111 protein-coding genes, 20 tRNA genes, 3 rRNA genes, 6 pseudogenes and 4 riboswitches (2 of these 144 running past the window's edge) are annotated in these 115,343 nt (G+C 36.7%); of the genes and pseudogenes, 36 read left to right on the forward strand and 104 right to left on the reverse strand.

Annotated features, from left to right (window positions below; genetic code table 11):
- The 3 genes from SJY24_RS26125 to SJY24_RS26135 all read left to right on the forward strand — a co-directional run.
- Positions 1–1,341, forward strand: partial view of an amino acid permease gene (locus SJY24_RS26125; protein ID WP_377866729.1) — the 3' portion only. The gene continues 84 nt to the left of window position 1, outside the view; only the last 1,341 of its 1,425 coding nucleotides appear in the window; its start codon lies beyond the left edge, outside the window; its stop codon occupies positions 1,339–1,341.
- A gap of 60 nt (positions 1,342–1,401) precedes the next feature.
- Positions 1,402–2,601 (forward strand): ABC transporter permease, encoded by a 1,200-nt coding sequence (locus tag SJY24_RS26130; protein WP_377866730.1) that lies wholly within the window; start codon positions 1,402–1,404, stop codon positions 2,599–2,601.
- A 159-nt stretch (positions 2,602–2,760) separates the two neighbouring features.
- Positions 2,761–2,964, forward strand: a complete 204-nt coding sequence (locus SJY24_RS26135; RefSeq protein ID WP_377866731.1) for a hypothetical protein — start codon at positions 2,761–2,763, stop codon at positions 2,962–2,964.
- Between the two features lie 51 nt (positions 2,965–3,015).
- On the opposite strand, the gene SJY24_RS26140 is transcribed toward SJY24_RS26135, so the two are convergent.
- Positions 3,016–4,278, reverse strand: coding sequence for an MDR family MFS transporter (locus tag SJY24_RS26140; protein ID WP_377866732.1), 1,263 nt, complete (start codon positions 4,276–4,278; stop codon positions 3,016–3,018).
- A gap of 253 nt (positions 4,279–4,531) precedes the next feature.
- On the opposite strand from SJY24_RS26140, the gene SJY24_RS26145 reads away from it, so the two are divergent.
- The gene (locus tag SJY24_RS26145) at positions 4,532–6,271 is read left to right on the forward strand and encodes an SgrR family transcriptional regulator (RefSeq protein WP_377866733.1); all 1,740 of its coding nucleotides are present in this window, start codon (positions 4,532–4,534) and stop codon (positions 6,269–6,271) included.
- A 181-nt stretch (positions 6,272–6,452) separates the two neighbouring features.
- Positions 6,453–6,971, forward strand: a complete 519-nt coding sequence (locus SJY24_RS26150) for a general stress protein (protein ID WP_377866734.1) — start codon at positions 6,453–6,455, stop codon at positions 6,969–6,971.
- A gap of 54 nt (positions 6,972–7,025) precedes the next feature.
- Here SJY24_RS26150 and SJY24_RS26155 read toward each other — a convergent pair whose 3' ends face one another.
- The 3 genes and pseudogenes from SJY24_RS26155 to SJY24_RS26165 form a co-directional block, all read right to left on the reverse strand.
- Complete coding sequence (locus SJY24_RS26155) at positions 7,026–7,574, reverse strand: NAD(P)H-dependent oxidoreductase (protein ID WP_377866735.1); 549 nt, start codon at positions 7,572–7,574, stop codon at positions 7,026–7,028.
- Between the two features lie 23 nt (positions 7,575–7,597).
- Positions 7,598–7,780 (reverse strand): annotated as a pseudogene (locus SJY24_RS26160) (ester cyclase); the annotation flags it as partial.
- Positions 7,781–7,931: 151 nt separating this feature from the next.
- Positions 7,932–8,288 (reverse strand): annotated as a pseudogene (locus SJY24_RS26165) (ester cyclase); the annotation flags it as partial.
- Between the two features lie 170 nt (positions 8,289–8,458).
- Between SJY24_RS26165 and SJY24_RS26170 the strand changes: the two are divergent.
- Positions 8,459–8,797, forward strand: a complete 339-nt coding sequence (locus SJY24_RS26170) for a winged helix-turn-helix transcriptional regulator (protein ID WP_002166316.1) — start codon at positions 8,459–8,461, stop codon at positions 8,795–8,797.
- A 33-nt stretch (positions 8,798–8,830) separates the two neighbouring features.
- Here SJY24_RS26170 and SJY24_RS26175 read toward each other — a convergent pair whose 3' ends face one another.
- The 5 genes from SJY24_RS26175 to SJY24_RS26195 all read right to left on the reverse strand — a co-directional run bounded on the left by SJY24_RS26175 (position 8,831) and on the right by SJY24_RS26195 (position 12,516).
- Entirely contained in the window at positions 8,831–10,033 is a 1,203-nt protein-coding gene (locus SJY24_RS26175) for an MFS transporter (RefSeq protein ID WP_377866736.1), read from the reverse strand.
- A gap of 211 nt (positions 10,034–10,244) precedes the next feature.
- Positions 10,245–10,823 (reverse strand): TetR/AcrR family transcriptional regulator, encoded by a 579-nt coding sequence (locus SJY24_RS26180; RefSeq protein ID WP_002063960.1) that lies wholly within the window; start codon positions 10,821–10,823, stop codon positions 10,245–10,247.
- A 138-nt stretch (positions 10,824–10,961) separates the two neighbouring features.
- Complete coding sequence (locus SJY24_RS26185; RefSeq protein WP_002063959.1) at positions 10,962–11,276, reverse strand: DMT family transporter; 315 nt, start codon at positions 11,274–11,276, stop codon at positions 10,962–10,964.
- A 2-nt stretch (positions 11,277–11,278) separates the two neighbouring features.
- Positions 11,279–11,635 carry a DMT family transporter gene (locus SJY24_RS26190; RefSeq protein WP_000790622.1) on the reverse strand — a complete coding sequence of 119 codons (357 nt, stop codon included), beginning with the start codon at positions 11,633–11,635 and terminating at the stop codon, positions 11,279–11,281.
- 512 nt (positions 11,636–12,147) lie between these two features.
- Positions 12,148–12,516, reverse strand: coding sequence for a MerR family transcriptional regulator (locus SJY24_RS26195; RefSeq protein WP_377866737.1), 369 nt, complete (start codon positions 12,514–12,516; stop codon positions 12,148–12,150).
- 131 nt (positions 12,517–12,647) lie between these two features.
- Here SJY24_RS26195 and SJY24_RS26200 point away from each other — a divergent pair, with 131 nt between their 5' ends.
- Positions 12,648–13,418: an SDR family NAD(P)-dependent oxidoreductase gene (locus SJY24_RS26200; protein WP_377866738.1), complete on the forward strand. Its 771-nt coding sequence runs from the start codon at positions 12,648–12,650 to the stop codon at positions 13,416–13,418.
- 78 nt (positions 13,419–13,496) lie between these two features.
- On the opposite strand, the gene SJY24_RS26205 is transcribed toward SJY24_RS26200, so the two are convergent.
- Positions 13,497–13,952: an N-acetyltransferase gene (locus SJY24_RS26205; protein ID WP_377866739.1), complete on the reverse strand. Its 456-nt coding sequence runs from the start codon at positions 13,950–13,952 to the stop codon at positions 13,497–13,499.
- Positions 13,953–14,079: 127 nt separating this feature from the next.
- Positions 14,080–14,574 (reverse strand): Lrp/AsnC family transcriptional regulator, encoded by a 495-nt coding sequence (locus SJY24_RS26210; protein ID WP_000446106.1) that lies wholly within the window; start codon positions 14,572–14,574, stop codon positions 14,080–14,082.
- A gap of 204 nt (positions 14,575–14,778) precedes the next feature.
- Between SJY24_RS26210 and SJY24_RS26215 the strand changes: the two genes are divergently transcribed.
- Complete coding sequence (locus SJY24_RS26215; protein WP_377866740.1) at positions 14,779–15,690, forward strand: DMT family transporter; 912 nt, start codon at positions 14,779–14,781, stop codon at positions 15,688–15,690.
- 34 nt (positions 15,691–15,724) lie between these two features.
- Here the strand turns inward: SJY24_RS26215 and SJY24_RS26220 are convergent.
- The 9 genes and pseudogenes from SJY24_RS26220 to SJY24_RS26260 form a co-directional block, all read right to left on the reverse strand.
- Positions 15,725–16,207: pseudogene (locus SJY24_RS26220) on the reverse strand (PRK06770 family protein).
- Positions 16,208–16,294: 87 nt separating this feature from the next.
- Entirely contained in the window at positions 16,295–16,696 is a 402-nt protein-coding gene (locus SJY24_RS26225; RefSeq protein ID WP_377866741.1) for a nuclear transport factor 2 family protein, read from the reverse strand.
- A 157-nt stretch (positions 16,697–16,853) separates the two neighbouring features.
- The gene (locus SJY24_RS26230) at positions 16,854–17,258 is read right to left on the reverse strand and encodes a DoxX family protein (RefSeq protein WP_001077751.1); all 405 of its coding nucleotides are present in this window, start codon (positions 17,256–17,258) and stop codon (positions 16,854–16,856) included.
- Positions 17,259–17,411: 153 nt separating this feature from the next.
- Positions 17,412–18,485 carry a DUF871 domain-containing protein gene (locus SJY24_RS26235; protein ID WP_377866742.1) on the reverse strand — a complete coding sequence of 358 codons (1,074 nt, stop codon included), beginning with the start codon at positions 18,483–18,485 and terminating at the stop codon, positions 17,412–17,414.
- 48 nt (positions 18,486–18,533) lie between these two features.
- Complete coding sequence (locus SJY24_RS26240) at positions 18,534–19,898, reverse strand: PTS transporter subunit EIIC (protein ID WP_377866743.1); 1,365 nt, start codon at positions 19,896–19,898, stop codon at positions 18,534–18,536.
- A 24-nt stretch (positions 19,899–19,922) separates the two neighbouring features.
- Positions 19,923–20,807 carry an N-acetylmuramic acid 6-phosphate etherase gene (murQ, locus tag SJY24_RS26245; protein ID WP_377866744.1) on the reverse strand — a complete coding sequence of 295 codons (885 nt, stop codon included), beginning with the start codon at positions 20,805–20,807 and terminating at the stop codon, positions 19,923–19,925.
- 150 nt (positions 20,808–20,957) lie between these two features.
- Positions 20,958–21,821, reverse strand: coding sequence for a MurR/RpiR family transcriptional regulator (locus SJY24_RS26250; RefSeq protein ID WP_377866745.1), 864 nt, complete (start codon positions 21,819–21,821; stop codon positions 20,958–20,960).
- A 17-nt stretch (positions 21,822–21,838) separates the two neighbouring features.
- Positions 21,839–22,168 carry an outer surface protein gene (locus SJY24_RS26255; protein ID WP_377866746.1) on the reverse strand — a complete coding sequence of 110 codons (330 nt, stop codon included), beginning with the start codon at positions 22,166–22,168 and terminating at the stop codon, positions 21,839–21,841.
- Between the two features lie 124 nt (positions 22,169–22,292).
- The gene (locus SJY24_RS26260; protein WP_377867313.1) at positions 22,293–23,516 is read right to left on the reverse strand and encodes a cation:proton antiporter; all 1,224 of its coding nucleotides are present in this window, start codon (positions 23,514–23,516) and stop codon (positions 22,293–22,295) included.
- Positions 23,517–23,693: 177 nt separating this feature from the next.
- Between SJY24_RS26260 and bcaP the strand changes: the two genes are divergently transcribed.
- Positions 23,694–25,097 (forward strand): branched-chain amino acid transporter BcaP, encoded by a 1,404-nt coding sequence (gene bcaP / locus SJY24_RS26265; RefSeq protein WP_377866747.1) that lies wholly within the window; start codon positions 23,694–23,696, stop codon positions 25,095–25,097.
- A 133-nt stretch (positions 25,098–25,230) separates the two neighbouring features.
- On the opposite strand, the gene SJY24_RS26270 is transcribed toward bcaP, so the two are convergent.
- Together SJY24_RS26270 and SJY24_RS26275 are read right to left on the reverse strand one after the other, a co-directional pair.
- Positions 25,231–25,434 (reverse strand): hypothetical protein, encoded by a 204-nt coding sequence (locus tag SJY24_RS26270; protein ID WP_000391507.1) that lies wholly within the window; start codon positions 25,432–25,434, stop codon positions 25,231–25,233.
- A gap of 79 nt (positions 25,435–25,513) precedes the next feature.
- A complete protein-coding gene (locus SJY24_RS26275) occupies positions 25,514–27,976 on the reverse strand; it encodes a LamG-like jellyroll fold domain-containing protein (protein ID WP_377866748.1) in 2,463 nt (820 codons plus the stop codon).
- A 310-nt stretch (positions 27,977–28,286) separates the two neighbouring features.
- Between SJY24_RS26275 and SJY24_RS26280 the strand changes: the two genes are divergently transcribed.
- Positions 28,287–28,757, forward strand: coding sequence for an S-Ena type endospore appendage (locus tag SJY24_RS26280; RefSeq protein ID WP_000802318.1), 471 nt, complete (start codon positions 28,287–28,289; stop codon positions 28,755–28,757).
- Positions 28,758–28,873: 116 nt separating this feature from the next.
- Here the strand turns inward: SJY24_RS26280 and SJY24_RS26285 are convergent, their stop codons facing one another.
- The 5 genes from SJY24_RS26285 to SJY24_RS26305 form a co-directional block, all read right to left on the reverse strand.
- On the reverse strand, positions 28,874–29,227 hold the full coding sequence (locus tag SJY24_RS26285) for a DUF3992 domain-containing protein (RefSeq protein ID WP_377866749.1): 354 nt from the start codon (positions 29,225–29,227) through the stop codon (positions 28,874–28,876).
- A gap of 15 nt (positions 29,228–29,242) precedes the next feature.
- Entirely contained in the window at positions 29,243–29,623 is a 381-nt protein-coding gene (locus SJY24_RS26290) for a DUF3992 domain-containing protein (RefSeq protein ID WP_098270871.1), read from the reverse strand.
- 109 nt (positions 29,624–29,732) lie between these two features.
- A complete protein-coding gene (locus SJY24_RS26295) occupies positions 29,733–30,338 on the reverse strand; it encodes a DedA family protein (protein ID WP_002134575.1) in 606 nt (201 codons plus the stop codon).
- 11 nt (positions 30,339–30,349) lie between these two features.
- A complete protein-coding gene (locus SJY24_RS26300; RefSeq protein ID WP_000733844.1) occupies positions 30,350–30,631 on the reverse strand; it encodes a YkvA family protein in 282 nt (93 codons plus the stop codon).
- A 241-nt stretch (positions 30,632–30,872) separates the two neighbouring features.
- A complete protein-coding gene (locus tag SJY24_RS26305) occupies positions 30,873–31,283 on the reverse strand; it encodes a VOC family protein (protein WP_377866750.1) in 411 nt (136 codons plus the stop codon).
- 108 nt (positions 31,284–31,391) lie between these two features.
- Between SJY24_RS26305 and SJY24_RS26310 the strand changes: the two genes are divergently transcribed.
- From SJY24_RS26310 to brnQ2, 4 genes are all read left to right on the forward strand, one after another.
- Entirely contained in the window at positions 31,392–31,607 is a 216-nt protein-coding gene (locus SJY24_RS26310; RefSeq protein ID WP_377866751.1) for a spore coat associated protein CotJA, read from the forward strand.
- An 8-nt stretch (positions 31,608–31,615) separates the two neighbouring features.
- On the forward strand, positions 31,616–31,879 hold the full coding sequence (locus SJY24_RS26315; RefSeq protein WP_000194953.1) for a spore coat protein CotJB: 264 nt from the start codon (positions 31,616–31,618) through the stop codon (positions 31,877–31,879).
- A 61-nt stretch (positions 31,880–31,940) separates the two neighbouring features.
- The gene (cotJC, locus tag SJY24_RS26320; protein ID WP_377866752.1) at positions 31,941–32,510 is read left to right on the forward strand and encodes a spore coat protein CotJC; all 570 of its coding nucleotides are present in this window, start codon (positions 31,941–31,943) and stop codon (positions 32,508–32,510) included.
- A gap of 217 nt (positions 32,511–32,727) precedes the next feature.
- Complete coding sequence (brnQ2, locus tag SJY24_RS26325; RefSeq protein WP_001260916.1) at positions 32,728–34,044, forward strand: branched-chain amino acid transport system II carrier protein BrnQ2; 1,317 nt, start codon at positions 32,728–32,730, stop codon at positions 34,042–34,044.
- A 38-nt stretch (positions 34,045–34,082) separates the two neighbouring features.
- Here the strand turns inward: brnQ2 and SJY24_RS26330 are convergent, their stop codons facing one another.
- The 4 genes from SJY24_RS26330 to SJY24_RS26345 form a co-directional block, all read right to left on the reverse strand.
- The gene (locus SJY24_RS26330; protein ID WP_377866753.1) at positions 34,083–36,005 is read right to left on the reverse strand and encodes an FtsX-like permease family protein; all 1,923 of its coding nucleotides are present in this window, start codon (positions 36,003–36,005) and stop codon (positions 34,083–34,085) included.
- A 139-nt stretch (positions 36,006–36,144) separates the two neighbouring features.
- Positions 36,145–37,149: an ABC transporter permease gene (locus tag SJY24_RS26335; RefSeq protein ID WP_377866754.1), complete on the reverse strand. Its 1,005-nt coding sequence runs from the start codon at positions 37,147–37,149 to the stop codon at positions 36,145–36,147.
- A 1-nt stretch (position 37,150) separates the two neighbouring features.
- Complete coding sequence (locus SJY24_RS26340; protein ID WP_377866755.1) at positions 37,151–38,017, reverse strand: ABC transporter permease subunit; 867 nt, start codon at positions 38,015–38,017, stop codon at positions 37,151–37,153.
- A 90-nt stretch (positions 38,018–38,107) separates the two neighbouring features.
- Positions 38,108–38,842: a YwaF family protein gene (locus SJY24_RS26345; protein ID WP_377866756.1), complete on the reverse strand. Its 735-nt coding sequence runs from the start codon at positions 38,840–38,842 to the stop codon at positions 38,108–38,110.
- A gap of 211 nt (positions 38,843–39,053) precedes the next feature.
- Here SJY24_RS26345 and SJY24_RS26350 point away from each other — a divergent pair, with 211 nt between their 5' ends.
- From SJY24_RS26350 to entC, 4 genes and pseudogenes are all read left to right on the forward strand, one after another.
- On the forward strand, positions 39,054–40,157 hold the full coding sequence (locus SJY24_RS26350; protein ID WP_377866757.1) for an efflux RND transporter periplasmic adaptor subunit: 1,104 nt from the start codon (positions 39,054–39,056) through the stop codon (positions 40,155–40,157).
- Positions 40,154–40,828 (forward strand): ABC transporter ATP-binding protein, encoded by a 675-nt coding sequence (locus SJY24_RS26355; RefSeq protein WP_377866758.1) that lies wholly within the window; start codon positions 40,154–40,156, stop codon positions 40,826–40,828. Before SJY24_RS26350 ends, SJY24_RS26355 begins: the two co-directional genes overlap by 4 nt.
- A gap of 26 nt (positions 40,829–40,854) precedes the next feature.
- Entirely contained in the window at positions 40,855–42,006 is a 1,152-nt protein-coding gene (locus SJY24_RS26360; RefSeq protein ID WP_483861734.1) for an ABC transporter permease, read from the forward strand.
- Positions 42,007–42,569: 563 nt separating this feature from the next.
- Positions 42,570–43,977 (forward strand): annotated as a pseudogene (entC, locus tag SJY24_RS26365) (cell wall-binding protein EntC).
- 55 nt (positions 43,978–44,032) lie between these two features.
- On the opposite strand, the gene SJY24_RS26370 reads toward entC, so the two are convergent.
- The 8 genes and pseudogenes from SJY24_RS26370 to SJY24_RS26405 form a co-directional block, all read right to left on the reverse strand.
- Positions 44,033–44,956 carry a HEAT repeat domain-containing protein gene (locus SJY24_RS26370; protein ID WP_377866760.1) on the reverse strand — a complete coding sequence of 308 codons (924 nt, stop codon included), beginning with the start codon at positions 44,954–44,956 and terminating at the stop codon, positions 44,033–44,035.
- 108 nt (positions 44,957–45,064) lie between these two features.
- Complete coding sequence (locus SJY24_RS26375; RefSeq protein WP_377866761.1) at positions 45,065–46,150, reverse strand: DUF871 domain-containing protein; 1,086 nt, start codon at positions 46,148–46,150, stop codon at positions 45,065–45,067.
- A pseudogene (locus tag SJY24_RS26380) lies at positions 46,140–46,418 on the reverse strand (hypothetical protein). Before SJY24_RS26380 ends, SJY24_RS26375 begins: the two are co-directional and overlap by 11 nt.
- Positions 46,394–47,704, reverse strand: coding sequence for a PTS sugar transporter subunit IIC (locus tag SJY24_RS26385; protein WP_001013048.1), 1,311 nt, complete (start codon positions 47,702–47,704; stop codon positions 46,394–46,396). The pseudogene SJY24_RS26380 and the gene SJY24_RS26385 overlap by 25 nt, the downstream one beginning before the upstream one ends.
- Before the next feature lie 77 nt (positions 47,705–47,781).
- On the reverse strand, positions 47,782–48,087 hold the full coding sequence (locus SJY24_RS26390; protein ID WP_000275637.1) for a PTS sugar transporter subunit IIB: 306 nt from the start codon (positions 48,085–48,087) through the stop codon (positions 47,782–47,784).
- A 1-nt stretch (position 48,088) separates the two neighbouring features.
- A complete protein-coding gene (locus tag SJY24_RS26395) occupies positions 48,089–48,409 on the reverse strand; it encodes a PTS lactose/cellobiose transporter subunit IIA (protein WP_377866762.1) in 321 nt (106 codons plus the stop codon).
- 111 nt (positions 48,410–48,520) lie between these two features.
- Positions 48,521–50,461 (reverse strand): BglG family transcription antiterminator, encoded by a 1,941-nt coding sequence (locus SJY24_RS26400; protein WP_377866763.1) that lies wholly within the window; start codon positions 50,459–50,461, stop codon positions 48,521–48,523.
- A 147-nt stretch (positions 50,462–50,608) separates the two neighbouring features.
- On the reverse strand, positions 50,609–51,697 hold the full coding sequence (locus tag SJY24_RS26405) for a DUF871 domain-containing protein (RefSeq protein ID WP_377866764.1): 1,089 nt from the start codon (positions 51,695–51,697) through the stop codon (positions 50,609–50,611).
- A gap of 472 nt (positions 51,698–52,169) precedes the next feature.
- Here SJY24_RS26405 and SJY24_RS26410 point away from each other — a divergent pair, with 472 nt between their 5' ends.
- Together SJY24_RS26410 and SJY24_RS26415 are read left to right on the forward strand one after the other, a co-directional pair.
- A complete protein-coding gene (locus SJY24_RS26410) occupies positions 52,170–53,372 on the forward strand; it encodes an MFS transporter (protein ID WP_377866765.1) in 1,203 nt (400 codons plus the stop codon).
- Positions 53,373–53,744: 372 nt separating this feature from the next.
- A complete protein-coding gene (locus tag SJY24_RS26415) occupies positions 53,745–55,400 on the forward strand; it encodes a Na/Pi cotransporter family protein (protein WP_377866766.1) in 1,656 nt (551 codons plus the stop codon).
- 34 nt (positions 55,401–55,434) lie between these two features.
- Here SJY24_RS26415 and SJY24_RS26420 read toward each other — a convergent pair whose 3' ends face one another.
- On the reverse strand, positions 55,435–56,430 hold the full coding sequence (locus SJY24_RS26420) for a YhdH/YhfP family quinone oxidoreductase (protein WP_377866767.1): 996 nt from the start codon (positions 56,428–56,430) through the stop codon (positions 55,435–55,437).
- Positions 56,431–56,744: 314 nt separating this feature from the next.
- Here SJY24_RS26420 and SJY24_RS26425 point away from each other — a divergent pair, with 314 nt between their 5' ends.
- Together SJY24_RS26425 and SJY24_RS26430 are read left to right on the forward strand one after the other, a co-directional pair.
- Positions 56,745–57,947 (forward strand): LCP family protein, encoded by a 1,203-nt coding sequence (locus SJY24_RS26425; RefSeq protein ID WP_377866769.1) that lies wholly within the window; start codon positions 56,745–56,747, stop codon positions 57,945–57,947.
- A 148-nt stretch (positions 57,948–58,095) separates the two neighbouring features.
- Positions 58,096–58,530, forward strand: a complete 435-nt coding sequence (locus SJY24_RS26430) for a YbjN domain-containing protein (protein ID WP_000642367.1) — start codon at positions 58,096–58,098, stop codon at positions 58,528–58,530.
- Between the two features lie 39 nt (positions 58,531–58,569).
- Here SJY24_RS26430 and SJY24_RS26435 read toward each other — a convergent pair whose 3' ends face one another.
- From SJY24_RS26435 to SJY24_RS26480, 10 genes are all read right to left on the reverse strand, one after another.
- Positions 58,570–59,328 carry a sulfite exporter TauE/SafE family protein gene (locus SJY24_RS26435; protein WP_000060374.1) on the reverse strand — a complete coding sequence of 253 codons (759 nt, stop codon included), beginning with the start codon at positions 59,326–59,328 and terminating at the stop codon, positions 58,570–58,572.
- A 33-nt stretch (positions 59,329–59,361) separates the two neighbouring features.
- Positions 59,362–59,841 (reverse strand): DsrE/DsrF/DrsH-like family protein, encoded by a 480-nt coding sequence (locus SJY24_RS26440; RefSeq protein ID WP_377866771.1) that lies wholly within the window; start codon positions 59,839–59,841, stop codon positions 59,362–59,364.
- 71 nt (positions 59,842–59,912) lie between these two features.
- Positions 59,913–60,209 carry a rhodanese-like domain-containing protein gene (locus SJY24_RS26445; RefSeq protein ID WP_016128744.1) on the reverse strand — a complete coding sequence of 99 codons (297 nt, stop codon included), beginning with the start codon at positions 60,207–60,209 and terminating at the stop codon, positions 59,913–59,915.
- 15 nt (positions 60,210–60,224) lie between these two features.
- Entirely contained in the window at positions 60,225–60,587 is a 363-nt protein-coding gene (locus SJY24_RS26450; protein WP_377866772.1) for a rhodanese-like domain-containing protein, read from the reverse strand.
- A 30-nt stretch (positions 60,588–60,617) separates the two neighbouring features.
- The gene (locus SJY24_RS26455; protein WP_377866773.1) at positions 60,618–60,848 is read right to left on the reverse strand and encodes a sulfurtransferase TusA family protein; all 231 of its coding nucleotides are present in this window, start codon (positions 60,846–60,848) and stop codon (positions 60,618–60,620) included.
- 21 nt (positions 60,849–60,869) lie between these two features.
- On the reverse strand, positions 60,870–62,006 hold the full coding sequence (locus tag SJY24_RS26460) for an MBL fold metallo-hydrolase (RefSeq protein WP_377866775.1): 1,137 nt from the start codon (positions 62,004–62,006) through the stop codon (positions 60,870–60,872).
- A 38-nt stretch (positions 62,007–62,044) separates the two neighbouring features.
- Positions 62,045–62,605 (reverse strand): sulfurtransferase TusA family protein, encoded by a 561-nt coding sequence (locus SJY24_RS26465; protein WP_377866776.1) that lies wholly within the window; start codon positions 62,603–62,605, stop codon positions 62,045–62,047.
- Between the two features lie 88 nt (positions 62,606–62,693).
- On the reverse strand, positions 62,694–62,957 hold the full coding sequence (locus SJY24_RS26470) for a metal-sensitive transcriptional regulator (RefSeq protein ID WP_000456201.1): 264 nt from the start codon (positions 62,955–62,957) through the stop codon (positions 62,694–62,696).
- 185 nt (positions 62,958–63,142) lie between these two features.
- The gene (gene cdr / locus SJY24_RS26475) at positions 63,143–64,807 is read right to left on the reverse strand and encodes a CoA-disulfide reductase (protein WP_377866777.1); all 1,665 of its coding nucleotides are present in this window, start codon (positions 64,805–64,807) and stop codon (positions 63,143–63,145) included.
- A gap of 145 nt (positions 64,808–64,952) precedes the next feature.
- A complete protein-coding gene (locus SJY24_RS26480) occupies positions 64,953–66,230 on the reverse strand; it encodes a neutral/alkaline non-lysosomal ceramidase N-terminal domain-containing protein (protein ID WP_377866778.1) in 1,278 nt (425 codons plus the stop codon).
- A gap of 358 nt (positions 66,231–66,588) precedes the next feature.
- Here SJY24_RS26480 and SJY24_RS26485 point away from each other — a divergent pair, with 358 nt between their 5' ends.
- Positions 66,589–67,314, forward strand: coding sequence for a DUF4652 domain-containing protein (locus tag SJY24_RS26485; RefSeq protein ID WP_377866779.1), 726 nt, complete (start codon positions 66,589–66,591; stop codon positions 67,312–67,314).
- 134 nt (positions 67,315–67,448) lie between these two features.
- On the opposite strand, the gene spoVR is transcribed toward SJY24_RS26485, so the two are convergent.
- Together spoVR and SJY24_RS26495 are read right to left on the reverse strand one after the other, a co-directional pair.
- Positions 67,449–68,864, reverse strand: coding sequence for a stage V sporulation protein SpoVR (spoVR, locus tag SJY24_RS26490; RefSeq protein WP_002125381.1), 1,416 nt, complete (start codon positions 68,862–68,864; stop codon positions 67,449–67,451).
- A 114-nt stretch (positions 68,865–68,978) separates the two neighbouring features.
- Positions 68,979–69,539: a nitroreductase family protein gene (locus tag SJY24_RS26495; protein ID WP_377866780.1), complete on the reverse strand. Its 561-nt coding sequence runs from the start codon at positions 69,537–69,539 to the stop codon at positions 68,979–68,981.
- A gap of 232 nt (positions 69,540–69,771) precedes the next feature.
- On the opposite strand from SJY24_RS26495, the gene SJY24_RS26500 reads away from it, so the two are divergent.
- The 9 genes from SJY24_RS26500 to SJY24_RS26540 all read left to right on the forward strand — a co-directional run bounded on the left by SJY24_RS26500 (position 69,772) and on the right by SJY24_RS26540 (position 76,464).
- Entirely contained in the window at positions 69,772–70,368 is a 597-nt protein-coding gene (locus SJY24_RS26500; RefSeq protein ID WP_377866782.1) for a hypothetical protein, read from the forward strand.
- A gap of 125 nt (positions 70,369–70,493) precedes the next feature.
- Positions 70,494–71,999 (forward strand): spore germination protein, encoded by a 1,506-nt coding sequence (locus tag SJY24_RS26505; protein ID WP_377866783.1) that lies wholly within the window; start codon positions 70,494–70,496, stop codon positions 71,997–71,999.
- A complete protein-coding gene (gene gerYC / locus SJY24_RS26510; RefSeq protein WP_377866784.1) occupies positions 71,996–73,078 on the forward strand; it encodes a spore germination protein GerYC in 1,083 nt (360 codons plus the stop codon). Before SJY24_RS26505 ends, gerYC begins: the two co-directional genes overlap by 4 nt.
- Positions 73,079–73,090: 12 nt before the next feature.
- A complete protein-coding gene (locus SJY24_RS26515) occupies positions 73,091–74,200 on the forward strand; it encodes a GerAB/ArcD/ProY family transporter (protein WP_377866786.1) in 1,110 nt (369 codons plus the stop codon).
- Positions 74,201–74,245: 45 nt separating this feature from the next.
- Entirely contained in the window at positions 74,246–74,755 is a 510-nt protein-coding gene (locus SJY24_RS26520; protein WP_002134510.1) for a PCYCGC domain-containing protein, read from the forward strand.
- Between the two features lie 122 nt (positions 74,756–74,877).
- On the forward strand, positions 74,878–75,126 hold the full coding sequence (locus SJY24_RS26525; RefSeq protein ID WP_001195459.1) for a YhdB family protein: 249 nt from the start codon (positions 74,878–74,880) through the stop codon (positions 75,124–75,126).
- A gap of 165 nt (positions 75,127–75,291) precedes the next feature.
- Positions 75,292–75,711 (forward strand): disulfide formation protein C, encoded by a 420-nt coding sequence (locus SJY24_RS26530; protein ID WP_000532252.1) that lies wholly within the window; start codon positions 75,292–75,294, stop codon positions 75,709–75,711.
- 12 nt (positions 75,712–75,723) lie between these two features.
- Entirely contained in the window at positions 75,724–76,176 is a 453-nt protein-coding gene (locus SJY24_RS26535; protein ID WP_377866787.1) for a thioredoxin family protein, read from the forward strand.
- Positions 76,177–76,248: 72 nt separating this feature from the next.
- The gene (locus SJY24_RS26540) at positions 76,249–76,464 is read left to right on the forward strand and encodes a DUF1540 domain-containing protein (protein ID WP_071735124.1); all 216 of its coding nucleotides are present in this window, start codon (positions 76,249–76,251) and stop codon (positions 76,462–76,464) included.
- Between the two features lie 32 nt (positions 76,465–76,496).
- Here SJY24_RS26540 and SJY24_RS26545 read toward each other — a convergent pair whose 3' ends face one another.
- The 3 genes from SJY24_RS26545 to SJY24_RS26555 all read right to left on the reverse strand — a co-directional run bounded on the left by SJY24_RS26545 (position 76,497) and on the right by SJY24_RS26555 (position 78,632).
- Entirely contained in the window at positions 76,497–76,748 is a 252-nt protein-coding gene (locus tag SJY24_RS26545) for a hypothetical protein (RefSeq protein ID WP_000834189.1), read from the reverse strand.
- A 187-nt stretch (positions 76,749–76,935) separates the two neighbouring features.
- On the reverse strand, positions 76,936–77,697 hold the full coding sequence (locus tag SJY24_RS26550) for a L,D-transpeptidase (RefSeq protein WP_377866789.1): 762 nt from the start codon (positions 77,695–77,697) through the stop codon (positions 76,936–76,938).
- A 68-nt stretch (positions 77,698–77,765) separates the two neighbouring features.
- The gene (locus SJY24_RS26555) at positions 77,766–78,632 is read right to left on the reverse strand and encodes an SDR family oxidoreductase (protein ID WP_377866790.1); all 867 of its coding nucleotides are present in this window, start codon (positions 78,630–78,632) and stop codon (positions 77,766–77,768) included.
- 224 nt (positions 78,633–78,856) lie between these two features.
- On the opposite strand from SJY24_RS26555, the gene SJY24_RS26560 reads away from it, so the two are divergent.
- The gene (locus tag SJY24_RS26560) at positions 78,857–80,158 is read left to right on the forward strand and encodes an NCS2 family permease (RefSeq protein ID WP_000482735.1); all 1,302 of its coding nucleotides are present in this window, start codon (positions 78,857–78,859) and stop codon (positions 80,156–80,158) included.
- Between the two features lie 24 nt (positions 80,159–80,182).
- Here the strand turns inward: SJY24_RS26560 and SJY24_RS26565 are convergent.
- From SJY24_RS26565 to tenA, 20 genes and pseudogenes are all read right to left on the reverse strand, one after another.
- A pseudogene (locus SJY24_RS26565) lies at positions 80,183–80,542 on the reverse strand (hypothetical protein).
- 183 nt (positions 80,543–80,725) lie between these two features.
- A complete protein-coding gene (locus tag SJY24_RS26570) occupies positions 80,726–81,580 on the reverse strand; it encodes a patatin-like phospholipase family protein (RefSeq protein WP_377866792.1) in 855 nt (284 codons plus the stop codon).
- A 146-nt stretch (positions 81,581–81,726) separates the two neighbouring features.
- The gene (kdpDN, locus tag SJY24_RS26575) at positions 81,727–82,881 is read right to left on the reverse strand and encodes a KdpD-like non-kinase potassium sensor (RefSeq protein WP_377866793.1); all 1,155 of its coding nucleotides are present in this window, start codon (positions 82,879–82,881) and stop codon (positions 81,727–81,729) included.
- Positions 82,882–82,937: 56 nt separating this feature from the next.
- On the reverse strand, positions 82,938–83,519 hold the full coding sequence (gene kdpC / locus SJY24_RS26580; protein WP_377866794.1) for a K(+)-transporting ATPase subunit C: 582 nt from the start codon (positions 83,517–83,519) through the stop codon (positions 82,938–82,940).
- 17 nt (positions 83,520–83,536) lie between these two features.
- Entirely contained in the window at positions 83,537–85,627 is a 2,091-nt protein-coding gene (gene kdpB / locus SJY24_RS26585; protein WP_377866795.1) for a potassium-transporting ATPase subunit KdpB, read from the reverse strand.
- Between the two features lie 13 nt (positions 85,628–85,640).
- A complete protein-coding gene (gene kdpA / locus SJY24_RS26590) occupies positions 85,641–87,308 on the reverse strand; it encodes a potassium-transporting ATPase subunit KdpA (RefSeq protein WP_377866796.1) in 1,668 nt (555 codons plus the stop codon).
- A 19-nt stretch (positions 87,309–87,327) separates the two neighbouring features.
- Complete coding sequence (gene kdpF / locus SJY24_RS26595; RefSeq protein WP_000972378.1) at positions 87,328–87,408, reverse strand: K(+)-transporting ATPase subunit F; 81 nt, start codon at positions 87,406–87,408, stop codon at positions 87,328–87,330.
- Positions 87,405–87,509: a SipW-dependent-type signal peptide-containing protein gene (locus tag SJY24_RS26600; RefSeq protein WP_000887888.1), complete on the reverse strand. Its 105-nt coding sequence runs from the start codon at positions 87,507–87,509 to the stop codon at positions 87,405–87,407. The genes kdpF and SJY24_RS26600 overlap by 4 nt, the downstream gene beginning before the upstream one ends.
- A 95-nt stretch (positions 87,510–87,604) precedes the next feature.
- Positions 87,605–87,750: riboswitch (cyclic di-AMP (ydaO/yuaA leader) on the reverse strand.
- A 263-nt stretch (positions 87,751–88,013) separates the two neighbouring features.
- Positions 88,014–88,244 carry a hypothetical protein gene (locus SJY24_RS26605; protein WP_377866798.1) on the reverse strand — a complete coding sequence of 77 codons (231 nt, stop codon included), beginning with the start codon at positions 88,242–88,244 and terminating at the stop codon, positions 88,014–88,016.
- Between the two features lie 16 nt (positions 88,245–88,260).
- Complete coding sequence (locus SJY24_RS26610; protein WP_377866799.1) at positions 88,261–88,647, reverse strand: hypothetical protein; 387 nt, start codon at positions 88,645–88,647, stop codon at positions 88,261–88,263.
- A gap of 93 nt (positions 88,648–88,740) precedes the next feature.
- Positions 88,741–88,888: riboswitch (cyclic di-AMP (ydaO/yuaA leader) on the reverse strand.
- 557 nt (positions 88,889–89,445) lie between these two features.
- Complete coding sequence (gene thiD, locus SJY24_RS26615) at positions 89,446–90,267, reverse strand: bifunctional hydroxymethylpyrimidine kinase/phosphomethylpyrimidine kinase (RefSeq protein ID WP_377866800.1); 822 nt, start codon at positions 90,265–90,267, stop codon at positions 89,446–89,448.
- A gap of 6 nt (positions 90,268–90,273) precedes the next feature.
- A complete protein-coding gene (locus tag SJY24_RS26620) occupies positions 90,274–91,293 on the reverse strand; it encodes a thiazole biosynthesis adenylyltransferase ThiF (protein ID WP_377866801.1) in 1,020 nt (339 codons plus the stop codon).
- Positions 91,286–92,056 carry a thiazole synthase gene (thiG, locus tag SJY24_RS26625; protein WP_377866802.1) on the reverse strand — a complete coding sequence of 257 codons (771 nt, stop codon included), beginning with the start codon at positions 92,054–92,056 and terminating at the stop codon, positions 91,286–91,288. Before thiG ends, SJY24_RS26620 begins: the two co-directional genes overlap by 8 nt.
- A gap of 2 nt (positions 92,057–92,058) precedes the next feature.
- Positions 92,059–92,262, reverse strand: coding sequence for a sulfur carrier protein ThiS (gene thiS, locus SJY24_RS26630; protein WP_088095211.1), 204 nt, complete (start codon positions 92,260–92,262; stop codon positions 92,059–92,061).
- Between the two features lie 15 nt (positions 92,263–92,277).
- The gene (gene thiO, locus SJY24_RS26635) at positions 92,278–93,387 is read right to left on the reverse strand and encodes a glycine oxidase ThiO (protein WP_377866803.1); all 1,110 of its coding nucleotides are present in this window, start codon (positions 93,385–93,387) and stop codon (positions 92,278–92,280) included.
- On the reverse strand, positions 93,380–94,000 hold the full coding sequence (gene tenI / locus SJY24_RS26640) for a thiazole tautomerase TenI (RefSeq protein ID WP_377866804.1): 621 nt from the start codon (positions 93,998–94,000) through the stop codon (positions 93,380–93,382). The genes thiO and tenI overlap by 8 nt, the downstream gene beginning before the upstream one ends.
- Positions 94,001–94,010: 10 nt before the next feature.
- On the reverse strand, positions 94,011–95,012 hold the full coding sequence (locus SJY24_RS26645; protein WP_377866805.1) for an ABC transporter substrate-binding protein: 1,002 nt from the start codon (positions 95,010–95,012) through the stop codon (positions 94,011–94,013).
- On the reverse strand, positions 95,009–95,761 hold the full coding sequence (locus tag SJY24_RS26650) for an ABC transporter permease (protein ID WP_377867314.1): 753 nt from the start codon (positions 95,759–95,761) through the stop codon (positions 95,009–95,011). Before SJY24_RS26650 ends, SJY24_RS26645 begins: the two co-directional genes overlap by 4 nt.
- On the reverse strand, positions 95,761–96,510 hold the full coding sequence (locus SJY24_RS26655; protein ID WP_377866806.1) for an ABC transporter ATP-binding protein: 750 nt from the start codon (positions 96,508–96,510) through the stop codon (positions 95,761–95,763). Before SJY24_RS26655 ends, SJY24_RS26650 begins: the two co-directional genes overlap by 1 nt.
- Entirely contained in the window at positions 96,479–97,174 is a 696-nt protein-coding gene (gene tenA / locus SJY24_RS26660; protein WP_377866807.1) for a thiaminase II, read from the reverse strand. Before tenA ends, SJY24_RS26655 begins: the two co-directional genes overlap by 32 nt.
- A gap of 84 nt (positions 97,175–97,258) precedes the next feature.
- Positions 97,259–97,361, reverse strand: a riboswitch (TPP riboswitch).
- A 60-nt stretch (positions 97,362–97,421) separates the two neighbouring features.
- Positions 97,422–97,533: riboswitch (TPP riboswitch) on the reverse strand.
- A 259-nt stretch (positions 97,534–97,792) separates the two neighbouring features.
- Between tenA and SJY24_RS26665 the strand changes: the two genes are divergently transcribed.
- Entirely contained in the window at positions 97,793–98,953 is a 1,161-nt protein-coding gene (locus SJY24_RS26665; protein ID WP_377866808.1) for an SH3 domain-containing protein, read from the forward strand.
- Positions 98,954–98,958: 5 nt separating this feature from the next.
- A complete protein-coding gene (locus SJY24_RS26670) occupies positions 98,959–99,291 on the forward strand; it encodes a hypothetical protein (RefSeq protein WP_377866809.1) in 333 nt (110 codons plus the stop codon).
- A 240-nt stretch (positions 99,292–99,531) separates the two neighbouring features.
- On the opposite strand, the gene SJY24_RS26675 is transcribed toward SJY24_RS26670, so the two are convergent.
- From SJY24_RS26675 to SJY24_RS26795, 25 genes are all read right to left on the reverse strand, one after another.
- Positions 99,532–100,683, reverse strand: a complete 1,152-nt coding sequence (locus tag SJY24_RS26675; RefSeq protein ID WP_377866810.1) for a DUF3965 domain-containing protein — start codon at positions 100,681–100,683, stop codon at positions 99,532–99,534.
- 425 nt (positions 100,684–101,108) lie between these two features.
- On the reverse strand, positions 101,109–101,528 hold the full coding sequence (locus tag SJY24_RS26680; protein WP_071747759.1) for a CBS domain-containing protein: 420 nt from the start codon (positions 101,526–101,528) through the stop codon (positions 101,109–101,111).
- A 131-nt stretch (positions 101,529–101,659) separates the two neighbouring features.
- Positions 101,660–101,731, reverse strand: a tRNA-Glu gene (locus SJY24_RS26685).
- 1 nt (position 101,732) lies between these two features.
- Positions 101,733–101,807 (reverse strand) — tRNA-Asn (locus SJY24_RS26690).
- 7 nt (positions 101,808–101,814) lie between these two features.
- Positions 101,815–101,891 (reverse strand) — tRNA-Ile (locus SJY24_RS26695).
- A gap of 10 nt (positions 101,892–101,901) precedes the next feature.
- Positions 101,902–101,972, reverse strand: a tRNA-Trp gene (locus tag SJY24_RS26700).
- A 6-nt stretch (positions 101,973–101,978) separates the two neighbouring features.
- Positions 101,979–102,051: transfer RNA gene (locus SJY24_RS26705), tRNA-Thr, on the reverse strand.
- Between the two features lie 22 nt (positions 102,052–102,073).
- A tRNA-Phe gene (locus tag SJY24_RS26710) sits at positions 102,074–102,149 on the reverse strand.
- 8 nt (positions 102,150–102,157) lie between these two features.
- Positions 102,158–102,233, reverse strand: a tRNA-Asp gene (locus SJY24_RS26715).
- A gap of 2 nt (positions 102,234–102,235) precedes the next feature.
- A tRNA-Met gene (locus tag SJY24_RS26720) sits at positions 102,236–102,312 on the reverse strand.
- 24 nt (positions 102,313–102,336) lie between these two features.
- A tRNA-Ser gene (locus tag SJY24_RS26725) sits at positions 102,337–102,429 on the reverse strand.
- Positions 102,430–102,483: 54 nt separating this feature from the next.
- Positions 102,484–102,576 (reverse strand) — tRNA-Ser (locus SJY24_RS26730).
- A gap of 18 nt (positions 102,577–102,594) precedes the next feature.
- Positions 102,595–102,667: transfer RNA gene (locus tag SJY24_RS26735), tRNA-Ala, on the reverse strand.
- Positions 102,668–102,682: 15 nt separating this feature from the next.
- Positions 102,683–102,756: transfer RNA gene (locus tag SJY24_RS26740), tRNA-Pro, on the reverse strand.
- Positions 102,757–102,766: 10 nt separating this feature from the next.
- Positions 102,767–102,840 (reverse strand) — tRNA-Arg (locus SJY24_RS26745).
- A 3-nt stretch (positions 102,841–102,843) separates the two neighbouring features.
- Positions 102,844–102,932: transfer RNA gene (locus SJY24_RS26750), tRNA-Leu, on the reverse strand.
- Between the two features lie 16 nt (positions 102,933–102,948).
- Positions 102,949–103,023, reverse strand: a tRNA-Gly gene (locus SJY24_RS26755).
- Positions 103,024–103,052: 29 nt separating this feature from the next.
- Positions 103,053–103,133: transfer RNA gene (locus tag SJY24_RS26760), tRNA-Leu, on the reverse strand.
- A gap of 14 nt (positions 103,134–103,147) precedes the next feature.
- Positions 103,148–103,223, reverse strand: a tRNA-Lys gene (locus SJY24_RS26765).
- Between the two features lie 4 nt (positions 103,224–103,227).
- Positions 103,228–103,302 (reverse strand) — tRNA-Gln (locus SJY24_RS26770).
- Positions 103,303–103,313: 11 nt separating this feature from the next.
- Positions 103,314–103,397: transfer RNA gene (locus tag SJY24_RS26775), tRNA-Tyr, on the reverse strand.
- An 8-nt stretch (positions 103,398–103,405) separates the two neighbouring features.
- Positions 103,406–103,481: transfer RNA gene (locus SJY24_RS26780), tRNA-Val, on the reverse strand.
- Positions 103,482–103,486: 5 nt separating this feature from the next.
- Positions 103,487–103,602 (reverse strand): 5S ribosomal RNA (rrf, locus tag SJY24_RS26785).
- Between the two features lie 101 nt (positions 103,603–103,703).
- Positions 103,704–106,625 (reverse strand): 23S ribosomal RNA (locus SJY24_RS26790).
- A gap of 146 nt (positions 106,626–106,771) precedes the next feature.
- A 16S ribosomal RNA gene (locus SJY24_RS26795) occupies positions 106,772–108,323 on the reverse strand.
- Together the 16S, 23S and 5S rRNA genes with 20 tRNA genes alongside form the textbook arrangement of a ribosomal RNA operon.
- A gap of 671 nt (positions 108,324–108,994) precedes the next feature.
- Here SJY24_RS26795 and SJY24_RS26800 point away from each other — a divergent pair.
- A complete protein-coding gene (locus tag SJY24_RS26800; RefSeq protein WP_377866811.1) occupies positions 108,995–112,039 on the forward strand; it encodes an efflux RND transporter permease subunit in 3,045 nt (1,014 codons plus the stop codon).
- Positions 112,040–112,088: 49 nt separating this feature from the next.
- On the opposite strand, the gene SJY24_RS26805 is transcribed toward SJY24_RS26800, so the two are convergent.
- From SJY24_RS26805 to SJY24_RS26820, 4 genes are all read right to left on the reverse strand, one after another.
- The gene (locus tag SJY24_RS26805; protein WP_377866812.1) at positions 112,089–112,616 is read right to left on the reverse strand and encodes a P-loop nucleotide/nucleoside kinase family protein; all 528 of its coding nucleotides are present in this window, start codon (positions 112,614–112,616) and stop codon (positions 112,089–112,091) included.
- A gap of 139 nt (positions 112,617–112,755) precedes the next feature.
- A complete protein-coding gene (gene pstA, locus SJY24_RS26810) occupies positions 112,756–113,676 on the reverse strand; it encodes a phosphate ABC transporter permease PstA (RefSeq protein ID WP_377866813.1) in 921 nt (306 codons plus the stop codon).
- A gap of 2 nt (positions 113,677–113,678) precedes the next feature.
- Positions 113,679–114,569: a phosphate ABC transporter permease subunit PstC gene (pstC, locus tag SJY24_RS26815; protein ID WP_377866814.1), complete on the reverse strand. Its 891-nt coding sequence runs from the start codon at positions 114,567–114,569 to the stop codon at positions 113,679–113,681.
- Between the two features lie 70 nt (positions 114,570–114,639).
- A protein-coding gene (locus tag SJY24_RS26820) for a phosphate ABC transporter substrate-binding protein PstS family protein (protein ID WP_000245113.1) crosses the window boundary here: on the reverse strand, positions 114,640–115,343 show its 3' portion. Its footprint extends 196 nt past the window's final position; the window shows 704 of its 900 coding nt (coding positions 197–900); its start codon lies off the right edge, out of view; the stop codon is at positions 114,640–114,642.

Consider the following 115,343-nt stretch of genomic DNA (forward strand, 5'->3'; position numbering starts at 1 on the left):
AGTACGCTAGCACAAACAGCAAGCCCACTCGGTGTCACTTTAGCTTGGTTAACAACAGGGTTTGGTGTTTTAATGCTAGCTCTTGTTTTCGGTAATTTAGCAATTCGTCGTCCTGATTTAACAACGGGACCACAAAGTCATGCATATGCTTTATTCTCAACTCCAAAAAGAAAGAAAATGGCTGGTTTCAGTATGGTATGGGGATATTGGGTTGCAAACTGGGCAAGTAACGTTGCCATCATTACATCTTTCGCGGGATATTTATCACTCTTCTTCCCGATTATGAAAGATACGCGACTATTATTTTCAATCGGCTCGTTCGATATAGAAGTTGGAAAGCTCATTACATTTACTATTTGTTCCGTCTTACTTTGGGGAACTCATTTAATATTAACAAACGGTGTAAGCGGAGCTGGGAAACTAAACTTCTTAGCAACAACAACGAAAGTAACTGGATTCCTTCTATTCATTGTCGTTACGTTATTTGCGTTCGAAGCTTCAAAGTTTGGACAATGGTACACACCGATGATCGATAAAGAAGGCGTATCACACGGTCTCCTTTCACAAGTAAATTTAGCGGCTCTTACAACGCTTTGGGCATTTATTGGGATTGAATCAGCGGTTCTTTTATCAAACCGAGCTACTTCTCCCAAAACGGTAAAACGCGCGACTGTTGCTGGTTTATTAATAACGGTTGCAATTTATTTAGGAATTACAATTTTAACAATGGGTGTACTTCACGTTGATAAATTACAAGCTTCTGAACGTCCATTAGCAGATGCATTAAACGCTGCAATGGGTCACGGCGGCGGGAAACTTATGGCATTACTTGCTCTTACTTCCCTATTCGGTTCAATATTAGGCTGGATTTTATTAAGCTCAGAAGTACCTTATCAAGCAGCAAAAGAAGGTTTCTTCCCTTCCTTCTTCGCAAAAACAAATAAAAAAGGAAGTCCAATTCATTCACTACGATTAACAAACATTATGTCGCAAGTGTTCTTATTCTCAACATTATCAGGAACAATTGCGGAAGCTTATACATTCGTTATTACCGTATCAACACTGGCCTACCTCATTCCATATCTCGTTTCACCAATCTTCCAGTTAAAACTAGTCGCAACTGGTGAAACATATAAAAATGAACTGCGGGCAAGAATTACAGATGGCATAGTCGCAGTTATCGCACTTTGCTATGCACTATGGGTTATTAAAACAGGCGCATCCGATATAAAAACGTTCCTTCTCGGAATCGGTTTATTCGCAATTGGCTTTGCCTTCTATCCATTAATGAATCGTGATCAGAAAAAAAATAACGAAAAGAAAAACGAGCAAGTTGCGTAACGCAATTTGCTCGTTTTTTGCTTAATAAAACATATATAATAGAAAAAAGAGGTGAAAAACATGTCAATCGAATCACTATGGAGCTCTCGCTTTCAACAACATATTCAAAATGCCATCACATACTTTGCACGTATGATTAACGGTTTGCTATATAGCTTTATCTTCGTCTCATGTGTAGGTGCATATTATTACGCAAAGTTTCTTAAAACGGATCCTTCTAAAGGAATATCTCTATTGCTTATTACAATCGTCTTAACAGCGATTATAACGAGATGCCCAATACGTACATTTATTCAAAAGCCCGATGCTGTCTATTTACTAGCACTAGAAGAGAAATTAACTTCTTATTTTAAAAAATCTCTTCTATATAATTACATCATTCAGCTTTTCCCTTTAGTATTTACGTTCCTTATTCTCGTACCACTTGCCATGCAATCATTACAATTAACCGTACCTTTTTTATGTACAATCTTTATAATTTTAATGATTCTAAAGGGCTGGAACATATACATACATTGGATATGGCGTGATAGTTATGAAAAAAACATATGGTTTATAGTGCGCGCCTTTTGTAACGCACTTATCATTTACATGCTGTTTTATACTGCAAATGTGATCGTATTAGGCGGACTACTCTTACTTCTTGCTTTCCTGCTTCTATACACGAAGAAACAGCCAACAAAACGAATACCGTGGGAATACGTAATCGACCAAGAAGAAAAAATGGACATACGCTTCTATCAATTCGCTAGCATCTTCACCGATGTTCCGCAAATTAAAAAACAAGTAAACAAAAGAAAATGGCTTACAAATTGGATTGAACCTTTATTACATAAAAAACGAGCAACTTTCTTCTATTTACATACACTAGCATTTTTACGCGGAAATGATTATTTCGGTATATATATTCGCTTAGGATTAATCGGTGCCTTCGCCTTATATTTTATACCAAACATATACGTAAAAGGTGCTATCGCTTATATCGTCCTATATATGATTTCTATGCAACTTCGTTCTCTGTGGAAATATTTTTCGGGAAATATTATTGTAGCATTGTATCCAATTGATACTGAAAAACAAATGAACCAATTTCTTCGCTTAATCTTTATATTGCTAAGCATTCAACTCATTGTATTTTCAAGTATTATACTCATTGCCACAGGACAATTACTACATGCTTTGATTATTATGGTAATCGGAGTACTTTGGATAAAATTTATTATTGTTCCAAAAACAAAGAAACGAATTTCTTCATTTTAACGAAAAAAGAGGCTGCACATCACAGCCTCTTTTTTCGTCCCAAAATTTCTAATCACTTTTCATAGGCAATTCTCATATAGTGAAAATGACTATACAATTCCTATCCATAAGTTAAATAATGATTTTACACATATAAATAAAACAGATGGGAGCCTAACTATGAACAACAATCCACCTTCTCCGCCCCAAGATAACTCCGAAAACAATAGCCGTGATATTACACTGCAAACATTACGTGTCGTCGGACTCATCGTCCTTATTAGTGGTTATATCCTCGTCGCTCTCTCAGAAGTAGGTGAGCTGAAAACCTTATTAACAAGCCCTAACGCCAATCCTGATTTAGCTGAAGTTAATCCGTTTTAAAAATTATATAAAAAGCGAGTCCCAGTATAACTGGTTCGCTTTTATATAGTTTCATCCAATCTGAGAAACCTCCCTCTCATCCTCATACTTCTCTTTCCCAATTGCCTTCATAAATAATAAAATGCTGCTCATACCAACAATAAAGTACAGAGCACTCATGCCCCAAGATGCAATAAACGAGCCTAGCATAACACCTAATGCCCCATTCATTTTTGCCACTTGAAAGACCATTCCGTTAATTGCCATATAAGAACCTCTTGCCTCATTTGGCACCATATCTGCCATTATAGATTGACGAACCGGTACATACATCATCTCTCCTACCGTTTGGAAAAGCCCTGCAATTAATAAGATCCATAAACTATTGCTCATTCCGAGTATTGCAAATCCAATTGTATAAATGAACAAACCTACATATAAGATTTTCAAATCGTTGAAGCTTTTTAGCATTTTAATAAGAAGTGCTGAACATAACACAACTAAAATTGTATTCTCTGCCGATATCCAGCTGAGCATTCGAATACCTGTTAAATCGAATGTAAAACCATTTCCAAATAAAAAGTGCACCGTTTCAAATTCCTTCTGTAAACGTATCCCTAAATAATTATTAATTTGAAACTCTAACGATAGTGTACATATACTTGCTGCACAAAAAATTAAAAACGCTCTATCTTTCATCACGACTTTATAACTATCTGCCATATCTTTTAATACATTTTTCTTCTCTACTGTTTTTCTCGCTACATACACTTCTTCCATATATACAGCCATCACATATAAAGTAATAACTGCAATAACTGTTAATCCGATAAACAATTGCAATCTATAGTTCTCAAATAGTAATCCGCCAAATATTGCTCCAATCGCAATGGATAAGTTAATAGCCCAGTAGTTAATGCTGTACATCACTTTTCGATTTTCAGGTGTACTCACATCTATTAACATCGCTTCCGTCGCTGGATTCATAAGTCCAGATCCTAAGCTATTCACTAACATAAACACAAATGTTAGCCACGGTGAATCTACATAATCTGAGTTTGCAATTCCCATACAAGCAATGGAAACGACTTGTATACTTTGACCAATAATCATCACCTTTTTACGACCGAGCCGATCTCCAACATACCCACCATATAAACCGATAATTAATGAAGCTAGCACATTGATGAGTAATAAAGCACCAGCAATCGCACTACCTAATTTTATTGAAAAATAAATCGCCATAAATGGAAAAATCATTGTGGATACAGTGCGTGTTAAAAACGAAGTTATAATTCTAATTTTTATATTTCGGTGCATACTCCAAAATCCCATTGTTTCCCCCTCCTTATGCTTATTCATTTTACTTTGAAAAAGAGGAAGAAAAAGGTTAGAATATTCTAAAGAGTTTCCCCTTTTATCCCGCATTAACGGGCAGTAAGACCCCCACCTCAAAATTCAGCGAAAGCAAAGAAGTTAGGTGGGAGATCAACTGCCCGTAAAAGCCCGATTGGTTCAACTAATAATCAGTGGGGGATGCCCCCCACTGATTAAAGTTTCACTTTATTATAGAAGGAGGTGTATACATATGAAGATTATGGACTATTACATTAGACTAAGGCTACATGCACAAGATCAACAACATATACGAAATAGCTTACAAGAATTAGCGGATATATTATATTGCAGTACGAAAAACGTAAAAATTTTATTAAAGAAAATGAGTGAGGAGCAATTAATTCGCTGGACTCCAGGGCGTGGGCGCGGGAATAAAACGGAAATTCTATTTATACATAGTCTCGTAGAAGCAATTGAATCCTATACAGATGAACTGTTAGCGCAAGAAAAATTAAAGGATATCTTTCTTCTTTTAAAAGAACCCCTGCCTCTTGCAATTCAAAAAAAGATAGAAAATAAACTACATCATCATTTTGGATACGAACCTTCAAATGATATGTACGACATATTAAAGATTCCTATATCGAGAAAGATATTCCCATTAGATCCGGCCTTTGTCGCTGTAACTACAGAGAGCCATCTTACGAGTCAAATTTTTGATACGTTAGTCGTTTATAATGATGTTACTGAAAAAATGGAGCCACACATTGCACATACGTGGGAATTAAGTGCAGACGGGCTTACGTGGACCTTTTATTTACGAAAGGATATACATTTTCATAACGAAACTATTTTAACTTCTAAAGATGTACAATTTTCATTTGAACGATTAAAGCAAGTTCACTCTCCTTTCGAGTGGTTAACAGAAGAAATTGTTCAAATTGAAACACCATCACCACTGCAAATACGATTTCATTTAGCAAAACCTAACGTTTTTTTCTTACGTTATGTGAGTTCCATGCAACTAGCAATTATGCCACATGATACAGCCGTTCAAAATCATCATTATATAGGTACTGGACCTTTCAGGCTTGCTCATTACTCTGAGGATAATATCGTACTCGAAGCGTTCACCCATTATTTTAAAGAGCGTGCGTTATTAGACCGTATTGAATTTTGGGGTATTCCTGATCATTTGCAAATAGATGCTGATTATGAACTACCAAATGAAGAGGAAAATGAAAGGCATGATATACAAATAGAAGAAATAGGTTGTATTTATGCTAGCTTCAACTTTACAAAACCTGGTCCTCATCACGACATTCACTTTCGAAAAGCTTGGAGAGAACTATATGACGTTGAAACGATACTTCATAGCATAGAGGGTAGACGAACAATTGCTGCATCAAGCTTTTTCCCTGAACGAAGTCGCCAAGCTTCTAAAAGACCTTACTCTTTAGAAAAGGCGAAAGAATATTTAAAAAAGAGCACCTATAATGGAGAAACGATACATATTTACTTCTTCGCATTTAAAGATAGTGCAAATGATGCACATTTCCTAAAAGAACGCTGCGAACAATTAGGAATACACGTAGAACTTCACCCATTTCTCGTTTCAGATTATATGGATCGTTCTATTGATAAACATGCGGATATTATTTTCATGGGGGAAGTATTTGCTACCGATCATGAAATTGCATTTTTAAATGTATTTAAAAATAAAAGTTGCTTCGTAAATCGATTCATGGACCCACACTATGCAAAACAAATTAATTGTTTACTTGATACCTTTTTATTAGAAGACAATAAAGAAAAACGGTATAAACTCATGTATGAGATCGAAGAATTTTTACAAGCAGAACACATCATTTTATTTAACTATCACGTTCTAAAAAGGAAAACATATCCCTCTTCTTTAAAAAATGTAACAATTGATTCATTCGGCTGGGCAAATTTTGCGAAGTTATGGATACAGCCATCCACGTATTAAAATGTGAGTTTTTATAAAGTGAAACTTTAATCAGTGGGGGTTTTGTTCATCCCCACTGATTATTAGTTGAACCAATCGGGCTTTTACGGGCAGTTGATCCCCAACCTAACTTCTTTGCTTCCGCTGAATTTTGAGGTGGGGGTCTTACTGCCCGTTAATGCGGGATAAAAGGAGAAGAACCATGAAAAGCACCCTAGAAAAAAGACTTTCTTATCTATACACAGGTGAGTTATTTTCAGTCATTACTTTTATTTTCACAAGTTACTTACTTAATTATGCTTATCCTACGTTACATTTATATTCCCTATATTCTTTTTGGGTCTCATTTCTTCTTTTAGAGTTTATCTTATTACAAGGAATAATTTACTGGTACGTAAAGTGGAAACGACTAAAAAAAGAGAAAACATCTGTTACGCCTATTAGGATGATTCAATATTTAAAAATACTTAAAAAGATAAATATAGCATTAATTATCACGGGATTTATTACGTTTACTATTGATTTTGTAATTTGGTATCCCCACTTACCTTTAGGTGGGCTATCATTCACTCTATTTATTTATATTTTTGCATTACTTGAGTACATTAACTATTTTCATACTCAGCTTTCATACGATAACATCTCTGATATTAAACATTTAATCAAATCAAAAAAACTAAAACAGTCCTGTATAAGTAAAGATTTTCAACGTATTTCATGAAAGAGAAGGTACTACATCCTTAGTAGTACCTTCTTCACATACAGATACAAGCTATTATTTGATTACTCCATCTAAGTGATCTTTCAAGTTCTCTAAATACTTCTCAACAGTAGGATTCTTCACCACATCATAACAAGCAAAAATCTTTAACGGACTCATACCAAGAAACTTCTGCACACGATGTAAATGACTAAGTGCTGATTCTAAACTTTCTCCTTCAAAGAACTTCGTCTTATCTCCGAATGCTTTTTCAGGTGCGTTCCAAGTTGTAGAAAACATATACTGCTTCTCTTTTAATAAACCGCCTGTTCCATATTCATCTGCACCTTTAAAGAACAGGCCATATTCATATACTTCATCCATATACGTTTTAAATAATCCAGGAACACTAAACCAATAAATTGGTGTTTGATAAATTACAACATCGGCCCATAAAAATTTATCTTGTTCTTCTTTAATATTGTAGCCATCTTGAATCGTTGTTGTTTTCACATGATGATTCTCACTTAATACAGTTACCATATAATCTACTAAAGTTCTATTTAATCGTCCTTCCTTCGTACCGTATTTTTCATGTCCATTTATAATAAAAATATTTTTCATCGCTTTTCTCTCCCTTATATGATCTACTCTTCAGCTATTAAGCCGAGTTGCTGCTTCAGCGTAAGATTATCTTCTAAATGCCAATCTTCCGTTATCTTGCCGTCCTTCACATGCAAAATATCAATTGCAAAAAAATTGATTTTCTTATCATTATGAGTTCCTGTAAAGGAAAGACGAGCCGTTACTTTATCACCAACAACTAATAAAGTGAAACTTTAATCAGTGGGGGGTTCTTTATCCCCCACTGATTATTAGTTGAACCAATCGGGCTTTTACGGGCAGTTGATCCCCCACCTAACACCTTTGCTTTCACTGAATTTTGAGGTGGGGATCTTACTGCCCGTTAATGCGGGATAAATCTTCAATCTCGCAATGTATATCAGGAACGACTTTGCGAAAATTTTGTGCTGCAAACTTTAATCCTTCAGTGCCTTGTGGTCGCCCTTTCGGCAGTGTATTATCGAAAAAATTTTCCGTAACAGTCTGCGGAATAAGCCCCTCTTTACCTGTATCCCAAAATGCATAAAAACGCTGAGCTGCATGCACGATTTCTGTCGCTTCCTTTTTACTTAATGAAGAATCAATTGTCATTGCTTTTGGCTTCGGCATTTCCTTTAATAACTGAATTTCCGTTTTTTGCTCACCACTACATGCTACAAGCACAATACAAATGACAAAAAAACTAAGGAACATAAACAACTTTTTCATACCCATGGAAATCACCTCCTCCTCATACAAACCCTTTGTATTTCGTATTGCTATTGTATATGCACTAACTTCCTTTATGGAAGTAGTGATATTTTTTTCATATAGTTACCAAAAGTATAGTTTTGTGATACGATAAGGAAAATTCATCCGAAAAAAATTTTATGGAGGCTATTTCCATGAGCAATATAGATCCAGTTGTATTAACGAAAGGTTTACCTGGTATACCTTGTCCTATCGCTAAAACGCTTGACGTAATTAGTACAAAATGGACGTTTTTAATCATTCGCGATCTTCTTATCGAAGGGACATTAAGATTTAGCGATTTACAAAAATCAATGGATGGGATTAGTCCGAAAACTTTATCACTTCGCCTAAAAGAATTGGAAGCACAAGGGATTATAACGAGAAAAGTATATCCAGAAGTTCCGCCTCGTGTAGAGTACACTTTAACGGATAAAGGAAAGCAATTAGAGGGAATTTTTATTGAATTAAAGCGGTTTGGATTAAGTTTATAAAACAAAAACCCCTTACCGTCGTAAGGGGTTTTATTACTTCGCAAAACTTTGAGCTAGCTGTTTCTCTCTCCACATAAATGTAATGCCGAGACCAACGATTAAAACAACACCTGAAAATGCATATGGATAATTAATGTTTATATCAAATAATATTCCGCCCATCGCTGGTCCTGCGATATTTCCTAAACTCGTATAAGTCGAGTTCATACCAGCAACGAATCCTTGCTCTTTTCCAGCTGCTTTTGATAAAAACGTCGTTAAAGCTGGACGAAGTAAATCAAATGCTAGGAAAATAAAGCAAGTAACGAGAAGTACAATCCAATAATTAAAGACTACAGTTGAAACGAATGCTAATACTGCACCTACAATTAAACATATTTGAATTAACACTTTTTCACCGAACATGTCGACCAATTTGCCAAACATAAATACTTGCACAACTACCCCAAAGATGGAGCTAATCGTAATAATTGCAGCAATATCTTTCGGTGTGAAACCAAACTTATGATCAGAAAACAGACTAAACACAGTTTCATATGCCGATAATCCGAATGCGAGTACAAATACAATAATAAATGCGATTGCATACATTGGATTTAATGATTTCTTTAAATCCCCGATAAAGCTTGATTCCTTCGTATTAGCAGAAATCTCTGCAAGCTCTTCTTTCGTTAACGGCTCTTTCAAAATAAAGATGGAAATTATACATGCTATAAAGGCAATTGCTGCTGCAACGAAAAACGGCACACGTATACCATACTCTGCAATAAATCCGCCAATTCCAGGCCCTATAATAAAACCAGTACTAATCGCCGCTGATAAATATCCCATCGCCTTTGGACGTTCCTGCATAGATGTAATATCCGCAACATATGCCGTAACACCAGGCATAATAAACGCAGCACTAATTCCGCCTAGCACCCTTGCTGCATAAAGCATCCACACATCTTTTCCTAATCCAAAAAGAAGTTCTGAAACACCAAAAATAAATAATCCAATGATGATCATTTTCTTCCTACCGTAAAGGTCGACCCACCGGCCTGTAATAGGTGACGTAATGAGCTGAGCCATTGCAAACACTGCAACGAGATAGCCCATCGTCTTCCCTGTTAAACTCATGTCATTCATAAAGGACGGCATAACCGGAATAATTAATCCAATCCCTAAAAAAGCGATAAATATATTACTCAAAAGAATGACTAATACCATCTTTTGTTCTTTTATCGGTTTCTTCACTTTTTAACACCTCTTCCCGTAAGTTCCTCAAAAAAATAATGCCCAAGAAGCTTTTTCTTTATCCTGCTATTTGTGGGCTAATCATGAGTAGAGATGCCTCCACTCATTAGAATTTCACACTATCCTTCCACACATACATAAGTATTAGGTGAATGACTATCATTCAGTTTTCCTCAAAAATGAACCTACCTTTTCAGACAGGTTCATCTTACTATTTCTTTATATGTAGTGCATGTGTTAAAAAATCTAGTACTTCTGCCTTTTGTAGCTCGACTTGCTCATCATCTTTATGATCATATAAATAAACTTGTTCCGCTGCTGATTCAACAAGAGCGATAAATAACTTCGCTGTTCGCTCTGCGTGAACCGAATCACGAATTTCACCTGATTCTTTTGCCTCACTTAAAAAGTCACTTAGCCATATATAAAGAGGCTCATATACAGCTTCCCATTCTTTTATATGTTCAGTTGATGCAAGGCCCGCATACATTAACGCTTGTATTTCACGATATTCAGCTATAAAGGTAAATACCGCATCTATTACTTGCTCAACTTTACTTGAAAAAGGTGAATCGTTCTGTACTTTTTCTTTCACTGCAAGTATCATCTTCTCAACCATCACTTCTGCTATTGCAGGCATAACAGATAACTTAGAAGGAAAATATAAATAGAAAGTTCCTTGTGCAATGCCAGCCAATTTCACGATATCAGAAATCTTCGTTTTTTCAACGCCCTTTTCCTGAAACACTTCAATAGCTGCATAGACAATTTTTTCTTTTTTATTCATCATCTAAACCCTTTCACACGCGTATTGAATGACTGTCACTCATTTTATAAAATAACTAGCTGTACTGTCAATCATCGTGCACTTTTCATAATAAAAATCTCCCAACAAATCGTTAGGAGATTTAACTTTAATATCCTTTTCTTATGAAAGAGCCTTTAATCCCGTAACTCCACATACGATAAGAGCCACACTAATCAAACGTGCCTTACTTTTCGATTCACCAAACAGAAACATATTTAATAAAACAGCACCTGCTGTTCCAATGCCAATCCAAACCGCATAAGCTACACTTACTTGTAAGAACAAGAAAGATGTGTATAAGAATGCAAAGGAAGTTGCAAATCCACCTATATAAATTGCTCCATTTGTTAACGTCTTATCTTTACTATACATTTTAAGGCCTATCACACCGACTATTTCACTAATTGCAGCAAAAAACACGAAAATCCAACCCATTTTTAAGCAGCTCCTTTCACAATTTCTTCCGCGGTTTCTTCTTTATTATCAGCCAATTTTAAACCGATCACGCCCGCTACGACCATCACGATAAAGAATAGTTTTCCTACACTGAAACTGCCGCCGAAAAGGAATACATCCATTAGGAAAGTACCTACCGTACCAGCTCCGGCAAACACAGCATATACAGTCCCTGTTGCAAGATGTTCGCACGCTTTAGAAAGAAAATGAAAATCAACAGCAATAACTCCTACAATAATGACCCAATGCCACCAAGTATGAGCTGTATTAAAACCAAACACCCAAAAAATTTCAAAGATACATGTTAATATGACATATAACCAAGCTTTATTTTTCATACTTACCACCTCTTATGACTGACTATCAGTCATTTTCCGTTTTAAAAAAATATACTCTTCAATCACTACTATATAAAAGCAACTATCATCCTCATTTATCATTTATTTCGTTACATAGCTAACTAAATTCAAAAATTATTTAATGTACTTTTAACATCCTTAATCAATGAATTCTCGTCTTCCCTAACCTTCTTGTATGCATCCAAAAATATATTATCAGCACCCTTTCAAAAGTTAAAATGACTGAATGTCATTCATTAATATTGTATGTGAACAATTCACAATATGTCAACTGTAAATTTCCATACTGAATATGGACAGCAGCATAATAAAAAACGAAACACAATACATTTAGGAAAAAATTTCATTTCGGCCTGTATATTTCTCAATAATCTGTTAATAATAAGAGTAACATAATATTTTCTCCATTCCCCCTTGGAGATCCCTTAAAAAGAGTAGTTAGCTTTTGCTAGCTACTCTTTTTTATTTGTCGGCACACTATGGTGAAATACCTATAGATCAAATTTATTTTTCAACGAGTCTTTGTATGCAATAATTTTATTTTCGAGCATCTTCTCTGTAATTACTAAGTTTTCTCTTTGAGTTTGAATAGATTTTTTATGATCTTCTAACAGTTGTAAACGAGCTTCGGTTGTATGTTCCCCTTCTAAATATAATCTAGCGTATTCTCTTATTTTTGCTATAGGCATTTGCGTTTGTTTTAATTTCATTACAAACTGCAACCACTTTATATGCGATTCTTCATACAGTCGATTTCCATTTGTATCGCGGTTTGCAATTAATATGTTCTCTTTTTCATAATAACGTAATGTATGTGTGCTCACTCCTAATAATTTAGCTACCTCGCTAATTGTGTACATACTCATACTCCCTCCACATGCCATTTACCATCATATATTTGACTGCTTTATAAAAAACATTTGACTTAGAGTATACTCTAACAAATAAAATCTAACCATACTAAATTAATTTGAACTTAGGGGGATTTTATATGAAATATACTGTTATTACTGGTGCTAGTTCCGGAATTGGCTATGAATCAGCTTTAGCCTTTGCATCTCGCGGAAAGAACTTAATACTTGTAGCTCGAAGACAAGAAGAATTAGACGGATTAAAATTAAAAATTAACGAAATGCATCCAGAGTTGGATGTTGTCATTCGAAGAACGGATTTATCTATCACGGAAAATGTTTATAAGCTTTATGAAGGCCTACAAACTTTTCAAATTGAAACGTGGATTAACAACGCAGGTTTTGGGAATTTCGCCTCAATTGCTGAACAAAATTTAAATAAAATAGAAACGATGTTGCATGTAAATATAGAAGCACTAACAATACTCTCTTCTCTTTTCGTTCGAGATTATTCCATGGTTGATGGCACACAACTTATTAACGTTTCATCAGGCGGTGGATACACAATTGTTGCTGATGCGGTTACGTATTGCGCTACGAAATTCTATGTAAGTGCATTTACAGAAGGTTTATCTCACGAATTGAAACAACAAGGTGCAAAACTGCAAGCAAAAGTTTTAGCACCTGGTGCAACTGAAACAGAATTTGCAAAACGTTCATTTGATATTGATGAATTCCAATACGATAATGTTGTACCGAAATTCCACACCGCAAAACAAATGGCACAATTTATGCTCGACCTTTATGAGAGCGATAAAGTTGTAGGGCTGGTCGATGGTTCTACTTATAACTATGAGCTTAAAAATCCTATTTTTAATTTTGCAGTGAGACAAACGAATTCAAATTCTTAACAACATCTCATTTCTGACTAAAACATAGATACCCACTATTTCTTAAATAATAGTGGGTCTTTTTTCTCTCTAAAAATTTCACCCAACATACCGTATCATCGCCACCTCATCACAATAATCAACTTTTGGACAATGTCTACAATCAATCCACACTTTTTCTGGTAATGCTTCTCTATTCACAAAATCAAACCCGCACTTTTGAAAAAATTCCGTTTCATATGTTAAAGAAATTACCCTGTTCACTTTTATTTTTGCAGCCTCATTCATTACATGATTCACTAACTTACGCCCGATTCCTTTTCCTGCATATGTATGCGAAACTACTAACGATCGTACTTCTGCAAGATCCTCTCCTAACACATGTAAACCAGCAACTCCAACGATTTCCTCTCCTTCTTTCATAACATATAAACATTGTAAATATTGATAGAGAGATAAAAGAGAACGCGGTAAAACGACTCCCTCTTTTGCATAAGCTTCAATGAGACTATAAATTCCTTCCACATCACTCGTAACCGCATTAAAGATTTTCATATTATATCCCCTTGCCCCGATATTAATATTTATAATTTATAATGAATTTTAATACACAATTTTATATAATAATACATTTCTCCTTTCTCCCCGTCAATCACTTTATACAAACAAAAAACCAAGCAATCTAATCGATGCTCGGTTCCTCATTTCGGATCGGTAATACTGTCGAATATTTAATTTCACGAAGTGCTAAACTCGTCTGTATCCTTGTAATACCAAGCTTATTCAGCTTTCTAATAAACTGCTCCAGTTCTTTACGATCACGATTTGCAACCTTTAATAAATAATCATACTCTCCTGTTAAACAGTGACATTCTAACACTTCTGGCATCGCTTCTAATTCTTTTTCCAACACTTCCAGCTTATCTGATTGATGAATATTCGTACTCATAAAAATGAAGCATAGTAAATCAAAACCAAGCTTTTCTTGATTTAAAATTGCTACTTGCTTATCAATGAACCCTTCTCCATCTAATCTTTTTATTCTTGCATGCATCGCAGCTGGTGATAAATTAACTCGTCGCGCAAGCTCAGCGTTACTTACTTGGGACTCCTTCTGCAATATATCTAAAATTTGTACATCTAAATCATCTAACACTTTAATAACAGACGACTCCATCAAAATTCCCCCTTTTTATTACCGATGATTATTCGAAAAAACACCTCACACCTTACATAAAAATGAATATCTTTCTATAAATCATATTTACAACAAAACATTTTATTGATTTTTAACCATTATACAAAAGAATATATTACACAATAAAGAAAAATGCTAAAATTATTTACAATTCATATTAATTACGGCAAAGGGGATTTTTGTATGCCTTATTTTTACGTCTTTTTACTATTATTAACGAGCTTACTATGGGGAGGAAATTTCGTCGTTGGGAAATCGCTCGTTGATCATGCATCACCAATGACACTGACAAGTTTAAGATGGATAATTGCGATTGTTTGTTTATTACCGATGGTATGGTTTAAAGAAAAAAAAATCGTTCCGCCTCGTGCTGCAATACTTCCGTTAATACTTATGGGCATTTCAGGCGTTGCTCTGTTTAACATTTTTCAATTTTTAGCACTTGAAAAAACATCCGCAACGAATGTAGGTCTCATCTCTACATTGAATGCAATTTCAATTGCACTATTTTCGGTATTATTTCTAAAAGAAAAAGTAAATACTCTTCAAATTTTATCCATGACCCTTTCATTCTTCGGGGTTATCCTCGTCCTATTAAAAGGTGATTTCTCACTTTTATTCTCACTACACTTTAATAGCGGTGATTTATGGATGATTGCGGCTGTTTGTATTTGGGGAATCTATTCTGTTTGTAGTAAATGGGCTACAAAAACCACTACACCACTCATGGCAACATTATATTCTGGTATTTTCGGCGTTATTTTATTACTGCCATTTAACATCGGTAGCTTCACTGTTTCCAATATCAATTCTTCTTTCATTACATCACTTTTATATACAGGATTAATTTCAACAGTACTTTGTATGGTGTTTTGGAATATTGGCGTACAAAAATTAGGCGCTACGACATCAGGGATTTTTCTAAACTTCAATCCGATTTTCACAGCTATTTTAGCATTCCTTTTCCTCGGAGAAGAACTAACATGGATTCAAATTTTCGGTACAATTATCGTCGTGACAGGGTGTTATTTATTTTCTCATTTCAAAACAGTTACTGTTCAGCCAACTAAAGCTTTAATGCGAAAACATTCTTAATCAAACAAACATCGCCATCAAAGTGGCGATGTTTTTATTTACCTTTCATTTCTTTCACATACTTCTTTTCTTCTTCTGGCGATAAACGTTCTGTTGCTTTTCCAGTATCACCACCTTGAATTTCCCACAAAAAGTTATGATCCTCAACCGTTTGTGAAAAGTCTCCTTTCTCCCAACGTTCCAACGTAGAAAGTAGCTCTGCTTTATATTTAAAATTTGTACTGCTTTCTACTGCGTTCTTCGCACTACGAATTTCCTTATTTGTCATTTCGATAAATCACCATTTATCAGAGGATTTCACTTTTTGATGTACCATCCTATGCATTGTAGAAATAATTTCATCTTCACTAACTTGTGGCTTCTCTTCCTTAGCTTTCTTCTCCTGTTGCCCCATTGCTTTTTGTGCTTTAAGACTCTTCTCCTCTTCCTCTATATAATTAAGAAGTTTAGTAGCACCGAATACAGCTCCTATCGCAATTACAATCATTGTAATTGTCCCTATTATCCATTTTTTCATATTATGTACTCCCCATTCCCCTAATAATTACATAAACAAATGGAATCGCCTGCGCACAGCCGATTCCATTTGTTTCCTTATTTCATTTTAAACCTTCATCGCTTCTCGTACAATAAAACTATCCACATATTGCTTGAATTTTACAATTTTTTCATTTTCAAGCTGCCATACATGAACGAATTCTGCTTCAAACGATTTTCCCGTTTCTTTATAAACTCCTGAATAAACACCTTCAGTAATAATTACATCTTTTTCGTTTACTTCATGGTACGTATTTACACTCGCTTTATAGTTATCCCACTCTGATCCTAAACGGCTAAATACATTTTCCATTATAGCTTCTACACCTATATACGTTCCGCCATAAGGAAAACCTTCTGCCTCTGTCCATTCTACTTTTTCGGAGAGGGCTTCCGCTAAATGTTTTGCATTCGAAGAAGCTGGTCCTTCATATGTGCTTCGAATAATTTCTAAATTTGATCTAGGCATAGTACTTCCTCCCTCGTTTATTTATTCTTCACACAAGATGTAACCGCATAAGTTACATCTTACATAAAAAAATATTCAAATCATTTTATTCTTAATCCAGTTATTGTAACTATTATAGTTACAATAACTCTTTAAGTCAACAATTTATAAATAAAATTTACTTCGTTTTCATTACTTTCTCTTTTAAGAAACGATCTACATATCCTTCTGCTTTTACAACGAATAAATACGCACCCATTGATAATAATGCAAGATCTAATTCATATCCTGGATTCTTTCCATCTCCTAATAATCCTGCTGCTCCATTTACCTTTACGATAGCTCCAGCTAAAATAAGAGCGAATAACAATCCTACGTATCTGACACCTAAACCGATAATTAATAATATACCACCTACTAATTCAACTGTCGCTACGCCATATGCAAGACCACCTGGTAAACCGATGCTTGTAAACCATCCTGCTACGTTATCTATACCTGATTGAAACTTTGCTAAACCGTGTGCAAAGAACGTTACTCCTAACACGATACGAATAATTAAATTTCCAATATATTGGTTCATTTTAAACTCTCCTTTTTTGTTTTGTTATGGTGAACATTTATTCACAAGACAAAACAATACGGTATTTCTTTTCATTCGTCAAATGCTTTTTTTAAAGAAAACAAAAAACATTATCCGTTTTACGAATAATGTCTTTTATAAAATAGCGCTACTTCAAGCTTTTACTCTATCACACAGAAAAAGTTGAAACTTTTTTCCAGCGCCAACATAAGACAATAAAGGCAGGTCCTCTTCTACAACCATTCCAACAACATTCACTCTCTCATCTACAGGCAAATCATTTACAACAATTTGCATCTCTCCTGCATATCTACCGTACAATTCATTATCAATTGTAATGCTGCCTTTCTTTCTTGAAATTGTATGCATCGGTTGTAATACAACTTTATTTTCTTCGCGCGATTCTACAGAACGAATGACATCACGAGCTGGATCTAGTCTATTTGTATGCACTTGTTCTACCATTTTTAATACTTCTCTTTCCTTTATCGATGGTTCATATCGCACTGGAATAATTCCTCTACTCGCACTCGCTATTTCTTGTACACTTTCTAGACTTCCGCTTATATCCCCGATTAACACCTTATCGACACCACAATCTTGCACAAGTTCTAAATACGCTTCAAGCGGCCGCATATAGCGGTGTTTTTCTAATGTCGGTAAACCTTCATATAATGGACCGCGTTTTTCACCATCTCCCGGAATAAATGCCATCGTTTTTATTCCGCACTCATGTAAATACTTATTTTGTTTTTGTAAAAACGACTTTGCTAGTCCTGTTTCTGGACGCGGGTAAAAATTATGCCACGCTTCTACACGATTTACTCGGATATTTTCCGTAAGTAACTCTCTCCAAAATGATTCTGTAATCGTACTCGCATTTAAAGCTACTTTCATCTTATGGGATACGCGTGCAATTTCTTTCGGCGTAATGCCATAATCCATTCTTAAACCAGTAATGCCCCACTCCACTAACTCTTCTACATTTTCGTACGTCATCCCTAAATGGTGTAACGATTTTGGAGAAACATCGACCATTAATTCCATTTCATTTTCAAGAGCCTGCTTCCCAAGTATTTGAATTAACTCTTTATACGTACCAGGATCATCCTCTGGTATATGAAGTGATGTGAAAATAGATGAAAAAACGTTTTCCTTCGCTACTTTTAGCCACTCTTCTTGTTTCTTTACTCGCTCTTTTGCAAGATAAATTGAAACTCCTATCATATGAATCTCCCTTTCTATGAATAAAAAAAGAGAAAGGAATCCCTTTCTCTATATGTTTTCTGCCATTTCTTCTTTAAAGCCAAAGAAGTACGTAAAGATGAAACCGAAAGTATATGCCACTACTAATCCAAGGAAATATAATAAATATTTATTATCAGCAATTAACGGAATTAAAGATAATCCTGATACACCGATTCCGAGTGCGGCTGTTTTCATAACTGCTTGGAATGCACCACCGACAGCTGCACCTAAACAAGCAGTAAGAAACGGTTTCCCAAGTGGTAAAGTAACCCCGTATAATAACGGTTCGCCAATTCCTAAAAAACCAACTGGTAATGCACCTTTAATCACATTACGAAGTCGTTTGTTTTTTGTTTTCACAAAAATCGCAATCGCTGCTCCTACTTGCCCAGCGCCTGCCATTGCGAGTACTGGTAATAAAGGCGTTACGTGAGTTTGATTAATAAATTCCATATGAATCGGTGTTAAACCGTGATGCAATCCGACCATAACGAGAGGTAAAAATGTTCCGGCAAGCACAGCTCCCGCAAACGCTCCGCCAATATTTAAAATCCCATTAATTCCGCTTGTAATTCCTTCAGATAAGAAACCTGCTACCGGCTGAATTGCTAACATCGTTACGATACTTACGACTAACACAGTAATAAGCGGTGTCACGATAATATCAACTGCATTTGGCACAGCTTTTCGAACTTGTCTTTCCACTACAACCATAAGCCATGCTGCAAAAATAACTGCAAATAATCCACCCCGTCCGGGTACGAGCGCTTCACCGAATAATTTTACAGTCGCCATCGCCGGGTTAAAAATTAAAATACCAGCAATTGCCCCAAGAACTGGTGTCCCGCCAAATTCTTTCGCTGTATTCCAACCGACTAAAATGCCTAAGAATGTAAAGATACCGCCGCCAATGAGTAGTAACATTTGTAGCCACGTTGCATTCGGATCGGCACCTGCATTTTTCGCAAAGTTAGCAACCCCGTTTATAATTCCTGACGCAACAAGACCAGGAATTAACGGAATGAAAATACTTCCTATTTTTCTTAAAAAGTTTTTCACTGGCGTATTATTTTTATTCTTAATCTCTGACTTCATCTCTTGCCCAAGGTCTTCAAGGTGATGATCTGCCACCTCACCAATTCGCAGTCCCGTTAAACCTTCCATTTCAGCTGCTACTTTATTTACTGTCCCTGGTCCAACAACAACTTGAAGCGTCTCATCTTCAATAACGCCCATAACCCCTTCAACCTTTTTCAAAAGGTCCATATTCACTTTACTTTCATCATGAAGCGTTAATCGCAGTCTCGTCATACAATGAGCAATGCCACGAATATTTTTTACTCCCCCAAGTTGCTCTGAAATCTCTTTGGCCATTCTCTCTTCTTTCTTCATAATAGAATCCCCCTCCCTATTATTTTATAGTGCCTTCTTCACAAACCCTTTCGCTTCTTTTAATTTCTCCAGTGCTCCCCCATACTCACACTGTAGCAATACCATAACAATCGCAGCTTTCACATTACGTTCTGCATTTTCATAATACTCCGCTGCTACTTCATAGCTAACCCCTGTTGCTTCCACAATAATTCGTTTTGATCGTTCTACTAACTTTTCATTTGTAGATTGAACATCTACCATTAAGTTTTTATATACTTTCCCAACACCAATCATAGAAGCTGTTGAAATCATATTAAGCACTAATTTTTGCGCTGTACCAGCCTTCAAACGCGTTGAGCCTGTTAAAATTTCTGCGCCTGTTTCTACTTCCACATTTAGTTTTGCATATTTACTTATTTCAGCATTTTTATTACAAGAGATACTAGCTGTACTCGCTCCCACGCTGCCTGCGTACTTCAAGCCGCCAATTACATAAGGAGTTCGGCCACTTGCCGCAATTCCAATCACTGTATCTTTCTCGTTTAATCCAATACTTTTTAAATCTTCTTCTGCTAACTCTTCACGATCTTCGGCACCTTCCACCGCCTTAGTAAACGCTTTCAATCCACCTGCTATAAATCCTTGTACCATTTTATCATCTGTGCCAAATGTCGGCGGGCATTCCACTGCATCTAAAATACCTAAACGACCACTCGTACCAGCACCAATGTAAATTAATCGGCCCTCTTCTTCAAAAGATTGAATAACAGCCCCTACAACCTTTTCGATTTCTTCTATTTCATTTTCAACTGCTAATGAAACAGTTCGATCTTCTTGATTCATACTTTGTAGCACTTCTTTTATGCTCATCTCATCCAAATTCATCGTCTTCTCATTACGATGTTCTGTAGATAAATTTTCTAACATATTACCACCTACTTTGAAATTTAATTTCATACTTTTATTATAACTTCAAGAAATTTAAAATCAATATTACTTTATTATTTTATGAAATTTTATTTCTCTTCATGACGAATTTATGTCAGTATACAAAAAAAGATGGGTTTCCCCATCTTCTCATTTTAACTTCCGTAACCGCAGAGCTTCTTCTCTTGTCTCCATAAATTGATCCAACACTTTATTACCAATACGATTAAAAGTAATCACATATAAAGCATCAATCATATTCAGTTGTGTCATTCTCGAAGCAATACTCGCAATACGATGATCTTGTTCTACATCTGGCATACAAAGACGAATGTCTGCCTCTTTATATAACGGTGATGATTGATCAAGCTTCGTAATTCCGATAACAGTTGCACCTTGTCTCTTCGCATATTGCGCCATTTCAAGTACATCTTTCGTACGACCAGATGTTGAAATCGCAACAAATATATCGCCTTCTTTTAAATTCGTCACAAGCGGCAACATCATATGAAAATCAGATAGCATCATCGCTGTAAATCCGAGCCTTGTAAATTTATAAGCTCCATCCATCGCCGGAGTAGCTGATCCGCCTACTCCGTAAAATATAATTTTATCTGCATTTACAATAAGGTCTGCTGCTTTCTCAAGTTCCTTCTTATCTATCGCAGTAACGCTCGCCTCAATTGCAGCTTTATTCACATATGTAACTTTATTAAACAAATCATACGGTCCATCTTCCGTATTCATCACTGAAAAATCATTAATATTATAATCAGCAATCGTTAATTCACGAACGAGCGCTATCTTAAATGCTTTAAAGCTTCCGATTCCAATCGATTTACAAAAGCGAACAACACTCGCCTCACTTGCACCTGCATTCGTTGACACTTCTTTCGTCGTTAAATTCGGAACAATCTCTGCATTCCCCATTATGTATATGGCAATCTTCTTTTCAGCTGGTGAAAATTGATCCATATTACTTTCAATTTTAAATAGTAATGTTGAAGCTTTCACCATTTAACCTCCACTTCTTACGGTTGCGTATATTCTCTAATATCATTTGTATCATATAGATAAAAACCATCATTACCAGGTGGATGGTGAACAATTACAGTTCGATTTCCTTTTTTATATGACGTTATTTCACCTTCAGACTTCTGTTTTTCCCAACCACCTATCCAAATTGCAAAGTCAGGTACAAAAGCAGTGTACTTATAGTCTTTCGGGTTTTCGTCTTCTACATAGGAAGAAAAAATAGAAACTGGAAAATCTTTCACTTTTGATTCTTTCCATGCGGTAAATGGTATGCATAATGCAATAAGTATGATTACACCTATAACTTTCCCCTTTGTAATCTTCACACTTCCCTCTCCTTGTCATATCACATACATAGATTTTACCATAATTCAAAACCTTTCATGCCACATGACCATTGCTTTTTGCAATAAAAAAAGAGCTTACCTACATCAGATAAGCTCTTTTCTTCTATACAAAATACTTCTTCAAAAGCGGCGGCGTAATAATCGTCGTCAATATAACAACAATAACAATCGCTGTGAAATTTTCTTTCGCTAATAAATTTGCCGCAAGCCCATTCGCTGCGATGATAAGCGCCACTTCTCCGCGCGAAACCATCCCCGCACCGATACTAATAGAAGATTGAAGGTTGAACCCTGTCAGTCTTGCCCCTAAACCTGATCCGATTAACTTTGTAAAAATCGCAATAAGCGTCATGATGATAATGAACCAAAGCTGGCTTCCGATACCTTGAAATGTAATTTCCATTCCAATACTTACGAAGAACACCGGTACAAATATCGCATAAGCAATCGGTTCAATTTTATGCTCTACCTCATGTTTATACTCTGTTTGAGAAATCGCAATCCCTGCTGCAAAAGCCCCAATAATACCTGCAATTCCCATCATTTCACTGTAATACGAAAAAGAGAAACAAATAATAAGAGCTGCACTAATTAATGCTTCTGTTACACGAAGTGGTACGAGCATTTTCATAATCCATGGAACAACTTTCCAAGAAATGAAAACGATACTTACAAAAAAGATAATTTTCTTTGCAATGACAAGCGTTACATTTACATCTTGTGTACCTAAAAAACTCATCACAAATGCTAATAAAATAACAACAATTACATCATCAAATACAGCTGCCCCTAAAATCGTTGTACTTTCTCTCGTATTCATTTTCCCTAAATCTCTTAGTGTTTGAACAGAAATACTAACCGAAGTGGCACAAAGTAATAACCCTAAAAAGATTGCATGCGACTGTAACATTCCAAACGCAAGTCCTGCTAAATACCCACCAAGGAACGGGAAAATAATTCCTCCCATCGCTACTGCGAATGCAGATTTCAAATTCCGATTTAACTCTTCTAAATCTGTTTCAAGCCCCGCCATAAACATAAGTAGCAAAACACCAATCTCGCTAAGTTCATCAATAAGTTCTGAACTATTAATAATACCAAGCACAGCAGGACCGATAATAATACCAACAATTAATTTACCAAGTACAGAAGGCTGGCCGAGTCTCACGCTAATATCACCAGCTAATTTCGTACAAAGTAAAATGACGACAAGTTCAAAATAAAATAACATAGCATCTTCTCCTACTATATAAAGTGAAACTTTAATGAGTGGTTTTGTCACTCTGTTAACCCTCGTCCATTCCTGCAAGTAGTTTCCCCTATTCATTCGCATTTTATTTGTCACATTTTTATTTGACAAAATATTCTGAATTATAATAAAATTAATCCAGAAATTTCAAAAAACTACATACCATAACTGTACCTTTATTCACTTACGTACTCTTTTCCAATGGATTCACACTATTCGCAGTTATGGAGATGAAAAACGGGAGGAGAGTCCAAAGTGAAGTCATTATTACGAAAAAAACCGCTTAGTACTGAATCACCACGGCAGTTAGAGAGAACATTAACTGCACTTGATTTAACTTTTTTAGGAATTGGCGCCGTAATTGGGACAGGGATCTTTGTATTAACAGGTATTGTCGCAGCAAAACATTCTGGCCCTGGTATTATGCTATCATTCCTTATTGCTGCATTTACTTGTGCTTGTGTAGCCTTTTGTTATGCCGAATTCGCTTCTTCTATACCAGTCTCAGGCAGTGTTTACACTTATGCATACATGACTGTCGGAGAAGTTGTCGCCTTTATCGTTGGTTGGTGTTTAATGCTCGAATATTTACTTGCCGTCGCAGCAGTAGCTGTCGGTTGGTCTGGTTATTTACAATCTTTACTACAAGGATTTAACATCCATCTGCCCGCCATAATAGCCTCGGCCCCTGGTACAGGAAAAGGTGGTCTCATTGATTTACCAGCTGTTTGTATTTTACTTCTCATTACTGGGCTTTTAAGTTTTGGTATACGCGAAAGCGCACGCATTAATAATATTATGGTCCTTATAAAATTAGCAGTTATTATCGCCTTTATCGTAGCAGGTGCAAAATATGTAAAGCCTGAAAATTGGACACCGTTCATTCCATTCGGGTACGACGGTATTATTACCGGAGCTGCCACTGTCTTCTTCGCCTTTTTAGGTTTTGATGCAATCGCAACCGCGGCAGAAGAAACGAAAAAACCGCAGCGTGATTTACCAATTGGCATTATCGGTTCCCTTCTTATTTGTACAGTTTTATACATGATCGTATCTTTCGTTTTAACAGGCATGGTTCCTTACACGCAATTAGACGTGTCTGATCCAGTTGCATTTGCACTACATTTCGTTGGTGAAGATACTATTGCGGGGCTACTTGCAGTTGGTGCGATGACAGGAATGACAACCGTTCTTTTAGTCGTTATGTATGGACAAGTTCGTGTTTCTTATGCAATGAGCCGAGACGGCTTACTCCCAAAAGCTTTATCACGCGTAAATAAAAAAGTAAAAATCCCTTTATTAAACACATGGATTACTGGAGTATTTGCAGCTTTATTAGCAGGACTTTTAGACTTACATTTACTAGCGAATTTAGTAAACATCGGTACGTTAACAGCCTTCACATTCGTTTGCTTTGCTGTACTTATTTTACGTAAAACTCATCCTGATTTAAAACGAGGCTTTCGTACACCTCTCGTACCTGCATTACCAATTGTCGCTATTCTTTGTTGTTTATATTTAATGATGAATTTGTCCAAAACAACATGGATCAGTTTTGCAATTTGGCTTATAGTCGGTTTATGCGTCTACTTCTTCTACTCTAGAAAACATAGTCATTTAGCTACTAAAAAAACAAGCGATGAGAAGAAAAAAGCATAACAAAATAGCTCGCCTATAATAAAGGCGGGCTATTTTCATGTTCTATTATGTTGTTTAGTTAACGATTGTAAACTGACAAGTATGCGATGCAAGTTAATGCAATAAGCGTTAACTTTTGCATGCTTATTTCTCCTTACTTCTTCTCTTTCTTTTTCTTTCTCCACGCGTTTACACTATCAAAGAAAAAGTTAATAAATAGCGTCCCTAATCCCGCTAATAAAAATGTCATTAGAAATAGAACCCATATACTTTTATCTTTTAATAAATAATATCCTACAAGGAGCACAACCGCGATCCATACATATTCAAGAATTCTTTTTAGCTTTTTCTCTTCCAAATTATTCGCTCCCTTTTCTATACTACTTTTAGTATAACAAAAAAGAAGCCCATCATGATAAGCTTCTTTTTCTTATACCTTATTTGTTGATGCTTTTTTCAACAAGTGAAATAGCATGCTCTAACGTACGATTCATTGATTCCACATACTCATCTTTTACATTTTTATCTTTTAACACAGATTCTGCAACTGTGATTTTTTGACTTAATGATTTAACAGAACCGTCTGTTACATTTCCATCTTGCGCTTTCTTTACTAAAGCTTTTGCAGATTCAATATTCACTTGTAATTTTTCTTTCGGTGTTTTTGGCTGTTCTTCTGCTACCTTTGATTGGACAAATGTTTGGTTTGCTGTTTTTAATTCATTATACGTTTGAATAATTTGTTCTCCTGTACTTGCTATATTCTCAAACACTTTCTTTGCATTGTCATAGCTTCTTTGTAATTCGTTAAAAGCTGCTTGTGAATACTGACCTGGCTTTTCACCAAATTCATAAGTACCAGCTAACACTTCTTTCACTTTTCCACTCTCTTCATATAACGCATTTACTTGCTCTAATTTTGTACGAGTAGAAAACTCATTATATGCCGCTACTACTTCTGAAGAACTTAATGCTTTACTATATAATTTTGCGAGTGCAATTTGTCCATTTAACGGAATACCACCATTTCCGTTGCTATCAGGATCCGCACCAAGTGCGAATGGTACGTTCGGGTGATATACTTTCCCTTGAGCTGGCTGACTATTTACTTTTTTACCATCTACATAAATTGCTACTTCACTGCCGTTATACGTTCCTGTTAAATGATACGTTTTGTTTGCTTCTAATTGAACGCCCACACGTTTATAGCTTCCGCCAATATGAGCCCATAATTCTACATAGCCACTTCCTGTAGACTCAAAACCAATTCCACCACTCTCTGTATTTTGCAAAATACCTTGTCCGCGAATTTCATTCATTGAAAATACAGTTTCTAACGTAAATGAATTTGCTACTTTTTCTTTTTGTGCTGCTGAAAATGGAAGATACCCAAATGTATTTGCTTTTCCATTTAATTTCATTACATTTGTTTTCAACGCTTTATCATATTCAATAGATACATTCCCTTTCACATCACCTTTTGTTCCAAACGGTGAGTTATCTTTAAATGTACCATCTAAGAAATTCACATCAAAAACGTCTGCCTTTGGCACTTTTACATTCGGATCGATATTATCTTTTTTCGTTGTAATTTCTGCAGTTAATGGCTGCGCGCTCTCATTTCCAAACGAATCAATCGCAACTACTTCAAGTGTATATGCTTTCCCGCCATCTAATCCTGCAAGTGTAAATGTAAGTTCTTTTGGAACTGGATCACGATAAAACTCTGAGAATGCTAACAATTTATTCTTTATTTCTCCAGTTTGCTTATCTCTAGCTTGTACACGATAAGAATGAACAAGAAGGTTGTCCAATGCTTGCTGGAATGTTACTGTTGCTGCATTTTCTGTTACATTTGATACAGCAAGCTTTGCATCTTTTGCAAAGTATGGTTTTTCTTTATCACGATCTTCTACATGAGTAAATGTTTCTTTCTTTGATGGTAATTTAATTTTCCAAGGTTCACCTGTCCAAGAATTCGTATGGAAGTCGCGGCGATTAATCGTTACTTCTTTATCATCCACTTCTACTAATAAACCTTGACTTAATGTACTAGCTCCTGGCGGGATATTCCCTTGTACTTTACCACCTTCAACTTCCATATAACTTACAGAAGATGTACCAACTGATGTAAAGTCTTTTTGATGAATCGATCTTGGATCATCTAACGGATAATGAGAATGACCAGAAAACGTAATAACTTGTGGATATTCTTTTAATACCGCATTAATTTTCGCACTATCTTGCGTTCCCCATTCTTGGCTACCGTATACTGTATCTTTAATATGTTGGTGTAAAAATACGAAAATCGGTTTTTCCGGATCATCTTTTTGTGCCTTTGCCATTTCTTCTTTTAACCAATTAATTTGCTTGTCCGAATAATAGCCATGTGTTGTTCCATTCTCTGGAGACATAACAAGGAAATGATACCCCTTTACCACCTTATGATAATAAATCGATTCCATTCCTGTCTTTTCTAAAAAACGCTTCTGCGCTCCCTCTTCAGATAAACCGTTCCAATAATCATGATTACCAAGAGAATTCATTCGTACCGCATCTTTATTTGCATTTTCGTTATACACTTGCATGAAACGATCATATTGTTGCAGCGATCCTGAATCTGTGAAATCACCTACAATAACAAATGCATCTTGCTTTGGGGCAAGTGTATTAAACTGCTCAATCGCTCGTTTCCAGCGAAATGTATCATCTGTTCCACTATTCTTAATATGCACATCACTTACCACTGGGAAAACGATTTTCTTCTCACTTGGTGCCTTTTCTTGCTTTTTCTCTTCCGCTTTAACCGACGTACTCCACGGTAATGATACAAATGCCAATACAAACACCATTAATAATCCAATAAGACCTTTTACTTTTCGTAAAGCAGTTCTTTCCACGTAAATCCTCCTCATATAATGAATTAATTACAATAGTTATTGTACCGAGCACATATTAACTTCGTTTAAACTAAAAATGAAATTTGCTTAAATTTTGTAAATATACAGTCATTTTTATGTAAAATGCCACATTTACAAGAAACAAGCAATTGTTGTCTAATAGACAACTAATTTTTTTCTATAAAAAACTATTACGAGGCATGAGCCTACGAAACTATCACGATTTTATTTTTTTTGTCCATTCTTAACACATCGGCCATGCTGTTACATTTAATAATAGTAAACACCATTTCAAAAGGAGGGGAGCCTATTGAAACCCCATAAAAATATTGGTTGCTTTGCTCCTTTATCTATCATCTGTCAACCGACATGCCCTTGCCCTTGCCCTCCAATTCCACCACCTCCTGCATGCGATGCTGAACTTGTTACAAATGAATTCGCCGGCAATATCTTTATCTCGAATGATTTTATTCCAGTTTCTCAAAGGCAACTAAAACAAACCTATCAAACATTAAAACTTTGGGAATCCGATGGAGTTATTTCAGTTTCAGGCACTACATCTGTATATAACAATAGAAACAGTACAAATGCTTTATTCGTGCAAATAGTAGGCAATAATATAAGTACTTTCACCGTTCTACCAGGGAATACATTTTCATACACAGGATCTAATTTACAATCTGTTTCAATAATAGATATTCCAACAGATCCTTCTATTTATATAGAAGGACGCTACTGTATCCAACTCACTTATTGCAAATCAAAGCGAGATTGCATATGATTACATTATTTTTGTCTACAAACAACCATTACTTTTGTAAAATATCCAAAAGTTCACCAAAAAACGTGCAAACTACGAAATAGTTTGCACGTTTTTTATTTATATATTAGATTATATTATGATAAAGCATAACGAATCGTCATACAAAATTCCCCAGTTTCAGCTGCTGCTGTTCCAAGAATTGTAACAGTATCAAAACGACGAACTGTAAAAGATGCGCTACTTCCAACAGCTACAACAATCGTTTCCAATGCAGTCCCTGCTATACCACCAGTATAAAACACAAGTGTAACAGGTCCAGTACCAGTATCTACTTTCAAATACCCAGATGCATAAATATCTTGAGCGATATTATCTGCATAAATTACTTCAGCTGCTGCTGATGCAGTCCAATCAATACAAACTTTATCTTGAACAATCGTTTTTTGTGAATTTGCACAGCATGAAAGATTAGTACTACAATTCCCCATCTTATTTTCCCCTCTCTATGAAATTAAATAACGTGTAGTAATACAAAACTCTCCTTGATAAGTTCCTAGTGGAGTAGCTGGTGTTGTAATTTGAATAATATTAAAACGACGGAACGTAAACGCAATACTTGTTCCTTCAGAAACGGTAAATGTTTGAATCGTTCCTCCGCCCGAATCGAGCACTGCCACTGTAATTTGGTTTGCAGGGCTCACACCCGGCCCGACATCGTAAGTTAAATAACCTGTTCCAACGATATTTTGATTCACATTATTCGCATACACAGTAAATGTACTAGCAGCGGCACTAGACCATGAATTACATACTTTATCTTGGACGAAGTTACTGCTATTATCCGAACAACACGTTAAAACTGTTCCTGAGCACTCACAAGCCATAGTCTTTCCCCTCTCTCTTTGTTATTCCTTATATGTGTATGTCCCTCAGAGTCTTTTGCCTGTACTATTCATCTATTTTCAAAAAATATGCAAATTCCATTACCAATGACTAGATAGATTCCGATCTGTTTCGTTTTTTCATAAATTTATAGATTAAAATACCACCTACAATAATAAGAACGACCGCTAATATCGGTAGCATATATTGTCCAACAACACCCGCTGCTTTTTCCCAATGCGGACCTAATTTCATTCCAAAATAAATATACAAAGTCGTTAATGGAAACATTGCTACAAATGTATATATGCTAAATTTCCATATGTTCATTTTCGCCATACCACATGGAACGGAAATAAGCGTTCGAACTCCCGGGATGAAGCGTCCTAAAAATGCTACAACCGGCCCATATTTCTCAAAGAAATCATCTGCTTTTTGAATTTGTTCTTCTTTAATGAAGAAGTATTTCCCGTATTTTATTAATAGAGGACGACCACCGTAATAACCTAGTGCGTATAACGTTAATGGTCCTGTCGTTCCCCCTAGTGTTCCAGCTAATACAGCTAACCAAAAATTCATATCCCCCTCGTATACCCAATATCCAACCATGGGCAAAACTACTTCTGCTGGAATAAATTCAAACGTTAATGCTAACACAACTCCAAAATAAGAAAACTGCTTTAAAAACTCGATTATATCTAAAATAATTTGCTCCATATTTTCAACTCCTATCCTACGTTTACGTTATGCTTTTCCTGCAATTGCACTGGCGCCATTTTTACAATTCGATTTAAAATAAATAACACAATTCCAATATCATCTAAAATACCGATAAACGGTAAGAAGTCTGGAATTAAATCGAGCGGCATCGCTACATAACCAACTAAAAAAGCAATAGATAAGATTTTCTTCTTTATTGAAACCTCTTTTGAAGTAAAAAAGTCAAATAGAAATGGAACAAAACGACGGACATGAAATACAACTCTTAATCTACTAATAAGTTTTTTCATTTTTATTTCTCCTCTCTTTGTATACAAAAAGGACCCTACCAAATATGGTAAGGGTCCTAAAAAAGACAAGAAGGGGCCTTTACCATTGCTGGTAAAGGTCTCACTAACAACGGAACGTTGCCAATAAAGCCGAGGGTTTCTCCCTGTAATGACGACTTTACTGTAATAAGTTACTCCCCTTTATATACACAATTTTATACAATCACATTAAAATATTTGGAGGGGCTTGTCAATATTTTTTTCATTCGCCATTCAGATTATTACATTGTAAAAGACTCTCTTCCCTGTTCTCTATTGAAAGGAATTGGAGTGTATAACCATCTGGATCATGAAATATTATTCTAACTTCTTCACCGCGACGCTCTTCTACAAATGATATTTGATAAAACACTAACTTTTTCTTTAACCGCTCGATATTTGTAGTTTTTAACAATAGGTCCTTCACTGATGATATAACAGTCTCTCTATGTTCTCCCAGCCCCCTGTTTACAACAAAACAAATTCTCGTTGAACCGATATCATACCACACACCTGTTACACGTATTTGTGGCCTCTCCTTGCTCGGTTTAAACCCTAGAATTCCTTCATAAAAATATAATGTTTCCTTTAAGTTTTTAGATTCTAAGACAATACATGTTGTAACACTTTCCATCCGCACTCCCCCTGCCCCTTTTAGTTTTCTATATGAGTCATAATTTGCAATTATGTACGAATACAATACGTAGTGACGAATATTTCATTTATAAAGGAGGCGTGTAACATGGATGAATTTATGAAATCCTACATACCTTTTCATGGCCCAAACGATCCTTGCCCTCCAATTGGAAAGAAATATTACTCAACTCCCCCACACCTATTTATAGGCTTTCAACCACCTAACTTACCCCAATTCCCACCAAAAGAAGCTTTAAGAAAAGGGACTTTATGGCCTGCTTTTTATGATTTTTATGAAAATCCTCACAAAAAAGGACGGTGAATAAAAACGTGACACAAACATTGCCTGATGAATATTACAAATGGATTGAAGAACTACAAGAACTAGACTTTGTATTAGTTGAACTTACCCTCTATTTAGATACGCACCCCGACGATACTGCAGCTATAAATCAATTCAACGATTTCTCCTATAAACGAAGAGTATTACAACAAAAAATTGAAGAAAAATACGGACCACTTCAGCAGTTCGGAAATAGTTATTCTAACGCTCCATGGCAATGGAGCCAAGGACCGTGGCCATGGCAAATATAAAATGAAACTTTAATCAAGTGGAGTTTACGGGCAGCAAATAGCAGGATAAAGGAGAGAAACTATGTGGATTTATGAAAAAAAATTACAATATCCAGTTAAAGTGAGTACTTGTAATCCAGCACTCGCCAAATTATTAGTTGAACAATATGGCGGTGCGGACGGCGAACTGGCTGCTGCTCTTCGCTACTTAAATCAACGTTATACAATTCCTGACAAAGTCGTTGGCTTACTAACCGATATCGGTACAGAAGAGTTCGCCCATTTAGAAATGATTGCTACAATGATTTATAAATTAACGAAAGGTGCGACACCAGCACAAATGAAAGCTGCTGGATTAGACGCACAATATGCTAATCACGATAGCGCTTTGTTTTATCATAATGCTGGTGGCGTTCCTTTTACTGCTACTTATATTCAAGCAAAAGGAGACCCTATCGCAGATTTATATGAAGATATTGCCGCTGAAGAGAAAGCACGAGCAACTTATCAATGGCTAATTGATTTATCTGACGACCCCGACATAAACGACAGCTTGCGCTTTTTACGCGAACGAGAAATTGTCCATTCACAACGTTTCCGAGAAGCGGTTGAAATTTTAAAAGACGAACGTGATAAAAAGATTTTCTTTTAACACACATATCGTAACGATATGTGTTTTTTTATATTTAAAGTTAAATCCTTCCTAATTAACATATAAATAGTATATTTATTCAATTTAATGCATTATTTTTTAATATTTATAAAATTCCCTCTTGCTTTATAGTCATCAGACCTTTAAAATAATAACAGTTACTCGACAAATTATTTGAATTTTCGACAAAAACACTCATTAGGAGGATTTTCTTTATATGCGTACAACTTTAAAACCAGCGCAAATACTTTCGATTAGTTTACTACTATTCGCGGTTTTCTTCGGTGCTGGTAATATGATTTTTCCGCCCCTTCTCGGTCTTTCTTCCGGAGAGAATATGTGGGTTTCCATTACAGGATTTATTATTACAGACGTCGGTTTATCTTTACTAGCTATCGTCGCTGTTGCCCTTGCTGGTGGTAGCTTTAACACTTTAGCGAGCCGTGTTCATCCAAAATTCGCAGCAATATTCGCCATCATTATTTATCTTTCAATCGGCCCACTATTTGTTATTCCACGAACTGGATCTGTATCTTATGAAATTGGAATCGCACCACTTTTCCCAGATCAATGGTACTCTATGTTAATCTTTAGTGCGATTTTCTTTACAGTCGTCTACTTCTTATCATTAAATCCATCCAAATTAGTAGATCATATCGGTAAAATATTAACGCCAATTTTACTTGGAATTATTGCAATTATGGCAACAAAAGCGATTCTTTCACCAGGATCATTTGCAGAACCTATCGGTGACTATAAAGAAATTCCATTTTTCAAAGGATTTCTTGAAGGATTTTTAACGTTAGATGCAATCGGAGCACTCGTATTATCAACGATTGTTGTAAATGCAATTCGTCAAAACGGTATACAAGATAAGAAATCCATTGCGAAATATACAATTATTTGCGGAAGCATTGCGGCCCTGTTCTTAACAATTGTTTACTTCTTACTCGGTTATATCGGCGCTTCAAACGGGAACTTAGGACAATTCGAAAACGGTGGTCAACTATTAGCTACTGTTATGTACCAATTCTTTGGGACAAGCGGTAATGTTTTATTAAGTATCGCAATTATAGCCGCTTGTTTAACGACAGCAATTGGTGTTGTAAGTGCATTCGCTAACTATTTCACAACAGTATTAACAAATGTTTCATACAAGAAGCTTGTACTATACGTTTGTATTTTTAGTTTCGTTATTTCAAACTTAGGTTTAAGTTTATTAATCAAAATTACATTACCCGTATTAATTATTTTATATCCAATTACAATCATTTTAATTTTCGTATCCTTTATTGATAAATATACGAAACGTAAACCTTCTGTCTATATCGGAGCAATGATTGCGGCCTTCCTTATTAGCTGTATTCATGCACTTGATAATGTGGGAATGATACCAAGTTTTATCGCTAATATCGTACACGCAATTCCTTTTTATGAATTAGGTATTGGCTGGATTGTTCCAGCAATAATTGGTGGTATAGTCGGATACTTTATTCCGCAAACAGAAACTGAAGGTGAAGTTTCTACGAAATAACGAAAAGAAGCGAGCATGAAAAATTGCTCGCTTCTTTTTTATTTTCTATCGCTGAATACGGTATTTGTGTACGATCGAACCGTTAACATATAGTAACTAAAGTAAATCATGATATACACTCCTATACTACCTAGTAACGGAAGACTATATTCGAACATTCCTGTAAAGCCCATCAAACTTAAAAATGCAAAGAATGTATGACAAATCGCAAGCAGTAATGGTATTACAAAAATCGCTCCTACTTGTTTTCTTACAGACTCTGTTGCTTCCCTTTTCGTTAATCCAATTTTCTTTAACATGCCGTATGCCGGTCGCTCTGCCATCGCTTCTGTTATTTGTTTAAAGTATAAAATACATCCAGTAGCAAGAATAAAGACAATCCCTAAAAATATACTTGCAAATAATAATACTGCACCATCTTGCAATTCAGATTCGCTCGCCTCTTCAAAGGATTGGAATTTTGCTTCCTTAGATAGGATAGTCCCTAACTCTTTCGTTAGCTCTCTACTACCGTTTCCTTCAACGATAAATCCGCTAACTGTTGAAACAGCATTTCCTTGCTGCAGCTTATTAAATAACGAATCTTGAACAACAAGTCCAACCGGTGCAAGTTTCGCACTCACAATTGTTTCCTCACGATGATCAACGATTGTTATACTATTCTTCATCCCTTCGAAGGATACGTCGTTTCCTTCAAGCGAATTCTTTTCTATGTTATATGATTTATACGGATCTAATAAAACAACTTCCTTTTCAGAACCTAGAATGACTTGTTTATTACCTAACATAGAAGCTGATTTATTATAATCCGACACTTTTATAACTTGTACATTACCATTCCCTATTAAATATCCTGTTAATATTTGTTCTCCCTCTATCTTTCCTTGCATAGAGAGCATAGCTACAGACGTTTCATTTTTGATTCCTAACTCATGTTTTTGAATTTCTTTTCTAACTTTCTTATCTAACTCCTTTCCAGTTGTTACATACTCATAACTAACTGGATTCATTAATGTCGCCGTTTTCTGCGCTCCATAATACATACTAGAACTAATTCCAATTGTACATAGTGTCACTGCACTTAATAAAGATAATAGCGCAAGCATCTTTACATTTCCTTTTATTCTGAAGAACAATGAAGAAATTGATAAAATGTTCGTTCCATTCCAATATTTCGTTTTATCTCCCTTTATTTTATGGAGTGATTTCACTGTATACTGCTCAAATAGTAAAAACGTACCTTTTACAATACACCCAAAAATAAGTAGACCTGTAATAAAGATTGCTCCCAATCCAAAAACTTGTGTGAGTAACGCAATTATATAACCTGTAATTAATAAAACAATCGCTCGTTTTGCCTTCTTACTTGAATACGTAGGTGCCTCTTCTTTCTGATTTTCACCATATAGTAATTCAACTAAACGCTGCTCATAAATTAACTTTTTACTTTTCCATGATGCAATAAAGAAAATCGTACCTATCGTTATAAGGACTTCTACTATAGATAAAAATGAAATCGTAAATGTAAAAGTAAACGCACTTCCCATTAATTTCACAAGAAGCCCTGCACACATATTCGCTATAAATAAACCAGAAATAATACCTAATACACTTGCCGCAGCACCAACTAATAATGTTTCATAAAAGAGTAACTTAGCAATTTCCTCTTTACGAATTCCTAATAAACTGTATAGCGCAATTTCTTTTTTCTTCTTTCGCAAAAAGAAGCTATTACAATAAAAAATAAATATCGCCAAAAAGATAATCAACAATATTTGTGCAAACGTAAATGTCGTTTCCACCTTATCTGACTCTTTTAAAAGAGCTACTACACTTTCATTTCGTTTAATCGATACGAATGTAAAATAAATAATAATGCTGCCTACTAATGAAATAAAGTATAGAAAATAATCTTTAATATTTCGCTTTATACTACGTTTTGATACTTCTAAAAAATCCATCGTATACCTTCACCTGCTCTCACATTTCTCTATACATGAAGTGTATACGAATTTGTATTTTTCCCCTATCGATTTTCATTACATCTCTCTTACGATATTGTAATATAACAAAATAAAAGAACCTAGTTTCCTAGGCTCTTCACATCGTATGTTTAAAAGTAAATAACTCTTCTTTTGACTGCACAGCAGGTTGTTCTTCTTCTACAACTTCCTTCTTCCTCTCTCCCCCGAACCTTACTTTCATCATCGCCTCTTCTATACTTTTTACAATCATATTTCCCGAAAAAATAGTAAGTCCAAAAAATGTAATTGGAACGAGAGGAATCCATGGATGCACTGTTAATGATCTAAAGTAAACTCCTATTAAACCTGACCATTCATGTGTGTAAGAGTCTACTTCTTCTACCGGTCCTAAAAACTTAACAGTTCCTCCAAAGAACACTTCCAGTAACCCTAAGTGCAGTAAAATAGTAAGAGTCTGCGTAAACTGTTGAAGAAATACGAGTATAAACGTCATATAGAGATGCGGGAAAAGATGCTTTATAACAATATGTCTTCTTGATCCGCCTAATATGCGCGCGGCATCAATAAATTCTTCCGTTTGTAATTTACGAACTTCCTTCGCAACATACAGTGCAATAACTGGCATCGCAAGCATTACAAGTAATACAACTTGAAACGAAGCCCGTTCAAAAAAAGTTGTTGTTTCCTCTCCACTTCCAAATGTATTTACAGATTGAAGAAAGAAATACGCAATCATAACTGTCGGAATAACTGTGAAACTATCAAAAAAAGCCTCAATCTTCGAAAAGCCTCTTTTTATATATGTTCCGAGTACAACACCGAAAAACACACCTATTACCATTCTAAGTGCCGCAATTAAAATAGATATACCAATCGTCCACTTCGCGCCCTCAATGACTAAATGTAAAAGGTCATATCCTTTCCGGTCTGTCCCGAGTAAAAATTGTAATGAAGGTGAAAACGGTGGTACTTCTGGATTTCCGGCCGCATCATATTGCAGTGTAACTTGTCTAATGTGCCCACCATTCCATATCGTATTTCCGATGCTCAAAAGAACTAATATGAGAAGAAATCCAATGCTTATCCAAAACCTTTTATCACGTTTTATATACGTCCACATATTATAATCTCTCCTTCATCGCAGCTGGAATGAGATAATGAAACAATTTAAATAAAATAAAAATCGGAATATAAATAAGCAGCACACTAACGATGAAAACCTCAACTCTAATACCCTCATACGATTTCAAAAACATAAAAATACCACCCGTATTAAAAATCCATTCTATAATATATAAATTGGATAACATAAAAAAAACATTCGTTTTCGCAAAGAAGAGTGTACTAAGCAACACATTTCGTAAAATATGACGATTTAAAATATGAAAGCGATTCAGCCCTTTCGCCTTAGCAAATAATACATAATCTTTTTCTAGCTCATTTTCAAAACGAAGCACTAACATTTTTACGAACAGAATCGTAGTCGGTATACTCAAACAAAATATCGGCAATCCTCTAATCGACTCGCCTCCAATTGCCGCAATTTGAAAGGGTAAAAAACCTGTTTGTTTAAAAAACCATATAACTAAAATTTGTGATCCTAAAATAAGAAGAATGTCTGGAATGGATTCTAGGAAGATGAGAAATGATTTAATGCGATGTTGTATACGCGGTGAACTACTCATAATCACATAAACAATACAAAATGCTACAAATAATGAAATGAAAAAAGCAGCTAAAAATATAACAATCGTTTCTTTATAATGGACAAACAACTGCGGAAATAAAAATTTATCTCCCACATATTTAAAATTGGAGATGTCCATTAAATTCACAAATATTTCTTTTAAACTCTTTATGTACGTTGATGCACGCAGCTCAAATCCATAAAATAACTTCGGCAGTGCCCCTAAACAAATAATACCCAAAATCGAAATAATAAATTGAATCGTCACTTCCATCCCATTCAGAAAAACTTTTTTGACCACGTTTTCCCTTCTCTCTATATGTAATTTACCCTCTAATTTTATTCTTAATTTTCTGAATTGTAAATATTTATAAAATAAAAAATCACTAGGTTATGATCCTAGTGATTCTTTATGCGCATGCTCTTCTCTTTTCACAAACGGCATATACAAAATAAAACATCCCGTAAGCGCAGCTATTTCTAATGAAATGATATAGTAAGGATGCGGCCCTAACATATCGAGTAATGAAGCAGTTTCTGGCTTATGAGCTAAAAACATATAATTACCGCCTGTTTTGTAATTCACAAACGAAACAATTGGAATTACTATGTTTAAAAATATCATCGTACGTTTAATAGATTGCAAGGTTGGTCTATATCCTTCTACCCACGTCATAAAGAGTGGTGCCCAAATGAGTAATACATGTGCAATGAAGAATTCTATAAAGCGAAAATGCGGAAAAGCATATTGCACGTTCGGCGTTAAAATGGCTTGCGCTGCACCGATAATTCCTGTAAAAAACACAATCTCATATATTCGATAGCTTTTCGTTACAATCATAATCGATGCTAACAATAAACTAATCGTACATAACTCAAATGGTAATGAAGTGCCTAGCTCAAAAATCCCAGCTTTCCATTCCCACATATGAAGTCCAATCTCACTTCCTATAAATAGAAATGCAATCGCATATCGAACCGTTATATTCCACTCACTTTGACGCAATAAATCTTGGTATTGATACAGAAAAAATATCCCCACCAACATAATAAATAATATAATGACATGTTGCCTCGAGTACGGAATAAATGGTTTTAATGGATGCGCACTAAAATAAGCTTCCATCTTCCTTCCTCCTCTCCTTCATACAATATTATTGTTAGAAAGAAACAACGAGTCAATTCATTTGCTTAAACTAGGACAACCTCTACCTTACATTTAGATATTCATACCTTACAAAACTGTAAGGTTATTGTAAGCTAAAACGATTTGTCAGATTCTTCACCTCTTTTATACTTAATGTAGATACTAAAACGAACGAAAAGGTGATAAATAGATGAAGAAGAAAAATAAAGTGTTAATTACTAGTGTAGTAGCAATCGGAATTGCAGCTGGATCATATTTTGCATTTGCTGGTGGTGGTTCAGAAGTAGCAATGGCATATAGCGGTTATAAAGTTACGGAAAAACAAATTGAAAATGCACAAAAATTTGGCGGTGAAGTCATTCCAAGCGGCATCGAAACAATTTCATTCGATCCAACAAAAGGTACGTATGAATTAGCTGTTAAAAAAGGTGATGAAGTGAAAAAAGGTCAGCTTCTGTTTAAATATAATGACCCTACCGCTAAACAAGGTGTAACGGAAGCAGAAATGCAAAAGAAAATCGCACAAAAAGAAGTAACATTGTTCCAAAAACAAATTGATGCAGCGAAACAAAAATTACAAAAAGATAAAAATGCAGGCCTTCCCGCTGAAGCATTAAAAGCATCAGAAATTGAAGTGCAACAATTAGAATCACAACTTGAAATGAAGAAGTTTGAAGTAGAAAAAGCTGATGAAATGATTAAAGCAGCAAAAGAAAAGGTAAACACCCTTTCTGTAACGAGCCCTACTGATGGTGTAATTGATGATATCGTAAAAACTACTGATGAAAAAACAGGTATGAGCGGCATTACACTTCGTCACGCTGGTCCATTTAAAGTAAAAGGTCAACTCTCTGAATATGAGCTTGCTAGTATGAAAGTTGGGCAAGAAGTAACTGTTTCGTCAAAAACGGTCGCTGGTAAGACTTGGACAGGAAAAGTAACAGAAATCGGTTCTACACCATTAAAGAGCATGGACGAAAATAAAACTGTTTCTAATTATCAATTCACTGTCACGTTAGATAATAGTGAAGAATTACAAAACGGATTCCATGTTTACGTAACGAGTAAATCTGGCGAAGCAACTGGTACAATTATTCCGAAAAGCAGCATCGTGAAAAAAGGTGACAAAAATGTTGTCTTCATTGTAAAAGATGGTAAAGCGAAAGAACAAGCGGTTACTGTTGAATTTGAAACAGATAGCGAAGCAAAAGTTTCTGGAGTGAAAAAAGGAGAGCAAATTATCTCTAAACCTGAAAAAGACTTAAAAGATGGTATGGAGGTCGTCGTTGAATGATTAACTTAAAAGGCATCACGAAATCCTTCCAAAACGGTGCAGAATCCGTTCAAATATTACACGGAATTGACGTAACACTGAACCAAGGTGAATTCACTTCTATTATGGGACCATCTGGTTCTGGTAAATCAACATTAATGAACATTATCGGTTGCTTAGATAAACCAACGACAGGTGCGTATGAACTAGCTGGTCAAAATATTTCAAACATGTCTGAGACAGAACTTGCACGCGTTCGTAATAAAGAGATCGGATTCATATTCCAAAACTTTATGTTACTACCAAGACTTACAGCAATGCAAAATGTTGAATTACCTCTTATTTATGCAGGTGTTGATAAAAAAGAGCGACGTGAACGTTCACTAGCAGCTTTAACAAAAGTAGGTTTATCTGATCGTGCTACTCACTTACCGAATGAATTGTCAGGCGGACAAAAGCAGCGTGTCGCAGTCGCACGTGCAATCGTAAATAACCCGAAATTTCTCTTAGCAGATGAACCGACGGGTGCACTTGATACGAAAACGAGTACACAAATTATGGACCTCTTTTACGAACTAAACAAACAAGGCTCAACAATCATTATGATTACCCACGATCGTGAAATCGGGGAAGCGGCAGCAAGGCAAATTGTAATTCGTGACGGAAATATCGTCCAAGATTGGAGAGGTTAATTTTGAACACGAGTGAAAATATACGCATGGCCCTTTCCTCTATCTTTGCTCATAAAATGCGTTCTATCTTAACGATGTTAGGTATTATTATCGGTATTAGCGCCATTATTACTATCATTTCAATGGGTGATGGTACAAACGCAAAGTTTAAAAAAGAATTAGGCCAAGGAAAAGATAATGAAGTAACGATTTACTACAACAACCCTGATTATGGAACAGATAGTGCCAAAATCACACCTGATATGCTAAACCGTCTTCAAACTGTGCCAGGCGTTAAAGATGTTTATCCAGATGTAAGTATGAAAGTAAAAGCATCTGCTGGTTCAAAAGATGTCTCTCTTGATTTAAAAGGTGGAACAGGCGCCTTTATGACAGATTCGAAAATAAAATTAGTTCACGGTCGTGAATTAAACGACAGCGAATTAAACCAGGCAATCCCTGCTGTTATATTAAATGAAGAAGCTTTCAACAAATTATTTAGTGGTTGGGAATCAAATCAATACACAGATATAAAAGGAAAGCCGTATAAAATAGTCGGTGTATACGAAACGAAAAACGAATTTGGAATGGCTATGCCTGAAGGTTACACATCACTTGAAAACGCGCCTGTCATTTCAGGAGTAAATGAGTATGACTCTGTAAGATTAACAATGACCTCTCCAACAGAACGTAAAAGTGTAGAAAAACAAGCCGTTTCTGTTTTAAACGAAATGAAAGCTCCTAAATTTGAGCACAAATTCGAAGCACAAGACTTAGGTGAATTTACGAAGCAATTAGACGAATCCATCGGTATGATGAAAATGGTATTCGGTGGTATTGCCGCTATCTCCTTACTTGTTGGTGGTATCGGTGTAATGAACATCATGCTTGTATCTGTAACAGAACGTACACGTGAGATTGGTATTCGTAAAGCTCTTGGTGCAACGCGCGGTAAAGTATTAACACAATTCTTAATTGAATCTTGTATTTTAACAGGACTCGGTGGTTTCATCGGATTCATGCTCGGTATCTTCTTCGCTTGGATCGTCTCAATCTTTGCCGGATGGCCACTCGTTGTCTCAAAAGAACTTGGACTCCTTGCAGTAGGTATCTCAATGTTAATCGGTATTATATTCGGTCTACTACCAGCTAACAAAGCTGCAAAACTTGATCCAATTGAATGTTTACGATATGAGTAAATAAAAAACGTAGGAGTTTACACTCCTACGTTTTTTATTTTATTGAAAGCAAATTCGATTTTATCGCTGTTTTATTAAAAATCTGTGTCTCTAACTTCTACTATATAACTCTGAAGCAATTCGCTAACTAATTCATAACAATATCGTCCCTTTAAATCATGTTTCTTCTATTATATATGTTTCATGTTGCGATTACCTTTTTATCCTTGCAGCTTCCATTTCACATTACAACCATCCTGCAATCCTATTATTGCAAAAATAATATGTAATAACACAAATTCAAGGCGTAATTTTTTCCATACTACAACTGATTTTGTAACAATTATATCTCTATTTCATTAAAATCACCCCTATATATACGACTTCACACACAAGAAGATTATATTTTCATAACTACATTACGATTCAAATAGTTAAATAACCCTTTTTTGTAACATTACAGAAACATTCGAGTAATATCAATGATACATTATTAATCTATTAGTAATTAAAAAAGTGTTGATTTTATGAATCATATGTTCTAACCCCCCAAAAAACGCAAAGAAAACGCTATCAGGATATTAATGGAATTATTACAGAATATTAATGCCTCGTTACGAATGCTTTGTAGTTTTGTGTTTTCCGCAAATAAGAAAATAATGGTTGCTATAATGAGGTCAACGAAAAACAAATGCAATGGAGGCTATTATGAAAAAATTTATGGGTATAGCAACAGCAGCGGTTTTTGGTCTTGGGATTTTCACAACATCTGCTAAAGCAGAAACGATTGTAACAACTGATGTACTAAATGTACGAGAAAACCCAACTACTGAATCAAAAGTTGTCGGAAAGTTATTAGATGGATATAAAGTTAACGTTTTACATACAGAAAACGGATGGTCAAAAGTTAAATTAAATAGTGGTAAAGAAGCTTTCATAAGCGCTGACTACACTAAAGATTCTTACTACGTAACAGCAAACGTATTAAACGTACGTGCTGGAGCGAATACAGATTCAGCGATTCTTGGTAAATTGAAAAAAGATGATGTAATCGAAACAACACACCAAGTACAAAATGATTGGATTCAATTTGAATATAACGGCCAAACAGCTTATGTACACGTTCCTTACTTAACAGGGAAAGCGCCAGTTAAAGTTCAGCCAGTAGTTAAAGCTGAAAAAGTAACTAACGTTCAAGATACTGCTAAAGTTCGTGAAGCAGTTAAAGCTCAAGAGACAGCTGAAGCTCAAGCAAAAACTAAAGCTCAAGAAGCAACTAAAGCTCGTGAAGCAGCTGAAGCTCAGGCAGAAGTTAAAGCTCAAGAAGCAACTAAAGCTCGTGAAGCGGCTAAAGCTCAAGAAGCAGCTAAAGCTCAGGCAGAAGCTGAAGCTCAAGCAGCGGCTAAAGCTCAAGAAGCAGCTAAGGCTCGTGAAGAGGCTAAAGCTCAGGCAGAAGCTGAAGCTCAAGCAGCGGCTAAAGCTCAAGAAGCAGCTAAAGCTCGTGAAGCAGCTGAAGCTCAAGAGGCTAAGGCTCAAGAGGCGGCTGAAGCTCGTGAAGCAGCTAAAGCTCAAGAGGCAGCTAAGGCTCAAGAGGCAGCTAAAGCTCGTGAAGCGGCTAAAGCTCAAAAACCAGCTACACAACAACCTGTTGCAAAAGAAACTGAGAAAAACACACAATCTTCTTCTCGTGAGTTACGCGTTGTAGCAACAGCTTACACAGCAGATCCACTTGAAAATGGTTACAAAGCAGGAGACCAAGTGAAATCAGCTATGGGTCATAACTTAACAGCTAATCCAAACATGAAACTAATTGCAGTTGATCCAAGTGTCATTCCATTAGGTTCAAAAGTATGGGTTGAAGGTTACGGAGTAGCAATCGCTGGTGATACTGGTGGAGCTATTAAAGGAAATAAAATCGATGTTTTAATGCCAGATAAAGGTACATCAAGTAACTGGGGACGCCAAACAGTTACAGTGAAAATTTTAAACTAATTAGTGAAAAAAAGAGTTAGTCTCATTATTGAGGCTAACTCTTTTTTTATGATTCTTACATTCTTTCTTTCTCTTGAAAGTAACTAATATGATCCCGAAGCCATTTTCTCTCTGACATAAACAAGTTTCCTCGTTTTTTATATACTTTATCAAACGTCTGTAAAACTTCCTCTTGATCGGCAAACTTATGTAAGAAACGGAGAGCGATGACAATCTCTGATTCATCAGTAGGCTCTACTTCATTTTTACGTCTTCTAGAAACAACTTTAGCTACACGTTCGCAAATTGGCTTAATCGCCATTTCGTCCCCATACGCATAAATAGCTCGAACAGCTTCGTATTTCACCATAACATTTCTATCCTTTAAAGCTTCAATATAAACTATTTGTAAGTCCGATCCTCTTATTTTTGCTAACACCTCAATAACGGTTGAACGAACATAAGCACTATCCCTATATAAAAGCTTTGTTAATGGAAGAATCGATTGATTTGTTCCAATCTCAAGCAACGTATAACAAATATTTATAATCTCATCTTTATTTTCTTCAGTATCCAGTAACTTTAGCAACGTACGTTCCGCTTCTAACGATTTACATAACTTTAAGGAAGAAACTGCCCAAAAGCGAACATTATCATTTTTATGATAAATATAAGGAATAATTTTATTTGTACTACTTACTTCTGGTAACGGATAAATATTACTAAGTAATTCACTTAACAGAGTCGGGCTCTCTTCATATTCCAAACGATTTATAAGGTAATCAGCAATACAGATTTCTTTCGTATTTATAGCGAGTTTCGTCATTAAATAATAAATATCTTTCTTCATAGATACCTTTTTTGCTTTTATTAACTTCTCCTGTAAATAAGGAAAAGTTAATAGGTCATTTAGCTCTTTTGCTTCATCATATGCACGATGCCATATATCTGTCTCTTCATCAGCCATCCGCCTTAATAAATCATCTATATACTCTTCCAACTCCTTCTCTCCCGTCCAAATTAAATCTATCTCTTTGCATTCTATATACGATAGATTACTATTTCAACAGAAAAAAGAGGATGCCATAGCATCCTCTCCTGCCCTTCCCTATTCCACACAAGTAAACTGTGTCCAAGCTCCTACATAATCTAGCAAGAATAACTCTTCTTCTGCAATTGTACCGACAATATTTTTCCGTTCATCTATCGGCATTTCTTTCAGAATGACTTGTAGTTCACCTTTATACTTTCCGAATAGGTTATTACCAATTACAACTTGACCTCTTTCCTGTCGTACACTTTCTCGCACTGGGAAATCGTCGTCTTTATACTTTTTACGTACTTCTGTAGAACGTACCATATATTCTGTTATGTCGCCGCGTCTTACGTGTAATTCTTGTAGCGTCGCTCTCTTCTCTACTTCAGTCGCGTCGTCTACAAAGTGTACCTTTAGCTGTAACATGTAACGATTTAAGCTTCCTAGTTTCTCTAACTCTTCTTCACTCGCATAAGCATTTCCGATAATAACATCATCAATAAGCCCTGTCGCCCATAAATGTTTCGCTTGTACTTCAATCGGTAAATTGCGATGTTGTTCTAACGTACATAATCCGTCATTAATATCCCATGGACCGATTTCAGCTGCATGTGACGTAATAAAGGCTGCCGTGCGAATACCGTGTTTTTTAAAGCGTTCACTACAGCGAATGAAATAATCATACGGAAGACCAGTGAATTTTTGCGGATAAAAATTATGGCAACCAATTAAAGCTGCTTTATTCGCTTGATGCGAAAGGATATTTTCTAAATAGGCAATATCATTACTTACGTTCAGTTCAATTTTTAAGCCGTACGGATTATTCGTCATTTTCGCTTCTGTTAATCCGTCAAATCCTACATCTAAACGAATACCATCTGCACCTAACTCTGCGAAGAATGATAGATCACTATAGCTAATACCAAGTTGATCGAATACTGCCGGAGCTACATCTAAAATAACTTCCATATTGTACTCTTTTGCATGATTAATAATTTCTTTAAATTCTGCTACAATTTCTTCTTTCGGACGATTCACAGACAGTAAACAAGTGAATATTCTTGAAAAACCGTGGCGTGCCGCTGCCGAAATGTATGCCATATCTTGTTCTTTCGTTGAATGCTCTGGATAAAGTGAAATTCCTAATTTACGCTCCATGCTTTTGCATCTCCTTCACACGTTGTATTAATGCCATGCTTGTAAATCTATATTTTGCAGATTAACATGTCGCACATAAAATCGTTGGTACGATGATAAAGTACGGTGATTCTAAACTAAATGCCACATAAGCTCCCATTGAACATCCGATAAATAATATCGACACAAGTAGTAAAACTAATAGCGATTTACTTTGTACCCATTTTGAATAATGTGCAATACACTGCCCCGCCACGAATGTAATTAAGATGATAATTGCTCCGAGCATTCTGTTTTCTCCTCTCCTGCTAATTGTTGTTTCTCATACATTTTGAAGAATGGATAGTAAATAACGAATGAGATAACAAAGTTAACAAGTACAAGTACACCGGCCATAATTGTCCAGTCCGTACTAATAATCGCTGCAATTGGTGCTAACATCGTAAACGGCAGCTTCGCCATCATCAGCGGAATCATACCTGAAACAACTGCGAAGTATGATACCGTCGTTGTAACTAACGGTGTAATAACGAATGGAATAATTAAGATCGGGTTCATTACAATTGGTGCCCCGAAAATAATTGGTTCGTTAATATTGAATAATCCTGGTACGAATGATAATCTACCTAACTCTTTTAAGAACTTAGATTTAGAGAACATAAACATAATTACTAAAGCTAACGTTGAGCCTGATCCACCGATCCATACGAACCATTGAATAAATTGCTCTGTAAATAAGTTTGGTAACTGATGTGCATTTCCTGTAGCCGTGAATACTTCCATATTTTCAAGAATTGCTGAATCCCACATCGGACGAATGATTGGTCCTAAAATCGCTGGGCCATGTATACCAAACGACCAGAAGAATACGATTAGGAATACTGTTAATAAACCACCGAATAAATTATTTCCTACTAATACTGATTTTAATGGTGCGATTAAATATGTGATTGTTGTGTTTACATCAAATTTCAAACCGTAACGAATACCCCAGAATAAAAGAATAACTACTAGAGTTGGAATTAATGCTGCAAACGAGTTTGCAACTGCTGGTGGTACACTATCTGGTAATTTAATCGAGATATTATGCTTAATCATAAAGTGATAAATTTCTACTGCAATTAATGCTGTAACAATTGCTCCGAATAAAGAAGTTGCACTTAATGTTCCTACTGAAATATATCTACCTGCATCAATAACACCTGGTACAGCTTTTGTTATTTGAATTGGTTCAACTGATGCTAGTAAAAAGGCGAGTACAGATAATAATCCTGCACTTAATTGATTGAGCTGATAAAAGTTCGCGAGTGAAGCCCCTACCCCAAACGCTGCGTATAATGCCATTAATCCTACTGTAAATCGGAATGGAATATCTAAAATATGGCGAAACGGTGCAATCCACTCCATATATGCATCAATTGGTAAATTTAAAAAGATAACGAAAAATGATCCGACAATCGTTAACGGTAACGTAGAAATAACTCCGTTTCGAATTGCTAATAAATGTCGTTGCCCCGCAATCTTTTGCGTTGTCGGCATAATCTTCTGTTCCATAAAACTCATAAAACCATTCATCGATAACCCTCCCTATGTTCAATGTGGCGAATCTTAAAAGTTATAACATTATAATGTTTATATTTAAAAAAATATAATTACGCTAAAATTAATTGTTCTGCTTGCTTAAGTACTTTCAAACCATCACACATGCCATAATCTCGTTGTTCTATAATTGCAACTGGTATATCATATGATTTCGCAAGAAACTCTACTGCTGGAAACAAATACTTCACCTGTGGTCCAATTAAAACAACATCAGCATTTTTTATTTCCAGTTTCACAAGTTCTGAATCGACTGCTTTAATTTTATAATCCTTCCCTTGTTTCTTTGCCTCTTCTTGCATTTTTCTTACAACCATACTCGTTGACATACCTGCCGCGCAACATAATAAAATGTACATCTTATACTGTCACTTTCTCTTCTACTCGTTTATGAAGAGTAATAAATTCTTCAGCAAGTTCTTTCACTGTAATGGCATTCATTAAATGATCTTGTGCATGCACTAACAGTAAACTGATTTCTGCATGATTTCCTCTTGCTTCTTCTTGAATTAAGTCTGTTTGAATACGATGAGCTGCTGAAATTTCTTCACTAGCAAGAGTCATCTTTTCACTCGCATTCTCAAAATCTCCTTTTCTTGCAAAAGCAATTGCTTCAAGCGCCGCGCTTCTCGCGTTGCCACCATGTAAAATTAACGCAAATGGAGTTTGCATATCAGTCATTTTAAATTCCCCCAAGCTATCTTTTTTCTATATTTTTATCTTATTATGAAAACGCATACAATTAAACATAAAAAACTTCCGTTATGTAACGGAAGTTTTTATATACTTTTCTTATAAAGATAATAATATCTCTTGGAAATCTGCAATTACTTCAGCCTGAGTTAATTTCTCTATCGTATTTTGACTAGACATAATATCGTATAAAAAATCATAAAGCTTTTGTAAATCTTCATTATTATTGCGCTTTACACTAAATAAAATAATAACTTGTACTTTCTTATCTCCCCAGTCAACTGCTTTATCAAGTGTACAAAACATCAAAAATGTTTTCTCACTTAATAACTGCATCGGATGCGGAATCGCAACTAAATTTCCAACCGCTGTCGGAGATGTATTCTCTCTTTCCATAACAGAATCATAAAAGTTTGCAGGTACATAACTTTTCACAGCAGCTTTCTCACATAAAAACTGAATAACCTCTTCTTTTGTAGAAGCACTACGATTTAAGAAGATCAAATCTTCCTTAATATATTGCTGCACACTACTATTCACATGCGTAAATAACTGCTGACCAATCGATTTAATCTCTTTATCATCAAATAATGAATTCACTTTTATAACTGGCACAGGCAAACCACTCGGTATATGAATCGTACTAATAATACAATCTATTTTATCTTTGTAAAGTTCTTCTACCTTCAATTGATAATAGCCTGTAATCCCTACAATCTCTAATTTATCCCGGAACTGTGATAGAATTTTATATTTCAATAGCTGTGCACTCCCTTGGCCAGTCGCACAAACTAATAAGCATCTTTTCTTTTGATTTTTTTCTTGCAAACGACTCATCGCTCCACCGAAATGAATAGCAATATAACCAATTTCACTTTCCGGAATCGACTCACCCGTATATTCACCAATTATGTCTCCAACAAGAACCGCAATTTCAAAGGCATATGGATAATTCTTTTTCACTTCTGCCAAAAGAGGATTTCTCGTATTTAATTTATATTTCAAACGGTTTAATAATGTTTTTAAATGAACACCAAACCCAAATAGTAATTCCTCATCATAATAAAAGGTAAGATTCCGTTCTTCCGCTACTTTGAAAAGAATATGCTGCATGAATGCATATACGTCTTTCCCTAATAGCTCTTCCACATTTTCATAGCGATCTCTCGCTGTAACAGCAGTACTTAATAAATGCATCGTCACATATAAAATTTCTTCTTCTGGAAATTGAAGTTCCAGCTCTTCCCCTAAATTCCCTAAAATCTGTTTCGCAATTTTATATTCTTTCTTTATTATAAGTTCAGATTCCTCTACATGCAGTGCTTGAATGTAATGATCATCCCTGCATCTCTTTAAAGCAATCGCAATATGAATTGATAAATTATCAATTTCTATATCTGATAAATATATCGTTCCTCCCTCGATATACTTTAGTATAACTGAGCGAATGAGAGAAATATGGGGTAACGATAAATATGTGTCCGTCTGCTCATAGTTCTCATGAAACGGAGTATGATCATAACGCGATAAACCATATTGTGATAAACAAGAACGAATATTAAATTCTTCTCCCACAATACGTATACCATAATATGGTCTTTTTTCAATTTGTAACTCATAGCGACTACAAATATCCGTAACATCTTTCATAATTAAATTTACAGTTGATTTACTCACATAAATCTCTTCTGCTAACTGTGAAAGCTTCACATATCCCTCTGTCGTTAAAATGCGTTGTAAAATGTACGCTACTCTTTCTTCATAAGAAGTTGGGATCTTTTCCACCTGTTTTTGAAATAGACTCACGCAAAACTCTTCAAATTTCTTCGTTTGTATAATTTCTAGTTCGTACCCAGTCCCTCTTTGCGATTCGATTTTCGCTCCGTTTTCTTCTAATATATCATTTAATAATTTTATATCCTTTTGAATCGTCTTCGTTGATACATGTAAACGGCTCGCTAAAAAAGCTCGATTTAACATCGATTTCTCTTCTAAAAACTCCTCTAAAATAGAAATTAATCGCTGATGCACTTTTGTCATAGCTCTTCCTCTCGCTCTTTATATAAAAGGGAAAAAGCCACTGAAATCAGTAGTTTTTTCCCTTTTATCCCCGATTAATGAAGGCTAATAATCAGTGAGGATCAACTACATTCCCACTGATTAAAGCTTCACTTTATCCCGCTCTCATTATTTCTTTAGTGTAAATCCAAATTTATCCCAAGCTTGTAAATAATCTAATAAGAAAATTTCTTCCTCTACAATTCGGCCAACTACATTTGTTTTTCCTGTATTCACCATATCTTTTAAAGCAATTTGCAATTCACCTTTATATTGACCATACTGTTCATTATCAATTAAAAGATCACCGCGCTTAATTTCGCGCGTATTATGCGGTTTGAACTCTTCTTTTTTATATTTCACACGACTTTGTGTAGAGCGAATCATATATTCAGATACATCTCCGCGATAAAAATGTGGTTCATCTAACACAATAATTTTTTCTAATTCTGTTGTTGTATCATATAGTCCTATATCAAATGTTTGTTTCTCTTTATTTAATGCACCTAGTGCTTGTAATTCTTCTTCTGAAGCATAAGCGTTCGCAATAATAACATCATCAATTAATTCTGTCGCAAATAGATGCTTCGCCTGTGTTGTCATCGGTAATTCACGGTGCTGCTCTAACGTACATAAGCCTTCCGTTACTGGCCAAGGCCCATATGTTGCATCAAATGATGAAATAAAAGCAGCGGTTCTCATACCGTAATCTTTAAATTGTTTCGAGCATTTAATAAAATGATCGTATGATAATCCTGAATAACGGTGTGGATAGAAATTATGACAGCCAATTAAATTTTCACGATTTGGTCTATGACTCATAATGTTATCTACATACTTCGTACCGTTACTCATATTAATCTCAATTTTTAAGCCATATGTATTGTACGTCATAATTGATTCTTCTAAACCTGAGAACCCAACATCTAAACGAATACCATACGCACCTAATTCATGGAAGAACGATAAATCGTTATACGAAATACCTAGTTGTTCAAACACAGCTGGACTAATATCAACTAATACTTGAAACCCTAATGCATTTGCATGAGAGATCGTTTCCTTAAACTCTTCTATAATTTTCTCTTTTTCGCCATCTACAGATAATAAACATGTGAATACACGTGTAAATCCGTATTTACTTGCTAATGTTACATACTCTTTATCTTTCTCTACTGTCGAATGTTCTGGATAAATAGAAATACCTAATCGTCTCATATGTACACGCCTCTTTCTTCATCATATTGTAAACCTTTTCAAATATATGTAGCGAAAAAGTATGTATCCCCTTTTCTTCCACTACAATTTGAATCCGCTTTCTTTAAAGAAAAAACAATTTCTATCATTCATAACAACTACTAGTCTATACATCTATACTTTACATCTTTTTTTCATAGTTGTGTAGCTTTTACACAAATTTGTCAGTTTTTCACCTGAAAAATTGTTATCCGCTTTCAAGACACCTTCCTTGACTGTTATGTTGACCAATACATATACTCGAAAGAACAGAGATAAAGTGAAACTTTGATCAGTGGGGGTTTTGTTCATCCCTCACTGATTATTAGTTGAACCAGTCGGGCTTTTACGGGCAGCCCGACTCCCACCTAACTTCTTTGCTCCAGCCGGATTTTGAGGTGGGAGTTTTACTGCCCGCAAATAGCGGGAAAACTTTTATATAGGGGATGAATATATGGGAGAGGCAATACTCGTAAAACGAGAACCGTTATGGACGAAAGAGTTTATTGCGCTAATTCTAGCAAACTTATGTATGTTTTTAGGATTTCAAATGTTAATTCCAACTTTACCTGTTTATGTGAAAGAAATTGGGGGCACAAGTTCAAATATCGGATTCGTTGTCGGCATGTTTACCGTTGCAGCACTTTTTATTAGGCCACTAACTGGAAATGCCTTGCAAAAATTCAACAAAAAAATCATTTTAATGATCGGTACCGCTATTTGTTTACTCGCTATGGGCAGTTATCTTTTCGCTTCAACCGTTTTCCTATTGCTTGCCGTTCGAATTTTACACGGAGCTGGTTTTGGTATTACAACGACTACATATGGAACTGTCGTTTCAGACTTAATTCCGCAAGCTCGCCGCGGTGAAGGCATGGGGTATTTCGGTCTTTCTGGAACTATTGCCATGGCGCTCGGTCCTCTTATCGGACTTTGGCTTATGCAAACATATAACTTCACGATTCTTTTTTTATGTGCACTTTCATGTACAATAGTTTCATTAATATTAACGAAGCTACTTCAAATCAAAAAATCGCCGCAACCACCACAGCAAACATCTGGTACCTTTCTCGATGGGTTTATTGAGCGTAAAGCTTTACTTCCTTCATTATTAATATTATGTATTACATTAATGTACGGGGGAATTGGGAGCTTTATCACATTATTTGCTACGGAAGTCGGGATTGCTGATATTAGCCTCTTCTTTTTATTTAATGCACTTGCAATCGCTGTAACCCGCCCGTTTTCTGGAAAATTATATGATACGAAAGGCCATACATTCGTCATCATTCCAGGAGTTATTATTACGTTTACAGGTATTATTTTGCTGTCGTATACAACTACAATTCCGAGCTTAATTATTGCAGCAGCGTGTTACGGAAGTGGTTTCGGAGCAATTCAACCCGCACTACAAGCGTGGATGATTGACCGAGTAGCACCACACCGACGAGGAGTCGCAACCGCAACATTCTTCTCAGCATTTGATCTTGGAATTGGTGCTGGAGCGATTATTTTTGGGTTCATTGCTCATTTTACAAACTATGCAACTGTATATCGTTATTCCTCTTTATTACTTATTGCTTTCTTGTTCATTTATATTACAAGTATAAGAAAACAAAAGCATGGAAATAAAAATACAGAAAAAGCTGCTGGATAATTCAGTGGCTTTTTTCATCCCACAATAACCTCATACTAATCAATACACGTTACACATTCCCCATTTTTCGATGGTATAAAACTACAGGCATTTCCCTACATATTTTTTTAACTTTCATCAAAAAATATACGATGAACTCGCAGACGCTTTTTTTCATATGTAATCGAAAATATTATTCTAAAAAGTATGACTTCTTTACAAAAATACCATTTACAAAAGTTAAAAACCAATTAAATCCAGGTGTTTCTTTAAAGATTTGTAAACTTTTTATCCCTTTGTAAATTTAGTGTAAATTTTACTGATAAACCGTTTACAGTGCCTCAAGGTTTAGTTAATAATTACATCGTACATGAAATTTAAGGAGTGGAATGCGTGGAATACAATATTCAAGATATAATCTTCCAGTTCATTGGTGGATTAGGTATTTTCTTATTCGGGATTAAATACATGGGCGATGGACTGCAACAAGCAGCTGGAGATCGTCTTCGCGATATTCTAGATCGTTTTACAACAAACCCTCTTATGGGTGTACTAGCAGGTATGTTAGTTACAGTATTAATTCAATCAAGTTCAGGAACAACCGCTTTAACAGTCGGACTTGTAAGTGCCGGATTTATGACATTAAGACAAGCAATTGGTGTTATTATGGGTGCGAACATCGGTACGACAGTTACTGCATTTATTATCGGGATTAAAATCGGAGAATACGCTCTCCCAATTATGGCAGTTGGAGCGATTTTACTATTCTTCTTTAAAAATAAAAAAGTACATTCTGTAGGTCAAGTTGTATTCGGTTTTGGTATGTTATTCTTCGGTTTAGAATTAATGAGCGCAGGTATGAAACCTCTTCGTTCTTTAGAGTCATTCCAAGAGTTAATGGTTAGCATGAGTGATAATCCAATTTTAGGAATTGTTGTTGGTACAGTGTTCACTTTAATTGTACAAAGCTCAAGCGCAACAATCGGTATTTTACAAGAACTATTCGGCCAGGGTGCTATTGATTTACAAGCTGCTCTTCCTGTATTATTCGGTGATAACATCGGTACGACAATTACAGCCGTATTAGCAGCAATCGGTACTTCAATTGCAGCAAGACGTGCAGCATTAGTTCACGTTATCTTTAATATTATCGGTACCATTATCTTTACGATTATATTAATACCATTTACAAGTTTAATTCAATATTTCCAAACGTCATTAAATTTAAATCCAGAAATGACAATTGCATTTGCACATGGAACATTTAACGTAACGAATACAATCATTCAGTTCCCATTCATTGCAGTATTAGCCTGGATTGTAACAAAAATTATTCGTGGTGAAGATGCATCTATTAACTTCAAACCGCAACATTTAAATCCAATCTTTATTGAGCAATCTCCAGCTATCGCTTTAACAGAAGCTCAAAAAGAAATCATTCGTATGGCTGAGTTTTCATTACATGGATTAAAAGAAGCAAATCAATTTTTAAATACACAAGATAAAAAACATGCTGACATGGCTACTCAATTAGAAGGAGCTATTAACAATTTAGATAAAAAAATTATCGAGTATTTAGTTTTACTATCAGAAAAACCACTTTCACCAACAGACTCTGAGAAACATTCTGTTCTAGCAGGTGTTGTTGGAGATATTGAACGTGTCGGTGATCATGTAGAAAACCTTGTAGAACTTGTAGATTTCCAAATTTCAAACCGCGTTTCACTATCAGACGACGCACTAGCTGAATTAAATGAAATGCTTGAATTAACAATTTCAACATTACAAGATGCAATCAATGCTTTAACAAACTTTGACACTGAACTAGCTCAAACTGTTATTGCAAAAGAACGTAAAATTGACCAAATGGAACGTGTTCTACGCAAACGTCATGTGTTACGTCTGAACGAACGTAGCTGTTCAGGTGATGCAAGCATCATTTTCGTTGATATGGTAAGTAACTTAGAGCGTATCGGTGATCACGCTGTAAATATTGCTGATGGTGTTTTAGGGGAACAAGGAAAAGTAAATTTAAAACAATCATTATAATAGGAAAGAGACGCTAATGTAAGCGTCTCTTTTTTCATTTCATCTTTACAACCGTTCTTCCTTTTAACTTTCCTTGCAGTATAAGTGTAAACTTCTCATCTAATTCTTTTAATGTACATTCTTCTGTATAAGATAATAGCTCTGAATTTTTCCACTCACCTGCTAGCAATGCCCACACGTCTCTTCTCACATCTACTGGACATTGAACTGAATCTATTCCTAAAAGGCTAATCCCTCGTAATATGAATGGGTATACAGTTGTATTTAATTCATGCCCTGCTACGTTACCACACGTTGTTACACAGCCTCCATACTTAACTACCTTTAAAGAACTTTCTAACATGCTTCCGCCTACGGTATCGACAACCCCAGCGTATATTCCTTTAAGCATCGGTCTTCCTGATTCATCACTTAACTCCGCGCGGCGAATCATCTTTTTTGCACCTAAACGTAGTAGCATCTCTTTCTCTTCCATTTTCCCTGTTGCCCCTACTACGCTATATCCTAGCTTTCCTAAAATACTAACTGCTACACTGCCTACTCCGCCCGTAGCACCCGTTACTAAAACATCTCCCATACTAGGCGTAATTCCCGCTCTAATGAGCTTATATACCGATAAGGCAGATGTAAAACCGGCTGTCCCGTACATCATACTTTCCTTCAAAGACATTTCTTTTGGTAAAGGAACAACCCAAGATGATGGCACGCGAATATATTCTCCGAAACCACCAGAAGTATTCATACCTAAATCATATCCAGTTACAATAACTTGATCGCCTTCCTGAAAGGCGTTATTTTCACTACTAACTACCTCTCCCGCTGCATCGATACCTGGTGTATGAGGATATGTTCTCGTTACACCTTTATTACCAGTAGCTGAAAGGGCATCTTTATAATTTAATGAAGAATAATAAACACGTATTAATACGTCTCCTTCAGGTAAACTATTAATTTCTCTCTCAACAAGCTTTCTTTCAAATTGATTATTTTCTTTTTCGTTCACGACAATTGCTCGGAATGTATGATTCATTATGCTCTCTCCTTCATCCGTAAAATCTTTCTTTATTATATAAGAAGTACATATACAGCTAATCACATCTTCTTGGCTATATTTCAACAAATCTTACTTCTCTATCACTTTCTCACATTACATATTTTCATTTCTACTAAAACAACTTATACTTATTCTACATCTCAAAAATAAAATATAGAAAATCTGACTTTTTATAAATAAATTGAATTTTTACGAAATGTAAATGATTTGTAATGTTTTTTTTCGCTAAATTTCATTATAATAAGTGGATATGAGTGTCGTATTTCAATCCAAATGAAGGAGTACAAGAAATGGAGCAAAACCCATCTTTACAAGAAAATACACGAACTAAACCGAAAAATAGTAAGAAAAAAGCAAAAATTGTTATAAGCGTTATTCTATTAGTTTTAATAATAGGTGGCGGTTATACATGGTTTTTAGTAAATAAAGCATCTTCTGCTGTTCGAAACGCCGCTCACGATTTAGCACGCGGTGATAAGTCTGATTTACGTGCTAAAGCTGTAAAACCTATTACAAATAACGTCTCTGTCTTAATAATGGGCGTTGATGAAAGCGATGTCCGTGGGAAAGAATATGGTGAAGCTATAAGAACGGATGCACTATTACTTGCAACGTTTAATAAAGATAGCAAAACTGTAAAGCTATTAAGTATTCCACGTGATACGTATACTTATATTCCAGTAGAAAAGAAAAAAGATAAAATTACACACGCTCATGCATTCGGTGCTACCAAAAACGGAAAAGATGGTGGACCACAAGCTAGTATTGATGCAGTTGAAAAATTAATGAATGTTCCCGTCGATTACTTTGTAAAATTCAACTTTAAATCATTCATGAAAATCGTTGATGATTTAGGCGGCATTGAAGTTGACGTACCAGTTGAGTTTACTGAACAAGATAGTAATGATAACGCCGATGCAATTCACCTGAAAAAAGGTGTGCAAAAGTTAAATAGTGAAGAAGCACTTGCTCTTGCTAGAACACGACACGTTGATAGTGATGCGATGCGTGGTCAACGTCAGCAACTCGTTATCGAAGCCATTTTAAAGAAACTAACAAGCGTTGGATCCGTAACAAAAGTTGGTAACATAATTGATGATATTAACGGACAATTCGTTACAAACTTAACATTCGATGACATGCTTTCATTCTATAAATATGGATCGGATTCGGAAATTGAGAAATTACAACTTCAAGGTGAAGATTGTTACATGGCAAAAGGTGATGATACATGTAGTAAGTCAGCTGGTGGTGGCCGAACTTACTACTACAATCCAGATAAAAAAGAATTAGCTAATGTTACAAATGAACTTCGTAGTCACCTTGGACTACCTGCCTATACAAAATCTGATTCTGATTCGAAAAAAACAAGCTCAGAGAAAACAAAAGAATCTAAGTCTGAAAATACGAGTGAACGCGAATCAAGTAACGATGAGACTCAAAATAAGAATAACAGTGAAGATACAGAAACATCGTCTAATGACAATGAATAAAGTGAAGCAGTGCTCTATGGAGGTAGAGCACTGCTTCTTTTTAATGCTTTTAAAACAAAAAATCAGAACTTTCCAACTATCTTTTTTAATATTTTTAAATTATAATAAATAATAGTAATCTATTCCAATTATCAGGGGGCTCACACATATGAAAGCTGCAGTAAAACATAACATTTCAGATTTTAAAGAGTACTTAAAATCAAACGATATATATATGGAAGAAAATATAGATGAAAATGATGGTTCTGTACATTTCTCAGTAGGACTAGAAACAGAAGCTGGCGCAAAAATTCAACTTATCGCTGCTTTCGACAGCGAAAATCCTACTGTGGATATATACTGCTTCAATGTTGCTCACGTACCTGATTCGACAAATGACATTTTACACGTCATCAATGAATTAAACACATCTTACCGATTTGCAAAATTCACGCTAAATAAGCAAAATGCAATTGATATTTCAACATCTCTTGCATTCTCAGAACCAAACTTTAATCCAGCACTTGTCTTTGAACATACGAGAATGCTATATAAATTAGCAAATGACGAGTATAAAAACTTAATGAAAGTTATTTGGGCATAAGTAAAAGGATGGGCTGCAAGCAGCACCATCCTTTTTTATTCATATCATATCGATCCACATCTTTATAGCGGTGCCTACAATTAAAATAGACAATACATATTGTAAAACCTTTTGATTCACTCTCTTCCCTACTCTCACCCCAAGAGGAGCGGCAAATAAACTTGCTATCGCAACGATAAGAGCTGGCATAACAACTATTTGTCCAGTAATCACTTTCCCCGTCGTAATCCCTACCGAGGAAATAAACGTAATAGCGATAGATGTTGCTATTGTCGTACGTATTGGTAGTTTTAAAACAACTAGCATAATCGGGACTAAAAGAAATGCACCACCGGCCCCAATAATGCCGGAAACACTTCCTACAATAAACGCTAACATACTTGCTAACCATTTATTATAATTAACTGCTCTGCTATTATTTTTCTTCGGTACAAACATCATAATAGCCGCAATAGTAGCTAGTAATGTGTAAACAATGTTTACAGCATGCTCATTTAATAAATTCGCGCTAAAGCTACCTACAAAGCTCCCTATTAATATACTAGCTCCCATATACACAACTAAAGTTTTATCCATATCGTTACTTTTCCTGTACGCCCACGCGCCTGCAAAAGTTGCAAAGAACACTTGAATCGCTGTAATACCACTCACTTCATGTGACGTATAGCCAGTAAATCCTAGCAATACTGGAATGTATAAGATCATCGGATAATTAATGATTGCACCGCCAATTCCAACCATCCCTGATATGAATGACCCTATAAACCCAATAATAAATAGTAGCACTGTTAAACTCATATTGTACCCCTCGCCTTCTAAAAAGAAGGTAATTTAAATAAATAAATTTACATTTCCATCCGAAGCATCTGCTAAATATGCTCCTACCCCAGCAAATTCTACCCCTTCCATAATCTCTTCCTCTTTTAACCCTAATAAATCTACCGTCATTTGACAAGCGACAAGTTTAATCCCTTGTTCTTTCGCCAAATCCATTAAATCTGGTAAAGGCATCGCATTGTGCTTCTTCATAATACCTTTAATCATCTTTGGTCCCATACCGGCAAAATTCATTTTTGATAATCCCATCTTATTTACACCGCGCGGCATCATTTTTCCAAATACTTTTTCTATGAAAGTTTTCTTTACCTTCACATGCTCATCTTTCCTTAAAGCATTTAAGCCCCAAAAAGTATGAAAAATAGTCACCTCTTGATCATACGCCGCTGCACCATTTGCAATAATATAAGCTGCCATCGCTTTATCATAATCTCCACTAAATAAAACAATCGTCGTTTTCTTCTGTTGTTCCATGTTGTTCTCCCTCCAATTACCTATAGGGGTATTTTGTTGTTTGTAAAAAGATCAAATCGTTTATCTCCGTACTATACGACTTTACCTTCCCAAGCTAACATACCACCTACCATATTGATCGCTCGAAAACCGTAGCTCTCTAAAAACTGAACTGCTCTTGCGCTTCTTCCTCCTGAGCGACAAACGATAATATATTCCTGATTTTTATTTAGCTCATGCATACGAAATTCTAATAGTCCTAGCGGAATATTACATGCTTCTAGAATTTTCCCTTCGGCTACTTCTTCTACTTCACGTACATCTACGATATTTACCGCTTCTTTACGTAACAATTTTTCTTCTAATTCTTTTGCAGTCATTTCTTTCATTTTTCTATCTCCTTCTTAATTACAAGCGTTCATACCGCCTGAAACATTTATAACGTGCTGAAATCCTAATTTCTTTAATACCTTTGCTGCTTGCTTACTTCTCATCCCGCTCTGACAAATAACGATTACTTCCTTATTTTTATCTAATTGATTTGCTTTACTAGCTAACTCATTTAGCGGGATATTCTGAAATCCTTTCATATGATTTCCTCTATATTCACCTACTGTACGAACATCGATGAATTGTTTCCCCTTTTTCCCCACCATACTCTTTAATTCTGTTCCATTTATATTTTTGACACCTTTTACTGGTAAAAAACGTGAAATAACAAACCCTGCAGCAAGTACAATGAAAAGCGTACTTAATATTGTATTCATATAACCAACCTCTCTACATTTATAAAACTACTACGCCTTCTTAATCCAAAATTTCAGCACATCAGCTTCTTCTGCACGCTTTACGATGTCATGACCACCTTTATTTGCCCACGCTGGAATATCCTTTACCGACCCTTTATCCGTTACATGTACTTCTAACACTTCTCCAGATTGTAAAGTATCCATCGCTCTTTTCGTTCTTACAATCGGCATTGGACATGCTAAACCTTTCGCATCTAATACTTGTTTTACATTCATCATCTATTCCTCCAGTTTGTTATTTTATAATGAATCATGAACTGCACAACGATTTGGGCCAATCTCCATTTCACGCTCTTCTTCCACACTCGGATAAATCTTACCCATATTCGTTTGACGAATTTCTTCATAAGCATTCGGCTGAGGCGGTAAGTTCTCTGTCACCGTTTTCCGAAACTCTACCTCATCGGCAATATTTAATCCTACATTCTCCTTAAATAAATCTTGTAAATGCGCACTCACAATACCTCTGTCGTCCATTTCACTTATTTTTGAATAATGAGCCGGTAAAACAATTAAATCTTGAGATAATTCCTTATAACGTTTATATAAAGTATTTCGTAAATCCCCTACCCAGTCTTCCGCCTTCCCAGCAAGATCGGGGCGGCCAATTGAATCTACAAATAATATGTCCCCTGATAATAAATACGTCTCATCAATAATAAATGATGTACTTCCAATCGTATGCCCTGGTGAGTATAGCGCATCAATATGAATTAGGGTACCCCCCACCGTAATAACAGTACTTTCTACAAGCGGTTCGTAAGAGAAAACCACTTCCTCCGCATCTTTTGGAGGTAACCAATACGTACCGCCTACTTTTTCAGCTAACTTACGCCCACCAGAAATATGATCTGCATGTAGATGTGTATCCATTACGTTAGTAATAGTAGCTCCGTTCTCTTTTGCAAAATCTTCGTATACTTCAATTGTTCTCACCGCATCAATGACTGCTGCTTCACCGTTTGAAATGACCATATAAGATAAACACCCTTTTCCAAGGCGATTAAATTGATATATACTTCCCCCGCCCTGTACATCCCCTACCTTTAACGGCTTCACATATTCACTCCAAGCTTTCATACCGCCAGCTAAATAATAAACATTATTGAAACCAGCATCTAACAATTGCTCTGCGACAAACTGAGAAGATCCCTCTTTCGCACATACAACTAAAATTTCTTTCTCCCTCGGCAATTCATCTACAATATGATCTACACCATCTAATAAATCAAAATACGGTTTATTTATAGAAGTGATTTGTTTCCCTTCAATTTTCCAATCTTCATAATCCGTCTCGTTACGAACATCTAAAATAAACAACTCTCCGAATAAAACTTTCTCGGCGACATCTTTTGCTTGTAACATCTTAACGCTCATCTAATTACCCCCATAGGTATATTTTTGTTTAAAAAATTTTATTTTTCCACATTCCCTTGCCACTCTAACATACCTGGAATGACATTTTTCACATTTGAATAACCTTTCTCTTTCAACATTTGGCACGCTATATCACTACGGTTACCAGTTCGGCAAACAACATAAATTGGCTTCACATGATCTAACCTTGCACTATCTATTTCACCTAATGGAACCGAAATGGCAGATGGAATATGACCAAAGGCAAATTCCGCCGCTTCACGAACATCTAATACAGTACACTCTTCACCATTTAATAATAGATCTTGCAATTCCGCATTCATAATCGTATGAGGATACTTCACAACTTCATTTACTTCATGTTCGTGTGCTTTTCTTACATAATGCTTTAATATATCTCCCTCTTGTTTCGTTCCAATATATTGATGCCCTACTTTATTTGACCAACTTTGAATATCTAGCGTAGAACCTTTATCTGTCGCCTCTATTTCAATAACTTGCCCTGATGCCAACCCTTCCATCGCCTTTTTTGTCTTCACAATTGGCATCGGGCAAGCCAAGCCTTTACAGTCTAAACTCGTATCAACTTTTATACTCATAATCATTTCCTCCCTAATTATTATACATATACCTATAGGGGTATATTAAAATGTTTTTGAAAATCTGTCAACACATACGTTTGACAGATTATCTGCTTTTTACAAGTAATTGAACCGCTTCTTTAATTAACTCTTCATTTGAGCCATTACCTGTCTCAAACTGCTCACGTAAACATTGCTCTAAATTTGTTCCAACAACGAGTCCAATTGTACGATCAAGTGCAGAACGGGATGCAGTTAACTGTGTAATAACATCTCGGCAATCTTTTCCCTCTTCCATCATGCGAAGCACACCACGAACTTGACCTTCAATACGTTTCAATCTATTTTTCATATCTTGATTATATTCCATTCTATAATCACCTCATTACCATTATGTCACCATTTATAACTTATGACAATATATTATACCCTGCAGGGTATTTTGTAAACCCCTATTTTTATTTTTCATCTTACATGTTCGCAAAACAAAAAGTGAAACCTTAATCCATGGGGGTTCATCCTCCACCAAATTTTGAAGTGAAAGATGAACAAATATCAATATACAATCCGGTCTGGTAATACTGTTCCGTATAGTTTAAAGCCTCCATCTACATTCTTTACCTTATATCCTTTTTCCATTAACATACGTGCTGCAACATATCCCCTCATACCAAGTTGACAAGTAATATATATTTCTTTATCTAATGGTACTTCATCCAAGCGATCACGTAATTCATCTAATGGAATATTAATAGAACCTTTAATCATTCCTTGCTTTAATTCATTAGGCTCTCGAACATCAATAAGATATCCACCATTTTCAACAATACGATCTATTTCATGCCATTGTACCGTGTCAACAAAACCATCTACTATATTGCTTGCCGCATACCCTACCATGTTTACTGGATCTTTTGCGGAAGAATACGGTGGTGCATATGATAATTCTAAATCCGGTAAATCAATTACAGTTAAATTCGCCTTCATTGCCGTTGCAATAACATCGATACGCTTATCTACCCCGTCACGTCCTAAAGCCTGTGCTCCATAAATTTTTCCACTCTCTTTATTAAAAATTAATTTGATTAGTACTGGCGTAGCATTCGGATAGTATCCAGCATGGGAATTTGCTTGTACGTGTACTACCTCATAGGGTATATTTAACCGTCTCAATATTTTCTCATTTACTCCAGTGGAAGCAACTGTTAAATCAAAAACTTTAGCTATAGAAGTTCCCATCGTACCTTTATATAAAGAATCCGTATGCCCATGAATAATATCTGCTAACATGCGACCTTGACGATTAGCTGGCCACGCTAAAGGAATCATCGTTTCTGTTTCTGTAACAAAATCTTTCACTTCAATCGCATCACCGATTGCATATATATGAGAATCCGACGTTTGAAATTTCTCATTTACTTTTATCGTTCCTCTAACTCCTAGTGCTAATCCTGCATCCTTCGCTAAACTACTCTCTGGTTGTACACCAATTGCTAAAATAATCATATCTGTCTTTATATTTAAACCACTTTTTAAACGCACAATAGTTCCGTTCTCTTCTATAGCATCCACACCATCTTCAAAAACAAGCTCAACATTATTCTGTTTCATCTGTTCATGTACATACGCTGCCATCTCATAATCAATCGGTGGCATTACTTGATTTGCCATCTCTACAAGAGTAACATCAATTCCTCTCTCTCTTAAGTTTTCAACCATTTCCACTCCAATAAATCCACCGCCAATAACCGTCGCATGACGTGGTTTCCTCTCATCGATATACGCTTTAATACGATCTGTATCAGGTACATTTCGTAACGTAAACATTGCCTTCGCTTCTTCAATACCTGGAATAGGTGGAACAATTGGTTTTGCCCCTGGTGAAAGAATTAACACATCATAGTTCTCGTTATATGTTTCATTTGTAGTTACATTCTTTATAGTAATTGTTTTCTCTTCTTTATTAATCTTTACCACTTCACTTAATACACGTATATCTAAATTAAAACGCTTTGACATCTTTTCAACAGTTTGTACTAATAATTTTTGTCTTTCTGTAATTACACCGCCAATATAGTATGGTAATCCACAATTTGCAAATGAAATATATTCACCGCGTTCAACCATAATAATTTCATCTTCTTCACTTAATCGACGAAGCCTTGCAGCTACTGATGCTCCACCAGCAACTCCACCTACTACAACTATTTTTCTAGACATATTTCAAACCTCCATGTTATTTATTATTTAATTTCTCCATGTATTACAAACAAAAACCCATACCTGTATGGGTATATAATAAAATATACAAAAATCATTTTCAATATATATATCTTTTGTTCACAAATTCGAAACAAAAAAGAACCTAGATAGCTCCAAGTTCTTTTACGTATATTTCTATAACTTTCTGTACAATGAAATCTGCTGTATTCTCCTCTGGCGGCATCAACAAGTTTGTAACCGCTCCATACACAATAGGATTTAATTCCACTTCATACCCACCATATGCATACTCCTCTTTTGTCGGTAAGTAACCAATATATCCATTCGTATATCCACCAAAGAAAGCTAGTTCATTTTGAAGACTCTCTTTAACTTCTAAAGCAGTTTCTGAAAAAGGTTCCATCGGTATCCCAGAAAACATCCCCTCATTAATTTGAAACATTTGAATTTCTAAATCGATACTTAACTGCCGAATACCTTGCTTATATTTCTCTAAAACGATAGTAAGCCATTCATCCGTATTCACACCCCACTGCCTCTCAGCTGAGCGAGCCATGCTTCGTATCTCATCAATTTCGGGAATATCCTTCAACTTCATTTGCATCGTACTCGAAATTGTTCTTAAATTTATAATTGGGCTATATGTAACTATTGGCAACATCGTTAATACATGTCCACTAAGCATGTAAGCCATTTGTTTTAATGCTTCCTGTGAACCTCGATACTTCGCATTTACATTACCAGCAGCACCTTGAACGATAATAACAGGACAGTTTACTATCTTCTCCAGAATCGCTCTCGTCATTCCAGGATAATCCGCTGATAATACATCACTATCACCTTTTAAAACATTCGGATGCGCAGTACAAAATACTACAATCCCAGATAGCTTCTTCGTTTCAGCATCTCTTATTGCTAACATACCAATTCGTTTATCTACAACACCCTCTATATTTGTTCCCATCTTTGCTCTTCCATCACATGTTCTCTCTCTTCGGTTTACTCCAATATCACCTGTTGTAATGCCCCAGCCAACTTCACATAACCGCATATCATTATTCGCAGTAATAGCACCCTGCACTACATTATTTACTAAAATCGTTTTATACGACTTTACTAAAGGATGATCACCAACTGTTTCCGGACCAGAGTGTGTATGTGTATAAACAACTGTTATTCGCTCAACTGGCACATGAAGCTCACTCGCTACTCGTTCACGAATAATATTCGTATCTTCTACTAACATCCCAATATTATCAATACTTATAAACACAGTCTTCATTTCTTCTTTTTCAAATACAAAAACTGTCCCATAAATACGCTCTTCAATGTTATTTATTCCTGTCTCTCTATAATATCCGACAAAATCAATACCTACAGGCGGCGTAATATCCACCTTGCATACCCCTATTTTACTCATTTGAATTGCTCCATTTCTATATATAACTCCCTTTCTTCAAGAATAGCATATTTAAAACTTTGTTCCAGATGAAAAAGAATGGACACGGTATCCTATGTCCGTTCTTTCCCAAAATCTATAATGTTAATAGGACGGCACCGTTAATCAGCTATGTATTCAATTCTGCCGAATATATATCAAACCTAGAACTCAGGACACTGTAAATACTTAAAGTATGTCTTATGATTGCACTAAATATATTGCTTTACAATGTAGCCTTTTGTTTTACTTCGCATCAAAATATTACATTTTTTAATAGAGAAAGCATTTTCATTGTGATATTATGAATCCATAATATTGAAACTAACGGGAGGATACTATGAAAAGTCGCTATTTAAATACTTTATTATTGGGGATTATTGCTGTACTCATCGCAATATTTGTTTTAGGCTATTTTAATATTATTTCTTTACCCCAAAAGAAATCTGTTATTACAAAACAAATTGATACAACAAAAGAAACGAATCAACAAAATTCCAACCAGGAAAAGCAAGAATACAAAAAGAACAATAAGTTGGGTATAGATGAAACAGAAATTTCTTTACTAGCTAAGAATACAAAAGGAGAATCTACGCCACTTTGGAAATCTGATTCAGGCACAGCACTTGACTACGAAATTTCGCCTAGCGGAGATAAGATAATTTTGAATAGCCGAGTATTAGCTGATGAGCCAGGTGAGTTATCCTTGTATGATCTTAAGACAGACAAACGCACCATAGTGAAAGTAAATTCCATAAAAAAAACCGGAATACCTAACTCACAGACTTGTAAGAGCGTTACATGGATTGATAATAATCACTTATTGCTTGTAATAGGTGGAGCTGCAGGAAATTCTAACCACGGTGGGGATTTATACACTTACAACGTACAAGAAAAGGAGTTCAAACTCTTTAAAGAACGCCCTGACAACATTAGTTATACAAAAGTAGTTGGGAATATGGATTCTTTCTATTTTATCGGTATTCAATACACAGATAACAATCATAATGAACATACTGGTTATGTAGAAACCGTTTCTACAAACGAAGTCTCAAATTCTTTATAGTAAATGAGTGCAAAAACACTTGAATATGATTAAGGATTTTTATATTTATAGATTTACTAGCACTCTGGTTGTTGATATATGAATAATGTACAACAGATCAAAAAAAGCCACTACATACATAGTGGCTTTCCTTATCACACATACTTCCGATGCACCATCTTCCCATCATAAGAAAACACAACGCCCTTACTTTCCACAATGGACTCCATATGCACCGTTCTTCCCCATAACTGATGCAGATACGGTAATACCTTTTCTAAGTATTTCAAATCTAGTTCAATTCCTTCATAGCTATGTTTAATGTACAATTCCCCATTCTTTAAGTAGTCTCCATCTTCTACTACTAAGTACGGGAAACCTCCATTAGTACGCATATTTACAAGTTGATCACGCACATGCTCCCATTCTTTATCAATTACTTTATATTCTTTTCCTTGGCGCTGGAATAAGTACATATCCTCTCTCATTACAAGTTTTTTATTTAAATAGTTTCTTAGGAACGATACATCCCATTCAATTTCCCGTACTTCAAAGATTTTGTCACGACCAGAACCAGGTTTCACACCGCGTCGTTTCATTTCTTCTGTCGGGTTGTTATAGCGCTCTTCAATATCTTCGAACATTTTAATACCGAGGTAGTATGGATTAATACTTGTTTTTGACGGCTGTACGACACCTGCGTTAAGCTTCGCGAATTCGATTGCTTCAGAAGATGTTAAGTCCATTTCACGAAGTATGCGTTGATGCCAGAAGGAAGCCCAGCCTTCATTCATAATCTTCGTTTCAAGCTGTGGCCAGAAGTATAACATTTCCTCGCGCATCATCGTTAATATGTCGCGCTGCCACTCTTCTAGCTCACGGCTATATTCTTCAATAAAGAGGAGTAAATCTTTTTCTGGCTGCGGTGGGATTTTCTTCTTTTTATGCATATTAGGTCGTTCCCTCTTTTTGTTTCGATCATCTAAATTCCATAAATCATCGTACTGTGATATCTTTTTCTTTTCTACATCCTCTTCTAAATCTTCAATACTCCATGCAAGTTTCGGACGCATAAGCGATGGATCAATATGTTCTTGAATGGCAAGTACGGCATCTAAAAATGTTTCTACCTCTTCTCTTCCATACTTATGTTCATACGCCTTCACACGATCTGCTGTCGCTGCCATACTCTCCACCATATCGCGTTTCGTATTAGAAAAACGAATATTATTTTTGAAGAAATCACAATGTGCTAAAACGTGCGCCACGATTAATTTATTTTGAATTAAAGAATTCGTATCTAATAAAAAGGCGTAACATGGATTAGAGTTAATAACGAGTTCATAAATTTTACTAAGTCCTAAATCGTATTGTAATTTCATTCTGAAAAATTGCTTTCCAAAACTCCAATGCGAAAACCTCGTCGGCATCCCATATGCACCAAATGTATAAATAATTTCCGCTGGACATACTTCATAGCGCATCGGATAAAAATCAAGACCAAATCCAGTCGCAATTTCAGTAATTTCAGCAATCGCATATTGTAGTGCTTTATCGTCACTTGCTCTCATTATTTTCCCTCCTTACACTTTCCCTTAAGAAAGTGTATGATGAGGAACAAGCTTTCATGAGGATTGATTGCATAATAAAAAGACACCCTCGTAAAAACGAGAATGTCTCATCTATTAACCCTCAATAATCTCCATCTTCTCCGTAATCGGCGTACGAGCTTTTCCTTCTGGTGCTTTATCGAAATAGCCGATATGAAGAATTCCAATGATGCGTTGGCCTTTTGTTAAGCCAAGTCCTTCTATAAATAGTGGATTGTAGTTTAATCCACCTGATTTCCAAACACAGCCTAATCCGCGTTCCCAAGCAAGTAATTGGAAGTTTTGCATAAATGCACATGTCGCAGCGTAATCTTCGTCACGTTGAATTTGGCGCGGATCTTCATCAATGTATACAACGATTTGTGCAGGTGTACTTAAGAAACGGTCAGATAAAGTTTTACCGCGTTTCGCTCTTTCTTCTTCTGTGAAAGAGTTTAATACTGCGTCTACTAATTTCTGACGGCCTTCTCCAATGTATAATTTACAATTCCATGGCTCACGATGCTTATGATTTGGTGCCCATGTTGCGTCGTTTAATAGTTCAATTAATAGCTCTTTTTCTACTGCTTTATCTGTAAATGTACGAACAGAACGTCTTTCTTTAATAACGTTTGCGATGGAAGTATATGTAGTCATATTTTTCTCTCCCTTATTTTTATCTATATGTATAAGTTTGTTATTGATATTGATTTTCAATTTCGATTATAACCTAGTTTTTCACTATTAATCAATGTTTTATGTTGGAAAACAGTTAAAAAATTAATTTCTCTTTGTGAATAAAAAAACTTGGTGTGTTCACAAGTTTTTCACATTTTATGGAAATGATAAGTGTAAAGTTTTCCACATTATCCATCTAGGAGGAGTTTATATGTACAAGAAAATCGTAGTAAGTATGACTATGGCAGTATTATTGTGCGGGGTATCTGTCTTTCCTGCTTCCGCTACCACGCCAAAAGAAGTAACAATGCACCATCATAAGCCTATTTCAGAAGAAGAAATGCAGTCGCTCGAAAAACTCGGCTATAACAAACATGAAATTTGGAAAGCTGCACACATTGCAAGAATAAGCAAAAAAGAAATTAAGGACGTTTTAGCTTACTATAAGCAAAATAAATCTTGGGAGAAAACAGCCGAGCATTTCGGTGTAAATCCAAGTAAATTGAAAAAACATCATATGAATAAAGAAACGAAAAAAGCACTATTGCAAGAATTAGCAAACATGCACAAATCTACACCTGATAAGCTAAAACAAAAAATGAAAGAGTATAACATCGGCTTACGTCAGCTCGCGGTGTTAACAATCATCGCTCAAAAAAGTAATACCCCTCTCGATGATGTACTAAAAATGAAAAAAGATGGAATGGAAATTAAACAAATTGCAGAAAAATTAAATGTTAAAAAAGAAGATATACGAGCTGAAATGATTAAATTAGTGAAATCTATTAAAGAAAAGAAAACAAATTAATATGCCAAAAAGGAAGAGATATTCATTACTCTTCCTTTTCTTTATGAACTTTCAGTTTTCAAGTATAAATTCCCGTCTTTCCCAAAAACTAACACAAGTAAATGATGCATGCCAGGGGTGAGAAAATGTTGCGTTCAACATCTAAAAAGAATAAAAAAACAATCTGTTCCATTCCCGAGTTTATCCACACGATGAAAGAATCTAGTGATTTCGTTTCTTATAACGTAGTAGACGATGGGACATTATGCTTGTTTTATTACAAATCTACAGCTGAATCACTCCTCATTAATCGATTTATTTTAACACCTATAAAAAGAGAATTAGGTCACATTGAAAATATAAGTGATATAGCAAATATCGTCACACTTGAGGAGATTATCACCAATCCTTCTATTGATGATATCCGTGAAAAACTGTTAGGTGGATATGTACTTTTGCAGCTAACTGTTAATTCCAAAGCAGCAGAATATGCACTTATTCGTGCTGAAAGTTCAGTTTTAGGTACACGATTATATAACGATACAGAAAATGAATATAGTGTAATCGGTCCCAAAGTCGGATTCGTTGAAAATATTGATACAAATACACACTTACTTCGCCGAAGTATTGTAACGGAACAATTAGTTTTCAAAGAAGTTGTAGTTGGCTCTATATCAAAAACAAAGGTCGTAGTTGCTTACATCGAAGGCATTACAAATGATCAGCACGTCAATACTGCAATGCAGCGCCTACAAGGCATTGACTTTGATGTTCCTTTCGATGCGACTATGATCGAACAATTTATTAGCGATAATAGTAACTCTCCCTTCCCTGTTTTACTACCCACAGAGCGCTTAGATCGTTCTGTTTATGCACTCATTAATGGCGGTGTTGTCATTTTAACAGATGGTTCACCATATGCATTAGCTGGACCGGCGACATTACTCGATTTCTTCGTATCTCCAGAAGATTATTATTTACCATGGATAGCAGGCTCATTTCTTAGATTGGTTCGTTTTTTCGGAGCAGCATTCTCTCTATTTTCATCAGCTATTTATACAGCTGTATTAACATATCACTATCAAATGATTCCCGCAGATTTACTTGGACCAATTATTTATTCCCGAGCCAATGTACCATTTCCACCTGTTTTGGAGGCACTTTTTTTAGAAATTACAATCGAATTACTGCGCGAGGCTGGAGCCCGTTTACCGACTAAAGTTGGTCAAACGATTGGTATTGTTGGGGGGATTGTCATTGGCCAGGCATCTGTTGAGGCTGCTTTAACGAGTACTATTTTATTAATTGCGGTTGCGTTATCTGCGCTTGCTTCTTTTACAACACCAACAGTAAAAATGTCTTCCACTATCCGGATATTACGATTTCCTCTCATCATTTTAGCTGGAGCATTTGGAGGTGTAGGGCTAATCGTTGGATTTGTATTCATATTAGCTCATTTAATTCGCTTAAAATCACTTGGATCACCTTATTTATTACCTTTATATCCATTTCGCGGGTTAGGTACAGCTGAGGGGCTCCTTCGTCTTCCATTTAGTCAAACTGCAGGACGGGCTTCTTTTCTAAGACCAAAGAAGAAATGGCGCTACGATCCAAACCAAGCGAAAGAAAAACGCGACGGTGAGGAAAAATGAAAAATATTTTATTACGCTTTTCCATCATCATTTTAATTTTTCTATCTGGCTGTACACAACCTAACATAGTAGATACACAGCGGATTATTCATGTGGGTGGATTCGATATAACGAAAGAGAAGAAATTTCGTGGGACGATTCTCTATCCAGATTACACAAAAGGAGTGCAATCAAAACCAGAAACTCAATCCACTACTGCTGGTACCATTGAAACAATCTCTTCACTTCTAAACGCAAAATCACCACATACGATTGCTGTAGGTCAAATGCGCGTTGTCCTATTTGGAAAATCATTCGGTGAACGTGGAATCGGAGATATTATTAACAACTTACAACGTGATCCTAACATTGGCCGAGATGTGCAGCTAGCGCTTGTAGACGGTTCAACAGAAGAATTACTTAAACATGTCAAAACAAATGGATCGCTATATCTATCTGATTTATTGGAGCAAAATATAGAAACGGAGACAATCCCTCGGATGGCTTTAAATATTTTTCTATATGATTTTTATTCATCTGGCTGCGATCCATTTCTTCCTTACATTCAAGTTGCAGAAGACAAGTCTGCTTCCATTAAAGGACTTGCTTTTTTAAAAAAGGATAAAGTAGCTATGTATACAGATAAAACAGGATCTTTTTTATTTAAATTACTCATTAATCCAACTAACAATGGACGTTACGAAGTTCCTATACGTCAAGGTAAACATAAAGGCTTAATCGCAACCCAAAACTTATCTGGAAATAGTGTTTGTTCCCTTTCCGACGCCGGTGACATTCCGAAAGTTCACATTCGACTGAAATTAAATGGACTTATAAAAAATGCCCCTGACTGGCTTGATTTATCAAAGAGTGAAAATGTAACTTACGTAAAAAAACATGTAGAAAAGACACTTGAAAAACATTTGAACGAATTAATAAAACAATTCCAAGAAAAAGGAATCGATCCAATCGGTATACGTGAAGAAATTCGTAGTCACTCAAGAAAATGGAGCATGAAACAAATTCAAGAAATGTATCCTAGTGTAGACGTTGCAGTTAATGTGAAAATTAATGTCGTACAATCTGGTATCGGAGAATAGTGAGGTGCTGTAATGGCTGGACAAGATAAAACACATACTGTTTCCCCTTATTTCACATTTCTTCTATTACACTCCCTTCAAATTGGAGTAGGTGTGTTAGGATACCAAAGGATTATTGCGCAATATGCCGGTTATGATTCTTGGATTTCTCTTATTGTTGCGGGCATTGTAACTCATATCGTGCTATTTTGCATGCTTAAAATGTTAGAAAAAGATAATGATTTAATGAATATTCATACGACATGTTTCGGAAAGTGGATTGGAACATTTTTGTCCGTATGCTTTGCTGCATACCTTCTATTATTTTGCCTTACTGTCCTTCGTACATATATTGAAGTCATTCAAGTTTGGGTCTTCCCTACAATTAAACCGTGGAAATTAACTTTATTATTTTTACTTGTGACTTACTACGTAATTAAAGGTGGTTTTCGCTCTGTAACAGGAATGTGTTTTTGGGGCGTCGTAATACCGATTTTCGTCCTATTTTTCTTAGTTTTCCCAATGAAATACGCGCATGTCCGTAACATTCTCCCAATTCTAACTCATTCACCTTTAGAAATTCTAACTGCAGCGAAATCATCTGCATTAGAATTTCTTGGATTTGAAGCAATTCTTGTTTTTTATCCATTTATAAAAAAAGAAAAATCATTAAATAAATGGGCACACGGTGGTATTGCTTTTACAACAATTCTATACGTAATACTAGCCATCGTTTCCCTTATGTACTATAGCCAAGGACAACTACATCATACAATTTGGCCAACATTAACAATGCTAAAAATTATAAAGATTCCTTTTATCCAAAGGTTTGAGTACATCATTATTTTCATATGGTATCTTATTATTTTACCTAATCTTTGTTTAACAATTTGGTCTTCTTGTTGCATTAGTAAAAGGTCTTTTCACGTACCATTTAAAATTACACTTCCATTTTTTATTGCAGCTATATTTATTTCATCCTTATTTTTCACAAACCGTGAAAGTATCAATACATTAAATACAGTACTGTCTCAAGCTGGTTTATATATTGTATACGCTTATATCCCAATTTTATTTCTATTCCATTCACTACGATGGCGCTTCAAAAATCAGTCGAAAAAATCTTCACCCGACACACCATGATATTTGATACAATTTGGTTAATACATTTGTAAAGGGGACAAGCGAATGAAAAAGTATGTATTTTCTTTACTTGCAGTACTGAGCCTAATTCTTGCTGGATGCGGGAGTACTAGTACAAATGACAAAAAATCTTCTGAATCAAAAGAAGAACATGATCATGCCACGCACACTCAGCAAGCTGACATTCAAGAAAAAACAAAAGGAGTCGACACACTCCCTACCTTCCTAGACAAGCTTGATCCGCAAATGAAAGATATCTACACTGTCGCTGGACAAAATGCAGAGCTATTAGATTGGATTCCATGTTACTGCGGTTGCGGTGAGAGTGTAGGACATAAAAATAATAAAAACTGCTTTATTCGTGAAATTAAAAAGAATGGTGAGGTTGTTTGGGATTCCCACGCAACGACTTGTGTCAATTGCTTAGAAATCGCGGTTGAATCTGCTTCCATGAAACAAAAAGGAAAATCAACACTTGAAATTCGTAACTATATTGATAATAAGTACAAAGAAGGATACGGAAAACCAACACCTACACCAATGCCAAAAGCTTAAAAAACGAGGAGACACCTCGTTTTTTTCTTTTCATTCACTTTTTTTCTTAACAAATTCTTTCAAGTGTATTTCTCCTTACTTGTCACACACTATATATAACTCCTCAGTAAGGAGGGTACACAGTGCAAACATATAACGACTACGATAAAGCTCTCTATTACACGTATTGCTGTAATTGGGATAAATTACTCGTTCTTATGGTTCAAACGAACGATCAATTATTTTCTAAGCGTATTGAACATTTTTTACACGCTTATCAATACAGTAAAGAACTACCAGAAGTTGATAAACAATTGCAGCTCCTATTTCAATATATTGACCATGCATCCCAAAAGTCACATGTAGAAGAAGTAGAGCAAATTCAAATGTAAAATATAGCGCTATTCTCTTTATGAGAATAGCGCTTTTTTAAAATGTTTATATCAATAAAAGTTTCTCCTTATAAAACTTTTATTGATAAACATATTTTTTCTTTCTTTTCCCTACCACTTCATACTATAATTTAGTATGTAACTATTATAAGTGAGGTATAAAATATGGGACGAGAAAAAAAGCAAGAGTATGCTTTATTTGCTGCATGGGGAGCTTCTTTTATTGCGACACTTGGTAGCCTATACTTTTCCGAAATCATGAAATTTGAGCCTTGTGTACTTTGTTGGTATCAACGTATCTTTATGTATCCATTCGTTTTATGGCTCGGCATTGCTGTAGTAAAAAAAGATTATCGCATTGCAAGTTATTCCTTACCAATTGCAAGTATTGGTGCTTGTATTTCTTTATATCACTATGCAATTCAAAAAGTCGCAGCATTTTCAGCTGCTGGGGCAGCTTGCGGCCGTGTACCCTGCACCGGAGAATTCATAAACTGGTTTGGTTTTATTACAATCCCGTTTTTAGCACTTATCGGCTTTATTACAATCGCTGTTTGTAGTTTTATTGTAATAAGAAACAAATAAGGGGATGAAAAAATGAAAAAAATGCTTATATTTGGTGGTATTATTATCGCCTTATTCGCAGCAATTTTTGCTGTAACACAAATGGAAGAAAAAAGCGCTACTAGCCAAAAAATTGATAATGCTACTGATAGTAAGACAAATGGCCCTGACTACTATACAAATAAAATCTCTCTTTCAGATCTCCAAAAGAATTTAAAAGAGCAAAAAGAAGAAACAGTATACTTTTATCAAACATCTTGCGTTCATTGTCAAAAGCTATCTCCTATCGTAGTACCAATGGCTAAAGACTTGAACGTTGATATGAAAGTTATGGACATTGAAAAACTAGATGCTCCTTGGGATGAATATAAAATTAAAGGAACTCCAACAATCATTCACTTTAAAGATGGCAAAGAAGTAAGCCGTATTAGTGGTGAGCAACCGGAAGACAAATTAAAAGAATGGCTTGAGCAAACGAAAAAATAACGAGAAAAGGAAACTCCTTCTATACATGAAATGGACGTAAAATCCCACACTAATGTATAAGGAGGGGGTTTTATGCCTGAAGTAAAATGCTCTGTTTCCAATTGCTCATTTTGGGGACAAGGTAACTTTTGTCAAGCAAGTGCAATTGTTGTTCAACCGGATGCACAAGAGGCTGGTCAGAATACAAATGATTCGTATACAAGCGCTACTTTAACAAACGAGACGCTTGAAAGTTCTGTAACAACGAGTGTAGAAACTTGTTGCCATACATTTAAACCAAAATATTAAACGTAAAAGCATACGATTAGTCGTATGCTTTTTTACATTCCTCTCCAAAAATCATGCATCATAAAAAAGTATAAAATAACGAGAAGGACCGTCCCGCATAAAGTGATGCGTCTATATACACTCTTCTCCCCTTCCCTCGCTTTAACAAACGCCCAAATAAATCCGACGAACAATATTAAATCAATATATGGAACATAAAAGGAGAAGACGAGTAACGCATATAAATACACGATAAATAAACAAGTCGTGATTAAGAAAATTTTAAATGCAAATTCACTTTTCATAATGTGACCGCCCCCCAATCTGTACTGTATTATATTCAGCAAAACATAATAGTTGCTGTTTCAATTTTTTTATCCCGCTATTTACATGAATCCTAATTAGTATAAGTTTATAATCAGCAAAAAAGAGCAATTCCCCCATTAAGTTTCACTTCATCACAAATAAGCTACCGCCTATACACGGTAGCTATTACGGAACATCATATTTTCTTTTATATATATTACTTAAGATCGAATAAGGTAATTGCTCATAACGAATTTTTTCTCCCGTTTCATCAACAATATACAAATTTCTTCCTATATAATATATTCCATCTTTTCGTTTGGAGTACACTGCATATTTTTCATTTGGCAATACCGTTTTTACTTTCGTCAATTGTCCATTTGGTTCTTGCCAATATATATTTACACGGTCTACTAGCGTAAGTGTTCCAATTTGTTCTTCTTCTACTTTACGACCATTCCAACTCACAACACGATAACCAAGCTTATTCGCTTCATATTCAGGGCTCGTATAAAAACGAGAAATGATTACTTTTGTTTGTAATTGGACTCGGTCATATAACCACTGTATATCCCTATCATGCATGCGAATACAACCATTTGATTCTCTACTTCCAATCGTCCATTCCCGATTAGTCCCATGAATCGCATATTCATTTTTATCTAGCCCAAGCCACCTCGTTCCGAGAGGATTATTCGGTGCACCCCCAGGTATTTTTTTTCGATGGTATTCTTTATTTTTATATTTAGTAATAATACAAAAATTACCTTCAGGCGTAGGTGTACGATCTCTTCCAGTTGCTATCGGAAACGTTTTCGTATAGTTTCCTTCTTCAAAGAAAGACAACTGATTCGTCGTAAGGTTCACTAAAATTAAATGATCTGTATTAGCAAAAGCGCTAGCTGGTAGGCAGAAAAATAGGATTATGATAAACAATACTTTCTTCATCTAAATCCTCCCTAGCACTAGTATCATAATAAATGCAATTAACTTTACTTTGCTCTTATAAATGAAAACTATCCATTTACAATAACGCCCCCATTTACATGTATCATCTGCCCTGTTACATATGCCGAATCATTAGACGCCAAATATACATACGCAGGCGCTAATTCATACGGCTGACCAGGTCTTTGCATAGGAACATTGCTCCCGAACTGTGATACTTTTTTCTCATCAAAACTTGATGGAATAAGCGGTGTCCAAATTGGACCTGGTGCAACACCATTTACACGAATCCCTTTTTGTACTAACGATTGAGATAGCGACCTTGTAAATGCGACAATTGCTCCTTTCGTTGCAGAATAATCAATCAACGTTTCATTTCCTTCATACGCAACAATAGATGCTGTATTTATAATTACATCCCCCTGCTTTAAATGGGATAGCGCTGCTTTTGCAACATGAAAATAAGAGAAAATATTAATACGGAATGTCGTTTCTAGCTGTTCCGCTGTAATATACTCTAGTCCTTGTTGCGGATATTGCTGTGCAACGTTATTCACAAGAACATTTAAACTGCCCAGCTGCCGGACGGTCTCTTCCACAATATCTTTACAATGTTGTTCATTACTCAAATCCCCCGGCAGTAATACACAATTCACGCCTTCTTTTTCAACACGTTGTTTCGTTTCATTTGCATCTTCATCCTCATCTAAATAAGCAATCGCAATATTTGCTCCCTCTTTTGCAAAGGCGATGGACACAGCTCTCCCAATCCCACTATCTCCCCCTGTAATTAATATATTCTTTCCTTTTAACTTTTCGCTTCCTTTATAATTTGGATCTTCAAACTTTGGAAGAGGATTCATTAGCGATTCAATACCAGGCTGTTTATTTTGATGTTGTGCTGGCATTGTTAAAAAGTTTTTTTGCTGTGGCATAATTTCCTTCAACTCCTTTCCCCTTATAATGTGCACAATATTAAAAACTACTTACACATGAAAAAAACGCGATTCCCACTCGTTTTTACGGTTAATATTCAAATTTAAGACATAAAATATGGATTGTTCTAAAGTTTTTATGCAAAACTATTGCAAAAAAGTCAAAAAACGAATATTATATATAACTGTTGTGAAAATTATTCGTAAAAAGAAAGGATGTTTATATGTTTAACCTTTCAAAACATAAAACTTCTATTAAAACTGAAATTATGGCAGGTATTATTACCTTTTTAACAATGGCATATATCATTGTCGTAAACCCTGTCATCCTTGGGGATGCAGGCGTTCCATTTGAACAAGCATTTACAGCTACTATTATCGCCGCTGTTGTCGGAACATTATTTATGGCAATCTTTACAAACTTACCAATCGCAATTGCACCAGGTATGGGATTAAATGCTTACTTCTCTTACTCTGTTGTAAAAGCTCATGAAGGCATGACTTTCGCAATTGCATTCTCTGCTGTATTCGTAGCAGGTATGATTTTAATTTTGTTATCATTCACATCTTTCCGTACGAAATTAATGGAAGTAATTCCTGAAAACTTAAAACATGCACTTACTGCTGGTATTGGTCTTTTTATTGCTTTTATCGGTTTGCGATTAACAGGCATTGTTACTAAAAATGATGCAAACTTAGTTGGACTTGGCGATCTTCACTCTGCTCCAGTTCTACTAGCATTAGCTGGTCTTGGAATTACAATTATCCTTATGTCTTTAAATATAAACGGGGCACTATTTATCGGAATGTTACTAACTGGTATTATCGCTTATTTCACAGGGCAATTAACGTTCTCAAATGGTGTTACATCAATGCCTGGATTACCAGAAGGCATTATCGTTTCGAACCCAATTACTGCTGTATCTGATGTAATTAACTACGGATTATACGGCGTTGTGTTCTCATTCTTCCTTGTTACATTATTTGATACAACAGGAACATTACTTGGTGTAGCACAACAAGGTGGATTTATAAAAGACGGAAAGCTTCCAAAAGCAGGACGAGCTCTTCTATCTGACTCATTCTCAGCAACAATTGGAGCTATGTTCGGAACAACACCATCAACAGCTTACATTGAATCTTCTGCTGGTGTTGCAGCTGGTGGCCGTACTGGTTTAACAACTGTTACAGTAGCTGTTCTGTTTGCATTAGCAGCATTCTTCGGGCCGTTAGTGAGCGCTGTTTCTGGCGTTTCAGCTATTACAGCACCATCATTAATTATCGTTGGTAGTCTTATGATGGGTTCAGTTCGCCACATCGATTGGGATACGTTCGATGAAGCATTCCCAGCATTTTTAGTAATCTTAAGCATGCCACTTACATCAAGTATTTCAACAGGTATTGCACTTGGATTTATTTCATACCCACTTATGAAAATGGCAAAAGGACAATTCCGTGCTGTTCACCCACTTGTCTATTTATTCGGAATCTTGTTCGCTTATCAATTAGTTTTCTTACCACACTAAAATCCCTCATAAAGAGGGATTTTTTTATAAATAAAAAAGTAGAGCATCGAATTCCGATGCCCTACTTTCCTTATGCTCAGAGTATACTCCTTTCGCACAAAAAGCATTAAATGCACCGTTACTAACAGTAGCATTTAATGCCCTTCCAGATTCATGAGGCCCTAATCTATCCGAGGCACTTTAAATATATGAATAACTTCCTTTTGAATTAATAAAAGAAATCGCTACTGAACAGCGAGATGCATTTTGATTCGTAGTCGTTTGAGCTCTGTAGGATAGCAGATTATCACTTTTATGAACACTTAAGGTTGAATAGAATGCACTTGTTGAGATTGATATTGCTAATAACAATAGAGTCGTAATGGAAAAAACTTTTCCTTTCATTAACAATCACCTCCTGAATTAATAATTTAATAGCGCTACATCGTTATAGTATCTTTCAAGCAAATTCTTCTCAATAAGAAGCCAATATGTTTTACTAACTCTTAAAAAACTTAAACATTTCTACATTTTTAAAAAAAGCAATACAAAAAGGCTGCGGAAAAATTCTTCTCCGCAGCTCAATTATTAGTTTTGCAAAAATGCCTGTAAATCCGCAAACTGTCTCTTTGCATCTTCATAGCCTTGCTCATATAAATTTTGTAGTTTTGCTATGTCCTTCTCCATACGGTCCACTTGAAGCAACACTTCTGGGCGAATAACAAATAAATTACCAGCTTGTTCTTCTTTTTCAATGTAGTGAAGTGTTTCATTATACACTTCATAACGAGCTAGCATTGTGTTAACAAGGTTCGGGTATTTTTTATAAGCTTTCGTTGCAATCCATCCAAATTTTGATTTTTTCTTCGCATAACCATGGTTTCTCGTTAAAATAACGACTGATTTTTTAAAACCGTCCGATTGTGCTTTACGAACTGGTATCGGATCTGAAATACCGCCGTCTAATAACTGCTTACCGCGGTAATTTACTACTGGTGCAATGAAAGGTAATGAACTAGATGCTTGTAATAAATTTAACGCATCATCATTCGTTCCCTCTTTTTCAAAATAAACAGATTGTCCTGTTTCACAATCTGTTGTCCCTACAAGGAAACGCTCTGGACTATTAAAATAGGTGTCAAAATCAAACGGGACATGTTTTTCTGGAATTTCATGAAAAATAAAATCCATATCAAACAATTGACGCTTTTTCCATAAGTTTTTATACGATAAATATTGTGGGTGTGATGCATAATCAATATTTACTGTTTTATTTCTATTTCTTTGTCTGGAAAGATACGACGCTGCATGACAAGCACCAGCTGATACACCGATTACATATGGAAAATATAAATCTTGTTCCATAAAATATTCTAATATCCCGCCCGTATATACACCACGCATACCGCCGCCTTCTAATACTAACCCCGTATTTTCAAGCATGTTATTCTCTCCTCTATATATATTAACTCTTTAATTATTCACTATGTTAAGTATCTTTTACTATTATATATGAGTTCTTTCAGAAATTATATTCAAAAGGCTTGAAAAAAGAAAAATAGAGACTCCTCAAAAAAGCAGTCTCTATTTTAAGCTCTTTGATCAGCAACAATATGAATATCAATATACTTTGTTTGTCTCATAATTTCATTTACAATAGAACCTTTTCGTATTTCCTCCCACCGTGTTCTCGCCGATTGTCCGAGTAAAACTTGTGTCACCTGTAGTCTATTCGCGACTTCAATAATAACATCAGCTGGCTTTCTTCCTTTCGCTTCTTCTAATACAAAGCTCGCATCAAATTGATTCGTTAGCGATTTCCACTCTTCAATTGTTTGCTTTTTCCCTGCCGAAAGTGAATCTATATTTTCCCGCTCTACGTTTAAGACATACAATTCAGCGTTTAACCGATCAGCCATGCGCCAACCTCTCCGTATTAATTTCTCTGCTGTTGAACTGTATTGCACACAAACGAGAATTTTTTCTTTCACGCCAATCGGTTCTATAACGGTTTGGCTAATTTTCTCATCCATATCATCTGCAACTTCACGAAGCGATAATTCTCTTAGTGCCCCTAAATTATTAAGCGTAAAGAAGTTTTGTAAGCTTTGCTCTATTTTTTCTTCCTTATATATCTTTCCATCGATTAATCTCTTCCGGAGTACCTCAGGTGTTGCATCAACGAGCTGAATTTCATTTGCTTTTTGCAAAATAAAATCTGGAATACGCTCTCTTACTTTTACATTCGTAATTTGAGCTACAATGTCATGAACACTTTCTAAATGTTGAATATTAAATGCTGATAATACAGATATACCGGCATCTAACAATTCCTGCACATCCATGTAACGTTTCTTATTTTTCGACCCGGGAATATTACTATGCGCAAGTTCATCCACAACAACAATTTGTGGTGCCCGCTTTATAATTCCTTCCACATCAAGCTCATAAAATCCCTTTCCTTTATAATCTATTTCTTTTAAAGGGACTTTTTCTAAATCAGCGATCGCTTCTTCTGTCTCTTCCCTCCCATGTGTTTCAATTAAACCAATTACAATATCAATACCATCCTTTTTCATTTCTCTAGCATCATAGAGCATTTTATAACTTTTCCCTACTCCTGGTGCAGCCCCTACGTATAGCTTTAACTTCCCGCGATTTTGCTGACGAATATATTCTAAATATTCCTCTGGCGTTCGCCTTTGAAACGTCGGTTTATAGTCATCCGCATACAAAACACTCACAGCCTTTCTTTCGAAACAACGCTACCTCAATCCGTTAGATTGAGGTAGCACTGTTACTATTTCATTAGTTTCTGTAATTCTAAATTTAACTTTAAGACGTTCACGCGATTTTCTCCAAACAAGCCGAGCGCAGCACCTTCCGTTTGATCCTTAATCAATTGATCCAACTTTTCTTTCGGAATATTCGTTAATTTCGAGATGCGATCTACCTGTACGGAAGCCGCCTTCGGACTAATGTCAGGATCAAGCCCTGAACCTGAATTCGTCACTAAATCTATCGGTACTTCTGTAACTGGAACAGTTGGATTTTGTTCCTTCCACTCTGCAATACTTTTCTCAACTCTTTTTGCTAAATCTGGATCAGACGGTGCATAGTTATTTGAACCAGATGCTTCTGCTTTATATTCTATACTAGAGACACGTCCATGAAAATAACGTGGATCTGTGAAATTTTGACCGATTAATTTTGAACCAACTACTTCATCCTTATCATTATATATAAGACTTCCATCCGCATTATCCTTCATTACCGCTTGCGCAATACCAGTTACAATAAGCGGGTATACAAGGCCGCACAAGACTAGGAACGTAAAAGTAATACGAATAATTGGTGAAAGTATACTTTGTTTTTTCGCCATCTTTTTTCCCCTCTTCCTTATATGAACAAGCCGACAATCATATCAATTACTTTAATTCCAATGAACGGAACGATAACTCCGCCAAGCCCGTAAATGAGTAAGTTTCGGCTCAGTAGTGCATTCGAACTCATCGGTTTATATGCGATACCTTTCATCGCTAGCGGAATAAGTAACGGAATAATAACCGCATTAAATATTAATGCTGATAAGATTGCTGAAAGCGGTGATGTTAATTTCATAATGTTTAATGCTTCCATTTGCGGAATCGCAAGTGTAAACATTGCTGGAATGATTGCAAAATATTTTGCAATATCGTTCGCAATACTAAACGTCGTTAACGCACCACGTGTCATTAACAATTGCTTACCGATTCCTACAACCTCAATAATTTTCGTTGGATTCGAATCTAAATCGATCATATTTGCTGCTTCTTTCGCAGCTGTCGTCCCACTATTCATTGCTAATCCAACGTCAGCTTGCGCTAATGCCGGAGCATCATTTGTACCATCACCTGTCATCGCTACGAGTTTCCCTTTATCTTGCTCTGCTTTAATAACCGCAATTTTATCTTCTGGTTTACACTCGGCAACGAATTCATCTACCCCTGCTTCTTTTGCAATTGTTGCTGCTGTTAACGGATTATCACCAGTACACATAACCGTTTTAATCCCCATTTGGCGCAATTGTTCAAAACGCTCACGCATACCAGGTTTTACTGTATCCTTTAAATATATTAAACCGTAAATACGATCATCTACTGCAACTACAAGTGGTGTCCCGCCCTCTTTTGAAATGAAATCTGCTTTTTGATTCAAATCTTTCGGAATCATTCCGCTTTGGGATTGAACCCATTCAATAACGGCACCGACAGCACCTTTTCTCACTTTCGTTCCGTCCTGTAAATCGACACCACTCATTCTCGTTTCTGCTTTAAACGGAACAAATTCACCTTGTTCGGCAAGTTCTCTATTATATGATATAGATTTCGTTTGTACATATTCTATAACTGATCGACCTTCTGGTGTTTCGTCTAAAACTGAGCTAATCGCAGCCCATTTTCCTACTTGTTCAATTGTTTCATTTCCTACAGGAAGCAGTGTATGTGCCATCCGGTTCCCGAAAGTAATCGTACCTGTTTTATCTAAAATAATTGTATTAATATCGCCCGCAGCTTCTACTGCTTTCCCTGACATTGCTAGCACATTAAACTTTGTCACGCGGTCCATCCCGGCAATACCAATTGCCGATAATAACCCACCAATTGTCGTTGGAATTAAACAAACTAACAATGCTACAAGTACAGCTGTATCAATTTGAAACCCTAAATAGTTTGTAAAAATCGGCAACGTCACAACAACGATTAAGAAAATAAGCGTTAAACTCGTTAATACTGTATTTAAAGCAATCTCATTTGGCGTCTTTTGACGAGCAGCTCCTTCTACTAAAGAAATCATTTTATCAATAAATGATTCGCCAGGGTTACTCGTAATTACAATCGTAATCTCATCACTTACGACCATCGTACCGCCTGTTACTGAACAAAAATCGCCACCCGCCTCTTTTATTACAGGAGCTGATTCCCCTGTAATTGCAGATTCATCGACAGACGCTAAACCTTTAATTACTTCACCATCATTTGGAATCATTTCTCCTTGTTTTACAATAACAACGTCACCTTTTCTCAGATCAGTTGCTGAAACTTGAACAATATCTCCATTTTCTTTTACAACATTTGCAAACACATCTTTCTTCGATTGTTTTAAAGAATCGGCTTGCGCTTTACCACGCCCTTCAGCTAACGCTTCTGCAAAGTTTGCAAATAAAACTGTAAATAATAGAATGAGAGAAACTGTTATATTAAACCATCCTGGTACACTACTAGAACTACTTGGAAGAAAGGATAAAATTAACGTAATGATAAATCCAATTTCCACAACGAACATAATCGGATTCTTGATCATGACTTTCGGATTCAATTTCGCAAAGGATTGTTTCATCGCATGTTTCACAATATCACGATCCATCGTTTTCGCTTGTCTAACCTCATCTTCTACAGCATGTATTTGTGATTCATTTACTCTTTTTTCTTTTACTACTACCGGTCTCATCATTTACCCTCCATTACTTCAATGTAAGAAATTCTGCAATTGGGCCAAGTACTAACATCGGGAAGAATGTTAACGCACCAACAATTACAATTGTTCCGATAAAGATCCCTCCAAATAAACCATTATCCGTACGGAATGTCCCGACTGTTTCTGGTACTACCGTCTTCTCTTTCAGTGAAGCTGCAACAGCTAGCATCGTAATTAAACTGAAATAGCGTCCTAAAAACATAACTAAACCAGTCGTAATGTTCCAAAACGGTGTATTGTCTGCTAAACCTTCAAATCCAGATCCGTTATTCGCAGCTGACGATGTGTATTCATATACAACTTGCGTTAAACCGTGGAAACCTGAATGAGAAATTGCATCCGTTCCTAAGCTTGTTGAAAGAGCTAATGCTGAAAACCCTAAAATAAGCAATGGATGAAATAAAATCGTTACCGCAATCAATTTCATTTCCTTACCTTCAATTTTCTTACCTAAAAACTCCGGTGTCCGTCCAACCATTAAACCAGATATAAAGACTGCAATAATTGCATACATAATAATGTTCACAAAACCTGCTCCAACACCGCCGTATACTGTATTTAACATCATATTTACGAGTGGAACTAGACCACCAATTGGTGTTAGCGTATCATGCATCGTATTAACGGCCCCAGTTTCCGCAGCTGTCGTTACTGTCGCATAAAGGGAAGAAAATACGGTTCCAAATCGGACTTCTTTTCCTTCTGTACTTCCTTGTACATGTTCGATACCCATTCCATTTAACACTGGATTTCCATGTAATTCCGATGTCGTAATCGTTATAAATCCTAGTAAAAACACCATGAATAGTGACACGAAAAGGATGCGACCTTGTTTTTTATTTCCTACCATTCGTCCGTACGTAAATGGAAGTGCTGTTGGCAATAACATCATAAGCATCATTTGCAAAATATTACTCATTTGTCCTGGATTTTCGAAAGGATGTGTAGAGTTTGCCCCGAAAAATCCACCGCCGTTATTTCCAAGTTCTTTAATGGAAACGAATGATGCAACTGGACCACGTAAAATACTTTGTTTTGCCCCATCAATTGTTTGTGCTGTAACTGCTCCGTCTAACGTTTGTGGTACACCAAGTGCGACAAAGACTAGCGCTGCAACAAACGCAATAGGAAGAAACACTCTCGTTAATGCTCTCGTAAAATCTACGAAAAAGTTACCAAGTTCTTTTCCAGCAAGTCCTCTTATAAACGCCATAACAAGTGCTAATGTCGTTGCTGGTGCTGCAAACATTAAAAATGTAATCCCAATTAATTGTGATAAATAAGACAAACCATTTTCACCGCTATAATGCTGTAAATTTGTATCAGCCATAAAACTAATTGCTGTATTAAAAGCAAGCGTAGGCTCCATTCCCTCAATATGCGCTGGATTTAGCGGCAGCACACCTTGTAATCTGAAAATGAAATACACAACAACAATCATAAACCCGTTGAGTAAAACGAGTGATAATGCGTACTGTTTCCACGTTTGATTGTATTCTTTTACACCCGTAATTTTAAAAATAAGTTTTTCAAAAGGCCCGAATACTTTATCTAGCGTTTTGCTACCTTGAAAAGCTTTTTCTAAATAAATCCCCGTTGGCTTTGCTACTAAAATAAATAAGAGCATTGTAATAACGACTGCAACCCAAATCATAATGAATGATTCCCCCTAATTAAAACTTTTCTGGATTTAATAATGCGTACACTAAGTACACCGTAATCGCTGCAACAATAACCGATAAGGCAATCATCATGATTGCTTCCCTTCTTTCACAACTTTATCTGACCAACTTGCAAGACTTGCCATCGATGCGACTAACCCAACAAAAATCCCAATCATTACAACATCTAACATAACTACCCCTCACTTTTTGTTAAATTTTACCATCTAGTTATCAAAAAAAGAACACTAAGCTCTACTTAGTGTTCGAAACGAACAACACAAAGTAAACCTCCTCTCTAAACGCTTACGAGGTTAGCTGTCGGATTCGGGCCTAAAGAGTAGCCCTACTTTCAAAATTGAAAGATTCACCCCAAGTGACAATGCACAAAATTGGTTCCCCCGCTCCATTTCTGGAACTCAGCGATTTTAGGTTTTTTTTGGAAATTTCATGAATGATTTATGAGAGTAAATATACTCCTCTAAATTTAACTTGTAAAGGGGTAAATTACTGAAAATAAGAAAATATCCATCTATTTAAGCGTTTACATTAGTTATTATTAATATTTTTTCATCTATTTTCTCGTCTTTCCTTTCTTTTTCACAGAAATGATCTTTTAAATACGAAATAAAAAGAGCGAATTACATGAAGTGCATAGCTTGTTGCACTCAGCATTCGCTCTCTTTTTCATTCAAAATTTATTCCCCTCGTAAAAAAGCACGCAAATTTCTCCCTCGAATATAAACTTGTGATAATTCTGCATGTAACTGCTCATATTCGATAATATCCGCCTCTAAATACAAAACATCTTTTGATGGTAATATAATATATGGCCCTGGAAAAAGAGGATCAATTTGGACCAATTCTTGAACCCTCGCTATCGATACCGCCCAACGATTCGCTATATCTCCTAGTAACAACACCTTCATCTTTATTTCCCCCGCCCTATTCAAAAAATAAAAAAGAAATATTATCACAGTTCGTAAACACTACAAATTTAGCTCCAATTGTTTCATAGAGCCTGGCCGGATATCGTTTATTCCTTGTAACAACAGTAATCGGCGCTTGAAAAGAAAAACGAATGCGTTCCGTGAAGAAGCTAACTATCGGGAGCTCATCTCCTAATAAAATCACTTTCTTAATCCGCTCGCAAATACTAGTAAAATCCTGGTCCTTATTACAGGTATAAGTCCAATCAAATCCACAATTTCTAACTTGATCTGCTATCTCTTCATTTGCTGTAAAAATAATTAACTCATGCTGAAATGCTGCGAGCTCTCTTAAACTCTTTACCTTATTTTCTTCTCCAACGCAAATAAGCGTTAATTCCATGTACCTCATCCTCCTTAGCATAAAAGAACTCAAACATAGATTGATATTCTCCTATACTAATCAGACCGACGAAGTGATATATCCATCATGGCACCGCCCTCTCTCAAGACGCTTACGAAGTTAGCTGTCGGATTCGGGCTTTGAGAGTAGCCCTACTTTCAAAATTGAAAGATTCACCCCTAGTGACGACGCACAAATTGGTTCCTCCGCTCCATACATTTGGACTCAGCGTATTACAAAAAATGTATTCTGGCTGATATATTACTCCTGTATTTTGAAAAAGTAAACAATGAAAAATCCTTAAGATGGATTTTTCATTGTTGCTAGACATTATAAATATTTATATTCAATAGGAATTTTCATGAGTCGTATTGTAATAATACTAAATAAAGAAATGATTAAAAATTAAACGTGAAACGAGGATGCTATATGACCGAGGGTAAAAAGAATAATTTTATTAAAATAATAAACATTCTAGGTAATTCGTTACTTTTAATTCTAGCGATTTTAGTTACTATTACTAGTTATACTGAATTCCGTACTACACTAGAAATCATTTTTTTAATTTCTTGTTTGCTATTAATTTATAGTAAATATTTAAGTAATAATAAGAAAGCAATGATTCCATACCTTATATTTTTAATATTAATATCATCACACCTTTTATATACTTTATTTATCTAAAAGGACGCATTTAAACAAGATACCCCAATCAAATTCACTACCATATATTAAACTTCTATTAATCATTAACGTTAATAACCAGTGAGGATATAGCCCCACTGGTTGAATTTTCACTTATGCACGCGCTTTATTCAATTTATACGCAAAATGATTCGTCGGCCCATGACCACTTCCAATATTCAACGGCTCTTCAATCGCTATGCTAATAAATTGTTTCGCCTCTTGAACTGCCTCTTCAATTGAATACCCTTTAGCAAGTCCTGCTGTAACTGCAGACGCAAATGTACACCCGCTTCCGTGCGTTTGCTTCGAAGGAATTCGTTCGCTTCTAAATTCAATAAACTCTTCTCCATCGAAGAGCAAATCAATTACTTCATTCCCTTGATATTCTGCATGTCCGCCCTTCATAAGCACATATTTAGCACCTAATTCGTGCAATACTTTCGCAGCTTCTTTACTATCTTCTATATTTTGAATTTCCATCCCAGTTAACACTTCTGCTTCAGGAACATTCGGTGTTACAACCGTTGCTAGTGGCAATAAATATTCTTTTAATGCTTGCACTGCTTCTAGTTGTAATAATGATGCTCCGCCTTTTGCAATCATAACAGGATCTAGCACAATATTATTCCAGCCGAATTTTTTAATATGTTCTGCAACAATTTGAATAATTTCACTACTAAATAACATTCCTAGTTTTACAGCATCTGGCGTTAAATCCGTACCAATTGAATTCAGCTGTTCCGTAATTCCTTCTAAAGAAACAGGATATACCCCTTGAACGCCAAGCGTATTTTGAGCAGTAATTGCCGTAATAGCTGTCATTCCATACACACCAAGCTCTTGGAATGTTTTTAAATCCGCCTGAATCCCAGCGCCGCCTCCGCTATCAGACCCTGCAATTGTTAAAGCTTTATTCACTTTCATTCCACTCATCCTTTTCTACCCAAAATAGCGATGATAAATTGTTTTCGCTTCGCTTATATCTTTCGTTCCATGTACAAGTACACGGCCATCTTTAAAAGCAACTAATCTCTTTTCTGCAACAGAAAATGATAATAAATATGGATTTACATTCAAATTATTCACGCGATCATTCAGCAATTTTTTATATTGTTCAAAATCCATTTCCTCTTTATGAGGTGGTCTAATTTGAACTGTATTCCTCCCGCATAACACTGCTGCTTTTGAAGTATTTTCTTTATTTAAATACGGATATAATGCTTGCTCACCACACGATAGACAATTATGTTTACGAAGCTTTTGCACATTCATACATGAATATTCATTTTTCCATACATCAAATGATACAAGCCCATCTCGAAGCGAGTCATAATCTTCTACTAACAGTTTAAGTGTTTCCGTTACTTGATGAGAAACGACAAGAGACACAGCGGGCGATATAATCCCCGCTGTATCACATGTCGCTCCGCCAAGCGGAATCGATTGTAATAAACAAGATAAACATGGCGTTTTTCCTGGAAGAATAGTATAAGAAAGACCGTAACTTCCTACACATGCCCCGTAAACCCATGGAATAGAATATTTTTGCGATATATCATTCACAATGAAACGTGTTTCGAAATTGTCAGTCGCATCGATGATTACATCAACATTTGTAACGAGTTCTTCTAACTCTTCAGCCGTTACATCCTGAACGAGAGCTTCTACTCTTACTTCACTATTAAGCTCTTCTAGGCGTCTTTTTGCCGCTACAGCCTTCGGAAGATTATTTTCTACATCACTCTCTGCATACAATTGTTGTCTTTGTAAATTACTCCAATCGACATAATCACGATCAACAATTGTTACTTGACCAACGCCTGCTCTTACAAACATCTCTGCGTTTGCACTACCTAATGCACCTGCACCGATAATAAGTACATGCTTTGCCCTTATCTTTTGTTGCCCTTCTTCCCCAATCGGAGAAAATAGCTCTTGGCGAGAATATCGATTATTCAACTACGCTCATTCCTTCTAAAGGACTACTTGCTGTTGCACAACGTTTACGTGCAATACGACCTGCTTCAAACCCTAATCGTCCTGCCTCAATACCTAATTTCATTGCGTATGCCATTTTAATAGGATCGTTCGCTCCAGATACTGCAGTATTTAATAACACACCATCTGCTCCTAATTCCATTGCAAATGCTGCATCAGCTGGACTACCAATACCAGCGTCAACGATAACTGGTACTGTCGCTTGTTCAATAATGAAACTTAAATTTAATGGATTTACAATACCAAGCCCTGAACCAATCGGTGATGCCCCTGGCATAATCGCGTGTACACCAAGTTCTTGTAATTTACGAGCTAATACAACATCATCAGATGTGTATGGTAGAACGATAAATCCTTCTTCTAGTAACATTTCAGATGCTTTTAATGTTTCGACTGGATCAGGTAATAACGTTCTATCATCCCCAATAACTTCTACTTTTATCATGTCACAAAGCCCTGAAGCTTTTGCTAATTTCGCAATTCGAACGGCTTCTTCAGCATTTTTTGCTCCTGCGGTATTCGGTAATAACGTATATTTTTTCACATCAAGTTTCTCTAATAAATTAGGTTGCTTCGCATCGAATATATCCATACGGCGTACTGCAAATGTTAAAATTTCAGCTTTCGAAACGTCAATTGCCTGTTGCTGCACATCAAAATCAGAGAATTTCCCTGTTCCTAATAAAAGTCTAGAATGAAATGAAAATGGTCCAATGTTTAACATAATCAACCGCCTCCTACGAAAGTTACAATCTCAATTTGATCTCCATCAAAAACAGATGTATCGTTATGATCATCTTTTTGTAAAATATCTTTATTACGTTCTACTACAACAATTCTGTTATCTAATTCTAAATGTGTAAGTAACTCAGCTACTGTTTTTACACTCTCTGGCACTTCAATTTGGTTACCATTAATTTTTAAATTCAAACTTCCATCCCCTTTCTAAACTGTTTTAGAAAGCAATGAATCTAGCAAGTGATTCTCCTGCTTTCCTTCTATTAAATCAGCCATATACTGACCAGAAACAGGACTTAATAAAATGCCATTTCGATAATGTCCAGTACAAGCATATAAACCTTTTATTTCTTCATGCTCTCCCATATAAGGAGCTTCGTGATTTGATTGTGGCCTTAACCCTGCCCATGCGCTTTCCCACTCCGCTTCTTTTAAAGCCGGCAATATTGTATAAGCACGCTCTAATATGGAAGTAATACTTTCTGGTTGCACAGTTTTATTGAACGTATGAGGCTTCATCGTTGCTCCAATTACGTAACGCCCACCGCGCTTCGGCGTAATATAAAAACGTTCTTGGAAAATAGGAGCTTTCAAGAGCGGTTTCTTGCTTCTTACTGCAACAACTTCACCCTTCACAGGATACGTGCCCCAATCACTATGGAAATAATGTAGTAATTTCGTACTCCATGAGCCTCCAGCGATAACGACTTTTTCACATGTTATTACACCTTCACTCGTAACAATTCCAGCCACTTTATTGTTTTCAATTTGAATATCAAACACTTCTGTCTGTTCATATATGTCAGCTCCAGAAAATGCCGCGGAGTGTGCGAATGCTTTCGTAAGATCTGGTGCAATAACATGACCATCTTTTGGATAATATACCGCTCCTATAATTGATTCGGATAGAAACGGCTCTTTTTCTCGCAAACGATCACCCGTTAGAAAATATGAATCTTCACCTATTTTCTGTTGCCAATCCATAATATGAAGAATTCTTTCCTTCTCATCTTCATTTTGGGCAATGCGATAAATGCCTTTTTCTTCATACCCAATATCGATGCCTGTCTTTTCACGTAAAACTTCTGCAAGTTGTGGAAATATAGCACGGCTTTCTCTAGCAAGTTCAAACAACGGATCATATTCATCCCACTCTGCCTGAACACCCAGTAAACCAGCAGCTGCTTTCGAAGCTTCAGATGCGATTCTTTGCTTCTCTACAATCGCTACTTTATGCCCTCTTTCTGCTAGAAAGTGTGCAACTGAACTACCAATTACACCTCCGCCAATAATCGCTACATCATACTTCTTACACATGTTTTTCCGCCCACTTTCTTATTGATTCCTTATAAGATTTCGCCTTGCTATACGGATTACTACTGCTTATAATCCCGGACATAACAGCAATGCCACTTACACCATTTGCAAGAACATCACCTGTATTTTCAGGAGTGATTCCACCAATTGCAGTTATTGGTATGGATAAACACCTTGCCATATCAGCAATTTCTTCTAACCCTCTTGCTGGTACATCCTTTTTACAAGCCGTTGGAAATACATGACCGTAAACGAGGGAATCCGCTCCATTTTTAAATGCCACTATCGCTTCATCTAGAGAATGTACTGAATAACCAACATGCAAATAAGAAAGCTTTTCTTTTACTAACCTTACATCTGCGCTTCGATATCCTAGCTGAACACGCGGAATATTTAATAGAATAGCAATATCAATTCGATCATTTATCACTATCTTCGATGCTGGAAAGCCTTTCCCCAAAAGACTTTCCACACCTTCATACAATTCCTTCGTACTTTTCTCACGCTCACGAATATGCAAATAATCGATCTCACTCTCAATTTGCATCGCTACATTCACTAACTCTTCGAATGGCATATGGCCATTTGAGATTACATGGAGCTCATTTTTCATATTCATTCGCCTACTTTAAAATGTTTTCAAATAATTCATCGGCTGGAACAATTTCTTTCGTCATTCCTTTGTCTTTCAACCATTCGTTTTGTTTCTCCCATGACTCTTTTGAATCCGATAAGAATGGCTCATCCTTCGTTTCCATCTTCTCTAATAAAATTTTCATACTTTCTTTTTCAACTTCTGGTACAAGCGGGAAGTTTTCTTTTTCTTGATGATCTAATAAAATATTTAATGCTTCATCGGGGTTTTTCTTCATAAAGTCATACCCTTTTTGTGCCCCACGTAAAAAGGCTTGCAATGCTTCTTTATCTTTTTTCAACGTTTTATCACCCGTTACAAACACAAGCTCATGATAGTTCGGTACACCATAATCTGCTGGATTAAAGTACGCTGGTTCATGACCTTCATGACGCATAACAGGTACTTCATGGTTAATGTATGCCCCTGTTACCGCATCCACTTTTTTCGTAATTAATGCTGGTACTAAATCAAAGCCAACATCGACTACTTTCACTGTATCTGGATTACCACCAGCTTCTTTTACCATCGTTTTTAAATACATCTCACTTAAAGGTGTTCCAGAATATCCAACTGTTTTCCCCTCTAAATCTTTTGGCGATCGAATGCCTGCTGATTTCAGTGATACAACATGATTTAACGGTGAACGTACGACAGCTCCAATTGATTTCACTGGAATTTGTTCATTTGCTTTTGCCATGACAACATCTGGTTGATAATACAAACCAACTGTCACTTTCCCTGCTGCCGCTAGCGTTAATGGATCAGTCGGATTAGAAGGGAATTTAATATTCACCTTTACTCCTTCTTCTTTAAAGTATCCTTTTTCAATTGCCGTATAAATAAAGCTATGTACCGCATTCGGGTACCAATCAAGCATTACTGTTATTTCTTTTTCTGTTTTATTCTTATCTGATGCTGAATTACTCGAACATCCTGCAATCATTGCAACTAATAATGTAAACACAAAGATGCGTTTTAATAATTTCATGAATGTTTCCTCCAACTAATAAATTTCTTTTCTGATATGGAAATAAGTATAACGAAGAAAATAGCTAATAATGATAACAATACAATGGGGGCAAATACACCAGCCCCGTCTAACTGCGTCATCATTCTTTTACTGAAATATCCAAGCCCAGCTTGTGCACCGAGCCATTCTCCAATTGCTGCCCCTATCACACTAAGCGGAACTGCAATTTTTAACGCTGAGAAAAAGTAAGGAAGAGCAGATGGCAACTTTAGCTTTAGAAAAATATCTTTTTTCGTTGCACCATACGTAACTAAGAGCTCCTCCCACTCTTTCTTCGTACTACGCAATCCATCATACGTATTGACCGCAATTGGGAAAAACGTAATTAAAACTGTGACAACAACCTTGCTCCAAATGGTATATCCAAACCATAAAACAAATAGGGGCGCAAGTGCTGTAATCGGGATGGTTTGTGAAGCTACTAATAATGGGTAAAATGCTCTTTCCATCCACGTACTCGCATTCATTAACATCGCTAGCCCCACACCTAATACGATAGAAATAGCAACACCTATTAAAACGACGTATAACGTTGCCGGTAAATGAACCGTAAATAATATGTCTTTTAGTTTCCATATCTTCATTACAATTGCAGACGGTGACGGTAAAATGTACATCTCATCTACAATTCTTGCCCCAACTTCCCACATAACGAGTAAAATACTAGAAAGTGTAAGAGCAGGAACTAATTCTTTCAAACGGTTCATCATACAAGTACCTGCCTTTGTAACATACTAAGGAGCTCATCTTTAAGCGCCAATACTTCAGGCCTATATAAATCCTTTCGTGTTCGGTTACGATCAAGCGGAACAATTCGCTCAGTTAAAGTTGCTATCGGTTGATTTTCTACAACGAAAATTCGATTAGAAAGAAACAATGCTTCTTCCACATCATGAGTGATAAATAAAATTGTTTTTTCCCACTCTTTCCATTGTTCAAACAGCCATTCTTGCAAAGAGGCCTTCGTTAAAGCGTCCAATGCGCTAAACGGTTCATCTAACAGCAATATCTCCCCGCCGGTTAATAAAGTTCGAATAAAAGATACACGTTGTCTCATACCACCAGATAAATCTTTCGGATATTTTGCCTCATACCCTTGTAAGCCAAATTTATGTAACAGTTCCTTTGCCTTTATTTGTGCTTCTTTTTTCTGTACACCTTGGCACTCTAGCGGCAGGGCAGCATTCTCAATAATCGTTCTCCACGGCAGGAGCATATCTTTTTGGGGCATATACCCTACAGGATGGCTCTTTGTTTCTGTCAGCTCTATCTGTCCAGTACTTGCTTCTTCTAAACCTGTAATAAGGCGAAATAAAGTACTTTTCCCGCATCCGCTCGGTCCGATAATACTTACAAACTCTTTATCTTGTATAGAAGCATTTAATTCATTGATGATTGGTTTTTCATCATAATGAAAAGAAACATTATGAAACTGTAGTATGTTCTTGCTCCTCAAATCCCCACATCTCCTTACGATAGGACATATCCCAGAATAGATATTCAAATCGACTGGAATATAGGAAAATCTCCTCTAATCGATCTAGCTCTTTTTCAGACTTTCCAGCTGCCATTTCATTTAATAAATCTATTAACCAAATACAAAGGTTACCGTATTCTTCAGAACTATATCCTTGAATCCACTCACCAAAGAACTCATGATCTCTTGCTCCAGGAATATCATTTAAACGCTTTCCAATCTCCCAATAGCTCCACATACATGGTAGAAGTGCTGCTATTAATTCCGCAAGTGTGCCATTTTGAGATACAGACATCATGTAATTTGTATAAGCTAAATTTTTAGCAGATGGTTTTGCAGATTCCATCTCTCGTACAGAAATGCCAAGTCTTTTTGCATACTGTTTATGGATTGTCATTTCTCCATTCAAAATTCCATCAATTTGTTCAGCAAACTTTCCCATTACTTGTGGATTCGTTGCTTTTACAACACCAATCGCATATAACTTTGCATAATCTAACAAATACAAATAATCTTGAATAATATAATATTGAAATTTATCTTTTTCTAACGTGCCATCCCCCATACCTACTACAAACGGATGATTATGACTTTTCTCCCAAACAGGTTGCACAGTATCTAATAATCTATCGCAAAATTTCATTTCTATCTCCCCTTTCAATATATGTACCTAAATAAAAAACCACTTCTATATATAAGAAGTGGTTACAGCAAATAAAATTATACATTTATTCGTTGTCCACTTCCCTTCGCTAGTATTACCTAGATCAGGTCTGTAAGGGTTAAGGATTATTCCTCTCTCAGCACATCAAGCACCCCTAGTGGTTTCAATATGAAATTTTCAAATAAAAAAGCCCCGTTTCTATGCGCAAAGAAACGGGGACTCATTGTTAGTGTCCGAATTGCTTCCCTACGCTAGCATAATCTAGATCAGGTAATGAAAAGGATCAAAGGCTTACGGCCTACTCTCAGCTGGCAACACCAGCTCTCCTAGCAAACTATAAAATTATCACTGTCAGTATAACACCGTAATAAGACATCATCAACTGTTTTAATTTTCTTAATTATTAATTAAACGTTAATATGTTAAACAAATATAAATGCGATTCCACAAATGATATATACAATATTTATATACGAGCCTCTCTTCTAACATTATTTTTATTGATTTCATATTACATTTATGTGAATACGACCAATATATTATATCTTTATACTATAATAAAATTACAACTATACAACTAGAGGAGGTCTTTATTACATGAATATGAAAGCTACAGCTTTAACAGCCACTACTATCGCAATTGCTTCTTTACTTCCTTCTATGGGAGAATCCGATATACAAACAGCTGCTGCTAAGCAACCATCTAAAGTAAAAACTGGATATGTAAAAATTGACAACGTTGCACTACATCAAAATAACCATGCAGACAGTGCGATAATTGACAACATTCGATTTAATAGCCCGGTTACTATTCTTGAGACAACTCAAGATTGGTATAAAGTATCTGTTAACAACAAAACAGGCTACATGAAAAAAGATGCAATTCTATTCAAAAAAAATGTTCAATCAAAGAATCAATATATCGTAAATGCAAACGCATTAAACGTTCGTTCTGAACCTAATACAGAGTCTTCTATTTTAGATATATTACCAAATGGTCAATTCATTACCATTCAAGGTGAACAAGGGGATTGGTACAAAATTTTACATAACGGTCAAATTGGATACGTACAAAAAAACTTTGTATCTAATGGATCCACACCTCTAGTAAAAGGTGTAACTGTACAAGGTTCACCTTCTTATACTGTTGCAACACCAAAATTAAATGTACGTAGCAATGCTAGTACAAGTAGCACTCTACTTGGCTCGTTACAAAATGGTACACAAGTACAAGTAGTAGAAACGGTAGGTACTTGGTATAAAATTCGTTTTGGCACAGGATACGGATATGTAGCAAAACACTATGTAGTGCAAAATCAAAATCAATCACAAACTAAAACAGCTCAACCTTCATCAATTCCAGCTGTTTTCAAATTTCCAACTCAAGGAAGAATTAGCTCAACTTTTGATATGCGCTGGGAACAAATGCATTATGGTATAGATATTGCAGCACAAGGCAACATCTCTATTCAAGCTGCTGCTGCAGGTAAAGTTGTGAAATCTTATTATTCGGCTAGCTACGGCAATGTCGTGTTCGTCGCCCATCAAATAAATGGAAAGTTATATACAACAGTTTATGCTCATATGAAGGATCGTGCCGTACAAGTTGGTGATCAAGTACAAGCGGGACAATTGGTAGGTCATATGGGAAATACAGGTCATTCATACGGGCAACATCTTCATTTTGAATTACACAATGGAGAATGGAATTTTGAAAAAACAAATGCAGTAAATCCACTGCCATATTTAGTTAGGTAAATTGTATGCCACGCAATATACCTCTCTTTATTGAATACCTGGCCTTCTTAGGTTTAATCTGTTGTTTAATCATTTATAATACGAACACTGTGTTTTTATCTATTATTATTGCTTTTGTTGCCTTAGAAATCATTATGGAAGCATTACAAATGCGGCTAAAACAAAAAATAGCCCATATTTATAATGCAATTTTTCTTTTGAGTGCTCTTATAACAAATATAATTAGTAATGGCTTTTATTTATCTACCGTACTTCCTGTATTCTTTATGGCTGTTTTATTATTCATAGCTAGATACGTTAATGTCCCTAATAACAAAACACACGAACAAGAAGCTTAGAAAGAGGAGACACTGTGTATCAATCTTTCAAAGAGAACCCAACGAAATATATACTGAATTTATATGAAAAAATGAATACTTTTTTTGGTATACAAGGAAGTTCTACTGCACAATTTCTCCTTTATGGAATGTTATTTCTTATCTTAGTTACTTTCTCCTTGTTTTACTAACAAAAAAGGATCTCACATAAACTTGAGATCCTTTTTAATTTATATTAATTTTTAATATGTAAAATACGGTTTAACCACAAGCATATTTTTCATAAATAAAACTAAGATTATATTTTTTCTCTAAACTCATTCTTTGTTCATCATCGCACCAATAGAAAAGAATATCATGAATCGTTGCATAACGCTTATTTTTAAGAAATAGTTTAAAGAAGGATGGTAAACAATCATGTAATTGTATAAATATATAATTGCGTAGTATTTCTTCTTTGTATTCAACGCCCTTACAAATATAAAGTAATTCTTCACAATAATATGCATGCTGTGGAACTTGAATCATTTCAAAAAATGGTACATATGATAGCAACTTTCCAATAAAATGACCATATCGATCCATTACCCCTATCGTCATATGCTCCATCATTTCTTTCATCACATATAAATAATCATCTACATGCGTTGTCTTTAATGGATCTAATCGATCTGAAATTTGAGAAAGCACAGCTCTTTGACAAGCTAAAACGGCTTGACTCGGTCCATAATATGATAGAAAATCTGTACACTTACGATACTTTCGCAATAAGTCATGTGTATACAAATCGTACACAAAAGTATTACAATACATTGCTAGATTCATCATATCACTATTTAATTGTTCTTTTGATAGTGTTTTAGCTCGCTTACACATATAAAAGAATGTAAATTCCAATACTTCTTTATGAGATAATAGATGTTTACAATTTGTTATACATTTCTCACTAAATTTAACTCGATTCCAAATTTCTACATCGCCATCTGTTAATTCACCAATACGATATTTAATAATTAAATAGTTCAAAGCAACCGCTTGCGTCAAAAGATCCCATGTTTCATATTCCAATGAAGTTTGGACAAATTCTTCTAGTCCCTGGCTTATCATAAAAGCATTTGCCTCTTCATACCAACCAATCTCTTGACATAAACGCAGAATACGTACTAGAGTTGGAATTTCATCTTTATGAAACTGCGGTAAACCCTTTACTTTATTCATTCCATATACGATAAATGCCGCTAAATTTTCTTCTTTATAAAACTCTTTTTCTTTCCATACTAATATAGTTCGCTCTTTCCCTTCACCTTTTGGATGACAAGGTACAAGTAAAGAAAATAACTCAGCGAAATTGTTTGGTTCTATATATGTATCTGTGACCAAATTCCAATTTGGATCGCCCTGTACAGCCCTCATATAATTCCCCTTTCCTTTTTATCCCGCTATTTGCGGGCAGTAAGACTCCCACCTCAAAACTCTGCGAATGCGAGGAAGTTAGGTGGGAGATAAAACTGCCCATAAAAGCCCGATTGGTTCAGCTAATAATTATTGGGGGATGGACACCCCCCCCAATAATTAAAGTTTCACTTTATCTACGTAGGAAATATTAATTCATTATTACATCATTAACAATAAATATTGTTATATTCAAAATCTATCATAATACTTATATCTATTAGTATATCATTTTTCCTCTTATTAAAAATTAGGAATAACAAATTTAAAAAAACTGTCGAAAATATTAACGCTATATTTATTATATAATGTCTCAGATACATCACGCTAACATATTAGCCTAATCCATATATACTAGAATAATGTATCTGATCTTTATACATAATTTATTCCATGTGCTCCGAGATTTCACTTAAAGCAAAGCCAGCTTGATCATCAGCCGATTCTCTTATAGCTAAATCACCTAGTGCTAGCATACCCACAAGTTGCCCACTCTCAACTACTGGTAAGCGTCTAATTTGATACTGCGCCATTAATTCTGTAGCTTTTTCAATCGAATCATCTGGAGAAACTGAAACAATGTTTGTTGTCATTATATTTGTAATTTTATTAGATCCAGGATGTTTTTCAGCAATCCCACGAACCACTAGGTCTCGATCAGTAACAAGCCCAACAACTTGTTCATTTTCAACAACAGGAATCAACCCAACCGATTCTTCCTTCATTTTTACAGCAGCCTCATATACATTATCTAACGGCGTACAATGTACAATATGAGTACTCATAAAGTCTCTAACTCGCGTCATTTTTATCTCCTCCTTTTAATACATACCATAGCTTTTCCTAAATCCCTTTATTTATTTGAGGAAAATAAGGTGATAAAAAAGAGGAATACACATAATAAAAAAGAGTCAGCACATTGCTGACTCTTTTTTTATGACCCGTACGGGATTCGAACCCGTGTTACCGCCGTGAAAGGGCGGTGTCTTAACCACTTGACCAACGGGCCATGGCTCCGCAGGTAGGACTCGAACCTACGACCGATCGGTTAACAGCCGATAGCTCTACCACTGAGCTACTGCGGAATATATATGGTGGGCCTAAATGGACTCGAACCATCGACCTCACGCTTATCAGGCGTGCGCTCTAACCAGCTGAGCTATAGGCCCATATACTTTACAGGGGCAGTAGGAATCGAACCCACACTGGAGGTTTTGGAGACCTCAGTTCTACCTTTAAACTATGCCCCTAAATGATGCCGGCTAGAGGACTTGAACCCCCAACCTACTGATTACAAGTCAGTTGCTCTACCAATTGAGCTAAGCCGGCATAAATAAAAAAAATAAAAAAATGGTGGCTCGGGACGGAATCGAACCGCCGACACGAGGATTTTCAGTCCTCTGCTCTACCGACTGAGCTACCGAGCCAACATAAATGGCGGTCCCGACCGGGGTCGAACCGGCGATCTCCTGCGTGACAGGCAGGCATGTTAACCACTACACCACGGGACCATTGGTTGCGGGGACAGGATTTGAACCTGCGACCTTCGGGTTATGAGCCCGACGAGCTACCGTACTGCTCCACCCCGCGACGATATTATATTGTTTAAAAAAATGGAGGAGGTAGAGGGATTCGAACCCCCGCGCGACTCTCGCCGCCTGTCGGTTTTCAAGACCGATCCCTTCAGCCGAACTTGGGTATACCTCCATGAAGGAAAATCAATATTTTTTTATATGTAACTAAACCACTTTTTTGAAAAAATGGAGGAGGTAGAGGGATTCGAACCCCCGCGCGATTCTCACCGCCTGTCGGTTTTCAAGACCGATCCCTTCAGCCGAACTTGGGTATACCTCCGACATATAAAAAATAAAGTGGAGCCTAGCGGGATCGAACCGCTGACCTCCTGCGTGCAAGGCAGGCGCTCTCCCAGCTGAGCTAAGGCCCCATGTTTTTGGAAAAATCGGGAAGACAGGATTTGAACCTGCGACCCCCTGGTCCCAAACCAGGTGCTCTACCAAGCTGAGCCACTTCCCGTTAATAAAAGCGCGCCCGAGAGGAGTCGAACCCCTAACCTCTTGATCCGTAGTCAAACGCTCTATCCAATTGAGCTACGGGCGCATATGGTGCCGAGGGCGGGGGTCGAACCCGCACGGTGGTCACCCACCGCAGGATTTTAAGTCCTGTGCGTCTGCCTGTTCCGCCACCCCGGCATGTCATATTGAAAATTGGAGCGGAAGACGGGATTCGAACCCGCGACCCCAACCTTGGCAAGGTTGTATTCTACCACTGAACTACTTCCGCAAGACATGTTTGAGTTATTTCATTAAAAGTGCGGGTGAAGGGAGTCGAACCCCCACGCCAAAGGCGCTAGATCCTAAGTCTAGTGCGTCTGCCAATTCCGCCACACCCGCATATTTCATTAAAATGGTGAGCCATGAAGGATTCGAACCTTCGACCCTCTGATTAAAAGTCAGATGCTCTACCAACTGAGCTAATGGCTCTTAATGGCTGGGCTAGCTGGATTCGAACCAGCGCATGACGGAGTCAAAGTCCGTTGCCTTACCGCTTGGCTATAGCCCATTAATTAAGAATGGTGGAGGGGGGCAGATTCGAACTGCCGAACCCGAAGGAGCGGATTTACAGTCCGCCGCGTTTAGCCACTTCGCTACCCCTCCGACATATATGGTGGAGGATGACGGGATCGAACCGCCGACCCCCTGCTTGTAAGGCAGGTGCTCTCCCAGCTGAGCTAATCCTCCATTTTGCCTGGCAACGTCCTACTCTCACAGGGACAAGGTCCCAACTACCATCGGCGCTAGAGAGCTTAACTTCCGTGTTCGGTATGGGAACGGGTGTGACCTCTCTGCCATCATTACCAGACTGTATTCATTTAAGACAAGAATCATTGTAACTTATTCACTTTTGAAAGTCAACAAGTTTTTTATGTTCTCTCAAAACTAGATAACATTGCTTCATATTATATGGTTAAGTCCTCGATCTATTAGTATTCGTCAGCTCCACATGTCACCATGCTTCCACCTCGAACCTATCAACCTGATCATCTTTCAGGGATCTTACTAGCTTACGCTATGGGAAATCTCATCTTGAGGGGGGCTTCATGCTTAGATGCTTTCAGCACTTATCCCTTCCGCACATAGCTACCCAGCTATGCCCTTGGCAGAACAACTGGTACACCAGCGGTGCGTCCATCCCGGTCCTCTCGTACTAAGGACAGCTCCTCTCAAATTTCCTACGCCCACGACGGATAGGGACCGAACTGTCTCACGACGTTCTGAACCCAGCTCGCGTACCGCTTTAATGGGCGAACAGCCCAACCCTTGGGACCGACTACAGCCCCAGGATGCGATGAGCCGACATCGAGGTGCCAAACCTCCCCGTCGATGTGGACTCTTGGGGGAGATAAGCCTGTTATCCCCGGGGTAGCTTTTATCCGTTGAGCGATGGCCCTTCCATGCGGAACCACCGGATCACTAAGCCCGACTTTCGTCCCTGCTCGACTTGTAGGTCTCGCAGTCAAGCTCCCTTATGCCTTTGCACTCTACGAATGATTTCCAACCATTCTGAGGGAACCTTTGGGCGCCTCCGTTACACTTTAGGAGGCGACCGCCCCAGTCAAACTGCCCACCTGACACTGTCTCCCGGGTCGATAAGACCCGTAGGTTAGAATTTCAATACAGTCAGGGCGGTATCCCACCAGCGCCTCCACCGAAGCTAGCGCTCCGGTTTCAATGGCTCCCGCCTATCCTGTACAAACTGTACCAAAATTCAATATCAGGCTACAGTAAAGCTCCACGGGGTCTTTCCGTCCTGTCGCGGGTAACCTGCATCTTCACAGGTACTATAATTTCACCGAGTCTCTGGTTGAGACAGTGCCCAAATCGTTACACCTTTCGTGCGGGTCGGAACTTACCCGACAAGGAATTTCGCTACCTTAGGACCGTTATAGTTACGGCCGCCGTTTACTGGGGCTTCAGTTCAGAGCTTCGCTTACGCTAACCCCTCTCCTTAACCTTCCAGCACCGGGCAGGTGTCAGCCCCTATACTTCGCCTTACGGCTTCGCAGAGACCTGTGTTTTTGCTAAACAGTCGCTTGGGCCTATTCACTGCGGCTTTCCGTTAAGAAAGCACCCCTTCTCCCGAAGTTACGGGGTCATTTTGCCGAGTTCCTTAACCAGAGTTCTCTCGCACACCTTAGGATTCTCTCCTCGCCTACCTGTGTCGGTTTGCGGTACAGGCACCTTTTATCTCGCTAGAAGCTTTTCTTGGCAGCGGGGAATCAAAGACTTCGCTCCATAAGGAGCTTCCCCATCACAGCTCAGCCTTCACGATAAGCGGATTTGCCTACTTATCAGCCTAACTGCTTGGACGTGCACAACCAATCGCACGCTTCTTCTATCCTTCTGCGTCCCTCCATTGCTCAAACGATAAAGAGGTGGTACAGGAATATCAACCTGTTGTCCATCGCCTACGCCTGTCGGCCTCGGCTTAGGTCCTGACTGACCCTGAGCGGACGAGCCTTCCTCAGGAAACCTTAGGCATTCGGTGGACGGGATTCTCACCCGTCTTTCGCTACTCATACCGGCATTCTCACTTCTAAGCGCTCCACCAGTCCTTCCGGTCTGACTTCACTGCACTTAGAACGCTCCCCTACCACTGATACCATTGGTATCAATTCGCAGCTTCGGTGGTGTATTTAGCCCCGGTACATTTTCGGCGCAGAGTCACTCGACTAGTGAGCTATTACGCACTCTTTAAATGGTGGCTGCTTCTAAGCCAACATCCTAGTTGTCTAAGCAACTCCACATCCTTTTCCACTTAATACACACTTTGGGACCTTAGCTGGCGATCTGGGCTGTTTCCCTCTTGACTACGGATCTTATCACTCGCAGTCTGACTCCTAAGGATAAGTCATTGGCATTCGGAGTTTGACTGAATTCGGTAATCCGATGAGGACCCCTAGTTCAATCAGTGCTCTACCTCCAAGACTCTTACACTTAAGGCTAGCCCTAAAGCTATTTCGGGGAGAACCAGCTATCTCCAGGTTCGATTGGAATTTCTCCGCTACCCACACCTCATCCCCGCACTTTTCAACGTGCGTGGGTTCGGGCCTCCATTCAGTGTTACCTGAACTTCACCCTGGACATGGGTAGATCACCTGGTTTCGGGTCTACGACCACGTACTAAACGCCCTATTCAGACTCGCTTTCGCTGCGGCTCCGTCTCCTCAACTTAACCTCGCACGGGATCGTAACTCGCCGGTTCATTCTACAAAAGGCACGCCATCACCCATTAACGGGCTCTGACTATTTGTAGGCACACGGTTTCAGGATCTCTTTCACTCCCCTTCCGGGGTGCTTTTCACCTTTCCCTCACGGTACTGGTTCACTATCGATCACTAGGGAGTATTTAGCCTTGGGAGATGGTCCTCCCAGATTCCGACGGAATTTCACGTGTTCCGCCGTACTCAGGATACATTCAAGAGAGAACGAAGTTTCGACTACGGGGTTGTTACCCTCTGTGACGGACCTTTCCAGGTCGCTTCGTCTACCTCGTTCCTTTGTAACTCCGTATAGAATGTCCTACAACCCCAAGAGGCAAGCCTCTTGGTTTGGGCTAGATTCCGTTTCGCTCGCCGCTACTCAGGAAATCGCATTTGCTTTCTCTTCCTCCAGGTACTTAGATGTTTCAGTTCCCTGGGTCTGTCTTCCATACCCTATGTATTCAGGTAAGGATACCATACCATTACGTATAGTGGGTTTCCCCATTCGGAAATCTTCGGATCAAAGCTTACTTACAGCTCCCCGAAGCATATCGGCGTTAGTCCCGTCCTTCATCGACTCCTAGTGTCAAGGCATCCACCGTGCGCCCTTTCTAACTTAACCAAACTAAAATTAAAAAAATATGAGCTACACTGTTATCTAGTTTTCAAAGAACATACATTTAAACTTGAGAGATAGTTCTCTCAAAACTGAACGAAACGAAACAAGTCAACGTTTATTGATGAACTGCGTTCATCAATTCTCCATAGAAAGGAGGTGATCCAGCCGCACCTTCCGATACGGCTACCTTGTTACGACTTCACCCCAATCATCTGTCCCACCTTAGGCGGCTGGCTCCATAAAGGTTACCCCACCGACTTCGGGTGTTACAAACTCTCGTGGTGTGACGGGCGGTGTGTACAAGGCCCGGGAACGTATTCACCGCGGCATGCTGATCCGCGATTACTAGCGATTCCAGCTTCATGTAGGCGAGTTGCAGCCTACAATCCGAACTGAGAACGGTTTTATGAGATTAGCTCCACCTCGCGGTCTTGCAGCTCTTTGTACCGTCCATTGTAGCACGTGTGTAGCCCAGGTCATAAGGGGCATGATGATTTGACGTCATCCCCACCTTCCTCCGGTTTGTCACCGGCAGTCACCTTAGAGTGCCCAACTTAATGATGGCAACTAAGATCAAGGGTTGCGCTCGTTGCGGGACTTAACCCAACATCTCACGACACGAGCTGACGACAACCATGCACCACCTGTCACTCTGCTCCCGAAGGAGAAGCTCTATCTCTAGAGTTTTCAGAGGATGTCAAGACCTGGTAAGGTTCTTCGCGTTGCTTCGAATTAAACCACATGCTCCACCGCTTGTGCGGGCCCCCGTCAATTCCTTTGAGTTTCAGCCTTGCGGCCGTACTCCCCAGGCGGAGTGCTTAATGCGTTAACTTCAGCACTAAAGGGCGGAAACCCTCTAACACTTAGCACTCATCGTTTACGGCGTGGACTACCAGGGTATCTAATCCTGTTTGCTCCCCACGCTTTCGCGCCTCAGTGTCAGTTACAGACCAGAAAGTCGCCTTCGCCACTGGTGTTCCTCCATATCTCTACGCATTTCACCGCTACACATGGAATTCCACTTTCCTCTTCTGCACTCAAGTCTCCCAGTTTCCAATGACCCTCCACGGTTGAGCCGTGGGCTTTCACATCAGACTTAAGAAACCACCTGCGCGCGCTTTACGCCCAATAATTCCGGATAACGCTTGCCACCTACGTATTACCGCGGCTGCTGGCACGTAGTTAGCCGTGGCTTTCTGGTTAGGTACCGTCAAGGTGCCAGCTTATTCAACTAGCACTTATTCTTCCCTAACAACAGAGTTTTACGACCCGAAAGCCTTCATCACTCACGCGGCGTTGCTCCGTCAGACTTTCGTCCATTGCGGAAGATTCCCTACTGCTGCCTCCCGTAGGAGTCTGGGCCGTGTCTCAGTCCCAGTGTGGCCGATCACCCTCTCAGGTCGGCTACGCATCGTTGCCTTGGTGAGCCGTTACCTCACCAACTAGCTAATGCGACGCGGGTCCATCCATAAGTGACAGCCGAAGCCGCCTTTCAATTTCGAACCATGCAGTTCAAAATATTATCCGGTATTAGCCCCGGTTTCCCGGAGTTATCCCAGTCTTATGGGCAGGTTACCCACGTGTTACTCACCCGTCCGCCGCTAACTTCTTGAGAGCAAGCTCTCAATCCATTCGCTCGACTTGCATGTATTAGGCACGCCGCCAGCGTTCATCCTGAGCCAGGATCAAACTCTCCAATAAAGTTAGTTTGTCTAGCATCTAAAAATAAAAATTGACGTTCACGTTGTTTGTTTCGTTCAGTTTTCAAAGAACTTGTCCGCCGCTTCAGAAGCGACTTCATCATATTAACATCTTCATTTTTCGATGTCAACTATGTTTTTTTAATTTCTTTTTGTCATTTTCTGCGCTTCCGCATCAGCGACGTTTATTAATATACCATCATGGTTTTTAAATAACAAGTGTTTTTTATAAAAAAACACAAAAAATTATCTAGCCTACTTTCTTCTATAGAAAGAACCATTATCCTTTCTACTGAAAACATTCATTTTGACTGTAGACAACTTACTATACACTATCATCAACTAGACAGTATTCCGCATAAATTCCTAATCTTTAGCCCTCTTCCTTTTAAATTTTACAATAACCATAACTCTACTTAAGAAGGACAAATAACCATTTAAATGTAGAGTAACAAAAAACGAGTCCACTATACTAGAGCAAAACTTTAATTAATGCTTCTCTTCAACAATCAGGAATTTCACTTGCATAAATAACGAACTTTCCTTCAAAATATTAACTTAAGATTATTGTTAGAATTTTTTTACATTTAATTAATGAAAAATATCCATTTTTTGTTATATAGTAAGAGAGTGCCCACGCAACTATAAATAAACTAATGGAGGAATTATCTTATGGATAGGTTAACAAAGTTTTCATTAAAAAACCGAGCCGCTATTATCATCATGGTTTTTCTCATTTCCATACTTGGCGTTTATTCCGGCTCTAAATTACCTATGGAATTTTTACCAAGCATCGATAACCCCGCAATAACTGTTACGACATTGTCTCAAGGGCTCGATGCTGAAACGATGACCAAGGACGTGACTGATCCTCTCGAAAAACAATTTCGTAATTTAGAACATATCGATGGCATCACTTCTTCTACACATGAAGGGTTATCACGCATCGACATCGCATATACATCCAAGGCAAATATGAAAGACGCGGCACGCGAAGTCGAGAAAGCAATTAATACAATTAAATTACCTAAAGATGTAACTAAGCCTGTAGTTAGTCAATTAAATACTTCTATGATTCCACTCGCTCAAATCACTATCCAGAAGCAAAACGGATTTTCAAAAGCTGACGAAAAACAAATCGAGAAAGAAATCGTACCACAACTCGAAAGCATTGATGGTGTTGCCAATGTTATGTTTTTCGGAAAATCAACTTCCGAATTATCCATCGCACTTGATCCTAACCAACTAAAAGATAAAAACGTAACATCACAGCAAGTATTAACAGTTTTACAAGGAAAAGAAACTTCCACTCCAGCCGGAGCAATTACCGTTAATAAGGAAGAATATAATCTTCGTGTCATCGGGGATATAAAAGATCTAAATGACATAAAAAACATCACCGTTACACCTCAAGTAAAATTACAAGATGTCGCTCAAATTGAACTAAAACAACATTACGATACAATCTCACACATAAACGGAGAAGAAGGAACAGGATTAATCATCATGAAAGAGCCGAGTAAAAACGCGGTTGCAATTGGAAAAGAGATTGATAAAAAGATTAAAGATATAAGTAAGCAATATAAAGATCAGTATTCTATTAAACTTTTAGCTTCAACTCATGAGCAAGTTGAAAATGCTGTTACTAGTATGGGCAAAGAAGTAATCCTTGGTGCCATTGCCGCGACTCTCATTATCTTAATCTTTTTACGTAGCTTTCGAACAACACTCATCGCCGTCGTCAGTATCCCATTATCTATCCTATTAACACTATTTTTACTCCACCAATCTAACATCACACTTAACATTTTAACTCTAGGTGGCTTAGCCGTTGCAGTTGGACGTCTCGTCGATGATAGTATCGTTGTCATTGAGAATATTTTCCGTCGTTTACAAAAAGAATCTTTCTCTAAAGATATTATTCTCGATGCAACAAAAGAGGTCGCCGTCGCAATTACCTCTTCTACTTTAACAACAGTCGCCGTTTTTTTACCTATCGGTCTCGTATCGGGAGTAATCGGAAAACTAATGTTACCTATGGTGTTGGCAGTTGTATATTCTATACTTTCTTCCTTAATTGTGGCATTAACAGTCGTTCCACTTATGGCTTTTTTACTGCTCAAAAAAACAAAACGTCGCAATTCACATTCTTCACCGCGATATGTCGCTACATTAAAGTGGGCTCTTTCTCATAAGTTTATCATTCTACTCACTTCTTTTTTATTATTTGCAGGATCAATCGCAGCCTACATACTACTTCCGAAAGCGAACATAAAGTCTGAGGATGATACAATGCTTTCCGTTAACATGACATTTCCAGCTGGTTATGATTCTGAAGCTAAAAAACAAAAAGCCTTTGATTTCGAAAAGAAACTCCTCTCTAATTCTGATGTAACAGATGTTATTTTGCGAATGGGATCTAGCGCAGAAGATGCACAATGGGGACAGACAACGCAAAACAATCTTGCAACTATATTTGTAGTCTTTAAAAAAGGATCTGACATCGACCAATATATTAAAGAATTAAAAAAGGAACATACAGCTTTCGAACCAGCTGAACTTGATTATATAAAAACGAGTTACTCTGACTCCGGAGGCGGAAACAACTTACAATTTAATGTAACAGCTACTAACGAAACAAATTTACAAAAGGCCGCTAACATCGTCGAAACAAAACTAAAAAGCATGGATTCTCTTTCCAAAGTAAAAACAAATATAGAAGAATCTAAAAAAGAATGGCAAATTCATATCGATCAAACAAAGGCTGAGCAACTAGGTTTAACACCAGAATTAGCAGCACAACAAGTATCATTCCTTATGAAGAAATCTCCTATCGGGGAAATCTCAATCAATAATGAAAAAACAACTATTATGATAGAACATAAAAAGGCATCCATTAACAAACAAGAAGATATTTTAAACACAAACATACTATCACCTATAAACGGACCAATTCCTTTAAAAGACATTGCAACTATTTCAGAAAAACAACTTCAAACGGAAATCTTCCATAAAGATGGGAAAGAAACGATTCAAATTACTGCAGAAGCTTCAAGTGAAGATTTAAGTAAAGTAAGCGCAGAAGTAAACAAAGCGATAGCCGACTTAGATTTACCTAACGGGGCAAAAGTAAATATCGCAGGTGCTACTGAATCTATGCAAGAGAACTTCACTGATTTATTTAAAATTATGGGGATTGCAATCGGGATTGTATATTTAATTATGGTTATCACATTCGGGCAGGCGCGCGCTCCTTTTGCAATTTTGTTCTCCTTGCCATTAGCTGCCGTCGGAGGTATTTTAGGATTAATCATTTCCAGAACACCTGTTGATGTAAATTCCTTGATTGGCGCATTAATGTTAATCGGAATTGTCGTTACAAATGCTATTGTATTAATAGAAAGAGTCCAACAAAATCGAGAAAACGGTATGGAAACAAGAGAAGCCCTATTAGAAGCCGGCTCCACTCGATTACGTCCTATTATTATGACAGCCATAACAACAATCGTCGCTATGCTACCACTCCTATTCGGCCAATCTCAAGCGGGTAGCATGGTATCAAAAAGTCTAGCTGTCGTTGTAATTGGCGGCTTAGCCGTTTCAACCGTTCTTACATTAGTAGTTGTTCCTGTTATGTATGAACTATTAGATAAAATCGGGAGAAAAAGACGCTCCCGCAGAAAAATAAGCACTTCAACAGAAACACCTGATATTTAAACCAAAAGGCGTTATCTTCATAATTGAAGATAACGCCTTTTTTATCCCTCTACCTATCCATAATATAATCCATCACTTTTTTACCATACTTCTCTAGCGGCTCTCCAGAATCCACAATAAGATATTCACCACGTAAAGGCCTTTTACTGCCAGCCAGACATTTTTGAAATGCTACTTCTGATTCTACTTTTGTAATTTGACTTATCTTACGTTCACGCGTTTGTAACCTACGATTAATTTCTTCTATATTATTAAGATAACATTCAATATGTTTATATGTAGCACCATGTTTCTGACATAAATCTATGCCTTTTTTAACCATCCCTTCGTAGAGACACGGACTATCTAATATCACACTGTGCTCTTGCTCCAACAAAAAATCGATCAGTTCCCACTCAATATCATAGGAGATTCCCCCAACCACTGTTGGTTCAACACCTTTTTCCTTTAATGATTTTAATAAAGCTGATTTCACGACGTCATGATCTACAATAACAGCACCTGTTAATTTAGCGATATACTTAGAAAGTGTCGATTTCCCAGATCCAGGAAACCCCGACATTTGCAGAAAAAACACTTCCAAACCCCTCCCTATTTTCATCCGAATTTCTATATATCAAGTTACCTATTCGGTCACTCTTCTTCTTTTCCTGCCAACAACAAAATGACCGTAAAAAAACTCCCTGTTTTATAAACAGAGAGTTTTCATCTTCAACTTATGCCGCTTTTACCTTCTTCGTCGTTTTACTTTTTCTTTTCGTTCCTGTAAAGCGCTTATGCAATACAGATGCTACTAAGCGTGAAATGACATTGAATAGTAATACCATAATAATTAATACAGCTGCAGATTTTGTCGCAATTAACTTCGCATCTGGGATAATCCCCTCAGAATTCAACTTCCAAATATGAACCGCTAACGTTTCAGCTGGTCTAAATGGATTTAAAGGATGCGCAGGACTTGAGAAGTCCGCTGCTGAATTTAAAATTGGAGATGTTAAACCCGCTGTGTAAATTAATGCCGCTGCTTCACCAAATATACGGCCAGCCGCTAAAATAACACCTGTAATAATTTGCGGCAATGATGACGGGATAATAATACGCACGATCGTTTGCCACTTTGTCGCACCTAATCCAAGACTCGCCTCTTTTACATTATGAGGAACTTCTGAAATCGCATTTTCACAAACACGTGTTAAACCTGGTAAGTTTAAAATAGTTAAAGCAAGAGCACCACCCATTACCGTGTATCCCCAGCCTGTCATTGTAACAAACACTAACAAACCAAATAGTCCAACAACAATAGAAGGTAAAGACGCCATCGTCTCAATACATAAACGAACAAAACTTAAAAAACGACCTTGTCTTGCATACTCCGCTAAATATATTCCAGCACCTAACCCAAGAGGAATTGATATAATAAGTGTTATAACAAGCATGTAGAAGGAATTGAATAATTGCGGACCAATTCCACCACCAGCTCTTGTATTACTTGGTTCTCCAAATAAGAAACTAGGATCCCAAAATCCCCATCCCTTTTGCAGAATTTCAAACACTAAGAACACTAGCAAAGCTACAACTAAAGCCGCAACTGCATAAAAAATACCTGTCCAAACTTTATTTACCGTTCTTGCATTCATTATTATCGCTCACCTCTTTGCCCAATCGCTCGAATTACTAAAATAAACAGGAATGAAATAACAAGTAAAATCATCGCTAAAGTCCATAGCGCATTGTTCCAAGCTGTTCCGTTCAGTGTATTTGTCATATCCATTGTCAGAATACCTGTTAACGTTGCTGTCGGACTGTATATTCCTTCTGGTAATCTAATCGTATTCCCGATTACCATTTGAACTGCTAACGCTTCACCAAAAGCACGCGCTAAACCTAAAACTATACCAGTTAAAATCCCTTGTTTTGCAGCTGGAACAATCACTCGGCTAATAGCTTGCCATTTCGTTGATCCTAAACCGTAAGAAGCTTCCAAGTAATCAAACGGAACAGAGCGTATTGCATCAGAAGCGATACTAGCAATAGTAGGTAAAATCATAATACTTAGCACAATAATACCTGCAATTAAACTAAAGCCTACTCCACCAAACGAATCACGTAATAGAGGGACTAAAATTGTAACCCCCAATAATCCGTATACAACTGACGGGATACCCACTAATAATTCAAGAACAGGTTTCAATACTTTATTCCCAAACTTCGGCGAAATTAAATTCATGAATATAGCAAGAGCTATAGCAATCGGCGCACTAATAACGACCGCACCTAACGACACAAGCGTCGAACCTACAATAAAGATTACAGCACCATACGTGCCTTGATCAGCATTTGGATTCCATTTTGTCGATGTTAACACCTCAGCAAATGAGATACCACTTTGCGTAAAAGATTGAATTCCTTTACCACAAATAAACGCAATAATAGCTAATGTAACTAAAACAATAAAAATACCACAAAACGTAACGAGTGATCTTCCTATATATTCACTCTTTACGTAATTTATTTGTTTTTTCCCCTTCATCACAGGACAGACCCCACTTCATAAATTGAAATGAACAGGACTGGCCTTGCAGCCAGCCCCATAAATTTTATTACTTATTTAATTTAGACATTGGAATGTAACCCATATCTTCTACTTGTTTTTCAAAGTCTTTACCTTTTACATAGTCGATGTAAGCCTTAGTTGCTTCCTTCGCCTCACCTTTCGTTACCATGTACTCGTAAGACCAGAACGGATATTTACCAGCAGAAATATTTTCAACTTTCGGTTCAGATCCATCAATTTTAACCGTTTGTAACGCACCTTTTTTCTCACCAACCATGTAAGACATTGCTAAGTAACTAACTGAACCTGGAGTAGAGTTAATCGCTTGCTCTACAGCACCATTAGAATCTTGTGTTGTACCAGTTCCATCATTAATTTTCGCGTCTTTCATCACTGTCTTTTCAAAAGTAGCACGTGTACCAGATGAAGCTGGTCGGTTAATTACATTGATTTTTTCATCTTTCCCGCCTACTTCTTTCCAGTTCGTTACTTTTCCAGTGAAGATATCTTGCACTTGTTTTACTGTTAAGTTATCAACTTTTACATCTTTATTTACGACAAGTGCGAATGCGATACCCGCAACTTTGTTATCTACTAATTCTTTTGCTTTTTCAGCATCTTTTATTTTATCTCCAGCTGGAACATCTGAGTTACCAATTTGTACCGCGCCAGATGCTACTTGGTTAATCCCAGTTCCACTACCGCCACCTTGAACTTGAATAGAAACCTTTGAATTTTTCTCCATGAATT

The sequence above is a fragment of the Bacillus sp. R86525 genome, assembly GCF_042466195.1.
GTDB lineage: Bacteria > Bacillota > Bacilli > Bacillales > Bacillaceae_G > Bacillus_A > Bacillus_A nitratireducens.

Coding starts and splice junctions, on each gene's coding strand:
- SJY24_RS26530 (WP_000532252.1), top strand. CDS start 75,292: ATGGGACGAGAAAAAAAGCAAGAGTATGCTTTATTTGCTGCATGGGGA.
- SJY24_RS26345 (WP_377866756.1), bottom strand. CDS start 38,842: ATGGAAGCTTATTTTAGTGCGCATCCATTAAAACCATTTATTCCGTAC.
- SJY24_RS26170 (WP_002166316.1), top strand. CDS start 8,459: ATGAGCAATATAGATCCAGTTGTATTAACGAAAGGTTTACCTGGTATA.
- SJY24_RS26445 (WP_016128744.1), bottom strand. CDS start 60,209: ATGAAAGAAATGACTGCAAAAGAATTAGAAGAAAAATTGTTACGTAAA.
- SJY24_RS26225 (WP_377866741.1), bottom strand. CDS start 16,696: ATGCCTAGATCAAATTTAGAAATTATTCGAAGCACATATGAAGGACCA.
- SJY24_RS26470 (WP_000456201.1), bottom strand. CDS start 62,957: ATGGAATATAATCAAGATATGAAAAATAGATTGAAACGTATTGAAGGT.
- SJY24_RS26665 (WP_377866808.1), top strand. CDS start 97,793: ATGAATATGAAAGCTACAGCTTTAACAGCCACTACTATCGCAATTGCT.
- SJY24_RS26190 (WP_000790622.1), bottom strand. CDS start 11,635: ATGAAAAATAAAGCTTGGTTATATGTCATATTAACATGTATCTTTGAA.
- SJY24_RS26195 (WP_377866737.1), bottom strand. CDS start 12,516: ATGTACACAATTAGCGAGGTAGCTAAATTATTAGGAGTGAGCACACAT.
- SJY24_RS26535 (WP_377866787.1), top strand. CDS start 75,724: ATGAAAAAAATGCTTATATTTGGTGGTATTATTATCGCCTTATTCGCA.
- thiG (WP_377866802.1), bottom strand. CDS start 92,056: ATGTTAAACATTGGACCATTTTCATTTCATTCTAGACTTTTATTAGGA.
- SJY24_RS26650 (WP_377867314.1), bottom strand. CDS start 95,761: ATGAACCGTTTGAAAGAATTAGTTCCTGCTCTTACACTTTCTAGTATT.
- SJY24_RS26465 (WP_377866776.1), bottom strand. CDS start 62,605: ATGAGTATAAAAGTTGATACGAGTTTAGACTGTAAAGGCTTGGCTTGC.
- SJY24_RS26230 (WP_001077751.1), bottom strand. CDS start 17,258: ATGAACCAATATATTGGAAATTTAATTATTCGTATCGTGTTAGGAGTA.
- SJY24_RS26450 (WP_377866772.1), bottom strand. CDS start 60,587: ATGAATACAATATTAAGTACGCTTTTCATTGTACTTGCTGCAGGGTTT.
- SJY24_RS26570 (WP_377866792.1), bottom strand. CDS start 81,580: ATGCTTGAAAATACGGGGTTAGTATTAGAAGGCGGCGGTATGCGTGGT.
- SJY24_RS26670 (WP_377866809.1), top strand. CDS start 98,959: ATGCCACGCAATATACCTCTCTTTATTGAATACCTGGCCTTCTTAGGT.
- SJY24_RS26140 (WP_377866732.1), bottom strand. CDS start 4,278: ATGGGATTTTGGAGTATGCACCGAAATATAAAAATTAGAATTATAACT.
- kdpA (WP_377866796.1), bottom strand. CDS start 87,308: ATGATTTGGGTTGCAGTCGTTATTACAATGCTCTTATTTATTTTAGTA.
- SJY24_RS26335 (WP_377866754.1), bottom strand. CDS start 37,149: ATGTGGACGTATATAAAACGTGATAAAAGGTTTTGGATAAGCATTGGA.
- SJY24_RS26180 (WP_002063960.1), bottom strand. CDS start 10,823: ATGATGAATAAAAAAGAAAAAATTGTCTATGCAGCTATTGAAGTGTTT.
- SJY24_RS26310 (WP_377866751.1), top strand. CDS start 31,392: ATGGATGAATTTATGAAATCCTACATACCTTTTCATGGCCCAAACGAT.
- brnQ2 (WP_001260916.1), top strand. CDS start 32,728: ATGCGTACAACTTTAAAACCAGCGCAAATACTTTCGATTAGTTTACTA.
- SJY24_RS26395 (WP_377866762.1), bottom strand. CDS start 48,409: ATGACTGATATGCAAACTCCATTTGCGTTAATTTTACATGGTGGCAAC.
- SJY24_RS26285 (WP_377866749.1), bottom strand. CDS start 29,227: ATGGGGAATTGTAGTACTAATCTTTCATGCTGTGCAAATTCACAAAAA.
- SJY24_RS26350 (WP_377866757.1), top strand. CDS start 39,054: ATGAAGAAGAAAAATAAAGTGTTAATTACTAGTGTAGTAGCAATCGGA.
- SJY24_RS26505 (WP_377866783.1), top strand. CDS start 70,494: ATGTTGCGTTCAACATCTAAAAAGAATAAAAAAACAATCTGTTCCATT.
- SJY24_RS26680 (WP_071747759.1), bottom strand. CDS start 101,528: ATGACGCGAGTTAGAGACTTTATGAGTACTCATATTGTACATTGTACG.
- SJY24_RS26520 (WP_002134510.1), top strand. CDS start 74,246: ATGAAAAAGTATGTATTTTCTTTACTTGCAGTACTGAGCCTAATTCTT.
- murQ (WP_377866744.1), bottom strand. CDS start 20,807: ATGTTAGAAAATTTATCTACAGAACATCGTAATGAGAAGACGATGAAT.
- SJY24_RS26185 (WP_002063959.1), bottom strand. CDS start 11,276: ATGGGTTGGATTTTCGTGTTTTTTGCTGCAATTAGTGAAATAGTCGGT.
- SJY24_RS26500 (WP_377866782.1), top strand. CDS start 69,772: ATGTACAAGAAAATCGTAGTAAGTATGACTATGGCAGTATTATTGTGC.
- SJY24_RS26495 (WP_377866780.1), bottom strand. CDS start 69,539: ATGACTACATATACTTCCATCGCAAACGTTATTAAAGAAAGACGTTCT.
- SJY24_RS26360 (WP_483861734.1), top strand. CDS start 40,855: ATGGCCCTTTCCTCTATCTTTGCTCATAAAATGCGTTCTATCTTAACG.
- SJY24_RS26610 (WP_377866799.1), bottom strand. CDS start 88,647: ATGGAATTAACGCTTATTTGCGTTGGAGAAGAAAATAAGGTAAAGAGT.
- kdpC (WP_377866794.1), bottom strand. CDS start 83,519: ATGGCGAAAAAACAAAGTATACTTTCACCAATTATTCGTATTACTTTT.
- SJY24_RS26675 (WP_377866810.1), bottom strand. CDS start 100,683: ATGAGGGCTGTACAGGGCGATCCAAATTGGAATTTGGTCACAGATACA.
- thiO (WP_377866803.1), bottom strand. CDS start 93,387: ATGTGTAAGAAGTATGATGTAGCGATTATTGGCGGAGGTGTAATTGGT.
- SJY24_RS26375 (WP_377866761.1), bottom strand. CDS start 46,150: ATGGAGCGTAAATTAGGAATTTCACTTTATCCAGAGCATTCAACGAAA.
- kdpB (WP_377866795.1), bottom strand. CDS start 85,627: ATGAGACCGGTAGTAGTAAAAGAAAAAAGAGTAAATGAATCACAAATA.
- SJY24_RS26545 (WP_000834189.1), bottom strand. CDS start 76,748: ATGAAAAGTGAATTTGCATTTAAAATTTTCTTAATCACGACTTGTTTA.
- SJY24_RS26260 (WP_377867313.1), bottom strand. CDS start 23,516: ATGAATAGGGGAAACTACTTGCAGGAATGGACGAGGGTTAACAGAGTG.
- SJY24_RS26385 (WP_001013048.1), bottom strand. CDS start 47,704: ATGAATGGTTTTATGAGTTTTATGGAACAGAAGATTATGCCGACAACG.
- cdr (WP_377866777.1), bottom strand. CDS start 64,807: ATGTCTAGAAAAATAGTTGTAGTAGGTGGAGTTGCTGGTGGAGCATCA.
- SJY24_RS26425 (WP_377866769.1), top strand. CDS start 56,745: ATGGAGCAAAACCCATCTTTACAAGAAAATACACGAACTAAACCGAAA.
- SJY24_RS26330 (WP_377866753.1), bottom strand. CDS start 36,005: ATGGATTTTTTAGAAGTATCAAAACGTAGTATAAAGCGAAATATTAAA.
- SJY24_RS26560 (WP_000482735.1), top strand. CDS start 78,857: ATGTTTAACCTTTCAAAACATAAAACTTCTATTAAAACTGAAATTATG.
- SJY24_RS26200 (WP_377866738.1), top strand. CDS start 12,648: ATGAAATATACTGTTATTACTGGTGCTAGTTCCGGAATTGGCTATGAA.
- SJY24_RS26605 (WP_377866798.1), bottom strand. CDS start 88,244: ATGAAGGTGTTGTTACTAGGAGATATAGCGAATCGTTGGGCGGTATCG.
- pstA (WP_377866813.1), bottom strand. CDS start 113,676: ATGAATGCAAGAACGGTAAATAAAGTTTGGACAGGTATTTTTTATGCA.
- tenI (WP_377866804.1), bottom strand. CDS start 94,000: ATGAAAAATGAGCTCCATGTAATCTCAAATGGCCATATGCCATTCGAA.
- SJY24_RS26485 (WP_377866779.1), top strand. CDS start 66,589: ATGAAAAGTCGCTATTTAAATACTTTATTATTGGGGATTATTGCTGTA.
- SJY24_RS26800 (WP_377866811.1), top strand. CDS start 108,995: ATGGATAGGTTAACAAAGTTTTCATTAAAAAACCGAGCCGCTATTATC.
- SJY24_RS26430 (WP_000642367.1), top strand. CDS start 58,096: ATGAAAGCTGCAGTAAAACATAACATTTCAGATTTTAAAGAGTACTTA.
- SJY24_RS26410 (WP_377866765.1), top strand. CDS start 52,170: ATGGGAGAGGCAATACTCGTAAAACGAGAACCGTTATGGACGAAAGAG.
- tenA (WP_377866807.1), bottom strand. CDS start 97,174: ATGAAATTTTGCGATAGATTATTAGATACTGTGCAACCTGTTTGGGAG.
- SJY24_RS26435 (WP_000060374.1), bottom strand. CDS start 59,328: ATGAGTTTAACAGTGCTACTATTTATTATTGGGTTTATAGGGTCATTC.
- SJY24_RS26600 (WP_000887888.1), bottom strand. CDS start 87,509: ATGTTAGATGTTGTAATGATTGGGATTTTTGTTGGGTTAGTCGCATCG.
- SJY24_RS26480 (WP_377866778.1), bottom strand. CDS start 66,230: ATGAGTAAAATAGGGGTATGCAAGGTGGATATTACGCCGCCTGTAGGT.
- SJY24_RS26555 (WP_377866790.1), bottom strand. CDS start 78,632: ATGCCACAGCAAAAAAACTTTTTAACAATGCCAGCACAACATCAAAAT.
- SJY24_RS26645 (WP_377866805.1), bottom strand. CDS start 95,012: ATGAAATTATTAAAACGCATCTTTGTGTTTACATTATTAGTTGCAATG.
- SJY24_RS26145 (WP_377866733.1), top strand. CDS start 4,532: ATGAAGATTATGGACTATTACATTAGACTAAGGCTACATGCACAAGAT.
- SJY24_RS26540 (WP_071735124.1), top strand. CDS start 76,249: ATGCCTGAAGTAAAATGCTCTGTTTCCAATTGCTCATTTTGGGGACAA.
- SJY24_RS26295 (WP_002134575.1), bottom strand. CDS start 30,338: ATGGAGCAAATTATTTTAGATATAATCGAGTTTTTAAAGCAGTTTTCT.
- SJY24_RS26550 (WP_377866789.1), bottom strand. CDS start 77,697: ATGAAGAAAGTATTGTTTATCATAATCCTATTTTTCTGCCTACCAGCT.
- thiD (WP_377866800.1), bottom strand. CDS start 90,267: ATGAGTGGAATGAAAGTGAATAAAGCTTTAACAATTGCAGGGTCTGAT.
- SJY24_RS26440 (WP_377866771.1), bottom strand. CDS start 59,841: ATGGAACAACAGAAGAAAACGACGATTGTTTTATTTAGTGGAGATTAT.
- SJY24_RS26235 (WP_377866742.1), bottom strand. CDS start 18,485: ATGATAGGAGTTTCAATTTATCTTGCAAAAGAGCGAGTAAAGAAACAA.
- SJY24_RS26400 (WP_377866763.1), bottom strand. CDS start 50,461: ATGACAAAAGTGCATCAGCGATTAATTTCTATTTTAGAGGAGTTTTTA.
- SJY24_RS26215 (WP_377866740.1), top strand. CDS start 14,779: ATGCCTTATTTTTACGTCTTTTTACTATTATTAACGAGCTTACTATGG.
- gerYC (WP_377866784.1), top strand. CDS start 71,996: ATGAAAAATATTTTATTACGCTTTTCCATCATCATTTTAATTTTTCTA.
- SJY24_RS26155 (WP_377866735.1), bottom strand. CDS start 7,574: ATGAAAAATATTTTTATTATAAATGGACATGAAAAATACGGTACGAAG.
- SJY24_RS26135 (WP_377866731.1), top strand. CDS start 2,761: ATGAACAACAATCCACCTTCTCCGCCCCAAGATAACTCCGAAAACAAT.
- SJY24_RS26420 (WP_377866767.1), bottom strand. CDS start 56,430: ATGAATCATACATTCCGAGCAATTGTCGTGAACGAAAAAGAAAATAAT.
- cotJC (WP_377866752.1), top strand. CDS start 31,941: ATGTGGATTTATGAAAAAAAATTACAATATCCAGTTAAAGTGAGTACT.
- SJY24_RS26300 (WP_000733844.1), bottom strand. CDS start 30,631: ATGAAAAAACTTATTAGTAGATTAAGAGTTGTATTTCATGTCCGTCGT.
- SJY24_RS26405 (WP_377866764.1), bottom strand. CDS start 51,697: ATGAGACGATTAGGTATTTCTATTTATCCAGAACATTCGACAGTAGAG.
- SJY24_RS26460 (WP_377866775.1), bottom strand. CDS start 62,006: ATGAGCGTTAAGATGTTACAAGCAAAAGATGTCGCCGAGAAAGTTTTA.
- SJY24_RS26390 (WP_000275637.1), bottom strand. CDS start 48,087: ATGTACATTTTATTATGTTGCGCGGCAGGTATGTCAACGAGTATGGTT.
- SJY24_RS26240 (WP_377866743.1), bottom strand. CDS start 19,898: ATGAAGAAAGAAGAGAGAATGGCCAAAGAGATTTCAGAGCAACTTGGG.
- SJY24_RS26305 (WP_377866750.1), bottom strand. CDS start 31,283: ATGGAAAGTGTTACAACATGTATTGTCTTAGAATCTAAAAACTTAAAG.
- SJY24_RS26205 (WP_377866739.1), bottom strand. CDS start 13,952: ATGAAAATCTTTAATGCGGTTACGAGTGATGTGGAAGGAATTTATAGT.
- SJY24_RS26355 (WP_377866758.1), top strand. CDS start 40,154: ATGATTAACTTAAAAGGCATCACGAAATCCTTCCAAAACGGTGCAGAA.
- SJY24_RS26210 (WP_000446106.1), bottom strand. CDS start 14,574: ATGGAGTCGTCTGTTATTAAAGTGTTAGATGATTTAGATGTACAAATT.
- SJY24_RS26455 (WP_377866773.1), bottom strand. CDS start 60,848: ATGATGAATGTAAAACAAGTATTAGATGCGAAAGGTTTAGCATGTCCA.
- SJY24_RS26130 (WP_377866730.1), top strand. CDS start 1,402: ATGTCAATCGAATCACTATGGAGCTCTCGCTTTCAACAACATATTCAA.
- kdpF (WP_000972378.1), bottom strand. CDS start 87,408: ATGATGATTGCCTTATCGGTTATTGTTGCAGCGATTACGGTGTACTTA.
- spoVR (WP_002125381.1), bottom strand. CDS start 68,864: ATGAGAGCAAGTGACGATAAAGCACTACAATATGCGATTGCTGAAATT.
- SJY24_RS26290 (WP_098270871.1), bottom strand. CDS start 29,623: ATGGCTTGTGAGTGCTCAGGAACAGTTTTAACGTGTTGTTCGGATAAT.
- pstC (WP_377866814.1), bottom strand. CDS start 114,569: ATGAAGGGGAAAAAACAAATAAATTACGTAAAGAGTGAATATATAGGA.
- SJY24_RS26150 (WP_377866734.1), top strand. CDS start 6,453: ATGAAAAGCACCCTAGAAAAAAGACTTTCTTATCTATACACAGGTGAG.
- SJY24_RS26515 (WP_377866786.1), top strand. CDS start 73,091: ATGGCTGGACAAGATAAAACACATACTGTTTCCCCTTATTTCACATTT.